Source organism: Yersinia proxima, from assembly GCF_902170785.1.
GTDB lineage: Bacteria > Pseudomonadota > Gammaproteobacteria > Enterobacterales > Enterobacteriaceae > Yersinia > Yersinia proxima.
Genome location: NZ_CABHYG010000017.1, coordinates 1 through 115343 on the forward strand (window position 1 = coordinate 1; position 115343 = coordinate 115343).

Consider the following 115343-nt stretch of genomic DNA (forward strand, 5'->3'; position numbering starts at 1 on the left):
ATATTAATGATTATTTTTGATTTCGTCATGTTTTATTGTTGATTTTAAGCTCATTAAAAGCGGATAAAAAGCACGTTAAAAGCAGATTAAAAACAGCAAAATAGTAGATACCGCACGAATTTGTCATAAAAAACATGAAGTGGATATTTATCCCACTATCCTCAAAATCAGTTGATAGACATGAGTTATTACCGAAAGTGAGAAGGAGAATTAAATGGCATCTCGAATTTAGTAGCGAGGGGACATTATAAATAATAAGTTTCCGCATAAACTTATTATTAATAACATTAATATTGTAATGGCCTTTCGTTATGTAAATAGAAAGGTACAGTACAAGATTAATAATGTATCCATAGTGTATTTATGAATTAACTTCACTAAGTTCAGTAAAGATACCCGGTATACCTATCGATAAATTAGCCTGCCAGGGAATATTTTTCGATACAAGTACATCTTTAATGTATTGACAGCATGTAATGACTGTTTTTTAAACCGAGGAATAAGATGAAAAGCAAAATAATTAATATTGAAGTCAAAGATATTCGATTTCCTACTTCTAAAAATCTGGATGGCTCTGATGCGATGAATGCCATATCGGATTATTCTGCTACCTATGTCACATTAAGAACGGATGCCAATGATGATTTGGTGGGTAATGGTCTGACTTTCACTATTGGCCGTGGTAATGAGCTTTGCGTGCAGGCGGTAAAATCATTGTCTGCGTTATTTGTTCAAGACCGCTACCTGGAAGATATTACCGCTAATTTTGGTCGCTATTGGCATGAATTGGTGGCGGGGGATTGCCAGCTACGTTGGGTTGGCCCGGAAAAAGGGGTTATCCACCTGGCGACTGCAGCGATCATTAATGCTATTTGGGATCTGTGGGCCAAAAAGGAAGGTAAACCAGTATGGAAACTACTGGCGGATATGTCACCAGAGCAATTGGTTAATTGTGTTGATTTTACTTATCTGACAGATGTGTTGACACCGGAAGAAGCGATTACGATGTTGCGCAAAGTCTCTACTACCAAAGCTCAGCGCGAGGAAGAAATGCTGCGCGATGGCTTCCCTGGATATACCACTGCCGCCGGATGGCTAGGCTATTCGGAAGAAAAAATGCGAACGTTAGCACGGCAAGCTGTTGCCGATGGCTGGACGCATTTGAAGCAAAAAGTGGGAGCTGATATTGAGCAAGATATCCGTCGTGCCACTATTTTGCGCGAAGAGTTAGGCTGGGATTACAAATTAATGATGGATGCCAATCAAATTTGGGATGTTGATCAGGCGGTGGAAAACATGCGCCGACTGGCAGCATTTGATCCTTGGTGGATTGAGGAACCGACCAGTCCGGATGATATTTTAGGTCATGCAGCCATTCGCCAACGAATCGCGCCGATTGGTGTCGCAACCGGAGAACATGCACATAACCGGGTGATGTTCAAACAGATGTTCCAGGCAGGTAGTCTTGATTTCTGCCAATTAGACCCAGCCCGATTGGGTGGGTTAAATGAAGTATTAGCAGTATTGCTATTGGCCGCCAAATTTAATATTCCTGTTTGTCCACATGGTGGTGGTGTTGGTTTATGCCAATATTCACAGAATATTGTTTTATTCGATTATATCGCAGTATCAGCATCACTGGATAAAAGGGTGCTGGAATATGTTGACCACTTACATGAAAACTTTATTGAGCCAATAACGATTAATCGTGGGCGCTATATGCCGCCAAAATTACCAGGTTATAGCGTCACGATGAAAGAAGAGTCGCTGGCACGATTTGAGTATCCCCATGGTGAAGAATGGCGTAGCTAACAAAAATATGCCTTTTATAATAATTTGTTTTATAACAATCTGTTTTTATAACTACATGTGTTTTATAACTGCATGTTTTTTATAATAATAAGTTGATTTTATAAAAGGCCGCTTTGCCATCATAGAAATGATTGAGGAGTGGGCAAATGTCACCAAACGATAAAAGCGAATTGCTATCGTTAGCGATAAAGAAATCAGTCAGAAGATTATTACCCTTTCTGGCAATGATGTATATCATGGCCTATCTTGACCGGGCTAATATCGGTTTTGCGAAAGATACTTTTCAGTTGGATACTGGGCTAAGTAATGCTGCATATGCTTTTGGTGCAGGTATATTTTTTATTGGCTATGCCATATTTGAAGTGCCCAGCAATATATTTATGTTTAAATATGGTGCGCGTATTTGGCTGGCACGGATTATGGTTACCTGGGGGGCAATTTCATCCCTCATGATGTTTGTTAATTCAGAAGTCAGTTTCTACGTATTACGTTTTTTATTAGGCGCATGTGAGGCCGGTTTTATGCCCGGTGTCATGTTGTATCTGACATTCTGGTTCCCGATTAATGTGCGCGCCAAAGTGGCTGGTTTCTTCTGGTTTGGGCCACCACTGGCATTTATTCTGGGCGGGCCTTTGTCGGGTGGTTTGTTATCAATGCACGGCGCGTTTGGTTTGCACGGTTGGCAAATTATGTTCCTGATCACGGGATTATTAACGATATTAGTCGGTATTTGGGCTTATTTCTATCTTGATGACCGGCCTTCAGATGAGCGCTGTACCTGGCTCACCCAACAGGAACGAGATGTGTTGTGTGAAACCATGAATGCAGAAGAGCACGACAAGTTGAGTCATGGGCCTAAGAGTATCTTGCAAGCATTATTAGATCCTAAAGTTATCTTTCTGTGCCTGATTGCTTTTACTATCCAGGTTGGTTCATACGGGATTGCATTCTTCCTGCCAACACAAGTGGCGAATATTTTAGGAACCAAGGTTGGATTCCTGGTTGGGGTAGTGACCGGTATTCCATGGCTGTGTGCATTAATTGCGGCTTACTATATTCCGCATTTTTCCACTGTTATTCGAGAACGTCGCTGGGTTGCTTCATTGACCTTATTTGCGGGGGCTGCAGGGGTTGCTGGTTCAGCGATGTTAGCAGGAACACCGTTATTAGCTTTCATTGCTTTGTGTATCGGTTGCGCAGGTTTATTGGCGGTACAACCTATATTCTGGACATTCCCTACCGGCTATTTAGGCGGTGCAGCAGCGGCATCAGGTATTGCTTTGATTAACTCGCTGGCAAACCTGGGTGGATTTGTTGCTCCGAATATTCGGGTCTGGGCAGAAAGTACTTTTAACTCTTCGGTTGCCGGTTTGTATCTTTTGGGTGCCATTGCTTTGGTTGGTTCGGTCATGATCCTGGCTGTTTACCGACTCGGTATTGGTAAACAAGAAGAACGACATAATGTCGGCCCTGTAGGTAATAGCCAGCAAGCATCGCAATTATAACGATTTGCTTGTAAAGATGAAATGCACCTCAGAATTTGGGGTGCATTTTGTGTCGCTGTTCGATATTTATTGAACAGTAATGGGGGTTATCTTAGTGATGGTCGTTTAAACCAGGATTGCACCATACGCGGCTTGGAGAACATCACCAAATTACCTAATAGGATGAGTAGTAAACCGATAATGGCGTTCAAGTGCCAGTGATAGCCTTCATAGAAAGTTGAAATCGTGAGTGCCACCAGAGGGAATAACAACGTACTGTATGCTGCGCCACTGGCTCCGATACGACCAATCAAACTGAAATAAGCGGCAAAGGCAATGACAGAGCCAAAAATAGCTAAATACAACAAAGAACCAAGGTAACTTGAAGTCAGTTCAATCGTGAAAGAGTAATGCTGAATAAGGCTGAAAAAACCCATCAATACAGCACCATAAGTCATAGCATAAGCATTAGTTGATAGAATATCCAACCCTCGGCGCTGATGGCGACTGCTTATCATATTACCCAGAGAGAAACCGTAAGTTCCAAGCAAACTCAGGCCAATTCCTTTTAGTAGTTCGGGTGATATTTGAGTCACAGTGAGATCTTGCCAGAACAGGGCGATAATACCGACCATCCCCAAAATACTGGCAGGGAGCAGACTAGGGCTGAGGCGTTGGCGGAAGAAAATCATGCCGTTAATGGCATTAAACAGTACCGCCATGGAGAAAATAACTGATTCCAGGCCACTGCTAATATAAGCTGCCGCATGATAGAAACAGTAGAAATTAAAAGCAAAGACACAAAAACCTTGAGCGGCACAAAATAGGTGGTCACGTAACGTAAGATGGCGTAAACGGCGGGCGAGCAGTAAAAAAATCATCATGACGCCAGCGGCCAAGGCAAATCGATAAAATATGGATACAGTAATCGCAACATTACCTTGTTGTTGCAGGGTAATCGCAATCCACGTCGTTCCCCAAATAAATACAACCAACAAATAAAGTAGTACGTTCATTATTATTTCTCATCATTCCTGAAAACTGCAGTATCTATCTGTCGGGCTGCAAGTGCTTTCAGTAGGTTGCGGTGAGTTGCAAAATCTTGCGCATTTTTGAGATTAATAACTGGAAAATATGGTTTGTGGCACAGCAAGTCATTAAACTGATTTCATTCGCTTTACCACAGGATGTTAGTACGATGTTGGAACAGTATCAGGCCTTTGAAACCCTTAAAGAACATAAGGCTCGTTTGCATGATTGTGTGCAACTTGGCTCGGGTATTCAATTAGCCGCCTGGTCTAATAGTCATGACTGTGTCACGCAGGAAAGTCCGGACCATCATACTTTGAGTTTGTATGTTGCAGATGGCTATGAGTGTTATCACAAAACGCGGACCGGATGGAAAAATGGCGGAGGGCCGGATCGTTTTTGCATTATGCCAAAAGATAGTTTGTCGAGCTGGGATGTGCGGGATGATTTATCGTTTGTTCATTTGTATTGTACTGATAAGCATCTGCGCCAATTGGCAGAGCAGATCTGGGAACGTAGCCCTCAATCTATTCAGGTTGATGAACGTGTTTTCGCCGAAGACCCACGAATAACACTGTTGTATCGCCAGTTTTTACTTAATTGTGATTGGCAAGAACAGGCTAATCATTTAGCACTCAGTAGTGCAACTACTTTGCTGATGACCCATTTGCTCAAAAATTATACCCAGCTGCAGTGGGCTATTCCTGCTATTCGCGGTGGTTTGGCCCCAGTAGTATTAAAGCGGGTAAAGGAATATATCGATTATAATCTTACGCAACCGTTACTTTTGTCAGACTTGGCTACACAGGCGGGGCTGAGTGAGTTCCATTTTGCGCGAATGTTTAAACAAAGTACCGGGCTGGCACCGCATCAGTTTGTGCTAAAAGTACGTTTATGTCGTGCCGAGCAATTATTAAAACATAGCGCGATGCCACTTATTCATATTGCTTTGGCGTGCGGTTTTAGCTCCGCCAGCCACTTTAGTAATTGCTTTAAAAACACTTATGGGCTAGCTCCCTCAATGTTGAGGCAATACCCGTCGTAGATTTGATTGATACTACAGCGGGCAACTCAAATCTCCTTCTGGGCAATTAAGAAATGATTTTAGTTGCGCGTTACGCTCTTCGGTTTTCTGGGCCAAACAAGCAGAAATAATCATCGGATGCACTGAGCCTCCTTCGGTGGCTGATGACTGGAAAGTACAGTCAGCATCACGGTATTTTATCCAGGTCAATTGCGCGCTTTTTAGTAATGCCCTTTGGTCTGGCGTTGTTTTGGCGAGAAGATCTTTGTAAGTCCGATTAAGTTCAGCATCGGCTTTTTTATAATCTGAATTTGCACATCGATTCATATCCTGTTGTGTTACTGCATTTTTACATTCAACGGCCAGAGCTTGACTGAGTGGTAGTATCAGTAATGTGGCCAATATTATTCTCTTTTTTCGCATAATAACTCCCTAATAATAACTACAAACTACAATAGCCTCACAAAGGTGAGGCTTAGCATTATATTACATTCATTATTTGGCTGCTGTCATAACATCTTTTCTCATGTCAGAAATTTTTTTATCTGGTGATTTTTTACATATATCAATAAATTTTGGGGTATATACCGTGTCTGTTTCGTTAAAATCCACATAATCCCCTTTTTTATACCGAGTATCTTCATTCATAACCCAGAACGCTACTGGTGTCATGCTTTTGGGATTAAGGTCAAGGAATTCTTTACAAGTCATATCATTCGGTGTTGTGGAGGAGGCAAATACCGTTGTTACTGTTGTCAGGATAAAAGCGATGATGGCTATATTAAGCAATGATTTATATAACATGATTATTTCCTTTTCGGTCTGTTATCATTAGTGAAGTATTGTTGATATGTAATAGTGAGGTTTTTCTCATTATTTAGCATGGACTATAAAATTATTTATTGCCAGGTTTAGGGGGGGGTGATTCTGTGGTAAATTGGAAATAATTATTAGTTAACGTACCATGCATTATGATGAAATTAGCTTCATAATTAAAAGCAGATAAATAAAGACACTCTGACTTTAATTTATCTGCTGTGGTAATGATATCTATACTGAGAAAAATTGACTTTCAGTATTCAAGGTTTCTTATTGCCTTGTGGCGGTGGACATACATGTTTACCATCATGGGGAGGCTGGCCTTTGGATGTATGACTATTATTATGATCTTTGGGCGGTGGCAATGGGCGGCCATTTTTATCTTTAGGTGGTTCTGGAGGGCGTTTGCAGTTCTCATCTGATGGTTTTTGTATCTCTTTATGCACAGGGGCCGCCGCATAGCCGGTCGCAGTATTGAAGAGTAATACAGTGGACACACATATCATGACTAACGTCTTCATTTTCACTCCAATTGTTCAACATAAATCGTTGTGACTATAGCGGATTGATGTCTCAGTTTTCTTTGCGGGATTTGTAATGATTTTATCAAGTTAAATGTCATTACTTATCTAAGTGGGGGCGTTATTATAGTGAGCCTACACGGAGCCATTATCCTGTGTTACAATTCAATATGTTATTATTAATGGTGTTAAGTAAGTTAATGATATTTTTATTATTTTGTTTTGCGCACTAAATAATAGGTGATTTATCTTTATGTCTTTATTTTCTTTTTATCATAGCTGCCTGGATTTCCTTGCCAGGAAGGTATTTGGTCAACACTTAAAAGGTGAGCCAGTGAAGAGAGAAAATGGGAGGAATGAATTATCTACTCTTCAGTTGGATGTGTTATTGAATGCTGAAAAGCAAGTGGCCATTATTACGACTGACTTAGATAACTGTATTGCGATATATAATGTGGGTGCAGAGCGAATGTTCGGCTATTCTAAGAGTGAAGCTCTGGGTAAGCCTATTTCCAAGATATTACATATTCCTGAACAGGGTGAAACCCAAATTGAACTGGATTATCTGTTACTTAATCGACGCGAAGCCAGTGAATGGTGCTATCAACGCAAAGATGGTTCACGATTCTGGGGCGCATTGAGTGTCCATGAAATAACATCCGAAAATGATAGTGTAGTCGGTTATATCAGTGTAATTGCTGATGTTTCGGAGAGAAAAACCTTACTGATTGAATTGGAAAAAAGTAAGCAAATGCTGGATAGGTTAACTAAAAATCTGCCTGCGATGATTTATGCTTATTATTTAAATAATAATGGGGATTCTTATTTTAGCTATTGTAGTGAGGGGATCAGAAAAATATTTGACCTTGCACCTGCCGATGTTTTGCATGTGCCTAAAGAGAAAAACCCATTATTTAATCGTATCCATGCAGACGATATGGATATGCTCAAGCAGAAAGTTATCTTATCTCAACAGAATTTATCGGTCTGGAGTTGTGATTTCCGGGTGGATCTGCCGGGGAAAGGGATACATTGGCTGCATGGTGAGTCTTTCCCGACCCGCCAGGATGATGGTTCTGTTATTTGGTATGGTTCATTTTTTGATATTACGGAATTGAAACAGTCTGAATCGATCCTGAAAGCGTTGTCACAAACTGACGTGTTAACCGGGGTGGCAAATCGCCGTCATTTTGACGATGTCTATCAACGTATCTGGCAAAAAAAACAAGCTGAAGGTGGGACACTGTCTGTTTTGATGATTGATTTTGACAACTTTAAAAGTTTCAACGATCTCTATGGGCATGCCATGGGGGATGTTTGTCTGAAATCTATTGTTGAGACATTATCAAAATCTATTCGTGGTGGGTCAGATATTCTAGCGCGTTATGGTGGTGAAGAGTTTATCGTCTTATTGGCACCAAGTACGTTGACGGATGCAAAAGCAGTGGCCGAGCGTATGCGCAATTCCATCGAAGAGCTGGATATTCCCCACGGTATGTCACCCCATGGGCGGGTCACCATTAGTGTGGGGGTGGCATCAGTTGCTGATCCAGGTGAACACCTTACTGCGGCGGATTTGTCTACGGCAGCGGATAAAGCGCTGTATCGCGCGAAAGCCGCAGGGAAAAACCGGGTTGAAACAGTGGCACTGAGTTAATCTGTTGTGAGAATGTCGGTAGTCGCGTAGCCACTTTGGTGGTTTTTATATCTGTTACTTTGAACGGAGCCGAAGTGGCTCGACATCGTGAATTAAACTGGTGATTGTGTCCAGAACTCGGGGAGAAGAGAGCATTATTATATCGCTGCTGACCCGTAGGAATAACTCCAGGCTCACATTGGGTATCACGAGTAGGTGACGGCTATTTTTTTAGTATGCATGCTAAAAACAATAACTGACAAATACCGCAAATTTTAAACAGTTTGTAAGTTAATCGTATCTTAAGGGGGCAGGGTAATTCAACGACGTTGTGCCATATTCTACTCACCCCCTCATTTCGTACTGTAATGCTATCACTGATTAATAAGGGTCCTGAGCTTCACGCAGGCGTTCTTGTTCTTCAGCAATAACTGCCTGGATCTCCTCCAGTACACCCTCAACATCAGCAGCTTGAGTACTTTCTGCAAATTCACCGGTCAATGGAGTTTCAGGGTGCAATTTGCCATCTTCATAAAGCGCCCACATCTCTTTGGCATATTTGGTGCCAAGCAATTCCGGGGCATATTGACCATAATAATGTGTCATATTCGCCACATCTCGCTCCAACATGGCCTTAGCATGGTTATTCGCAGCAGCATTAACGGCTTGCGGTAAATCGATAATTACCGGGCCGTCTTTATCAATTAAGACATTAAACTCCGATAAGTCACCATGAACCAAGCCTGCACACAGCATCCGTACGACATAACGGATCATTATTGCATGGTCAATCAGGGCTTGTTCTTTGCTAAACGGGACATCACTGAGCCGAGGTGCGGCGAGGCCATCTTCATCGGTGACCAGTTCCATTAGCAGTACCCCATCAAGGCAGGCATAGGGTTGTGGTACGCGAACACCAGCATTGGCTAACAGGTACAATGCATCCACCTCGGCGGTTTGCCAGGTTTCTTCTTGCTGCTTACGGCCAAACTTAGATCCCTTCGCCATGGCACGCGCATCGCGGCTATTACGTACCTTGCGACCTTCCTGATACTGAACCGCTTGTTTAAAATTGCGGTTCTCAGCTTCTTTGTAAACTTTAGCGCAGCGGATATCCTGCCCACAACGGACAACATAGACATCTGCTTCTTTGCCACTTTTTAAACGACGGATGACTTCGTCAACCAAGCCGTCATCAACCAGCGGTTGGATTCGTTTTGGAATTTTCATGGCGTCCTTGTACCCTATTTAAGCCCGCGATGGAATGGTTTTGGCTGAATTTTCCTCCAGTTTACCATTCGAGCCCATCTGCGGGTGGGTTTTTACTGTGTATCAAGCTGCACTGAACTGAGCATTATGCAGTTTGGCATAAGCCCCTTTACGGGCGAGAAGCTCGTGGTGGTCACCTTGTTCAACAATACCTTCTTTATCGACCACAATGATGCGGTCGGCATTTTGAATGGTGGCTAAACGGTGCGCAATCACCAATGTTGTTCGGCCTTGTGATAGTTCGGTCAATGCCAACTGAATAGCTTGTTCGGTCGCAGTATCCAGCGCAGATGTCGCTTCATCCAGAATCAAAATCGGTGGGTTTTTCAGGAAGATACGTGCAATAGAAAGGCGTTGTTTTTGCCCTCCTGATAATTTTACTCCGCGCTCACCGACCACAGTATCAAGACCATCCGGCAGGCTTTCAATCAGCTCATCCAGACGGGCTTGTCGTGCTGCCGCCATGATTTCGTCATCACTGGCATCTAACTTGCCATAGGCGATATTTTCACGGATAGAACCGCCGAATAAGAAAACATCTTGTTGAACTATACCAATATTATTACGTAATGATTGCTGAGTCATATCACGGATATTGATCCCATCAATGGTGATAGCTCCCTCATCAAGCTCATAAAAGCGGGGGAGTAATGAGCATAATGTGGTCTTACCGGCTCCCGATGGCCCGACGAATGCGACGGTTTCGCCCGCACGGATTTGCAGATTCAAGTGAGTAAAGATTTTGCTCTGCGGCGAATAACCGAAACTGACATCCTGGTAGCAAATATCGCCTCTAAGATGGCCGACCGGACGGGCATTGGGTTGATCAACAATATCGGGTAAGGTATCAATCAATTGAGTGAATCGCTTAAATCCAGCTATTCCTTTCGGATAACTTTCCAGCACCGAGGTTATTTTTGCTACCGGGCGGAAAAACACTTCGACTAACAATAGAAAACCGACAAAACCACCATAGCTTAACTGATCATGAACGACATACCATGTGCCGACGACCATCACAATCAACTGCACCAGACGGGTGCTGAGGTAGCTCATGGTCATGCTGGTGGTCATGATGCGGTAAGCCTTCAGCTTCGTCGTACGGTAATCCTCATTATCTTTGGCGAATAATTTCTTCTCGTGGGATTCGTTTGCGAACGCTTTTACTACCCGAATACCGCCAATGCTTTCTTCAATTCGGGCATTAAAATTCCCTACCTGACCAAAGAGCCGGCGCCAGGTATCGGTCATTTGTGCGCCATAACGGCTGACCAAATAGGTCATAAACGGCACAATAACAATAGTGAGCAGCGCCAGTGGCAGATGAACGGACGCCATCAGGATAAAGGCACCAATAAAAGTCATCACTGCAATAAAAAGATCTTCCGGGCCGTGATGGGCAATTTCTCCGACTTCCTCTAAATCTTTCGTTACATGGGTGATGATATGGCCGGTCTTCATATTGTCGTAATAGCTAAACGATAACTTTTGCAGATGGCTAAATGCCTGGCGTCGCATATCCGTTTCGATGCCGACTCCAAGAGCATGTCCCCAATAGTTAACTATCGCCATGAGCGCTGTATTCAGGAGATAAATCATTAGCAGGCCGGTTGCAGCCCAGACTATCAACACCCAATCTTGGTTAGGGAGCAGTTTATCAATGAACAGTTTTACCGCCATCGGGAAGCTCAGTTCCAGCAGCCCGGCCAAAATTGCACAACCAAAATCCAGATAGAAGAGCCCTTTGTATGGGGTGTAATAAGAAAAGAAACGGCGGAGCATCAGAAGTCCTTACAATTACAGAGGGAAATGACAACACAAAACAAGAAAGCGATTTACGACATCATAAATCGAAATGGTTCTTAATAGCGTTTATTTTGCCAGTTATTAGCAGATAATAAAATTCTTATCTGTGAGAATATGCCGAAAGTAAAGATAAAATCGAGTTGTGTTAGTCATTTCATAGCGAGGAACAATGAGAATGAAGTTGACGATGACGGATACCCCAGCAACTGAAGATGTAGCTGAAATAATGGCAGGGCTGAAGACTTTTAACCGCAATTTTGTCGGTGATAATGGACGTCATCCATTAGCGGTGTTTATAACGGGTGAACAGGGTGAAAAGTTAGGGGGTATTACTGCCTATACATTAGGTAATTACCTGAGTATAGAATTGTTATGGGTATCAGATGCATTACGTCATTCTGGAGCAGGTAGTAAACTAATGCAGGCAGTTGAGCAGGAAGCAATACAGCGAGGATGCAAGTTCTCCCAAGTGGATACATTCAGTTTCCAAGCGCGGCCTTTCTATGAAAAACAGGGTTATCAATTGCAGATGACGTTAGAAAATGTCGTGGATGAGTATCATCGTTATTATTTAACTAAAAATTTGATGCGTTAGATCGCGCCGAAAATTCAGGTTGTTCACGCAATAGCATCTATAGGACTTAATCTGGTATTAGGTTAATCTGTTTTACATTGGATTAACTCATATAAATGGAAATGAATATGGCGGCCTCCTCAAATAAAAAGTTATCACTGTGGTCATTAACTTCGCTGGTCGTCGGTTCAATGATAGGTGCCGGTATTTTCTCTTTACCTGCGACATTTGGTCGTGCTACCGGGGGATTGGGCGCAATCATCGCCTGGATTATTGCAGGGGGAGGGATGTTGACTCTGGCCTTTGTTTTCCAAACATTGGCGCAACGTAAACCTGAACTTGATTCTGGTGTTTATATTTATGCTAAAACTGGATTCGGTGACTATGCTGGTTTTGCGTCGGCTATCGGTTTCTGGGCGGGTGCATGTATCGGCAGTGTCTCTTATTTTGTACTGATTAAATCAACACTCGGGGCATTCTTCCCACTATTTGGAGACGGCAATACTTTATCCGCTGTTTTAATTGCCTCATGTATTTTGTGGAGCTTCCATTTCATGGTGTTACGCGGCATCAAAGAGGCCGCGGCGATTAATACCATTGCAACTTTTGCTAAAGTTATTCCAATATTTATTTTTATTATTGTTTTAGCATTTGCTTTCCACACCGATACTTTCGCATTAAATTTCTGGGGTACTCAGTCTCTGGGGGCTATAGGTGATCTCTCCCATTTGGACGATTATGGTTATACCGGTCATGCGGCCTTGGAAATAGGTGCAGGCTCTGAATCTCTATTTTCCCAAGTTCGCAGTACTATGCTGGTGACTGTATTTGTTTTTGTTGGTATTGAAGGCGCGAGTGTTTATTCCCGCTATGCTAAAGAAAGAAAACATGTCGGCATAGCGACCGTTTTAGGTTTTATCGGCGTTTTATGCCTGCTGGTGCTGGTTACCATGCTTTCCTATGGTGTATTGCTGCGACCTGATCTGGCAGCTTTACGTCAACCGTCTATGGCGGGCGTGTTAGAACATATTGTTGGTCGATGGGGTGCCATATTTATCAGTATTGGGTTGATCATCTCAGTGATGGGGGCCTATTTGTCATGGACCCTGCTGGCGGCCGAAGCGCTCTATTGTGCAGCAAAAAGCCATATTATGCCGAGTGTCTTGGCTAGCGAGAATAAACATGGGGTGCCCTCCGCTGCGGTTTGGATGTCCAATATTTTCATCCAATTATTCTTAATTGTTACGCTTTTCACCGAGTATGCCTTCCAACTCGCACTTGAGTTAACCAGCTCACTGGTTCTGATTCCCTATCTCTTGGTTGCTGCATATGGCTTGAAATTGGCCTGGACTCGAGAAACATACGTTGTGGGGGCGAAAGACCATAAGAAAGATTTTATTATTGCATTAATAGCAACTTTCTACGCCGTACTGATGGTGTATGCCGGAGGTTTAAAATATATCTTATTGTCGGCGGTGATATACGGTCCAGGAACCTTGTTGTTTATTATCGCTAAACGCGAGCAGAAGAAATTAGTCTTTTCGGCTATTGAAAAATGTGCTTTTGCCGTAGCGCTCATTGCAGCTGTCGCGGCGCTATATAGTCTTGCGACAGGTATTATTACCGTGTGATAAACTTGATGATACTGAGTGAAAATAGACTCGGAACCTCAAGCCTGGGTTATGATCGCAATACATTATCTATCTTAATGTGTTTGCAGTATTCCCTTATATTTACAATGGATGGGCTTGATCTATAACACAGACTACGACAGGATCGCGTTGGAAAAGCCGGCTATCAGGCTAGCGCTAGGATGATTTTGATAACAATGCGCCCAATAAAACGCGATTTTTCTTATGCAGGGTTACGGCTGGTGTGTTTTGCCAGTAGGTATTGCTTTGAAAAAACAAGAAAATATCACCCAGAATAGTGACTATTCAACGGGGATTGGCGACGCGCAATTTGCGCTCGTAGTTTTACTGACAACATCATGTTTGTTGATTGCAATAACGTTGATTGTGATCCTATGGTTAATTTGATGTGCCATAGAAATTAGGGAGAATGTATGGACAAGAGCTTGTTTGATGACAATAAAATCATTGCACTAATTGGTTTATTGTTGGCGGCACTTATTGTTGTTAGCACCATGTTTGTGATGACCTACATGGCGGATCGGCAGCGCAATGAAATACAAACCATTGATGTGCAGAATTGCTACAAAAAAAACTGAGAATATATTCGCCGGTTAGCGCATATCTGCATCCTGGCGAATAATGGCATGGAGCAGATTAGGCCAGCTTCTGGTGAGTAGTATGCAAGGGCAAAGCGATATTGAGGTCAATATCGGTATTTTGCCGGAAGTCATACGGGGTGATGCCGTAACGTTTTCTAAACATGTAAGTAAAGTGTGACTGTGAACCAAAGCCAAAATCCAAAGCAATATCAAAAATAGCGCTATCACTACTTCTTAGCTGATAAACGGCACCCGCTAAACGCCTTTCTCGAATGTATTTACCTAATGATACTCCTGTTACTTCTTTAAATATTTTCTGCATATGCCAAAGCGAGTAGCCCGAGTATACGGCTAACTCTTCAAGGTAGATGACTCGCCCCAGATGGGTTTCGACCCATTTACTGAGGGCGCAGACTAACGCGAGATGATTTTCTTGTGACATTATTTAGTCTGTTTTTTGGGGTTGGGAGGAGTGCAGTATACACAAGTTGAATCTAACAACACAAAACACCAAATTGGTTTTGATTGTAGCAAATATATCATGAACTCTTTCCAAGACGTGTTTGCAAAAGAGCTTTCTGGTGCCATAGTAAAAGGGTAGTGTCATCTGAAAGGGGAAGACCCCGAGGATAAAAGGTTGAGTCTGGAAAAATAGAAATTAAAAATGATGAGGTGATCGCATGTTGATAACAGTGATTATGACTCTGATAGCGGTTGTGGGTGTAACCGTCTTTCTAAAGATGCCAGTAATGGTTCTGCATAAAGGTAAAAGCGCAGGAGGTGACAAACTGTGAGACTAGAAATATTGTGATCAATCGATATGTAATGACTTCTCTTCCGAACCAGGTGATTGATAGCTATCAAACCTGGTTTTTTTATGCCGATAATTCTCCGCAGACGCATTGATAGAATCGCGAACATGGCAGGCTAAAGAAATATATCTGTGAGCGTGATATCCTTGCACAATATTATTGTGAAGGAATTATCCATGTCCGAAATGTTCACTAATGACCAGGAATTGGTCTCCGATCTGGTTGCCTGCCAATTGGTTATCAAACAAATTCTTGATGTGATTGATATTATTGCCCCAACTGAAGTACGGGATAAAATGTCTCATCAACTCAAAGCTATTGATTTATCTTCACATCCCGCGGGAACTGACCCAGTAACTAAGCGTGCAATTGAGAAAGCCATTGCATTGATTGATATGAAGTTCACGCAGAAGTAACGCACTATCAGTTGTGTTTTGGTCTGTAGCTTGGGCACAGACCAAAACCCGTGAGCTGGACAAACTGCGGATAAATGCTCACTGCTATGGATTATTCAAAGACATTATTACCAATCTTTTTTACTAGCGGACAGTTACTGACACCAATAATACCATTCTCCCCGTTTATAAATTGAGCGGTTGAAATGCCTCTGGCTGTCAGATACTTGCATTGTAAACCGATGCCGGCAGCATTCTTCTCGCTGCCAATCAGCACGCCATAGCCTGAAAAGAGTAAGCCTAAGTATATGATTGCCACTACCAAGAGAAGTCTGAATAAACTCATATTGTTACTCTCTGTAATTAGTTTTACTTATTATATAATAGATATGTTTAACAGTTTAACTTGTAATAATGAGATGATTAATAGTAAAAATCCTAAACACTATTGATTTATAGAACGAAATGGCAAGATAGACACTAAAATGGGATACTAACGTAATGGTAAACATGAGTAATTACATCTTGGCTATAAAAGGTTGATGTTTAGTAAAGTATAATTAAAAAAAAATGTTGAATAAGGTATCTGATTTGAACATTAAAAAACTTGTCGCAACGGTAGGGATTATCGCCGTTTGTTGCTTGTTTTACCTGTTAGCCCTTGATAGCTACTGTGACCAAGGGGGAACTTTTTCTACTGGCATTTGCGCTATTACTTCGATTATTCCATGGTAAGGATAGCTCATCCCTTATATATATAATAACCAATATAAACTATTACTTGCAGTTATTGTTATTAAATATTAATAGATTGCTCGGATTAACCTTTGCGACGAGGAGAGTGATAAGATAGTGCCTTCGTCACGTATGTAATAGGGTAGTCAATGTTGGATACAAATATGGGCACAATGGGTATTGTCCCAATCGCTTTTTCGCTGTTTACCGTCATTTTTTTCTTGATAGTTTGGTTCTTTTTGAGCCGTGCCAGCGTGCGAGCAAACGAACAAATTCGCTTGTTACAAGACATCGTCGAACAACAGAAACAGCAAACAGAATTACTCAAAGCATTACTGGCTAATGCAACAGGTGCCAGTGACTTTCAAAGTGACAGTGATATCGTTTCTTCGCTTGATTTCAAAGGCGTTATTCCAGAGAGATAAACTTACCGACTCTGGCACTGCGGGTTGGCAGTGTCAGAGTGATTCCCATGCCTACATGTCATCCCTTCTTTTTCTCTCATTATTCTCTATGTTCGGTTTGACGTCCTGACGCCAGTCCACTCTTTAGTTGAGCCAAAACAAACACGTTTCTTGTCATAAATTTGTCTTAATTTCACCGTAATGTAGCCTGAACTTTATAGGTGAATGGTGATTCGGATGATTAAATGGTATGAAGAAAGTGACAGCGAAGTGAACAGAAGCATTGCGTTACTGAGCGGTGAGGATCCAGACAAGTGGTATCCGTATGGCGGCATTAAAGGCAAAGATTACTGTAAGAACCCTTCCGATGCATGGCCTATCATCTATGCCAACAAAATTGGTCTCTATTCCCCAGAAATTAATGATAATAATCAGTGGAATGCCAGAATTACCAATCCGCAAGGAGAATGGCAAGCCTATAGCCAAAGCCCACTGCGCGCGGCGATGATCTGTTATTTGCTCAGTCAGGAAGTGTGATAATCCCCCCAGTCATTCTCAGTAATAGTGAATGTCCCGTGCAGCTCGGATCGCGGGAATGACAAACGGTAAGGCGTTTTTTGATTGCTTTCGTGGAGCTGATGATGAAACGTATTATTAAAGGTGATTCAAATTTGTCACACTTAGTTATTGCTCATGCCGCAATTGACCACCATCAAAAATCCTACGGCGAACGGCGTCAGGGCTGGCCATCAACTTATCTTATCCGCTACAAGAATAATCGAGTTGCAGTTGAGGTTGTCACCCGGCGTCAGTCCTATGTGGCTACATTAATGATTGGCGCACGAAATTTGAGTAAATTATGTGGTATATCTGCGTTACATCTTTGAGGGATATCCAGAGCCTCAGTTAATAAAACAACCGGCATATATAGTGCTAGCCGATTGTTTTTCATCCTGTCAGCCATGAATGACCTTAATCCTTGCCGCAATCAGGTTTAAGTGTTAAAAAACCGCCGCAGATTCATTTACGAAAGGCACTTTTTACCACGCGAGTGTGTGACAGTGCGGCAGAGGATAGGATGGAACAGCAGTTGCAGGATTCAACATTAAAACGCGGTTTAAAAAATCGCCATATTCAGTTGATTGCTCTGGGTGGAGCTATCGGCACCGGGTTATTTCTGGGGATAGCACAAACCATTAAAATGGCTGGCCCCTCAGTGATATTGGGTTATGCCATCGGCGGTTTTATTGCATTTCTCATTATGCGTCAGCTAGGTGAAATGGTTGTTGAGGAACCTGTTGCCGGTTCATTCAGTCACTTCGCCTACAAATATTGGGGCGATTTCGCCGGATTTTTGTCTGGTTGGAACTACTGGGCAATGTTTATTTTGGTCGGAATGGCCGAATTGACCGCCGTAGGTATTTATATTCAATATTGGTGGCCAGAAATTCCAACCTGGGTGTCAGCCGCTATATTCTTTGTTCTGATTAATGCCATCAATCTTGTTAATGTGCGGATGTATGGTGAAACTGAGTTTTGGTTCGCGATCATCAAGGTTGCCGCCATTATCGGTATGATTGTATTTGGCGCGTATCTGTTGGCATCGGGCTCAGGTGGGCCAAATGCTTCTGTCACTAACCTCTGGGCGCAGGGCGGCTTTATGCCTCATGGCTTTAGCGGGTTAGTGATGGCGATGGCGGTGATTATGTTTTCTTTCGGCGGGCTAGAAATGGTGGGCATCACTGCCGCAGAAGCTGAAGATCCACATCACAGTATTCCTAAAGCAACCAATCAGGTTGTCTATCGTATCCTTATTTTTTATATCGGCTCTTTGGCCGTGCTTTTATCACTTTATCCGTGGGGCAAAGTAGTGGAAGGCGGCAGTCCTTTTGTCATGATTTTCCATGCACTGGATAGCAATCTGGTCGCTACAATTTTGAACGTGGTGGTGTTGACTGCGGCACTGTCGGTCTATAACAGCGGCGTGTACTGCAATAGCCGGATGTTGTTCGGTCTGGCATCTCAGGGCAACGCGCCTAAAGTGTTGACCAAAGTGAATAAGCGCGGAGTGCCAATCTTATCAATTGCGCTTTCAGCCCTGGCAACTTCGGCCGGTGTGGTCATTAACTATGTCATGCCGGGTAAGGCGTTTGAATTATTGATGGCGTTGGTAGTATCAACATTGGTCATTAATTGGGTCATGATCTGTTTGGCTCACTTGAAATTCCGCGCCGCCAAAGTACGAGAAGGTGTAGAACCACGCTTTAAAGCACTTTGGTATCCCTACGGTAATTATCTGTGTCTGATATTCCTGATGCTGATTCTGGTCATCATGTACTTTACTGATGGGATTCAGATTTCAGTGTTGATGATGCCGGCATGGATTGCACTATTGTGGTGCGGATTTATGCTGACTCGCCGGAAAGGTAAGAATAGCCAATCGAAGTTGAAGGATTCCAGTGCCGTCTGATTAGATTGTTATATGGAGTGAAATAGCCGGGCAGCAACTGCGAAGCCCGGTTATTTTTTACTTAAAAAACAAGCCATCGTTTACATTATCAGCAATAAATAAGATAGATAATTCCAGCTCTATAATAGGTAAAGGCTATCGTCTTTTTCGAAGTTATATACGCCAATTGAGATCGGTTCTTAATAACAGCGTTTAACCATTTAAAAGTTGTGGTTAATTGTGTTGAATAATATATTCAATTAAAATTGCCAACGCATCCAGGTAAACAATACATTACCATTATTATAAGTGCCGGGAATATAGGTGGTTTGTAACGCAAATCTATTATATTCAATAGAGACAAGCGGCAATGGTAATGGAATTGGAATGTAATGGTATTCATGACGTGCGGTAATACTTGCCGTAAAGCCAACCCCAAAACGCCAGCCGTCCATTTCCCCTGGGATCCACATCTTTTGATAGCCATAACCTATAATTGGCTCAACTTCATTGTGGGAGTCCATAAACGCCATCGCGTATACTGCGTGCCAGTTGTTATTCTCATCATAGCGGTACTTACCATAGCCGATACCCCAAGGCCGCTCATTGTATGATTCTATCTTGTCATCATCATAGGTCCAGCGGTTGTGCCATGTATTCAGCGGGATATACAACTCTTGGTTGGGCGAATCCCATGCGAGCGAGATATTACGCATCAGGCGTTGCCATAGATTGTCATTATCGCCAGACAGCTCGTTTTGTAGGCCGATAGAGGTATTGGCCGGTGGTGATTTATCTTCTGCCTGAACCACGTTAGCCTGGCCCAGCCATAGGCTACTAAAAATACATGCGGAAATAATATGTTTATAACTCATGGTATAGCTCTCTGATGCTGATAAGGTGAAATAAGATTTCCTTGCACCAGATAATCTTTAAACCTATCAAAATTAATAACTAATACTGCATATTTAAATGAGGGAAAGAATATAACCTAAAACTTAAACGAATCTATAACGAGAAAGTAATATAGAGTTTTAAACTGCGCGCCAGAGTAGTGAAAATTTAATTACAGAGCATCAAGAAATGTCTTATTTTATTTCCTGTCGCACAATTTTCGGACAAAATGAGTGACATTTACATTGCCCTAAACTGACTAAAATGATGCAATTTTTAGTATATTTATACACAATAAATAAAGTGTTATTGCACTCCAATGGTGCATTATCTTCTTCTGAAGAAAACGTATTGCATCTATATGACACATTAATTTGTTTTTGAATAGGTCATGATTTAATCGTTGCGCTCAATATTCTGAACGATTTTTCATGATGAGGAAATGGCTCTTTTTTTTCTTGTTTTGTAGAGCGCAGCTTCGCCATTTCTCGAATAGAGAAATATCATTTTTTTGAATTTTTAGATTGACTATTTTTTTGTACATAATCTTAGGTTAACTAAGGGGTTAGTCTCAAGGATAGATAAATCTTAGCCTCCTGATGGAGGAGGATTACTAGAGAAACTGAGCATGGGATATATTCAATTATTATATATTTAATGCTAATAAATTTTATACCAATGCGACTTTCAGCGATCCGTTCGAGATGGAGACCAAGAGATATTTACGTAAGAAGTATTATAAAAAGAGTTAGCTTAAATGTTAAAAACCAGTAAGAAAGCGGGATTGTACAGTATAAAAAAATAGAGCAGAAAATACGATGACCTTCAACAAATTTTTGCATATTTACGCATTCTTTATGAGCAACCGTTTCAAATATGTGCGACAGGTTCACCCTTGATTAAAAATGGCTTGCCATCGAATACAGAGTATGTGATAACGCATATGGGTAAAACGAGGTACAGTTCTGTATATGTGTGGCATTTTCAGTAAAGAAGTTCTGAGTAAAGACGTTAGCGTTGAATACCGCTTCTCTGCCGATCCTTATCTTAGTGCCTCAAGCAGTAACGACTCTAGTTTGTCTATGTAAACGCCTACGGGCGAGTTAAACAATCCAAAGGAAATACTCAAGATGGCAAAGATCAAAGGTCAAGTTAAGTGGTTCAACGAGTCTAAAGGTTTCGGTTTCATCACTCCAGCTGACGGCAGCAAAGATGTGTTCGTACACTTCTCTGCAATCCAGGGTAATGGCTTCAAAACCCTGGCTGAAGGCCAGAACGTAGAGTTCGAAATCCAAGACGGTCAGAAAGGTCCGTCTGCAGTAAACGTTACTGCAATCTAATCAGCTCTTTTGCTGTTAAAAACCCGCCTTTGTGCGGGTTTTTTTGTATCAGGAACTGCACCGATTCAATCTATCCGTTAAGGTAAGATAATTAAGCCAGAATACTGATTACGGCCTTTAATACCAGGATGGGTTGGGTCAATCGCTTGCTGTTGGCTGGTGCGGCGAAAACTGGTGTATTTGAAACGATGCTGAGCATTATCCTTATCATCTGGGATTATGGTGCAGATAGTACAACTACCGACCCTATCAATTTGATGAATGCCCGCACCACGTAACTGGTGCTCAGCTATGGCTGCTAAGTTAAGATGGCGAAAACGGGGCGAAATAATATTTTTTGCCAGCGGTAATTCGTTAACGAACCGTTTCACCAACTCTTCATTAACCTCATAACAGCAGGAGCGGGCGGCAGGTCCGATAGCGGCCACCCAATTAGCCGGGTTGTCGTCGCAAGCTATGCGTTCAACCATTTTTAAGATAATGCCATCTAATAAACCGCGCCAACCGGCGTGAACCACCGCAATACCTTTCCCATCTCGTTGGCTGAAAATCACTGGCAGACAATCCGCCGTCAAGACAGTTAATAAAATGCCAGATTGAGTGGTATAGAGGCCATCGGCTTCGCCGCACTCTTGTCCGGGTTCAGTCACATCGACAATCACAGTGCCATGAACCTGTTTTTTATTGGCTTGTGATGCCTGGTAAGGCTGCAGGCAGTCAGGTAATAGGGCAGATTTATCGCCAAAACCATGGCAAATAGCGGTGACTCGGCTGAGTTGTGGTGAAAAGTCAGTCATAGGACATACCTAAGGAAGAAAAAGAACGCTATCCAGTGTAAGCCGTTTTTTAACTTATTGACCAGTCAACTTTTCTTTTAAACCGTCGTTAGTGAATTGTTGCAAAATAACGCATCTTGTATCACTGTTTTGGCACCCATTGATACAATGAATAGGGTTTAATGGCTGCTGTCATTCAAGCGACCATTCAGGATTGAACTCTGTGATTTCTAAAACAAAAAATGATTCTTCCAACTTTATCCGCTGGCGTTTTAGCTTGCTATGTAGCTGTATTTTATTTTCATTTTTTGGGCTGATAGCCAGGGCCGCATGGTTGCAAATTATTGAACCTGATCCGTTAGTAAAAGAAGAAGACATGCGCTCAGTACGCGTGGTCGCCACACCAAATACGCGCGGTATGATCACCGACAGAAATGGGCATCCTCTGGCGGTGAGTGTGCCGGTTGAGGCTATCTGGGCGGATCCTGCGACGGTATTGGAGAAAGGGGGTGTCGGTGTTTCAGAGCGCTGGCAGGCATTGGCTCAGGAACTTAATATCCCCCTCGATCAACTCAACAGCCGTATTCATCAAAATCCCAACGCCCGTTTTATCTATCTGGCCCGGCAGGTGGAGCCTGATGTTGCTGAATATATTCAGCGGCTGAAATTGCCGGGTATTGCCATAAAAGAAGAATCACGGCGTTTCTACCCTTCAGGGGATGTCGCCGCGAATTTGGTGGGTTTCACCAATATTGATGATCAGGGCATTGAGGGCGTAGAAAAAAGTTTTAATGCGCTCCTCAGCGGCACCGCCGGCAGCCGGGTGGTACGTAAAGATCGTTTCGGTCGGGTGGTTGAAGATATCTCCTCGACTGACAGTCATCCTGGGCAAAATGTTCAACTCAGCATTGACGAGCGGCTACAAACGGAAGCCTCCCATGCATTGACCAATGCCGTCATGTTCAATAAAGCAGACTCCGGCTCTGCCGTGGTTATTGATGTGAACACAGGCGAAGTCTTGGCGATGGCCAACTATCCCACCTTTAACCCCAATAATCGGGTCGGCACTCCTGAGGAGAATTTTCGTAATCGGGCGATCAGCGATATTTTTGAACCCGGCTCAACAGTGAAACCGATGGTGATCATGACGGCTCTACAGCGTCAGTTGGTCAAGCCTGATGCGGTACTGGATACTCACCCCTATATATTGAGTGGGCACCTTATTAAAGATGTGGCGCTTTATCCAGCTCTGTCACTGACCGGTGTGCTGCAAAAATCCAGTGATGTTGGGGTATCACGACTGGCGCTGGCGATGCCCGCTTCTGCCCTGATGCAGACTTACTCAGCGTTTGGTTTGGGTAAGCCGACACAATTAGGGCTGACAGGGGAAAGCAGTGGGTTAATGCCACATCGGCAGCGTTGGAGTGATTTAGACCGCGCAACTTTCTCCTTTGGTTATGGCTTGATGGTGACACCGCTGCAACTGGCTCGGGTCTATGCCACTATCGGCAGCTTCGGCATTTATCGGCCATTGTCGATTACCAAGGTTGATCCGCCGGTATTAGGCCAGCGAGTGTTCCCTGAAATGCTGGTACGCCAGGTGGAGCATATGATGGAAAGTGTGGCGTTGCCCGGAGGCGGTGGGGTGAAAGCCGCAGTGCGGGGATATCGGGTGGCGGTGAAAACCGGGACGGCCAAGAAGATTGGCTCAAATGGTCAGTATATTGATAAATATGTGGCGTATACCGCTGGTGTTGCTCCCGCTAGTCAGCCTCGTTTTGCTTTGGTGGTGGTGATTAACAACCCTCAGGGGGGCAAATACTACGGTGGCGCAGTTTCGGCCCCGGTATTTAGCGATATTATGGGGCAAATTTTGCGCACCATGAATGTGGAGCCTGATGCGATTCCCGCCAATATGCTTCGGCATAGTTAATCTTGGTGATTCACAAAGGGAACCGCGGCTTGCAACAGTATCTGCGCTTCTTTAGACTAACGCCGCGTCTGCCGGTATTTCTGGCGGTTATTAATCAGTTATCTGGGATTCAACCATGTCTTATCAGTGCCCCCTTTGTCATCAGGCCTTGCAGCAAAGCCCGCAACAGTGGCGTTGCAGCAATAACCACCAGTTTGATTGCGCCAAAGAGGGTTACGTCAATTTAATGCCGGTGCAGCATAAAGGGTCGAAACAACCAGGGGATAGCCCAGAGATGATGCAGGCACGGCGTGCCTTTTTGGATGCCGGGTATTATCAGCCCTTGCAGCAACGAGTTTGCGAGATTCTGGATAGGGCGCTACCACTGGATGCCGCTATGTTGTTGGATATCGGTTGCGGCGAAGGTTATTACACCGCCGCAGTGGCCGACCAGCTAAATCGGCAGCGTCAGATGGCTATTTTCGGATTAGATGTTGCCAAAGTCGCCGTCAGATACGGAGCAAAACGCTATCCTCAAGTCAGCTTTTGTGTGGCATCCAGCCATAGATTACCCTTTGCTAATCAAGCTCTTGATGCGGTGTTACGTATTTATGCTCCCTGCAAGGCAGCGGAGCTGGCCCGAACCGTAAAACCCGGTGGAATTGTGGTTACTGTTGCGCCTGGCCCGCGCCATCTCTACCAGTTAAAAGCCCTGATTTATGCTCAAGTACAACTTCACGACGATACACCAGAGCATTTGGCTGGATTTGATCTGGTTAGCAGTGAAACCCTGGCCTACGAAATGAAGTTAACCGGTAAGCAGGGTTTTAATTTGTTGCAAATGACGCCTTTTGCCTGGCGGGCTTCCATTGAAACCGGACAAGAACTCGCCGCCCGGCAGACTTTTGCCTGCGAAACCGATTTTGTTATCGCGGTTCATCGCCGTAGAGAAGATCTTGAGAGTGCCGCACTAAGTAGTGACGAGAAGCTAATATAAGTAATTGCTCGTTATTTAATGATGCCAAAATAAATGACGAGCGCATAATTTCACTGAGGGATAAATATTATTATCTTAATGAAATAGTGGAATAATCCCTGGTGTAGGATTGGACGTTAACTTAAGTCAAATTTTAAGTGTGTTATATTTATAATAGAGGTGTTTATTTTAGATCTAAATTCCGCCAGGTTCTTCCTCCGGATTCAGTCACTAAAATCGAGGGGATAAATCGTATTTTCTCTGCAACTTTTAGCGCTAAATCAGCAACTTCCTGTTTATTTAATGTGCCACTGCCGTAATTGAACTCTCCCTCTGGTAATTTATAGACTTTCTCCCTACCGATATGGCAAGTAAACCCGGCATCAATCATTTTCTTATTAAGAGAATCATAATCGCCTTCTACGGCGTTATGCAAAACGATACTGACCGTAAAGTACGGCATAGCTATTTTTCCAATTAATCAGGTGATGATATTTATATATCATACTGCTGAAGTCGATATTTTGACCGGGGTCTAATTGCTGTACATGTCGTCAAAATAACCTTGCATAAATTGTGTCATCAGGGGCGCAGGTGACAGCATGGTCACCTGCTAAAAGAGAGGTCGAGTTAGAGCGCAAGTGATAAGCGGTTGCGGCCAGCATGTTTTGCCGCGTAACAGGCAATATCAGCCTGACGCATAGCTTGTGCTGCCGTTTCTGTTTGCCGGTTCAATGATACCGCTCCGAGGCTTGCGGTAAATGAATAGGATTGACCGTGCCAATGGAATTGGATGGAGGCAATGTCGGCGACAACTCTCTCTAACACTTCTGTTGCGGGTTTATTCTGACAATTAAATAGCACGATAGCGAACTCATCACCGCCTAAACGCGCCACAATGTCATTTTCGCGCACCGCTTGTTGCATGGTTTGCGCCACCATTCGAAGCACCATATCCCCAGCCTCGTGGCCGGCGCTGTCATTCACATCCTTAAAGTAATCTAAATCGACATAACAGAGGATATGCTGCTCATCCTGACCTAACTGGCTGATGGCTTGATTGAGGCGCTCTTCCAATCTCCGTCGATTTATCAAGCCGGTCAACATGTCATGATTGGCCTGATACTGTAACTCTCGCTGCTCATGGCGCGCGCGCGTGACATCCTGGAAAACCACCACAGCACCGGTAAGCAGATCGTCACGATCACGAATCGGTGAGGCGGAACAACGAATCTCCTGGCGCTCTCCCTGGCTGGATAACAGCTGACTGCCTTCGGGCAATAAGGTATGACGCCCTTCGGCCAGACACTGATTGATGGCAACTAATTGATTTTTATCCTGTAGCGGGGACCACAAGATAAAAACTTCTTCAATGGGCAAGCCACAAGATTCATTTTGACTGCGGCCTGTCATTTCTTCGGCTTTAGGATTCATTAATACAACTCGGCCTTCAGTATCAAGAGAGATAATTCCCTCCTGAATGGATGACAGTACCCGATGCAGTTGCTCCCGTTCTTCATAGCGTGCTATTTCACTGGCACGCAGCGCATCTTCCCGTTGTTTTCGCTCGCTCATATCGCGGATTATTTTGGCATAACCCAGCAGTTTGCCATGGTGGTCATGCACCACGGTAATCACGGTAACAGCCCAATAGCGGGTCATATCTTTACGCACCAGCCAGCCCTCACGTTCCACCCGACTGGCCGAAGCGGAGGTTTTCAGTAATTTCTCGGGTAGCCCGGCGGCGATATCTTCCGGTAAAAAGAAACAGCCAAAATGTTGGCCGATTATTTCATTGCTGGCATAGCCCATATTACGCTCTGCGCCGTGGTTCCAGGTATTGACGCGGCCCCAGGGGTCCAGCATTAAAATGGCATAATCTTCGACGGTATCGACCATCAGACGAAAACGTTCTTCGCTGATGCGTAAGGCTTCTTCGCGCTGGCGTCGTTCAGTCAGGTCACGAACAATTTTGGTAAATCCTAACAACTTCCCGCTGTCATCATGCATGGGGTTAATGGCCACACTGGCCCAGTAACGAATACCATTTTTGCGCACATGCCAGCCTTCGGTCTGGAAATTACCCTCGGCAATGGCTTTTGCCAGTGATTTCTCTGGCAGACCTGCGGAAATGTCTTCTGGTGTGAACAGCAGGGCGAAATGCTCGCCAATGATTTCGTCACAGGTATAGCCTTCATTGCGCTCACCGCCTTTATTCCAGGTCAGAATACGTCCATGAGTATCTATCATGTAGATAGCGTAATCTTCGACTTCACTGATCAGATGGCGAAACTGCTCTTCACTTTTGCGCAAAGCATTTTCTCGCTGCCATTTGTCGGTCAGATCACGGGTAACTTGCACAAAACCCTGCAAATTATGGTCTGAGTCATGCAATGCGCTAAGGGTGATATGACCCCAGAAGCGCTTACCATTTTTGCGAACTCGCCAGCCCTGATTCTCATAATGCCCCAGTTGGTTGGCATGCAACAGGCCTTTAGCGGGCAATTGGGTGGCTAAATCTTCAGGGGTGTAAAACAGCTCGAAAGATTGACCAATGATTTCATCGGCGTGATAGCCGGTATTGCGTTCGGCACCATTGTTCCAGGTGAGGATATGTCCTTGGGCATCAATGATATATATGGCGTAGTCATCTACGGCTTCAATTAATAGCCGAAAAATGTGATCGTCAAATGATGCCGGATGCAAAGCCATTCCTGTGTTCCTTGAATTTTTATTCAGTAAACTGTCGCTACGCAGAACTAAACCCAGATGGTTTAAATCTGTTATCGCGATAAATGAGATGTACTAGTTTATCGCTAACATCGAAAATAAGGTAATAAGATTTTTATTGTCAGTAATAAAATGAAAGAATTCAAAAGCCTAATTATAGGATTGTTTATTGGGGAAACGTCACTGTTTACAGGACTTCTGGCAGGGTGGTGATGAATCAATATGGATAAGTAATAATAGTTCACCTTATTAATAATAGGGGTAAATTGGCCGGTGAAATGTATAAATAAATGACTTAAATGGGAAGTGCGTAATTAATCTCGCGCTCTATAAATATACTTTAAGAATAATTTTACTTTAGTTTCTTTTACATCTCCTCAGGCAATAAGGTTACTGCCTGCGATCATGTCTATTACATAACCCATCTAATTTATTTACGACACGAAAAATAATCTCCTGAATGTGCGGAAATGCTTGCATCAGTAGATGTTATCCGGATAATTCTGAATCCTTATAATAAGCATTCTCATTTGTAATCATTTTGTGAAATTCAGGGGCATCAACACGATGAATCAAACTATTTCTTCTCGGGCGCATCAGAAACGGCTGGCTCCGCGCCTGTTGTGTGTCATGATCGGTGCCGCACTAGGGACGCTATCCGCTTCCTCATGGGCAGCTGCGGCCACAGATAGCACAGCTGAAAACGCCAAAAAAACCAGCGCGACAGCGGCTACCACTAAAGCTGATGACAGCAAAAAAAGTGACACCATCACCGTTGTCGGGACGCAGGAAACTTTCCGTGCTGGTGGTAATGATTTAATTCCGACCTATTTAGACGGTCAGGTGGCGAATGGTGGCCGTATCGGCTTCCTTGGGCAGCAAGATGCGCGCAACGTGCCATTTAACGTCATTAGCTATACCTCCAAAATGATTGAAGACCAGCAAGCTAACTCGATTGCTGATGTCGTAAAAAATGATGCTTCGGTGCAAAACGTGCGCGGTTACGGTAACCCGTCACAGAACTATCGTATTCGTGGCTACAACCTTGATGGCGACGATATCTCATTTGGCGGTCTGTTCGGTGTTTTACCGCGTCAGATCGTGTCAACCAGCATGGTCGAGCGAGTCGAAGTGTTTAAAGGCGCCAATGCCTTCATTAACGGTATTTCACCCAGTGGTAGTGGTGTGGGCGGGATGATTAACCTCGAACCTAAACGTGCCGGTGATACTCCGCTGACGCGCGTTACGGTGGATTATGGTTCAGCTTCTCAAGTGGGCGGGGCGTTGGATGTCGGTCGCCGTTATGGTGATGACGATCAGTTCGGCGTGCGAGTGAATGTCCTGCACCGTGAAGGTGAGTCAGCTATTCATGATCAGAAAGAGCGCACGACCGCAGTTTCGACCGGTTTAGATTACCGTGGTGATCGTGCCCGTACCTCATTAGATGTGGGCTACCAGAAGCAGACTGTTCATCATATGCGTACTGATGTGGCGATTGGCGGCGCAACCGTCATTCCTGAACCGCCATCTTCAACCCTGAACTATGGGCAGTCGTGGGTGTATACCGATATGGAAACCACCTTCGGTATGCTGCGTAGTGAATATGATGTTAGCCAGAACTGGACTATTTATGGCTCTGTCGGTGCCAGCCGTAACGAGGAAACCGGTCAGTATGGTTCACCAACTTTGACCAGTGCGAATAATGGCGATGCCACTATTTCTCGTCTGTATGTGCCGTATGTTGCTGACTCTGTTGCCGGTCTGGGCGGTATTCGTGGTCACTTTGATACAGGCCCAATCACCCATAAAGTCAATCTGGGTTACGCCGCTAACTATCGTACGGCTAAATCAGCCTGGAATATGTCGAATCCAGTTGATACCAATATCTATAATCCGGGCGTAATTGGCTTCCCTCCAACCACAATGGGCAGTACCAGCCAGGATCCTCAGTTAAATAGCCAGGTTCGTGCTTCTGGTCTTTCATTGTCTGATACCTTGTCAATGATGGACGATAAAGTGTCATTGATGCTGGGTGTACGTCGGCAGGAAGTCACTATTCGTAACTTCGACAGTGGGGTGCCAAACAGTGCCGGTTCACTGGATGCGATGAAAGTGACACCTATATACGGCATCATGGTGAAGCCGTGGGAGAAAGTCTCCCTGTATGCTAACCACATTGAAGCGCTGGGGCCAGGCAAGTCTGCACCTTATCAATTTAATGGTAAGCCAGTGGTTAACGCAGGCCAAATTCCGGGCATCATTCATTCAAAACAGAATGAAATCGGTCTGAAGTTTGATAACCAACGCTACGGTGGTACGTTGGCTCTGTTTGAAATTACCCGACCAACGGGTATGGTTGATCCAGCGACTAACGTCTATGGTTTCTATGGCGAACAGCGCAACCGCGGTATTGAACTGAATGTATTTGGCGAGCCGGTATTTGGTACCCGTCTGTTAGCGAGTGCAACTTGGTTAGACCCTAAACTGACCAAAGCGGCTGACAGCGCCAATAATGGTAATGATGCCGTCGGTGTTGCCAACTACCAGTTAGTGTTTGGCGGCGAATATGATATTCCAGTGGTTGAAGGCCTGACCGCAACCGGTACGGTAGTGCGCTCTGGTTCCCAATATGCCAATGAAGCCAATACCTTGAAACTGAAACCTTGGACGCGTCTGGATCTGGGGGTGCGTTATACCATGCCAATGAAAGATACCAGCCTGACATGGCGTGCGAATATTGAGAACGTAACCAACGAACGTTACTGGGAGTCGGTTGAAGATTCTGGCACTTACATCTATCAGGGCGACCCACGAGCGCTGAAATTATCAGTCTCAATGGATTTCTAATACTGAATTGATATTTGCTGATAGTTGATAGAATAAAAAACCCCGCTATTCATCTCGAATGCGGGGTTTCTTTTTGCTTTTCTTACCCACTTTATTTTACGGTGAGAATAAAAGCACTAACGATAGGGTTATCGGATTAGGCGAGGCGATAGATGTGCTCATAAAGGATATTAAAACCGATACCTATCAACACAATGCCCCCGATTATCTCAGCGCGTTTACCCAGAAGCGGGCCAATATAGCGGCCAATCAGCATCCCGAGTGTCGCCATAATCATGGTGGCTAGCCCGATCGCCATTGCGGTGTGAACAATGTTCACTTGCAGGAATGCCAAACCAACACCAATTGCCATGGCATCAAGGCTGGTGGCGATGGCTGTCATCACCAGAACCCAAAAACTGTGGCTGCGCATTTTTTCGGTTTCTTCGACTTGCTGTTTTGCGCCTTCAAAAATCATGCGGCAACCCAGAATGAACAGCAGGCTGAAAGCAATCCAGTGGTCCCATTCCAGAATATATTGACTGGCGAATAGGCCAATGCACCAACCAATTAATGGGGTAATAGCTTCTATCACACCAAAGATAAGACCGGTGCGAATAGCTTCTCTAAAACGGGGTTTATGTAGGCTGGCACCTTTACCAATAGATGCAGCAAAGGCATCCATAGACATAGCAAAAGCAAGCACTAATGTTGCAGATAGATTCATAGCAATAGTCTCGGCCGGGCGGCTCCATATACACGTAACCCACCCCCAACCTAACGACGGAGCTACGTGTCTATGGTCTCGCCAACCTTACCTGGCTGCCCGCACCACGTTCCAATAAATGAAACGAGTATGTTGATACGAGCGTCTCTGTATATCGATATATCAATTCAATATAACGAATAGAAACCGGCTACTCCCCATGAACGGCGCAACCTTAACATATAAATTCCAGGAACGACAACCCCAAAAATAATATGGCGAACCAATGCTATTGATAATGATTTTCATTACTAGAGTTTTAATGATAAACAGTCCATATAAGCATCAATAATGGTGTGGAAATAAGCAGGGGAGAGGCAAGAGAAGGTGTCGGGAAATTAATCAATTAACTGAACTATCAATAGATTCATTTCCCTGAATTTGACTTTATGATTGATTTTCAACGAAAAAATTATAAATCTTTTCTAAGTCATCTAATTGCCGGACCTGAATAAGTAATCTGCGCTGCTCTAAATCAATCACCAGGATCCCATCTTCAGATAAATTCATACTTTTTATTCGGTGATATTCAATAAAAGCATTCGCGTAGAAGAAACCTGTATTTTTAAACAACAACTTTGGCCAGCGAATATAAGAGAGATAGAACGCAATTAATGCTAAACCCACTAATAAATAAGTGGTTAAGGGGGCGCCATTTGCCATGACGTTATTGTAAATAAGAATAGCTATCAGCCCGACAAAGATGGCACTGTCGATTTTATTTCTGCGCTTAAGGTGGATTTGCAGCCGGGTTTTTCCTTTCATCATGTTCATGATGAATTCATCATAGATGGCATAAGCCAGTAACAGGGCAATAAAAACAATTAAGACAATATCCGTAACCGACATGCACTTACTCCTAAATACCCTTCATCTTTCAAATTGCAGATGTGTTGGCTGCTCTCGCTCACCCGAATCACTTACCTGTGTAAGCTCATCGGGATTAATGAGCCTCTTCGAGACTCACCCTGCGGGCTAGCATAAATGCTGTTCAAATCGGTCTTCGACCAATTTGTCACTTGTTTGCCGCCTTCCTGCACTTTGAAATCTATTGGGTATTGGTATCTATCCTAAATAAAAAACCGGGAGTATCCCCCCGGTTTTGCCAAATCTAACCAGAAAATTATGGTGCCAGGAAGCCAATCCAGTAGCCGAAGATACCGATAGCGAAGAAGCCCATAATAATCCACAGCGCGTTAACTTTACGGCGTAACAGCCACATACAACCGAAGGTTAACAGCAACGGTACTAAACCTGGCATCAACTGATCCAGAATGGTTTGCACCGTGGTAACAGTAGTCTCGCCTGCCTGGTTGGTGACTCTGGACACTACCACCGGTATGTTGACGTGTGTCCACTTGTTAACCAAGGCCCCCATGACAAACAGGCCGAGGATAGACGCCCCTTCCGTCAGTTTTTGTAGGAAGCCGCCGCCCATATCGCTGACGATATCGACACCTTTTTTATAGCCGTAAGCCACACCGTAATAACGGGTTAACAGACGAACCACGTTAAACAGCACAAAGAACAGCAGCGGGCCGAGCAAACTACCGCTCATCGCAATACCGGCACCGAGGGCAGCAAATACCGGGCGCACAGTACCCCAGAATATGGGGTCACCGACACCGGCCAGAGGCCCCATCAGACCGACTTTGATACCGTTAATTGCAGCATCGTCAATCGCTGCGCCATTGGCTTTCTGCTCTTCCATCGCCAGTGTTACGCCCAGAATCGGGGCAGCAACGAAAGGTTGGGTGTTGAAGAATTCCAAATGACGTTTGATTGCCTGCTTACGCTCTTCCGAGTTCTCAGGATACAGGCGACGAATTGCCGGGACCATTGAGAAGCAGAAACCCAGCGCCTGCATACGTTCGAAGTTCCACGACCCTTGGAAGAGGTTAGAGCGGATAAACACACCGCGGATATCGGCGGGCGTGAGTTTCTTTTCACCAGTAGTTGTTTTATCAACAGTCGTTGTATCAACCATTTCTCTCACCTTTTCCTAGTCTAATTCGTTATCAAGATCGTTATTGGCCGGGCCTGCCTGTACAACCTGAGACTTGTTGTATTTCGGGCTAAGCTGGATATAAAGCACGGCCATAACCACACCAATAACACCCAAGGCCACCAGGTTGAAGTTGGTAAATGCGGCAGTCACGAAACCTAAATAGAAGAATGGCATCAGGTAGCCAGCACGCATCATGTTGATAACCATGGCGTAACCGACAACAACGATCATACCACCGGCGATATTCAGGCCATTGGTAACCACTTCAGGAATTGAGCTGAGCATCATCTGAACTTCAGATGTTCCGACGGACAGGGCAACGATCAGTGCCGGGATGGCGATACGCATCGCTTGCAAGAACAACGCGGAGATATGAATCCAGGTAATTGCTCGCAGACTGCCGCGTTCTGCTGCACCATCAGCGGCGTGCTGGAAGGCAACAGTAATGGTACGTACGATAATGGTTAACACCTGACCAGCTGCTGCCAACGGGATCGCCAGAGCGATACCGGCACCGATACTTTGGCCGCCAGCAATAACCAGGATGGTTGAAATAATCGATGCCAGAGCAGCATCAGGTGCCACTGCGGCCCCGATGTTCATCCAGCCAAGTGCGATCATCTCCAAAGTACCACCGACGATAATGCCGGTTTTCATATCACCCAGAACCATACCTACCAAGGTACAGGCCACCAGAGGGCGGTGAAATTGGAATTCATCCAGAATGGAACCCATCCCGGCGATACAGGCAACTATAAATATCAGCACAATCTGAAGAGTTGTGATCTCCATTGTACTTCTCCTATGACCAAAAAAGCTGAGTAAAAATAACCGAGTTCCAAAACAGAACAGGGCATAACCTTGCTACGTAGTTTTTAGTAACGCTATTTATTAAGTTTGCTAATCAAGTCCATCATTTTGAGCCGGCTATCCGAAGAAACTTTACGAACTTCCAGTTCAATACCGCGAGCATTCAATTTATTGAATGCTTCAATATCTTTTTCATCAACGGAAACAGCATTGTTCACCTGGGTTTTTCCCTGACGGAATGCCATACCACCAATATTGACTGACTTAATATCTACTCCCCCCTCAACCACACGCACTACATCGGTTGGGTTGGTAAATAACAACATGACCCGGTCTTTAGCATATTGCGGGTTGTTGTATACACGGATAGCTTTATCAACATCAACCACGTGTGCAGTTACGCCTGGAGGAGCAACTTGTTTGAGCAAGGTGCTACGCATTTTGTCAGCAGCGACTTCGTCACTGACCACAATAATACGATTTACGTTTGTTTCTTTGGTCCAGCGAGTTGCGACCTGACCATGAATCAGACGGTCATCAATGCGCGCCAGCCCGATCTTCATGTGATCGTTTGGACCTAAAGCGACGGCAGGAGCCGCGGCAGCTTTTCGTACAACTGCAGCGGGTTTTGCTTCGGGTTCGGCTTGAGATGTTTTAAGAGCCTTAACACCCGCACGACCGGTTTCCAATGCAATGCCAACCAGTTCGCCAAATGATGGGTTATCATCACGGGCCATAAAGGTTTCCACCAGCATTGGAATGTTAACGCCAGCGATGACTTCGTAATTTTCTTTGTCAGTAACAATCCGGCTGGCAGCGTTAAACGGGCTACCACCCCAGGTATCAACCAGGAAGATCACTCCTGCACTGGTATCCAACCCTTCCAGTTTAGCTGTGTATTTCTCAACTAACGTGTCGGCATTCTCACCTGGGACGAAATCGATATAGGCGACATTTTCTTGTTCGCCTATAAGCATTTCGGTGGTTTTTAGCAGTTGTTCTGCCGCAACCCCATGTGTGCCAATGATAATAGCTATACTCACTCGCTACCCCCTCAGTTAACTCAGAATTGAGTTCTCGCACGTAACATAAAACCAGTAATTCCCAATCACATTTCGGTACATATTGAATCTATTATGATAGTCACAATATCAGCGCACTGCTGATGATTTATTCGCAACACCAATGAATCGATTCAGGTACATATCGCAATGTGTTGGATGTGATTTATTTTAGTCAGTGAAAAAATAAATTATGTGATATCGCTCATTTATTAGGACATGTTATGAGTGATTTCGCTTACTTGGATAATTATTCGACAGTTATATGAGTAATATTGATGGGTCTGCCGGTAACATATTCATCATAATATGATTGTTGTGTGTAAGTTTTGTGCAATCGGTGTGAACTTTGACGGATAACTCGTTTTGGGCTTGGGACAAATTTTAGCCATAAAAATAAGCGCAGGGTTTGCTGATACGCCGTAATTTTATGAGATTTTAGTTAATCGTGGGCTCGGTAATAAATCTGGCTATGCTGATAAAAAAATTCCTGATAAAGTTAGTGGCTCGATTAATTGTCAGGAGTTAAGGGCCTCAGCTCTCCCTATGGACTGTCACCGAAGTTACTGTTTCTCTAGTGTTAATACCCAGCCAGTGGGTCTAAATCTGGTTATCCAATCACGCACAGTTGCTGCGTATAATTTCACCCGATCTTTCTGCGTATCTATACTGACAACCGTACCGCGGCGTTTTGCTGTGTCTGTTGCAGGTCGCACATCATCTAAATCATGTTCTTATTATCGGAGTCTTACATGGAATTTCTAATGGACCCCTCAATCTGGGCAGGGTTATTGACGTTGGTGGTACTGGAAATTGTTCTGGGTATCGATAACCTGGTATTTATCGCCATCCTGGCCGACAAATTGCCGCCGAAACAAAGAGATAAAGCTCGTATTATCGGGTTGTCTCTCGCATTGATCATGCGTTTGGGCTTGCTGTCGGTGATTTCCTGGATGGTCACACTGACCACGCCGCTATTCAGTGTCGGCAGTTTTAGTTTCTCCGGGCGAGATCTGATTTTGCTGGTGGGGGGGCTGTTTCTGCTGTTTAAAGCCACCACCGAGTTACATGAACGGCTTGAGGGAAACCAGCACGATGACAGTGCGAGCCGAGGTTATGCCAGTTTCTGGGCCGTTGTTGCACAGATAGTGGTATTGGATGCTGTGTTCTCCCTCGATGCGGTGATTACTGCCGTGGGGATGGTCAATGATTTGGCCATCATGATGACTGCGGTTGTGATCGCCATGGGCGTGATGCTGTTGGCATCAAAAACATTGACGCGGTTTGTTAACGCACACCCGACGGTTGTGGTGCTGTGCCTGAGCTTCTTGCTGATGATTGGCTTGAGCTTAATTGCTGAAGGTTTTGGTTTCCATATTCCGAAAGGCTACCTGTATGCCGCCATCGGATTCTCTATCCTGATCGAGCTGTTTAACCAAATTGCCCGCCGTAACTTTATTAAGCATGAGTCTCGCTTGCCACGCCGCCAGCGCACAGCCGAAGCTATCATCCGCCTTATGGGGGGCCGTCAGCAGCAGGAACCACAAAACGGTGACCCGCAGTTGGCCATGCCAGCAGAGGCTTTTGCGGAAGAAGAGCGCTATATGATAAGCGGCGTGCTGACATTGGCATCCCGGTCATTACGCAGCGTGATGACGCCACGCACGGAAATCTCTTGGGTGGATTGTACTCGTTCACAAGAGGAGATCCGCGAGCAACTGTTGGATACGCCACACAGCTTGTTCCCGGTTTGTCGTGACTCATTGGATCAGATAATCGGTGTGGTTCGTGCCAAAGATCTGTTAGTGGCGATTGAACGCGGAGACTCTATCTGTGAGTTCGCTGCGGCGACACCACCAATAGTTGTCCCTGATACCATGGACGTCATTAATCTGTTGGGCGTCTTGCGTAAAGCGAAAGGCCGCTTAGTGGTGGTGAATGACGAATTTGGTGTGGTGCAAGGGCTGGTCACTCCGCTCGACGTGCTGGAAGCCATTGCCGGTGAGTTCCCTGATGAAGATGAAACACCAGATATTATTGCCGATGGTGATGGTTGGTTGGTGAAAGGGGGGGCTGATTTGCACTCTCTGGAGCAGGCGCTGGATTGTCAGGAGTTGGTTAGCCCGACGGCAGACTATGCTTCATTAGCGGGTATGCTGCTTTCACATTCAGGCCATATGCCAACTGCGGGTGATGTGATTGAACTGCACAATTTGCGCTTCGAGATTATGGAAGTATCAGATTACCGCATTGAACTCGTGCGCATTACCAAGTTGAATAATGAGCCAGAAGAGTAAAAGCAAAAGATTTACCGCAATATCCTAAATAAACAAGGGGAGCTGCTGCTCCCCTTGGTGATCATGTCTTACCTGAAAGGTAAGACATTAATCGCACTGCACTTTAATGGCTAAGCCACCACGGGATGTTTCGCGGTATTTGGCATTCATATCTTTACCGGTTTCAAACATGGTTTCGATAACTTTATCGAGAGAGACTCGCGGTTCGCTAGTACGGCGCATTGCCATCCGTGCGGAGTTAATCGCTTTTACTGAGGCTATCGCATTACGTTCAATGCATGGCACTTGCACCTGACCTGCAACTGGATCACAGGTAAGGCCCAGATTGTGTTCCATACCAATTTCAGCAGCGATACATACTTGAACTGGGCTGGCACCGAGTAATTCAGCCAGACCGGCCGCTGCCATTGAGCATGCCACGCCTACTTCACCCTGACAGCCCACTTCAGCACCAGAAATCGAGGCATTCATTTTGTACAGAATGCCAATAGCACCAGATGACAGGAAGTAACGGATAAAGATATCCGGGGTTACCGGCTCGATAAAGTGGTCGTAATAAGCCAGAACCGCGGGCACGATACCGCAAGCACCGTTCGTTGGAGCCGTCACCACACGGCCACCGGCGGCGTTCTCTTCGTTAACCGCCAATGCGAACATATTGACCCAGTCAATGACATTCATTGGGTCATGGGAAAGTTTATCTGATGAAACCAGCAGACGGCGCAATGCTGAGGCACGACGTGGTACTCGTAGTGGGCCAGGCAAAACACCTTCAGTGTTCAGACCGCGATCAATACAGGCACGCATCGTCTGCCAAATTGCTGTGAAGTAGGATTCAATCTCTTCTTTGCTGTGCATCGCCAGCTCATTCTGCATCACCATACCGGAGATAGACATGCCGGTTTGCTCGCAGTTAGCCAGGATTTCTTCAGCTGAATGGAACGGGTAAGGGACACTAACGGCATTCACCGCAGCTTTGCCGAAATGCTCTTCATCCACGATAAAACCACCACCGATGGAATAGTAGGTTTTGCTGAGTACTTTCTCATCACCGGCAAAGGCGTGGATCTGCATACCATTTTCATGCAGTGGCAGATTATCACTACGGAAGACCATCCCACCTTCGCGGGGGAAATCCACTTCGTGTAAGCCATTGGCCAGCATCAGTTTTTGGCGTAATTCTACATCACGAATAAAAGCGGGGATGCTGTCGATATCCACGGTATCTGGCATATTGCCAGCCAACCCCATAATGATAGCGATATCGGTGTGGTGACCTTTCCCGGTCAGTGACAGTGAGCCGTAAACATCCACGGCGACACGCGTGACTGATGGCATTAACCCTTGAGTCACCAACAAATCAACAAACTCTTTGCCGGCTTTCATTGGTCCAACAGTGTGAGAACTGGATGGGCCGATGCCAATCTTGAACATATCAAAAACACTAATCACGCTAAAACTCCTTAACAAAGCCTTTTGTTATTCCCGGTGCAAATTGATTCACCAAAGAATATTTGTATTAAGTATAAGAGCTCTGTGGATAGCCGCAGGTTACTTCGTATTGAGTATTGCTATCACAGAGCCTGTTAATTTGGGCCAAACTGGTGTTGGCGGTATCAATTTGATACCGCAACAATGATATTTCGCTATCAATTTATGATTATCACTATCGGGTTTTAACCTTACATTTTTAGTGGTTTATAGTGATGAAAGATATTTTACAGTTATTTCATAACGCTGACAGAGCAATTTACAGTTTTTTTAAAATGGATGTGCGGGGAAAATAGAGTAAAAATCGATGTGGTGGGGTGATAGAGATCGCTTTATGCTGTAATTCAGCTTTTTTAGCCTTAAGGCTGTGAAGCGCATCACTCATTACCCTTTGTATTTATATGGATTTAGCGTTAAGTACTGACCTGTTGCGCCAGACGGCGAATGATGGCCGCCGTCAAACCCCAGATAAATTGGCTCTCATACCATGAAAGATAAACCCGGTGATTGACTCCTCCGCGATGAATATCCAGCCAATAGTAACGTGATAGCCTAAGTGCTTCGTACAATGGAATTTCAAACAGCCCGGCGACCTCTTCTTCATTACCATGAAAGGTAATATTGTCGGGAACCAGGCCGACAATCGGGGTGACCTGAAAACCACTGGAACTGTCGAGTGGAGCCAGTTGGCCTAATACATGTACAGCGTCGCTGGGGATCGCCACTTCTTCCTCGGCTTCCCGCAACGCGGTTTCAATCAGTGAACTATCTTGTGGATCTGCCTTGCCGCCGGGGAAGGCAACCTGACCGGCATGTTTGCGTAAATGATCTGAGCGTCGGGTCAGTAGTAATGTAGGCTCTGGTCGACAAATAATAGGAATTAATACTGCGGCGTGGTGGCTGTTGGCAGAAAAACTGCCAGGTTGCGGCTGTTGCAGTTGAAATCGGCTGATAAATTCAGACAATGTTTGCCCTGATTGACTCGCAAATAGCTCACTCACAGAATTGCTCACTTATTCATCATGTTCCAGTAATGGCAATATTCGGGCAATTTTATCAAATGTTTCCTGATATTCAGCCTGTTCTTGACTGTCGGCCACAATACCACCGCCAGCGGAGCAATATATCTTGCCGTTTTCAGTCAGTAGAGTGCGAATGGTGATGTTGGTGTCCATTGTGCCGCAGCAACTAATATAGCCAATGTTGCCACAATAGGCATTGCGACGTTGGGGTTCCAGTTGCTCGATGATTTCCATGGCGCGAATTTTTGGTGCGCCAGTTATCGAGCCTCCGGGGAAGCAGGCTCGCAATAATGCAGTTGGTGTCGATTCAGCGGGCAGGGTCGCGGTAATGGTACTGACCAGATGATGTACTGCTGGAAAAGGTTCGACAACAAATAACTCCGGTACGCGCACGGTTCCCGGCTGCGCGACCCGGCCAATATCATTGCGTAGCAGATCCACTATCATCAGGTTTTCAGCGCGATCTTTCGGCGAATTGGCTAACCGCTGTGCTTGCAAACTATCCTGCTCTGGGTCATTGAGTCGCGGCAAAGTGCCTTTGATAGGGCGAGTTTGAATGTGATTATTTTCCAGCCATAAAAAGCGTTCCGGCGATACACTCAGAATGGTGTTGTGGGGCAAACGAATAAAGGCAGAAAAAGGTGCTCTATTGCTGCGGTTTAATGATAGAAATGCTTGCCATTCATCACCTTGATATTCTGCACTGAATCTCTGGGCCAAATTAATTTGATAACAGTCACCGCTGTGCAGATATTCCTGAATTTGACGGAATTTTTCGCCATATTGTTCTCGCGACATGTTGGCCTGCCACTGGCTGGTTAATTTAAATGGGTGAGTGGCTTCTGCACATTTTTGTTGCTGTAACCAACGCAGGCGCTGTTCTGCATCGCCGTGGCACACCAGTGTCAATTTCTGCAAATGGTGATCGGCAATTAATGCCCAGTCGTACAGGCCGACAGCCATATCCGGCAAGGTGATATCTTGCTCGGCCAGCACCGGTAATGTCTCAACCCGCCGCCCTAAATCATAACCAAATAGCCCTAATGCTCCGCCTAAAAACGGCAGGTCAGGGTGGGGGGATATTGGGCGGAGAAATTGCTCCAACTGTTGCTGTAATAAAGAAAAAGGGTCTTCACAGGAGAATTCCTGGCCTTGCGCACTGATTATCTCTGTTTGCTCGCCGCGCGTGGTGAGGGTAACTCGCGGATCGGCGACCAGAATATCAAAGCGGTTATGGGTATGTTCAGCAAATCCGGAATGCAACAACATGGCCCAGGCTTGATGAGCGAGTGGGGCAAATTGCTGGAGCAGGGCATCAGGCTGATAAGGCAAGGTTTTGCAGGTCAGGGATTTCACACTCATGAGTCACTATTCTTTTCTTTCAAATGATTGTATGTAGAGAAGGGCTTATCCGTGGCATAATCACGCGCTCACAGCGAAACTATCCAGTAGATTAACATAATTTGCTCAACTCATTGGCTTAGATAAGTGAGTGGCCGCCACCGTAGACAAAAAACATTAAGTACCCAAAGTAATTGAAGTTGCAGGTAGGCGGCAAACGAATAAGTCCCGATGAGCTTACATCAGTAAGTGATTCGGGTGAGTGAGAGTAGCTAACACCCCTGCAGCTTTAAGTACGCAGGGTATACTGAATCAATTATACGTAGGAGATGAATCAATGTTAGCGGGTATGCCTTCACTTTCTCATGAGGAACAGCAAGAGGCTGTCGAACGTATTCATCAATTCATGTCGGAAGGGATGAGCAGTGGTGAGGCGATTGCCTTGGTCGCCGCAGAAATCCGTGAGCGACACCAGAATGATCCACAAGCCATGGCTATCTTTGAAGATACTGACTTTGATGAACATGATGAGTCTGATTATCGTCGCGATAATGAGCAAGATGCGGACGAAATAGAAGACCCGTACGAGGGGTAAACCCAAGCGTTTAGCTGTTCTATTCTCTGAAACTCACTTAAATGGCGGGTGAGGTTAATAACAAAGTGCTCGTATCGGTGAAAACAGGCAGATCGTAAAGACGTCGTACTTCTTTTGTTAAAACAAGCATCCTTGTAGGCTCGAGCCGCGCCATCCTTGGCTCGAGCCGCGCCATCCTTGGCGCGGACGCTTTACTCTTCTACCTGTCGTCACCTTGCAAGATCGAGTTATCGAGGTTTGTTAGCTGTCTGATCCGCCGAAATGGCGGGTTATTCCTATATGACGTATGACTTTCGTGTCATAACTACTTACCGGTCATAACTACTTGCCTGTCACGACGACCGCACTCGCGGCACGCTTTGCTACCTCAATCGCCGTATCAGTGTCATCCGCTACCGCCAGCGCCACTCCCAACCGCCGTTTACCGGCAATATCAGGTTTTCCAAATAAACGAATCTGGGTATCACCCACCAATGCCGTTTCTAACCCATGATAAGCAATATTGTGGCTGGTCAATTCAGGCAAGATAACTGCCGATGCAGCCGCGCCATACTGACGAATAGTGCCGATAGGCAAGCCGAGAAAAGCCCGCACATGCAAGGCAAACTCAGACATATTTTGCGAAATCAATGTCACCATGCCGGTATCATGTGGGCGTGGCGAAACTTCGCTGAAAATAACCTCATCACCACAGACAAACAATTCCACGCCAAATAACCCATAGCCGCCTAGCGCTTTGACAACTTGTGAGGCAATCTCTTTTGCCCGCGCCACTGCGACATCATTCATCGCCTGTGGCTGCCAAGACTCACGATAATCGCCATCTTCCTGACGATGACCAATAGGGGCGCAGAAGTGGATGCCATCAACAGCACTGATGGTCAGCAAAGTGATTTCAAAATCAAACTTAACCAATCCTTCGACAATCACTTTACCGCCGCCCGCACGGCCACCTTGTTGCGCGTAATCCCATGCGGCCTGAAGTTGCTGTTCATTGCGAATCAAACTCTGGCCCTTACCTGAAGAGCTCATTACCGGTTTGACAATACATGGGTAACCTATCTCAGTGACCGCCTGACGGAATGCACTCTCGGTATCAGCAAAACGGTAGCTGGAGGTCGGTAATTGCAGTGTTTCTGCGGCCAGTCGGCGAATACCTTCGCGGTTCATAGTCAAGCGAGTCGCTTCGGCACAGGGCACAACTTTCTGGCCCATATTTTCTAACTCAACCAGCATATCGGTGGCGATAGCTTCAATTTCCGGCACGATATAGTGCGGCTTTTCCTGCGCGACCAATTGTTTGAGCGCAGCACCATCCAGCATATTAATCACATGGCTACGATGAGCAACATGCATTGCGGGGGCATCTGCGTAGCGATCAACCGCAATCACTTCCAGCCCCAGTCTCTGGCATTCAATAGCCACTTCTTTACCCAGCTCACCGGAGCCAAGCAACATGACACGGGTGGCGTTCGGACGCAGAGCGGTTCCAATAGTCAGCATAGTTAAGTACCTACATCAGTGGGAAAGTTACACAGTAATTTTACGCGCAGTGAATTTTACGGGCACAAGTATAGGGTAAAACGGCAACGAAAACGATTGCGTATCGGCGGTAAAGCAGAGAATCACGCCATTTCACCGGTATCGATGCAGTATAGTTCCGGCAATGGTCCTATCTCTGGTATTATCGCGGCAAAATCTTGCGCTCGCCTTCAGGCCATCGCTGCCATTCCATCCAGTTATAAGAGTTACTGCCGTGAGCACAACTTCCTTTTCTTCCCTGACACTGCCTGCTGAGCAGTTGTCCAATCTTAATGAACTTGGCTATACCGAAATGACACCGGTACAGGCCGCAGCATTACCGGCCATCCTTAATGGGCAGGATGTGCGAGCAAAAGCCAAAACCGGTAGCGGTAAAACTGCGGCATTCGGCATTGGTTTGCTGGACAAAATTGCCGTCGGTGAGTTTGTGACTCAGGCCTTGGTGCTGTGTCCAACCCGCGAATTAGCTGATCAGGTCAGCAAAGAGTTGCGCCGATTAGCTCGCTTTACTCAGAACATTAAAATCCTGACCCTGTGTGGTGGCCAACCGATGGGCCATCAGTTGGATTCTCTGGTGCATGCCCCGCATATCGTCGTCGGCACGCCGGGGCGTATTCAGGAGCATCTGCGCAAGAAAACGCTGGTACTGGATGACCTCAAAATTCTGGTGCTGGACGAAGCCGATCGCATGTTGGATATGGGTTTTACCGATGCCATTGATGATGTAATTGCCTATACCCCGCCACAACGCCAGACGTTGCTATTTTCTGCCACTTATCCGGCAGGAATTGAACAAATCAGTGCGCGGGTTCAGCGCCAACCGGTGAATGTTGAAGTTGATGATGGCGGTGAAGCACCGGCTATCGAGCAGGTGTTTTTCGAAACCACTCGTGAAAAGCGTTTGCCGTTGTTGATCTCGGTACTTAGTCACTACCAGCCCGCCTCTTGCGTGGTGTTTTGTAATACCAAAAAAGATTGCCAGAGTGTCTACGAAGCCCTGGAGTCCCGTGGCATCAGTGTGTTGGCATTACACGGCGACTTAGAACAACGTGACCGTGACCAGGTGTTGGTGCGTTTTGCCAACCGCAGTTGTCGGGTACTGGTTGCAACGGACGTTGCTGCTCGAGGTCTGGATATCAAAGACTTGGAACTGGTGGTCAATTTCGAACTGGCATTTGATCCGGAAGTGCATGTGCACCGCATCGGCCGCACTGGTCGGGCAGGGATGAGTGGCCTTGCCGTGAGTCTGTGCACGCCACAAGAAATGACGCGCGCTCATGCCATTGAAGATTATCTGCAAATGAAATTGAAATGGACGCCAGCCGAGCAGGTGAGCCGCAGTGCCAACACCATGCTGGAACCTGAAATGGTTACGTTATGCATTGATGGTGGCCGTAAAGCTAAAATTCGTCCTGGCGACATTTTGGGTGCGTTAACTGGTGAAGCCGGTCTGACCGCTGCAGACGTGGGTAAAATCGATATGTTCCCCGTCCATGCTTATGTTGCTATTCGCAAGGCCAGTGCCAAACGCGCGCTACAGCAGTTACAGCAAGGCAAAATCAAAGGCAAAAACTGTAAAGCTCGTTTATTAAAATAATCACAGTGGAGAGCGATGGTGGTTGCATCGCTCCAATAAACCACATTATACTGTGTTTATGTACAGTGATCTGTAATCGAAGAGGACGCGTATCAATGGCCGTTGAAATAAAATTCGTCGTGGTAAGACAGGGTGAGGAAAAAATGACTTTCACAACCAAAAAAGAAGCCGATGCCTACGATAAAATGCTGGATTTGGCTGACAATTTGTCTGAGTGGTTATCGCAGTCACCTTTAACACTTGAAGAAGAGCAACGCGAGGCCTTGAGCTTCTTCCTGGCAGAGAACAAAGACGCATTAGGGCAAATTCTACGTGGTGCCAATCCTGCGGCCTCCGCCGAGGGGCAGCCAAAAGCGAAAGTTGAAAAAATCGTTGCAGAGAAAAAATCCAAATCTGAAGAAAATCAAGCGGCTTAATCTGCCTGATTTCGGCAAAAAGTGAGAAAGGGATCTAAAATGAATCGTGAAATCACCTTCTTTCGCCGGTTTGAGGCGGATATTCTGGCTGATCGTAAAACGATCACTATCCGGGATAGCAGTGAATCCGATTTTCGCCCAGGGGAAGTCCTGCGCGTATGTCGCAATGAAGATGGTGTGTTTTTCTGCAACATTTTGGTCAAGTCTGTCACGCCAATCACTTTGGATGCCCTGACAGAACGCCATGCGGAGCAAGAAAATATGTCGTTGGATGAACTGAAAAAAGTGATTAAGGATATCTATCCGGGGCTGGAGCAGTTTTACGTGATTGAATTTACTCGGTGTTAATTAAATAGTGTTAATGCTTTGATTCTGTAACGCTATTCACTCTGTAACCTACCTTTCAATCATTGTTCCGGCCATAGGATAGAAATAATAATATCTGGAGGAATAATGAGAAAGACAGGACTCGCCTTGATAGTGGTCTGCGGATTGACTGGTGTCATCAATAGTGTACAAGCTCAGGAACCGCGGGTAGCAAAAGTCCCTGCTTGTACCGGGTTAGATCCATCACAGGTTGCCACACAAGTTAAACGGGATTTCCTACAAAACCGAATAACGCGTTGGGAAGCAGATAAAAAAGGATTAGGAACTGATAGCCCGGTCGTCTGGATTAGCACGGTAGACATTACTGGCAAAGATGATATTTGGCAGGTTCCACTGACTGCTCGGGGCAAGAAAGGGGATAAAACTTACCAGGTCGTGCTCGACTGCAAGGCTGGCACTATCACTTATACCCTGCGAACGTGACCCTGCAACACTGGAATCACTAATCACGCCTAAACAGGTGCTGGTGATAACATATCCGGCACCTGCCTATCATTTTGTTTACTCTTGAATGAGCTCCATTTAACTTAATAATAAGCCGATGGCACTGCTTGGCATCGCCAGGTAATCGTGTCACTCTCGCGGTAATGAACACAGATGGATACTTCAACTAATGACCACACCTCCAAAGGCAGATAAACGCCCTTATCCAATGACGATACACGGTGATATCCGTACAGATGATTATTATTGGCTACGCGATGATGAACGCACTGACACTGACGTTCTGAACTATTTGCAAGCTGAAAATAAGTTCACCGAGGCGGTGTTAAAACCACAGCAAGCGCTGCGTGAAACCTTGTATCAGGAAATGGTTTCCCGTATTCCGCCACAAGAAGAGTCCGTTCCCTATACCCGTAATGGCTACCGCTATCAAACGCGTTTTGAGCCAGGTAATGAATATGCCATTTACGTGCGCCAGCCGGTTTGGGCTGATAGCAGTTGGGAAACATTATTGGATGGCAACCAGCGAGCTGCGGACAGCGAGTTTTATACTTTGGGGGGGCTGGATGTCAGTCCGGATAATCAACTACTGGCGGTCGCTGAGGATTTTTTATCGCGTCGCCAATATGATATCCGAGTAAAGCATTTACAAAGCGACACCTGGCAAGAGGAAGTGATCAGCAATACTTCGGGTAGCTTTGAGTGGGCGAATGATTCCAAAACACTGTATTACGTGCGTAAGCATGAAAAAACATTGTTACCTTATCAGGTCTATCGCCATGTGGTGGGAACAGATCCGGCATCAGACCAACTGGTTTATCAGGAAGCTGACGATACATTCTATGTTGGCTTGGAAAAAACCACTTCTGAGCGCTTCATTGTTATCCATCTCAGTAGCACCACAACTTCTGAAATTTTACTGCTGGATGCCGATGAGCACGAACCGTTGCCGCAAATGTTCGCGCCACGTCGCAAAGACCATGAATACGGATTAGATCACTATAAGCAGCATTTTTACATTCGTTCCAATAAAGACGGCAAAAACTTCGGTCTGTATAAAATCGCCGAAGCAGAGAAAGCGCCAACTGACTTCGCTGATGAATCTCAGTGGATGTCATTAATTGCACCAAGAACTGAAGTGATGCTGGAAGGCTTCAGTCTATTCCGCGATTGGCTGGTGGTAGAGGAGCGTAGTGAAGGGCTGACACAGTTACGGCAAATTCACTGGGCTACTCGGGAAGAGAAATCAATTACTTTTGATGACCCTACCTATGTGACCTGGCTGGCATATAACCCTGAGCCGGAAACTGAACTGTTGCGCTATGGCTATTCGTCCATGACCACGCCAAGTTCCATGTACGAGCTGAATATGGATACCGGTGCTCGTCAGTTGCTCAAGCAGCAGGAAGTCAAAAACTTCACACCAGAAAAGTATCGCAGTGAGCGGATTTGGGTTACTGCATCGGATGGTGTCAAAGTTCCTGTTTCATTAGTCTATCACCGTGACCACTTTGCTCACGGGAGTAATCCGCTGTTGGTCTATGGCTATGGTTCTTATGGCAGCAGCATGGATCCTGCATTCAGTGGCAGTCGTTTAAGTCTGTTAGACCGTGGTTTTGTCTTTGCATTGGCCCATATTCGCGGTGGTGGTGAGTTAGGGCAGCAATGGTATGAAGATGGCAAGTTGCTCAAGAAATTGAACACATTCAATGATTTTATTGATGTAACCAAAACATTAGTAGCCAAGGGCTATGGCGATGCAAACCGTGTTTTTGCCATGGGCGGTAGTGCGGGGGGCTTGTTGGTGGGGGCGGTGATTAATCAGGCACCTGAATTATACAAAGGTGTAGTGGCGCAGGTGCCATTTGTTGATGTCGTCACCACCATGCTGGATGAGTCTATTCCTCTGACGACCGGCGAATATGACGAGTGGGGCAATCCAAACGATAAGGCTTATTACGATTACATCAAGCAATACAGCCCATACGATCAGGTTAAAGCTCAGGATTATCCGCATATGCTGGTGACCACCGGGTTGCACGACTCCCAGGTTCAATATTGGGAACCGGCAAAATGGGTCGCAAAACTACGGGAAATGAAAACTGATGACCACCAGTTATTGCTTTATACCGACATGGACTCAGGCCATGGGGGGAAATCTGGGCGTTTCAAAGTTTATGAGGATATTGCTTTGGAATATGCTTTCATTCTCTCTCTGGCTTGATTAACGCAGGCTTACTCTGCCAGATAATGCGTCAGGGTATGGCGCATATCGGGTGTAAGATCGGTGATTGAGGCCAGCATCCAACGCAGATAGTCCGGATCTTGCCGGGCTATCTGTTCAATACTTTTCCCCCGATATTTGCCGAACTTAAATGTTGATAACAACTGTGGCTGCTGCGTGATTTCCGCCATTTGCTCGGCATTCCACCCAGAGTCTCGCATGATACGTTGCAACAGTGCTGCGGTGACATAGCAATCATACAAGGCGCGATGTGGATACAGATTATCTGGTACAGAAACATTCAGGCGCAAAGCGTAACGCAGATATTGATTGCTGTGCTTAATATCAGGATAGAGCATACGGGCCAGTTTCAACGTACAAATCCATTGACCGCCCATCTCCGGTAATACACCACGGTCGAAGGGGGCATTATGAGCGACATAATAAGGGCTACCTTGATACTTCCTTACGGCAACTGCAATCCGTGGTTTACCTTCCACCATTTCTTCTGTGATATGGTGAATGACCATGGCGTCGAGACTGATTGGCCGGTCTGGGCTAACCAAGTCACTCATCGGGTTACTCAATACACCATCCACTACATCAATGGATGCGATTTCGACAATACCGCCCTCTAAGCCACAAGTTTCTGTATCGATGATACGAAAATACATGCTTGCTCCCCATGTCATGCTTAAATCTTAGCAACAAAAAACCCGCCTGCATGGCGGGTTGACTGACGAGACGAAAAGTCCGTTATTCTGCGCTAGTGGACGATGACTTTTTAGCGCGTTTCTCAGCTTTTTTCTCAGCTGGCGTTTTTAGTGGCTTTTTCTTCGCGTTCTTTTTGCTGTCCATTCCCTTACTCATGGCTTGCCTCTCTTTACCTTCGGTTAGGTTGGTACGCCTACCTATTAACCACCTAATCAGAGTGAGTTGCAAGGGAAGAAAGCGTCAATCTGGTTAATGTATTGTTTAGTAGGAATATTATTAAACACTCGATCCTTTTATTACGTTTTAAATATCACTATGTGGTGATGTTACACCTAAAATTTAATTAAGTTATGGTGCATTTATCACCAGTTGATGGAATTAATGAGCTGATTGGCGTAAATGTAATGTTTTATCGTTGACCCTGCGTGCTGTATAGGCTTTGATAACTTTAATGTCTTAACAAATATGGAAAAATAATGGAACAATTACGTGGACTTTATCCAGCGTATGAACCTTACGATAGTGGTTTACTCGACACAGGAGATGGCCACCAGATTTACTGGGAACTTTGTGGTAATCCTGAAGGTAAACCCGCGGTATTTATTCATGGTGGCCCAGGGGGGGGGATTGCACCTTATCATCGGCAGCTGTTCAACCCAACAAAATACAAAGTATTACTGTTTGATCAACGTGGATGTGGGCGCTCCAAACCCCATGCCAGTTTGGATAACAACACGACCTGGCATTTAGTCGATGATATTGAACGGCTACGTAAAATGGCCGGTGTCGATAAATGGTTGATATTCGGGGGGTCGTGGGGATCAACTCTCGCACTGGCTTACGGCGAAACCCACCCGGACAGGGTTAGCGAGATGGTTTTGCGTGGTATATTTACGCTGCGTAAAAAAGAGTTGGATTGGTATTATCAGGATGGCGCTTCTCGTTTCTTCCCCGATAAATGGCAGCGTGTGCTATCTATCTTATCGCCAGAAGAGCAGGGTGATGTCACCGCGGCTTATCGCAAACGACTTACCTCACCTGACAAGGCGGTACAATTAGAGGCAGCCAAAATTTGGAGTCTATGGGAGGGCGAAACTGTCACCTTGTTGCCAGCTAAAAGTGCGGCGTCCTTCGGTGAAGATGATTTCGCTCTGGCGTTTGCCCGCATTGAGAATCACTATTTTACCCACTTAGGTTTTTTGGATAGTGATAACCAATTACTGGATAACGTCACGCGTATACGCCATATCCCGGCGGTAATTATTCATGGACGATATGATATGGCTTGTCAGCCACAGAATGCATGGGATTTAGCAAAAGCATGGCCGGAAGCCGAATTGCATATTGTCGAAGGCGCAGGGCACTCCTTTGACGAGCCGGGTATCTTGCACCAGCTGATTCTTGCAACCGATAGATTTGCTCGAAAACTCTAGCCGTTGTCGCCGACAAACTCCCGCAAACCCTGTGCGGGAGCCTTTTGCTCATGACTTCATTTTTGGCTCATACGGCAAACGAGAGAATTTATTGGATTCACTACGGTAGTGCGCCAGCCGTTGCAAAAAGTACTCCCGTAGCTCATCAGGTTGTTCTCGTGCAACCATTTCAGGTATGACTGGCATATTGTAGCGCTCTTTAAATGCGACACCAGAGGCGGCCAGGTCAACATTCATTTTTGCTGTTTCTTCATCAGAAAGCTCAGCTAGATTATATCCCATCGTCTTCTCCTCATGCTGCGTGGGCAGTTATGGCGCAAAAGGTAATGCAGTGGACAGATATTGGCAAGCAGGTAATGTGCCCCAACAATACCGCATTAAAACTTTTTGTCGTGAAATAATATTAACCTCTAAAACAAGGGTTATTATTTATTGAAGTAAGCCTTAAATAAGAATCATTCTTTTTAGTATTCTGACGTTAATGTTAATGATTCTTATATTAATTAACTATCACGATGTAAATTTATTTTTCCTTTGTAATCAATAAAATAAATAATTCACTGTTTTTATTTAATATTAATGTGAATAGGGTGTTCTTATTTTGTTTTTATCTTGGCATAATACGAAAAGTTAATCGTTGCTTACCTGCATTATAAAAATTAGGAAATTATTATGTTGAAAACAGAAATGGCACAAAAGCTCAATGAGCAGCTGAATCTGGAATTTTACTCTGCCAATCTTTATTTGCAGATGAGTGCCTGGTGCAGCGATAAAGGCTTTGAGGGGGCTGCCGCATTTTTAAAAGAGCATTCTCAAGAAGAGATGCAGCATATGCAGCGTTTGTTTGAATACCTGAGTGGAACAGGCTCCATGCCGGTATTAGGCACCATCAGTGCACCGCCGGTCGATTTTGCATCACTGGCTGATGTATTCAAACTGACCTACGAACACGAGCAACTTATTACGACTCAAATTAATGAACTGGCCCATGTTGCAATGACCACCCACGATTACTCCACATTCAATTTCCTGCAATGGTATGTGGCCGAACAGCATGAAGAAGAAAAGCTGTTCAAATCTATCCTGGATAAACTGGCATTAGTGGGTAACAGCGGCAATTCATTGTTCTTCGTCGATAAAGATCTGAAAACAATGGCAGCACAGAGCCATGTTCAAGCCTGATCTTTGGTCTTGAATTGAGCTTGCCGCAGTTTCTATCCACTGCTAAGTGGGGCTGGATACTGCGGCTTCTTATTGTATACACGCCATACTCACCGCAATTTCACCGCAACTATTTCCTCTGAATTTTATTGTTTCGTGCTAACAACATGTTGTTTATCTATGGCTTCTTGTCTTGCTATATTCAAATCGTTATCATTTGCGATAAAAGGTGACAGGCTGAGTGAGATTAATTGCTGCTCAACTATTGGCTATATTTCAATCGCCGCTCATAATTTGGCGTTTTATTTTGTGTCCTACCTCACAGGTAGTGCAATTGACTGGAAGTGATAGGGGTTCGCGCTGCCAATATAGGATATGGTTGGTAGCAGATTGATTCTTCTCCCCATCGATTAAGGGATATTATGTTTATTCACAAAGTACGTTCTTCTTGCCGCATGCTTTCGGCACTTATTGTGTTATTTGTTGGGCTATCCAGTCAGCAAGCTCTGGCTCATGCACATCTGAAAATTGAATCTCCTGCTGCTGATGCCACTATCGGTTCAGCGCCAGAAGCCGTGACACTGGGCTTCTCTGAAGGGATTGAATTGAATTTTAGTGGCGTGAAGGTGACAGGCCCAGATAACGATGTGGTGAAAACTGGTGAACTCAAATTGGACCCAGCCAACAACACGCAATTAATTCTGCCGATCGATAGTGCATTGAAAGCAGGGAAATATAATGTTTCATGGCATGTTGTGTCTGTTGATGGTCATAAAACCAAAGGCACTTACAGCTTCACAGTGAAGTAATATGTCTCTGGCGACTCTATTCATTCTGTGTCGCTTTCTGCACTTTTTGGCGGTGATGCTGATGTTTGGTATCAGCATTTTCACCGCCTTACTCGCACCAGACCGTTTCTCTTCGATACTCAAAAATCGGTTATCGTCACTCCTCATCTTCAGCACATTTTTGGGGCTAGCCTCCGCTATCGGGCTTTTGGCTATTCAGGCGGGCATGATGGGCGATGGCTGGTCTGATACCTATAGGTTGAGTGTATGGTGGGCGGTCTTGGGAACTCGCTTTGGCGAGATATGGCAATGGCATCTCGGTTTATCCATATTGAGCATGTGGGTAGTATTACTCGGCACAACCCGACTTTACTATCGGCTGATGGTCGGGTGCTCAACCTTGCTACTGGCTAGTTTGGCATTTACCGGGCACGCCGCAATGCACGACGGTGTAGTGGGATGGATTCACCAGACTAACCAAATTCTACATCTGCTCAGTGCGGGTTATTGGTTGGGATGCCTGCCTGCGTTGCTGGTTTGCCTGGCACATACAGCCCGGAATGATGTGAAACGTGAAGCTATCACTACGTTGATTCGGTTTTCAAGTTGGGGACATTTGGCCGTCGCATTGGTATTGGCTACCGGCGTGATTAACAGCATTATTATATTGCGTGAAACCTCTTTAACGCTGACATCTGCCTATCAGATGTTATTACTGAGCAAGGTAATATTGGTACTGCTTATGATTATTATAGCGGTCATTAACCGCTATTTGATTGTTCCCATGCTGCGTAAATTGCCAGTAAAAGCCCACCATTGGTTAGTGATCAACAGCTATGTTGAAATAATCCTTGGTGCTGCGGTATTACTTTTAGTGAGTATTTTCGCCACGATGGCACCGATATAGTGAGAAATTATACGTGATAGTTATTACTGTTAATCTTGCGTCGACTCAACTGAATGCGAGAAAATCAAAGTAAGCCGTTAATTGAGGATAATTTAAATGAAGAGTTTGGTGCTGACGTTATCGCTACTGATGCTATCCGTGAATGCTTTTGCCGCTGGAAAAATAGTGACTGTCAGTAAGTTTGAATTTGGCAAACAATGGGCATTTACCCGAGAAGAGGTGATGTTGGAATGTCGCTCAGGGGGAGCTTTGTTTGTGATAAATCCAAGTACATTAGCTCAATATCCACTCAATGATGTGGCGACTGAACAGATGAAGGCAGGCCATGTTCTCGCGAAACCATTAGATATTTTATTATTAGATGATAACGAGAAGCCGGGACAAAAGATGAGCCTGGCGCCTTTCCAACAGCGTGCGATGACGTTGTGTCAAAAGTGAGTTTGGTAATAAATATTGGGTAATTGACCGATGTTTGTATATTTAATTGATTTTAAATGAAAAATAAAAAGAGACCGAATACGATTCCTATATTCGGTCTAGGGAAATGGCTCTTGGGAGAGAGCCGTGCGCTAAAAGTTGGCATTAACGTAGGCTTGTTCAGCCATACTCTTTAAGAGTAGTCGAGTACATGTGTTTCGCCAACTTAGCTACAGAAGTAATTAATAACGGTCGCGAACTAATTCAAATAATGAAAATCAGCGTTCATGCAGAGAAAGGCAGCCGGATAAAACGGTTTACAACAAAACTCAAATGTTTTAGCCATTCACGAGTAAAAACTCTGTTCTCAACATCAGGTCGTGACATACAAACAAAGTAAGGCCCCGAAGGGCCTGGTTGGATAAAAACGTATTGGATATAAGCTAGCTACTCATATAGCTGAAAAACTAGCCAATAGTCATCAGACTGGCATTCCCACCAGCTGCCGCAGTATTGACACTCAGAGAGTGCTCAATGAGTAAGCGCTCCAGCAGAATATTCGTCTCGCCGCGGGCAAAGCCTTGCACCGAGACAATTGGCCCATCAATTTGTGCTATCTGTTCACACAAAATACGGAGTTGATCGGCATCTCCGTGATAGATAACACCATCAAAGTGGATATGAGCCGTTTGCCAATCTTTCGTGAGCGTAATACGTGATTTTACAACTGCCGGTAATGTACGGAATAAGTCACTTTGTACCGTGCTTTCCGGCCAGAGAACTTCGCTGCCAATGGCCAGTACCGCCGCCAGCTGTGTTAGCGCATCCGCCTCGGTATCTGCCAGACACAGAATACGCTCACGTGGCAACAGCGCGTAGGTATTGCGTTCGCCGGTTGGCCCCGGTAACACTCGCACGGTGCCACCTTGTGCCAGCTCACCATAACGCCGCGCCAACTGAGCCACAACGGGTTGTTGCTGTTCATCCGCCCATTTGATTAGAGCATGGTGGGCCGTTTGCAGTGCCTCACGGCCTGAGACATTCTGTAACTGCCCGCTATCATGATGGGCTAGGGTGTTTATCACCGCATCTTCCGGTCGGCTACACAAAAGGCGATACAAATACAGCGGTCCACCGGCTTTAGGACCCGTACCTGATAGACCTTCGCCGCCAAAAGGTTGCACGCCAACCACCGCGCCGACCATGTTACGATTAACGTAGAGATTACCCACTTTTGCTTTTTCAGTGACTTGCGCAATGGTTTCATCAATACGGGTATGAATACCCAAAGTTAAGCCATAACCAGAGGCATTTATTTGATCAACCAACGCAGCGAGATTTTGCCGCTGGAAGCGCACGACGTGTAGAACCGGGCCGAAGACCTCTTTTTGCAGTTCATCGAAGCTATCCAGCTCTATTAATGTCGGCTTGATAAAGGTTCCGCGCTGCCACTCTTTTTCATCCAGATTATTGGACTGAGCAGCTTGATACACTTTGCGCCCTTTGGCGCGCATGGCTTGAATATGCCGTTCAATACCGGCTTTGGCATCGGCATCGATAACTGGCCCGATATCTGTAGACAGGCGCTCGGGGTTACCCATGCGGCATTCAGCCATGGCACCACGCAGCATTTGCAACGTGTGTTCAGCCACATCATCCTGAATGCAGAGAATGCGTAAAGCCGAGCAGCGCTGACCGGCGCTATCAAAGGCTGATGCCACAACATCAGTCACCACCTGTTCAGTGAGTGCAGATGAGTCAACTATCATGGCATTCAAGCCGCCGGTTTCTGCAATCAGCGGGGTTGGGCGGCCTTGCGGATCAAGTCTACCGGCGATGCTGCGCTGTAAAATAGCCGCAACTTCGGTTGAACCGGTAAACATCACGCCGCGTACGCGGGCATCATTCACCAAGGCAGCACCGACGCTATCACCTTGACCAGGAAGCAGTTGTAGCACACCTTGCGGGATGCCCGCTTCCAGTAGGATCCGCACGGCCTGTGCCGCAACCAGCGGAGTTTGCTCAGCCGGTTTTGCTAACACACTATTACCAGCGGCCAATGCCGCGGCAATCTGGCCAGTGAATATGGCCAGCGGGAAGTTCCACGGACTGATACACACCACCGGCCCGAGTGGACGATGGCTGTCATTGGAGAAGTTATCTCGCACCATTCCTGCATAATAATGTAGGAAATCAACGGCTTCACGCACTTCTGCAATGGCATTGCTGAAGGTTTTACCGGCTTCACGTACCAGTATCCCCATCAATGTTTGCATCTGATTTTCCATCAATTCAGCGGCACGCACTAAAATTGCTGCTCGCTCAACGGGCGGGGTGGCAAACCAAATCGCACCAGCACTGGCGGCAGCATCCAATGCGCGGCTGACTTCGGCCTCTGTTGCTTCTCGAACATAACCAACAATATCAGCCGGTTCTGCCGGGTTGATAACAGGGTGTTCCATGCTATTAACTGGCTCTGTACCACTATCAAGCTCAGCATCAATCAGTGGTTCTGCTCGCCAGACTTGGCTGGCACTGGTCAGTAATGCACTGGAAAGTGAAGCCAAGCGGTGCTCGTTTGACAAATCCAAACCGCTGGAATTGGCGCGCTCCTTGCCATACAACTCACGCGGTAATGGAATGCGGGGGTGTGGTAAACCGAGCTGGCCTTCGCTGGCGGCGATAGCCTCTACTGCACTGACCGGATCCGCGACTAATTCGTCGAGCGGCAAAGTGGCATCGGCAATCCGGTTGACAAATGAAGTATTCGCACCATTTTCCAACAGGCGGCGTACCAGATAAGCCAGTAAGGTTTCATGGGTGCCGACCGGGGCATAGATACGGCATGGGCGGTTAAGTTTACCATCAGCGACTTTGCCAACCACCTGCTCATACAGCGGCTCTCCCATGCCATGCAAGCATTGGAATTCGTACTGACCGGGATAGTAGTTCTGTCCGGCAAGATGATAAATCGCCGATAGGGTGTGGGCGTTATGTGTCGCAAATTGCGGGTAAATCAGGTTAGGAACCGCCAGTAACTTGCGCGCGCAGGCCAGATAAGAAACATCGGTATAAACTTTACGGGTATAAACCGGATAGCCTTCTAAACCATCAACTTGAGCGCGCTTAATCTCGCTGTCCCAATAGGCTCCTTTAACCAAACGGATCATCAAGCGACGGCGGCTGCGCTGTGCCATATCAATCACCGCATCAATGGTGAATGGGCAACGTTTCTGGTATGCCTGTATAACAAAGCCGATACCATTCCAACCGGCTAACTTTGGCTCAAAGCAGAGTTTTTCCAGCAGATCGAGGGAGATTTCCAGACGATCGGCTTCTTCTGCGTCGATGTTAATTCCAATATCATACTGACGCGCTTGCAAAGTCAGCGATAACAATCGTGGATAAAGCTCATCCATTACCCGATCATATTGGGCGCGGCTATAGCGCGGATGGAGAGCAGAGAGTTTGATTGAAATCCCCGGCCCTTCATAAATACCGCGGCCATTTGACGCTTTGCCGATAGCATGAATAGCCTGTTGATAGGAGAGTAAATAGGCCTGAGCATCGGCTTCTGTCAGTGCCGCTTCCCCCAGCATATCGTAGGAATAACGGAACCCTTTATCTTCCAGCTTGCGCGCATTAGCTAAGGCTTCTGCAATGGTTTCGCCGGTGACAAATTGCTCGCCCATCAAACGCATCGCCATGTCCACACCCTTGCGGATCAGCGGTTCGCCCCCTTTACCGATAATGCGGTTCAATGAACTGGAAAGTTTGGCTTCATTGTGGGTAGAAACCAGATGGCCGGTAAACAATAAACCCCAGGTGGCCGCGTTGACGAACATGGATGGGCTGCGCCCCAGATGAGAGTGCCAATTGCCATTGCTGATCTTGTCGCGAATTAATGCATCGCGAGTTGGTTTGTCAGGAATACGCAGCAGCGCTTCTGCCAGGCACATCAATGCCACGCCCTCTTGGGAAGAGAGAGAGAACTCCTGCAACAAGCCTTGCACGATCCCGGCCCGGCCATTGGCACTTTTTTGATTCCGCAATTTTTCGGCAATAGAATAGGCGAGCTTATGTGTCGCCTGGGCCAAATCTTCAGGTAAGCGCGCTTGTTCCAATAACATCGGAATAGCTTCGGTTTCCGGGCGGCGATAGGCCGCTGTAATGGCTGCACGGCTAACAGATTGTGGCAACACTTGTTCGGCGAAATCTAAGAAAGGTTGGTGCACACTTTCAATGACTTGCGGCATAATGTCGTCCGTTTCAGACGAGGAGGATGACTGTGCTGTTGGAAGTTCTGGTAATTCGCTGTTATTTTCCAACCGTTCCAGATAGTTAAAAATGGCCTGTTTGATCAGCCAGTGCGGTGTACGGTCAATACGCTGTGCGGCGGCCTTAATGCGGTCACGTGTCGCTTCATCGAGTTTCACGCCCATGGTGGTGCTACCCATACTATCTGGCTCCTGAATTAAGGGGAGTTATACCCGTCATTCTTCGAGCTCCAGGTGCGTTGGCTACGTTTAATAACCTGAATCACTTACTTATGTAAGCTCATCAGGATTCTTGCACTTGCCGCCTTCCTGCAACTCAAATTATTTAGGGTATATGATTTTATTTCAGACAATATCAGTCATGTTGCAACTTTGTGCAACCGTGTTAAATCACGCGTGTAATCGAAGTGTGAATTCAGTCTTGTTTTTAACAACTTCAAAAGATAAATAATATTCAAATATGAAGCAGCGAAGCGGTTAACGTTAATAATGGTAGGGGTTTTAGAGGGTTTACCTCAGGTATAACTCATTTTCTTATGTTTGGTGTCACTGCCGACAGAGTTTAATGTGATGCAGGGTGAGTTTTTTGTAAAAAAATTGTTTAAATTCTTGTGGGGCAAGAAAGGACTCCTCTAGGATAGCAACCGCAAGCTGGCCAGTGGCTAGCGAATAGTTGTGTTGGTAGTCAATTTCAGATTTTAGCGTTCATCTCAGGTGCAACTCAGTGTCACGTTCCGACCCGCCAGAGATAAAGCATGATGCCGTGTTGCGCGGTAAGCATGGAAAAAGCGAGATATATTAAAACGATAATATGCACTATGGAGATGTTGCATGACCATGAACACGCCAATGCTGGTGACTTTTTTAGTTTATATTTTTGGGATGATACTTATTGGGCTTGTGGCCTATCGTGCAACCAAGAGTTTTGATGACTATATTCTGGGCGGCCGCAGTTTAGGGAGTGTAGTGACGGCGTTGTCAGCCGGTGCTTCCGATATGAGTGGCTGGTTATTAATGGGGTTACCGGGAGCGATTTTCCTGTCGGGGATATCCGAGAGTTGGATAGCTATCGGTTTAACCATTGGCGCTTATTTTAACTGGAAGTTAGTGGCTGGCCGTTTACGGGTTCATACCGAAGCGAATAATAATGCGCTGACATTGCCGGACTATTTCACCAGCCGTTTTGAAGATAAAAGTAAACTTCTGCGAGTCATATCGGCCGTAGTGATTTTAGTCTTCTTTACCATTTATTGTGCTTCCGGGATTGTTGCCGGTGCACGGTTATTTGAAAGTACCTTTGAGATGAGTTATGGCACGGCCTTGTGGGCCGGTGCAGCCGCTACCATTGCGTATACTTTTATTGGTGGTTTCCTGGCGGTGAGTTGGACAGACACAGTGCAGGCGACACTGATGATTTTTGCCCTGATCCTGACGCCAATTATCGTGATTTTAGCCGTCGGTGGTATTGATACTTCGATTATGGTTATTGCGGCGAAAAACCCGGCCAATATTGATATGTTCAAAGGGTTGAATCTGGTTGCTATCCTTTCTCTGCTCGGCTGGGGTTTAGGCTATTTTGGTCAGCCACATATTCTGGCGCGTTTTATGGCGGCAGACTCCCATCGCACTATTCGCAGCGCTCGTCGCATTAGTATGACCTGGATGATCCTGTGTCTGGCGGGGACTATTGCTGTCGGGTTCTTTGGCATTGCCTACTTTGAGAACAATCCACAATATGCGGGAAGTGTGACACAAAATGGCGAACGCGTATTTATTGAATTAGCCAAGTTGCTGTTCAATCCGTGGATGGCGGGTATTTTGCTGTCCGCCATTCTGGCTGCGGTAATGAGTACGTTAAGCTGCCAGTTACTGGTGTGTTCCAGTGCATTAACCGAAGATTTGTACAAAGCGTTCTTACGTAAAAAAGCCAGCCAGAAAGAATTAGTCTGGGTGGGTCGTGCCATGGTGTTGCTGGTGGCGTTGATTGCCATCGCGTTAGCAGCGGATCCAGATAATCGGGTGCTTGGTTTGGTGAGTTATGCCTGGGCGGGCTTTGGTGCAGCATTTGGGCCAGTGGTTCTGATTTCAGTTATGTGGCCACGGATGACCCGCAACGGTGCGCTCGCGGGGATGCTGATCGGCGCGATTACCGTGATCGTCTGGAAACAATACGCCTGGTTAGATTTATACGAAATCATCCCTGGTTTTGTGTTTGCCAGTATCGCGATTGTGGTGGTGAGTTTACTGGGACGTTCTCCGAGTCATGCCATTACTGAACGTTTCCGTCAGGCGGAAGCGGAGTTTAAAACCGTATAGAAATAACGTTTATCTTTAATAAATATAGCCTCCTGCAAAACAGGGGGCTTTTTTTATCAAAAAACCTGCCAGTTCTTAATAAATACATTAATTCGTATCCTGATGAATTTATTTACTATTTAACTCCGCGGAAACAACTTGCCACAGTTTGTTTAACAATATTCCTATTCCACCTCTTGAATTTCTTTTTGCCAGAATGATAATCACTATCGTTTTACTTTTCCTTACGTAAATTGACAATATTCTTATTCGCATATTCTACTGCCCACCGCAGGGGTGTTTAGCATGTTTGTCCCATTTCTTATTATGTTTCGTGAAGGGCTGGAGGCAGCGCTGATTGTTAGCCTGATCGCCAGTTATCTTAAACGTACTCAGCGCGGTCAATGGATGGGGGCAGTATGGGTGGGGGTTATCACTGCCGCAGCACTTTGCCTGGCTATTGGTATTTTTATTAATGAAACCACCGGTGAGTTCCCGCAAAAGCAGCAAGAGCTGTTCGAAGGGATTATCGCTGTGGTGGCAGTTTGCATATTAACCTATATGGTTTTTTGGATGCGCAAGGTATCCAAGTCAGTCAAAGTTCATTTAGAAGGTGCCATTGATAACGCCCTAAACGTTGAGGGTAAAAAAGGCCGTGGTCAGGGATGGGCATTAGTCGCAATGGTGTTTTTTGCTGTGGCGCGCGAAGGCCTGGAGTCAGTTTTCTTTTTATTAGCTGCTTTTCAGCAGGATGTCGGTATTGGCGCACCCATCGGCGCAATATTGGGTTTGATCTGCGCTATTTTGGTTGGTATGGCTATCTACTGGGGCGGCGTTAAGTTACATCTGGCTAAATTCTTCAAATGGACCAGCCTGTTTATTCTGTTTGTTGCTGCCGGGCTTGCCGCAGGGGCAATAAGAGCCTTCCATGAAGCGGGATTGTGGAACCATTTCCAGGATATCGCATTTGACCTGACCAATGTGCTTTCTACGCACTCCTTGCTGGGCACCTTCCTTGAGGGCATGTTTGGCTATCAGGAAGCCCCGACTGTCAGTGAAGTCGCGGTCTACTTTATCTATCTGATTCCGGCATTGATTTTCTTTTTCCTTCCACCACGCGCCACAGCGGCTTCAACCGTAGCGGCTGCGCGGAAAACTAACCAATAATTCAGGGATTTATCACATGTCTAACCGGTTCTTCCGTCGCACAGCTCTACATGCTGCTTTATTGGCACTGCCAGTTTTCGCTATTAGCGCACAGGCTGCTGATATTCCTCAGGTTAAAATTACGGTTAATGACAAGCAGTGTGAGCCAATGGCGCTGTCTATTCCTGCCGGTAAAACACAGTTTATTGTGCACAATGCCAGCCAAAAAGGGCTGGAGTGGGAGATCCTGAAAGGGGTCATGGTGGTTGAAGAACGTGAGAACATCGCGCCAGGTTTTACCCAGAAGATGACAGCCAATCTGGAACCGGGTGAATACGATATGACCTGCGGTTTACTGAGCAACCCGAAAGGCAAGCTCACTGTGACGGCTGCGGCCGGTACTGACACGGCGACCAAACCGGATGCCATGGCACTGGTTGGGCCAATCGCCGAGTATAAAGTCTATGTAACACAAGAGGTTGCCCAGCTAGTGACCCAAACCAAAGCCTTCACCGATGCAGTGAAAAAAGGCGATTTGGCATTAGCGCGCAAGCTCTACGCACCGACCCGGCAGCATTATGAACGTATCGAGCCCATTGCTGAGTTATTTTCTGATTTAGATGGCAGCATTGATGCCCGCGAAGACGATTTTGAACAGAAAGCGGCAGATCCGAAATTCACGGGTTTCCACCGTTTAGAGAAAATCCTATTTGGTGACAATACCACCAAAGGAGCGGATAAATTTGCTGACCAACTGTATCAAGACACGCTGGAACTGCAAAAACGGATAGCGGGTCTGACATTCGCACCAAACAAAGTGGTAGGCGGGGCGGCAGGTCTCATCGAAGAAGTGGCAGCCAGTAAAATCAGTGGTGAAGAAGATCGCTACAGCCGCACTGACTTGTGGGACTTCCAGGCGAACGTTGATGGCGCACAGAAGATTGTTAATCTGCTGCGGCCGTTATTGGAAAAAGCGGATAAGCCGTTGTTGGATAAAATTGATGCCAACTTCAAAACGGTTGATAGCGTATTAGCAAAATACCGCACCAAAGATGGCTACGAATCTTATGAGAAGTTAACCGATGCTGATCGCAATGCGATGAAAGGGCCAATTACGGCACTGGCGGAAGACCTTGCTCAACTGCGTGGCGTATTGGGTCTGGACTGAGGATTAAAATGAGTCAGAAAACCGGCCCGCAATACGGGCCGTATCAGCAAGATAACGGGGCGGAATTGCCGTCCCGTCGGCGTTTGCTCCTCGGTATGGGCATGATGAGTGGGGCATTGGCGCTTGGCGGGGCAAAAATAGCCCGCGCGGCGGATTGCCCCGCACCCGAATCCGCACCCGCGCAAGATGAACGTTGGCAGAAGCAGCCTTTTTACGGACAGCATCAAGCCGGTGTATTAACCCCACAGCAAGCGGCGATGATGCTGGTGGCATTTGATGTGCTGGCAACAGATAAAGCAGCATTAATCCGGTTATTCACGTTATTAACTGAACGAATTGCTTTTCTGACTACTGGCGGGCATGCGCCGTCAGTTAACGCGAAATTGCCGCCGCTGGATTCGGGCATTATGGGGCCGGAAATTTACCCCGATAATCTGACGATCACGGTTTCCGTCGGTGACTCACTGTTTGACGAGCGTTTTGGCTTGCAAGGGCAAAAACCCCTGCGACTTCAAAGAATGACTCGTTTCCCCAATGACTCACTGGATGCCGGATTGTGCCACGGTGATATGTTGCTGCAAATTTGCGCGAATACCAATGAAACCGTGATTCATGCACTGCGCGATATCATCAAACACTCGCCGGATCTTCTCAGTGTGCGCTGGAAACGTGAAGGGTTTATTTCTGCCCATGCTGCCCGCAGTAAAGGTAAAGAAACACCAATCAACTTGTTGGGTTTTAAAGATGGAACCGCGAATCCGAAAACCAGTGATAAGCCGCTGATCAACCAAGTAGTTTGGGTTCAGGAAAATACCGGAGAACCTGCATGGGCGGTCGGTGGCAGTTATCAGGCGGCTCGGATTATCCGTTTCAAAGTGGAATTCTGGGATCGGACTCCCTTGCAAGAGCAGCAAACTATTTTTGGTCGCGATAAGCACAGTGGCGCGCCTTTGGGTATGGTGCATGAACATGATGAACCGGATTACACCAAAGACCCAGACGGCAAAGTGATTAAGCTGGATGCACATATTCGGCTGGCAAATCCGCGTACCGCTGAAACCCAGAATAACTTGATGCTGCGCCGTGGCTACAGCTACTCGCTGGGGGTATCAAATTCGGGACAATTGGATATGGGCCTCTTATTTGTCTGCTATCAGTCTGATTTGGAAAAGGCATTCCTAACCGTGCAAAAACGGCTGAATGGGGAAGCGCTGGAAGAGTATGTGAAACCCATTGGTGGCGGCTATTTTTTCACCTTGCCGGGGGTGGCAGATGCTAACCACTATTTAGCTCAAGGGTTATTAGAGGCTTAATATACTCGTCATACTTCAAGTTGCATGTGTGTTGGCTGCTCTCAATCACCCCAGTCACTTACTTGTGTAAGCTCCAGGGGACTCACTCGTTTGCCACCTTCCTGCAACTCGAATTATTTAGAGTGTTTTGAAATAAAGCACCACTTTAGCGGTGCTTTTTATAACAATTTAACTGGCTAATTTGGCCGTGATTTTCGCCACATGTTCACCCTGGAAACGGGCGATGGCGAGCTCCTCAGCGCTTGGCTGGCGGGAACCATCACCACCTGCAATAGTGGTAGCGCCATAAGGCGTGCCACCGCGGGTCTGCGAAACATCAAATAACTCTGTTGCGCCATAGCCGATCGGCACAATAATAAAACCGTGATGGGCTAATGTGGTCCAGGTTGAGGTGATGGTGTGTTCTTGCCCACCCCCCGTACCGGTAGAAGCAAATACACTGGCGACTTTGCCGTACAATGCGCCCGATGCCCACAGGCCGCCAGTCTGATCAAGGAACGTACGCATCTGCCCGGCCATATTACCAAAGCGGGTTGGCGTGCCGAAAATGATGCCATCGTAATCGGCCAACTCTTGTGGTGTTGCTACTGGCGCTTTCTGATCGGTTTTACCACCGGCTTTGGTAAAAGCATCCGCTGGCATAGTTTCTGGCACGCGCTTAATGGTCACTTCAACGCCACTAACCTTTTGAGCACCTTCGGCAACTGCGCCAGCAAGTGTCTCGATATGTCCATACATGGAATAGTAAAGCACTAGAATTTTCGCCATCTCGCTTCGCTCCAATCATATTTATTGAATAACGTTGATGATGTCATCATAGTCGCTGCTTATGACACTTATTAACCATACCCCAATACGCTCAAGCTGCAATGTTAGCGACACAAAAAGTCACCGCAATAAGAGATCCCAATCTGGTGACTTTGATTTGCTCAGCTTACTTACAAATTACGTAACTTCTTTTGTAGGCGTTTTTGCTGCCAGCGCTCCATCCAATTACCGAGCAAGAATAGATTTATCGCTCTTAAACCTAATGGAATACCTAACCCCAAAACGACCCACCAGGCCCACATATAGCTTGGGGAGGTAAACCAGTTAATCGCGAACAATATTGAGCACAGGATCACCGCCCGCAGTAATTGGCGCAAAAAAGACATTTCATTTTCAACGGCTTCGCGTGCATCCACTACGCGCTGGTCAACCGCTTCGCCAGAAGCTTCGGGTGGTTGACTCGAATCTGGAGCGTAGAGTTCGCTGACTTTTAACTCCATCACCGCGGCAATGGCACTCAACGTTTCAAGGCTGGCTTGCTCACCATTCTCTATACGCTGAATAGTGCGCACGTTAAGGCTGCAAAGCTCGGCTAATTGCTCTTGTGACCAGGCCCGGGCCTGACGTAATTCACGAATACGATAAAGATTCATAATGAATACTCCTGGGTTTGAAGAGATATCTACAAACCTAAATGCCCGCGCCCAACACTGCCACGACAGTCACCAGACAATAACACGACATCTTCCCGACACTGGCTGACTGCCTTGATTCAGCCTGATTGCCAGAGAATAGCCCACCTAAGTTAACTCAAATATTTATTCATCCCTGAGGTATTTATCACAATGGCTTGTTATCTACATTGACAACGCAGCGGCCAATTAATATCTTGAATGATAGTTAAACTCCAATTTAAATAACTAAGTGGAGTTTTATTGTTGTCACCATTCACCCAATATAGTGATTAATTAATGAGGAACATCTTGATGACTCAGATATACCACCAATATAAGAAAAAATTGAGTACAAAAGTCATCCTATTGAGTGTGCTAACTCTTTGCATCACGTTCTCGCTACCTTACGCCAATGCCGAACGCTATCCCGATGTACCGGTTCCCTTTAAGTATGGAACGGGCGCTCAGGTTGATAACAATTTATATGTCGGCTTAGGTAGCGCCGGTCAATCGTGGTATCGCCTTGATATGGATAAAGCCAGCAGTGGTTGGCAGAAAATAGCCGACTTCCCAGGGCAGCCTCGTGAGCAGGCCGTCACTGTGGCATTAAGCGGTAAGCTGTATGTTTTTGGTGGCGTGGGTAAAAATAGCGCCAGTGACACGCAGGTACGTGCGCTGGATGATGTGTATCAATATGATCCACAAACTAATCAGTGGCAACGGTTGGCAACGCGAGCGCCGCGTGGCTTGGTGGGAACCGCCGCAACCACATTGAATGGCACTCAGGCGCTGCTACTGGGTGGCGTCAATAAAGCTATTTTCGACGGTTACTTCACGGATCTGGCTGTAGCTGGCAGCAATGAAACCCAGAAAAATGCAGTTGTTAATGCGTATTTTGACCAGGCTCCGGCGGACTATTTCTATAACCGCGATGTGCTGATGTATGACCCTGCCAAGAATCAGTGGAAAAGTGGCGGGCAAGTGCCATTTTTAGGTACGGCCGGGTCAGCTATCACTGCTAAAAAGGGTGATTTGATATTAATAAATGGTGAAATTAAACCCGGATTACGCACGGCAGCAGTATGGCAGGGCAAAGCGCAGGGCGCAGAACTGAAATGGCAACAGCGACCGGATTTGGTAGGTGCTGAAAAAGGCGCAGTGCAAGAAGGGCTGGCGGGGGCGTTTTCTGGTGTTAGCCATGATGTGGTGCTGGTGGGCGGCGGAGCCAATTTCCCAGGTTCATGGCAACAATTCAATGCGGGTCAGTTATATGCCCATAAAGGGCTAAAAAAACAGTGGCAACAGCCTATTTATGCGCTGGTGGCTAATCAATGGCAGGTGGTGGGGAAGTTACCTCAGCCGCTGGCTTACGGCGTATCCATTCAAGATAAAGATAAAGTGATTTTGCTGGGAGGAGAAACCAGCGACGGTGTTGCAACCTCAGCAGTGACTCAGCTCTCCTGGCAAGGTGGTAAGCTGCATCTTGAATAAATAGACTGAAATGATAACGCTCTGTATTGAGCTGTCAGGCACAATATAAGAGCGTTATCCCTCTGATAACTAACCGTCTTGCGGCAAGGGCTTACCGTCACTCCCCAGTTTCGGCAATATTTTACGGCGTTGTAATAACGCATTGAGCAAAATGGCACCGAAAGTCGCTGTACCGATGCCCCCGAGGGTAAAGTTACCTAAGGTGAGCGCGAAGTTCCCCGCTCCTAACACCAGTGTGACGGCCACCATAATCAGGTTACCGTTATCACTGAGATCCACTTTGTTTTGTACCCAAATACGCGCGCCAGCAACCGCAATCAAACCGAAAACCACAATTGAGGCACCGCCCAATACCGGCCCCGGAATGGTGTGAATCAACGCGCCAAATTTGGGTGAAAAACCCAGTAAAATGGCGACCAGTGCTGCGGCGACAAAAACCAAAGTAGAATAGATTTTAGTCACTGCCATAACGCCGATATTCTCGGCATAAGTTGTGACACCAGTACCGCCCACCGAGCCGGATAGCATCGTTGCCAACCCATCACCCACAAAAGCCCGCCCCATATACGGGTCCAGATTTTGTCCGGTCATTCCCGCCACGGCTTTTATATGCCCCAGATTTTCTGCCACTAAAATCACGGCCACGGGAGCGATCAGCAACATGGCATGAGCATCAAATACCGGTGTGGTAAATTGCGGCCAGCCAAACCAGGCGGCCTGGTTGATGGGGCCGAAATCAATTGGTGTTCCCCAACCCAACATATTGGTGACAACCCAATAAATGACATAAGACAAAATCAGACCAACCAGAATCAGCAGGCGCTGAATCATTCCTTTAGTAAATACGGCTACCACACCGATACATAAAATAGTGACTACCGCCATCCAGCTGTTAAAAGATGAGCCGGAAACACTATTTACGGCAATCGGTGCCAGATTGAGGCCAATGGCCATCACCACTGCGCCAGTGACCACCGGCGGCATTAAGCGCTCGATCCAGCGGGTGCCGACACTCATCACGATAAAACCAATTAAGGTGTAAATCGCCCCGCAGGCAATAATGCCGCCCAGGGCTAAAGCAATATTGGGATTAGGGCCGCTGCCGCTATAGCCGGTGACGGCAATGACCAGACCGACAAATGCTGCGCTGGAGCCAAGATAGCTGGGCACCCGACCACCCACAATCAGGAAAAACAGTAGGGTGCCGATGCCGGACATCAAAATCGCCAGATTGGCGTCAAAACCCATCAACAGCGGCATCAGCACGGTAGCACCAAACATGGCCACCGCATGTTGTAACCCCATAATCAATGTTGCGCCGACGGGGAGGCGCTCATCAGGAGCAATAATGGCTCCATCCAGATTACCACTGCGTTTACGCCATGTTGGAAACCAGTTATTCGCCATAATGTACTCCGTGAGTCACTGAGAAATATCAATAAATTACCGCAGAGGAATCCATCAATTCGTTTTTGAATCAGCGGCTCTGGCGCATTAACGGGTGATAGCAGCGGTCAAAATAGGCCAGACCATGTTGGTCATCGTTATGAATAACGGCGGCAGCCTGACAAAACAGAATGTCATGAGTGCCGACAGAAATAACTTGTGTGATATGGCAGTCAAAAGAGGCAACAGCACCACTGAGCACCGGGGAACCGGTGACCAGGGTTGACCAACGGGCAGCAGAGAAGCGCATTTCCATCGGCGTTTTGCCACCAAACAAGTTTGACAGTGACTCATGCTCGGCACATAAGGTATTGACGCACAACGTCTGATTTTGCTGAAACACCGAATAGACTGATGCTGAGCGATTGAGGCACACCAACAAGGTTGGTGGGGTATCGGTCACACTGCATACCGCCGATGCGGTAAATCCGGCGCGGCCAGCTGGGCCATCAGTAGTGATAATATTCACCGCCGAGCCGAGTCGCGCCATCGCATCACGGAAATCCTGTTTATCTACGGCGACACTGCGTAATGCTGACGATGCAGGTAAAGAATCTGTTGGTAAGGATTGTGTTTGCATAGACCACCTCAGGATTAAGAATCAGTTCAACAAAAAACAGCCTAAAAATCAGAGCACCAGACACGCCTCGTCGAACGCCAAACGCGGTGAGCGTTCATACAATTTATTGATATCGCCATAACCAATATTCACTAGCAAATTGGATTTCCAGCCTTTTTCTGCCAGAAAAATCTCATCAACCTGTGTATTGTTAAAACCTGACATCGGGCCGGTATCCAACCCCAAGGCCCGACAGGCAATAATCAGATAGGCCGCTTGTAAGCTGCTGTTACGAAAAGCGGTTTCAGTGGCTAACTCTGGGCTGGAAGTGAACCAGGAGCGAGCATCGCCGTGTGGAAACAGCTTGGGTAATGCATCATAAAAAACCGGATCATAGGCGATGATGGCCGTGACCGGTGCTTGCAGGGTTTTGGTCAGATTGCCACTGGACAGCGCCGGTTTAAGCCGCTCTTTGGCCTCAGATGAGCGAATAAAGACAAAACGCGCCGGGCAGCAGTTGGCTGAAGTCGGCCCCATGCGCGCCAGAAGATAGGCTTGTCTGAGCAGAGCATCATCGACTGGTTTATCCAGCCAACCATTGTGGGTGCGGGCGTCAGTAAATAAGGTTGCCAATGCATCCGGGGTTAATATTTGTGTCATAACGACTCCCTTTAAAAATGAATAGCTGATGTATTGGATTGATTTAGCACCTGTTTGCACTTAGCGATATCTGTGTCCATCAGCAAATAACTGAGTAATATGCCGTTAAATTGCTCGCTGTTAGTCACACTCATGGCGTGGCCGCCGTAACTCATCTGCGCCCATTCGCCGTAAGGCAATAGCTCGGCCAAAGCCTGTGAACAGGGGTATGGCACCAATAAATCATCGGTGGCGCACAAAGCCAGTATCGGGGTAGTGATGTGAGGCAATGCCGGGCGGAAATCAGCATTCATCAATGCGTTCAGGCGGCGTAATAAGTTTTCCATGCCCTGAAAATGAGTAATTTGCTGTGCCTCTTCCTGTTCAAGCAGCAGGGTATTACGCGATAGCCAATCTGCTGGATAGAGAAACAACGGCTGGGCGCGAACATAAGCGGCTACACCACTGTTGAGCAGTAAATCTTGCCGCACATGGAAGCAACGCCGTGTTTGGCTATCAAGCACCGGCCAGCTATTGATAGCCACCAGCCGCTCGACACACTGAGGATGCGACGATGCCAGTTGCAAACCTATCATTCCGCCCAATGCGTGACCGACAAAGTGATAGCGCTCAATATGTTGGCTGGCTAATAAGTCCGCCAGTTCGTCCGCCATATCAGCCAGCGTGTAGCCAGATGGGATCACACCGGAACTGCGCCCGGTGCCATATTGATCGTAAGTTATCACGCGAAAGTGCTGACCCAACGCACTCAACTGGGGCTGCCAAAAGCTGCTACTGCCACCCAGTCCCGCAGATAAAACCACTGTTTTAGCGGCTGGCGAATTCTGACCGGTTATCTCGAAATACATTGCCACGCCTCCGTTATTTGTTGTTTGCCAGGTTAGCGTGGCAGATGCGCCACTGACGCGATTTCAATCAGGGCATCGGGTTTGACCAAACCGCATTGAATACAAAAGCGGGCCGGTTTATCGCCGGGGAAATATTCGGCGTAAACCTGATTAATAGCGGCGTAATGCTGCCAGTCAGTCAGAAAAATAGAGTTAAAAGTGATGTCATCCAGCGAACCACCCGCAGTCTCAATCACACTTTTTATAGTTTCCAACACATGGCGGGTTTGCCCCGCAGCATCACCGATATGCACCACATTATTCTGTTTATCAAAAGCCAGGGTGCCGGACACGTACACCACGCCATCGGCCAGGGTGCCGGGCGAAAAAGGGGCGAGGGGAGTACCACTGCCCGGTGGGGTAATAATGGTCTTAGGCATCATCTTCTCCAGTTATCTGAGTGTTGGGGGCGGCAATAGAATGCATTTATCATGCCGACTGGGTGAGTTGTGCCGATGGTGCAAGGCAGTTGCAGAATGTCTCCACATCAGATACCCAACCAAAGAAGGTTTCGATGTTATAAAGTGCAGCTTTTTGGGCAAAATCCGGCCCTGCCTGATGGGTTGCATCCTCCAGTACCACCCCGAAGTACTCAAAGAAGAAGCCGTCGCGCAGGGTGGACTCGACACAGACATTGGTGGCGATACCGGTGAAAATCAGGTGATGAATCCCTTTGGCGCGCAGAATGCTGTCGAGTTGGGTATTGAAAAATCCACTGTAACGCGGCTTGGCGATCACGATATCGCCCGTTTGTGGTTGCAGTTCGTCCACTAATGCATAGTCCCAATCGCCTTTTGCCAGCAGCTTACCCATCAGTTCAGGTTGTTTACGCATGGTCTTCAGCGCATTGGATTTATGCCAGTTTGGCGAGCCTTCCCCGCCCGCTTCAACATATTGTGGATCCCAACCATTCTGGAAAAAAATCACCTGAATACCCGCGGCCCGCGCAGCAGTGATCGCGCGTTTGATATTGGCGATAACCGGAGCGGTGGCTGAAACATCAAATCCGGCCAGATCGAGATACCCCCCCTCTGAGGCATAGGCGTTTTGCATATCAACCACAATCAAGGCGCTGGCCGAGGTAGGGAAGGCGATAGGTTCCGGTCGCGCATTCAGAATAACTTCGTTGCTGCTGATACCTGGATTGCGACGAACTGGCTGTTGAGGGGCGACAGACGGTTTGGTTTCAATCGATTGACGGCTTTCAACAATTTTCATTAGGCCACCTCACGTGCGGCGGGTGGCAGGATGTCAAAGATATCGGCGCGGCTGTTCATCAACGGCTGGATATGTTGACCGAAATTTTCAATACCAGAGAGGAAGTCATCGAATGTCAGCAAAATACCCTCGGTTCCCGGCACCGTGGCAATGTCATCCATCATCTTTGCCACATTGGCATAAGAGCCAACCAGCGTCCCCATATTGATGTTCACGGCAGAGGTCGGGTCAGCCATTTGGCGCACATTGGTATCTGCCCCCGATTGGGTATCTTTACCACTTTGTTCGGTTAACCAGGCCAGTGCTTCGGTGTCGGCTCCGGCCTTGTAACTTTCCCATTTGGCGCGGGCCAGCTCGTCGGTTTCGTCGGCGATTATCATAAATAACACATAGCTACTGACCTCACGTCCGGCCTGTTCTGCCGCTTTTTGCAGGCGAGCGGCTGTTGGGGCAAAGGCGGTCGGGGTATTCACACCCTTGCCGAAACAGAAGTTGTAATCGGCATATTTGGCCGAAAAAGCCATGCCAGCATCACTTTGTGCCGCGCAGATTAATTTGATTGGAGTTTGCGGTTGCGGGCTGACCCGGCAATCATCCATTTGGAAGAACTCACCTTTAAAATCAGATTGCCCTGTGCCCCAAAGGTCTTGTAATACTTCCACATATTCAGAGAGATAGTCATAGCGACGACTGAAATATTCATCTCCCGGCCACAATCCCATCTGCTCATATTCTGGTTTTTGCCACCCGGTCACCACATTCAGGCCAAAACGGCCATTGGAGATAGAGTCAATGGTGGAAGCCATGCGCGCGACTATGGCTGGAGGAAGGGTTAAGGTTGCCGCAGTGGCATAAATCTTAATGCGAGAGGTGACCGCAGCCAGCCCGGCCATCAGGGTGAAAGACTCCAGATTATGATCCCAAAACTCGGTTTTGCCGCCAAATCCGCGCAGTTTTATCATCGATAAGGCGAAATCGAACTGATAGTGTTCAGCTTTTTGCACAATAGCTTTATTTAACTCAAAGCTCGGCATGTACTGCGGTGCATTGCTGGAAATTAACCAACCGTTGTTGCCGATAGGAATAAATACGCCAATTTTCATTTGAGCACCTCTGCATGGTGAGTGGGACTATCTGTACGTCTGCATCAGTACCTAAGCAAAGCCGATGCCAGTTTTTGTAAAACCTTTTTAATCAATGTGTTGGTAAACTTTGGTAAATAAAATGCTGAGCAAATGGTCAAAAATGGACTGTTTGGTAAAATAATTGTGCACAAAAAACTGGCGCGTCTGCCCAGTCACGGTGCAGTTATTCACTAGAAAGAGGTATTCGGGGAAGAGATCGGCATGTTATAGGTAGCTTGTTATTTTCAGTTTCATCAATATTCTGTTTTATCAATATTTATGAAGGGACTATCAGTGAAGCTAGCCACCAGCGATACACCAGCACCTGAGATAAAACCTTCCCGCCGCAGCAAGGCCGGAGCCGCGAAACGGCAACTCATCATGACTGCCGCCCTTGAGCTGTTTTCGCTTTATGGCATTCACGGCACCAGTCTGGATCAGGTCGCTGAGCGGGCTGATGTCTCAAAAACCAATCTGCTGTATTACTTCCCTTCGAAAGAAGCGCTGTATATCGCGGTGTTAAAAGACATTCTGGCCATCTGGCTCGCACCACTCAAAGCATTACAGGCCGATCAGCAGCCAATCGACGCTATTCGGCACTATATTGCCCTTAAATTAGCGGTATCTCGCGATCACCCGCAAGCATCACGTCTGTTTTGTCTGGAGATGATCCAGGGTGCGCCATTGCTTAAGCAAGAGCTGGCGGGGGAGTTGAAAACTCTGTTCGATGACAAGGTCTTGATTATTCGCCGTTGGATGGATGATGGCCTGATAGCCGATGTTGAGCCACAACATTTCATTTTCATGTTATGGGCGACAACCCAGCATTACGCCGATTTTAGCGCCCAAATTGAGGCCATTAGCGGCAAAAATCTCAGTGATAAAGAATTCTTCCAACAGACAGTAGCGAGTGTGCAACAGTTGGTGATTGGCGGCATTGCCCGACGAGAATAGCCATTGAGTGAGAAGAGAAAAGGGCGTCAGAAGCGTTCTGACGCCGGAGGATAAGTATTAGTTATTGTTACTATCGAACAGACGCGTTCTGCGTTTTTTCAAGATAATGTAACCGATGGTCAGAATGACAAACCACAATGGCGTCACCATCAGCGCCTGGCGGGTATCACTTTCTAACGTCAACAGAACCAAGACAAAGGCGAAGAACGCCATACACACCCAAGACATGAAAATCCCAGCTGGCATTTTGTAAATCGACTTCTTATGTAGTGCCGGGCGTCTTTTGCGATACACCAGATAAGAGCAAAGGATAATCGTCCAGACGAACATAAACAGAATCGCCGATACGGTGGTGACCAAAGTAAAGACGGTCATGACATTCGGGATCAGGTAAATCAGCACCACGCCGCCCAACAGGCAAATACAAGAGAATGTCAGGCCGGATGCGGGAACCGAACGGCGTGATAACTTGCCAAACTGCTTTGGTGCATCACCTTCTTTCGCCAAACCGAACAACATGCGGCTGGTGGAGAACACGCCGCTGTTGGCGGAGGAGGCAGCGGAGGTCAACACCACAAAGTTGATCACACTGGCAGCGGCAGGTAAACCGACCAGAACGAATAACTCAACAAATGGGCTTTTATCCGCAACCACGGAGCTCCAGGGGGTCACGGACATAATCATAATCAATGAGAAAACATAGAACATGATGATGCGGATCGGAATGGAGTTAATCGCGCGCGGTAATACCACCTCAGGATCTTTGGTTTCAGCAGCGGTAGTTCCAACTAATTCAATACCCACGAAGGCAAAAACGGCAATCTGGAAACCAGCAAAGAAGCCGCTGATTCCTTTCGGGAACATGCCACCATCATTCCATAAATGTGTAAATGAGGCCGTCGTACCTGATGGGGACTGATAGCTCATTAACACCATCGTCAGACCGGCAAAGATCAACGCCACGATTGCCACAATTTTGATCATGGCGAACCAGAACTCCATCTCACCGAACATTTTTACTGTTGCCAAATTCAGAGATAACAGTAGTAAAACCACTAACAATGAGGCGACCCATTGCGAAAAGCCGGGGAACCAGAATTGCGCATAGGCAGTGATGGCGACGACATCGGCGATGCCGGTGATGACCCAACAAAACCAGTAAGTCCAGCCAGTGAAAAACCCCGCCCAAGGGCCAAGTAAGTCAGCGGCAAAATCACTGAATGATTTGTACTTCAGGTTCGAGAGCAGCAACTCACCCATTGCTCGCATCACGAAGAACAACATAAAGCCGATTATCATATAAACGAAGATGATCGACGGCCCGGCCAGGCTGATGGTTTTACCCGAACCCATAAACAAGCCAGTACCTATGGCACCACCAATAGCAATCAACTGAATATGGCGGTTGGAGAGACTTCGTTGAAGGTGCTCTTCAGGTTCCGGCAAAGGCTCTGCCACTATCTTGGATTGGTCTACCATCTTTCCCATTCCCTCTTCCTGTATTTATTTGTGAAGTTGTTGAGCTCTATGTTGGCTCTTTGGTCTTACCCTGTCTGTCTTTGTTTTTTTGTATGCTTTAAATACAATTTTTGAATTATTTAATATCTTCGCAACAATAATTACACAATACGCCTCGTTTTCCAGTGTTTATATTTCACACACTGAATTTTGTTAAGTTCATCACAGCGCATGGAATTACAACATGAAGTGACATAACTAACAATAATCGCAACTACCAGATGCATAATTAATCCACAGGGATGAATATCACCCAGTATAAAGAGAAAAATCCGATGAAGTGTTTGACAGCCAGGGCCAACAGGAGAATAATTATCGCTGTTGGGTCGTTAGCTCAGTTGGTAGAGCAGTTGACTTTTAATCAATTGGTCGCAGGTTCGAACCCTGCACGACCCACCAACAGAATCAATCACTTAGTATTAATCTTTAATTTCAAATCTATTTCATGGGACATATTTTCGACTCAACTATTAAATATTGCGTCTATTTGTCTGGCATGTTCATTTAAATTATTTGGTAAAAGATGCGCATATCTTTTAACCATTTTAATGGTTCCTCATCCACCCATTTATTGTAATGCAGAAATAGGAACTCCGGATTAAACTAACCAACTTTTTCATGTGCGTATTAAATCATGAAATCTAAAGTTTTCAATTTCCGCTCATTTTAATAATGTGTTCCAAACTGTATTTCCATCAACTCTCATTTTCCATATTTCGGGTGTTAATGAACCATCAGGCCTATTTGATACGTGAGTGTCAACAAAGACATATTTATTATGCTTATCGCTGTTTATATGCTGCGAATATCTTTTCTTCGGTAATACCGCATTGTGCCAGGCGTAACGTTAGCGATATTCAGGAAAGAGAATGAAGTCATAAAGACTGAGTTGGCCTGGATGTTTGCACGAAAACACAAGACTCCGTAAATTGAATAATAACACCAATTGGCGACCTGATAATTTTAGGAACTATGGGTTACATAAATTTTTTACGCTACCCCTCATTGATGGGTTTCATGGCCGGTTCAAAATGAGTTATTTTGATAATAAAGATAAATTGAGAGCCACCTTTCACAACGGCTCTCAAGAGTATTTAATTATTAATGATTTTACATGACCCTACAAAAGAATACTTTAACCCACGCACCAGGGCCTGGTGGCATGTATTTAATTGTTGCTTGGTTGGCCGCATCAGCTTCACTGTTAGCATTAAAAATACCATCCCACAGCCCAGTATCTGTTGCATCACCGTGAGAGCCGCTACAAATGTATTGCTGAGATTTAGCCACTACAGCATGAGAGGGTAATATTGCAAAAGTGGACAATAGAAAAACCGTGGGCACCAGAAACTTTCGAAACTCAGTAGATAAACTCATTTTGAAATCTCCTCTTATTTCCATATAAACGATAGTATTTTGCTGAAAACCAAATCAGCATTTGCAACATATCATTACAAACGTGTAGTTATTTAAACCTGATATAAACAGAATATTGCTTTGGCTTATCTATGCGAGACAACAACGGGCTGGATACCCTCATTGGCGGAGGTACTAAAACCGGAGGGACTACAGGGGTACGTCCGTGTGCTAGACATCCCACCACTAAGTTGTTTTTTTTATTTTCCTCCCCGTACACTTTTTTTTACATAGGTATATTTGTACTAAATATCCTTAATATGAAGTTTAGTTGATTAGGAGGTAGCTTTATATCTCACATGTTTTATACAAGGAATTAACATGAAAATACTTCTAAGTATCCTACTTATATCAAATTCGGCGTTTTCTGCTTCTTCTTCGACAAATGAACGTATTCCAGTGCCTGCGATAATGCGAGTATCGGAAGCTGCGTGTATTCGCAGTTATTCGGTGAAAGAACGTATTGCATGTATAAAACTGGTAGATTCCTCGATAGTTAAAGCATACTGGGCTGGGAAAATGAGCCAGTTTTGCAAGTCACCATTCAACAAAAGTGCCGGAAAAGACAAGCAATGTAGGGTAGTGACAATGCTTTCTGGTGCTTTGGATGAAATGAGTGGTAGGTATCTTGAAGAGTAAATAATAGTCCCTACACCAGCAAAATCAGAAAATGGACTTTGCTTACTGGCGCGTCCGTGCGCCGGTGGATTCCTTCATTTGAGGATTTCATATACAGCAGTAATTCACTCTAATGGATTATTCTTAAATGCTAATAACCAGTCAGAACTCTGGATATTACTGAGCAAATCATTGGGGGCGATTGACTATGGTTCGTGACTCAAAGAGGTTTTGCTCCCAAGGAGGCGCTCTTGAACCAGTGGAAGTGCTACTGGCAAACTCATTGTCTCCTTCATCACTAGTCCATTCGTCAAGTTAATAGTTATTTGGCTAAGTCAGACAAAAAAGAAAACAGATGAGTCTGATCCTGTAGATATTGTCAGATCATACTTTTCATTTTAATTATCATATTAAAAACAAGTAAAAACAAATAGTTATCTCTTTGACCAAAAATAACATTATTATTGGTTATAAATTCTGTGCAGTAATACGATTTAGAACTCCTGCAATATACTCAACCAGTATGGCGTATCGACAAAATAACTTATGAAAAATACTAATAATAGTAAGAGAGGAATGGCAGGGGATTTGAACAGTAGACATTCCAAATTGGATAAATGTTGGAAGCGATATAGATGAGATGTCAGTGGGGTCAACATTTCTGATACTATCAACCCCGTCGATTTTTGCCTATTTTTAATGATACAAAAAGATCCTCAAATTTGCAGGACTCTTTTAACAATTACTGAAAAATAAAATGGATAGCACCTATAATTAGTAGCAAAAATGCGGTGTATTGTAAGTAGTACGCTGACATTGTTTTCATAAACGGCTCCTTTGATATGCTTACTGTTAATAAGCAATTTCTGAGCCATAGATAACTCTTTGATAAAATGATATTTTTAAATATTATTAAGTGAATGAATGCACTGAATTGGGGAATTGGCACCATTTTGGAGCGAATTGACGGATGTCTGTTTTGACTTAGGGGGGGGGAGTAAACCTCCCCAAAAAAAGGAATTAATTTAGAGTTATTTATGAGTAATATAAGATTATTTTATGCAGGTTTATGTGCGGAGAGTAAAAAAATCATTGGACGTTCTTTTTCCTCCTCCAATGCAGGGCAATCTATAATTTGCTGTGCTGTCGGGCCCCATTCTTCTAAATGCTTAATAACAAATCCATGTTTTACCAAAAGGTTAATATAAGTCCCTAATGTCCTATGTTGCTTTATAACGCCTTCAGCCAACCAATTTGTTACCCGCTCTCCTTCTGCTTGATAGCTATTTATCGGCCATGATTTTTGCCCATCATTAGCAATCAGCCAACCAGGCTGTTTTGGTGCGGTGTAAATAGGGTGTTCTGCAGAAAAAATGAAGCTACCACCAGGAAGCAAAGCATCATAAACAGCCGTCAGTAAGGCTGGCAGGGCTTTTATATAGTGCAATGTTAGAGAGCTATATGCCAAATGGTATATCTGTTGCGGTAATTGGATACTTTCCAAATCTTCCTGGCGATAAATGATGTTGCTATCAGATGTCATTTCTTTAGCGCGATTTAGCATTCTTTCTGAAACATCCAACCCTAAAATCTCAGTCGCGCCTTGTAAATGAGCGTAGCGACAAAACCAACCATAACCACAACCTAAGTCAATGATTTTACGCCCTGATAGTGGTGGTAGAATTTCACGAATGGCCGGCCATTCTGGCGCGCCGTCTAATCCATCAACAGAACGACTAAGTTTGGCGTAGCCTGAGAAAAAATCTTGATTATCATAAATATTTTGAGTCATGTATCGTCCTCTTTAATTGTTATTCCTATTGATTAATAAAAAGCATCGCTAGTTTATCATCAATAGATGACCTTAAATAAGGCCGCAAGATCTGTGGATATTATTTTTTGTTTAGAATACTCAATGTCACAGCCGCGCTAATGCTGTGTTGATAAAAGGAAAGAGTAAAAATGGCTAAATACAAGTGCTAGTTAAAAGAGCAGCGATTACTTATCTTACTCATCATCTAATAATAGGCTAAACTTTATACAGTTCGAGTTGGCAATTCATTGCCGGCCGTACTGAGATTTTTAACTTTTCCAAAGACTGATAAGGTATCCCTATATTGCCCGTGTAGTTGGATATTATGGTCAACCAAGGTGCTTTATCGCTGACTGGATGCTTCTCTTGAAGGAGATAGCGATGACTCCCGTACAAATACTGATTATTCTGGTGCTTACACTTTTTGCGTTGTACCGTCAGTCGGTCAGTCACGAGGTATCGTTAGGCCCTGCTCGTTTTAAATGGGCTTGGGTCTATGGGATGGTCGGTCTGGTAGTGGGTGGCACATATATGCCAGCTACAATGACTTCCTGGGTTGTTTTAGGCAGTGGTGTTTTATTTAGTATTATCATCGGCGTTTTACAAGGTCGCCTTATCGAGATCTGGCGTGAACCTGATGGGCGTATTTTTTGCAAAGGAACACCACTGACTATTACTTTATTTTTACTGCTGGTTGGGTCTAAATGGATTATTGGCACACTGCAGTACCTTTATAATCAACCAACTGAACAAGGTGGATTTGGTGAAATCCTGATTATGATTGCAGTTATGGCTGCATTCCAGGTTGAAATTGTCCGACGTCGTATCCGTGCTTTATATCCGGATAACCCGGTTGATTCATTACCTGAAGGGCGATAAGAAAGTGTTCTATCAACTAACAGTCGAGGATTGACTGTTAGCTGATATAAAAGTGCAATGAGCTTCTTAATGTGCATCAAATCAATCAACAATAAAAAGTTTGGCTCCGGATATCGTTGATGATCGATGTGCTTCTGCATGGTCTGCGACCTGGTAACTCATGCCTGCTTTTAATATAAAAATACGCCCATCAACGAGTTCAGTGCTTAATTCACCGTCAAGGCACAGTAAAATATGTCCTTTGGAACACCAGTGGTCTGCTATGTATCCTGCGCTGTATTCAACCATACGAACCCGGATGTTGTTAAAGTTCTGAGTTCTCCAATATGCAATTCCTTGAGCTCCTTTATGCTCGGTTTTCTCCACTGTAGACCAATCAGTGATACCGAAAGGAATATCTCTTATGTCCATTTAGACCTCCTAACAGACAAAAAATGAGATTCACATTAGCTCATTAGTAAAAGAAATACACAGTCTATTACTTTATTGCCAGTCAAAAATTTATAAACTGGGCCATACTATGAGAGAAGCAATAAAACGGAGTTACCAAGCCTATGAAAAACCCCACAATTTTTCAGTTTTTCCATTGGTATTATCCTGATGGAGGTAAATTATGGCAGGAGGTTGCTGAACGAACAGAACATATTAGCCACCTCGGGATTAATTATGTTTGGTTACCTCCTGCGTATAAAGGTGCTTCGGGAGGGTATTCGGTCGGATATGACACTTATGATTTGTTTGATTTAGGTGAATTTGATCAGAAGGGGACTAGGGCAACAAAATATGGAGATAAAGAAGGGTTGCTGCATGCGATTAATCGATTGAAGGATGTAGATATCAAGATCCTATTTGATGTCGTCTTCAACCATAAAATAGGGGCTGATGAAAAAGAGCCGGTAAGTGTCCATAAAGTTAATCCTGAAAATCGCACTGAAATTGACGAAGCAGTTATTGATGCACAGGCCTATACCCGATTCACTTTCCCAGGTCGCAATGAAACCTATTCATCCTTTATCTGGGATAAACAGTGCTTTAGTGGTGTTGACCATATTGAAGATCCACTAGGTGAAGGTATTTTTAAGATTATAAACGATTATAGTGATGAGGGCTGGAATACCGAGGTTGACGACGAGTTAGGTAATTTTGACTATCTGATGGGAGCCGATATTGATTTTCGCAACCCTGCAGTTATGGGAGAACTAAACTATTGGGGAGAATGGTTACTAGATACATTACCAATTGATGGTTTTCGCTTGGATGCAGTAAAACATATCCCTGCATGGTTTTACAAACAATGGATTCAACATGTACAAAATAAAGCAAGTCATGATTTATTAATTATCGCAGAGTACTGGTCTCCGGACATTAAAAAATTACAGCAATATTTAGAGCGGGTAGACGGTTCAGTGATGTTATTCGATGTGGCTTTGCACCATAAATTTCACGAAGCATCAAATCAAGGTGAAGATTTTGACTTAACACAGATATTTAGTGGCACATTAATCGAAGCCGATCCAATGCATACAATCACTATAGTGGCAAACCACGACACTCAACCACTCCAATCGCTGGAAGCACCTGTTGAGCCTTGGTTTAAACCACTAGCATATGCATTGATATTACTTCGTGAGCAGGGCATCCCATGCGTGTTTTATCCTGATCTGTTTGGTGCCAGCTATGAAGATATCGGGGATGATGGGGGAACGTATCAAATAGAAATGCCCATTATTGCTGAGTTGGAAAGATTAATTCAGGCCAGAAAACGCTTCGCGCATGGTACACAAATTGACTATTTTGATGATAAAAACTGCATAGCGTTCGTTCGCTCGGGCACAGGGGAAGACCCCGGCTGTGTCGTTGTTATTTCTAATGGTGCTGAAAATGAAAAAACAATTCGGCTAGGAGAGGATTTAGCTAACAAAGAGTTTGCTGATTTCCTGGGTAATCATCTCGCCATTATAACCACTGATGATCGCGGCGAGGCAGTATTCCCAGTCAACGGGGGTAGTGTAAGCCTTTGGGTGCAGAAAGAATTTTGCAATAATATTGAGTGAGTTGAATTGTATGCTCCTAATTCATCTTCCCAAATAAGATTTCGGGCACAAAAAAACCGCCTCTCGGCGGTTAACGACATACTCATACTACTTTGTTTTACTTAGATTTGTTTCCATGGTGCCCGGGGCGGGACTTGAACCCGCACAGCCATAAGCCGAGGGATTTTAAAAAATAAAACATAACCAATAGAATCATAAAGTTAATTTATATCAATTGGTTAGTCGTGAGCATGTTTGGCTATATTTGCGTAGGGTTAGTTTGTGCCGCCATTAAAAATTAGTCATTTTCGAACTTGTCATAGGGATTTAATGTTAGTGCTGCATCCAGATGATCCGGGGCGAAATGTGAGTAACGCATAGTCATCACGATAGTGCTGTGACCAAGGATTTGTTGCAGTACCAGAATGTTGCCGCCCCCCATCATAAAGTGGCTGGCAAATGTGTGCCGCAGTACGTGAGTACGCTGTCCTTTAGGCAGTTCTATCCCCGCCCTTTTTAGTGCATTTTTGAAAGCATCATAACAGGATGAAAACATTGGCCCGCGCCGTTTAGGCAAGCGGTCATATAAACGTTTGGATATGGGAACTGTACGATTACGCTTACTTTTAGTCTGAGTAAATGTGACACGATTCGGCATAAGTTGAGACTGAGAAAGCCCCTGCGCTTCACTCCATCTCGCGCCGGTAGCTAGGCATAAGCGAACCACATTACCCAGGTCTTTATTTTCCGACTCGTCACAAGCAACCAATAGTCGCTTTATATCGTCAGGATAGAGAAATGCGAGTTCCTGATCTCCCTCTTTAAACTGGCGTAAGCCATCCAGAGGATTATCACCCTCCCATTCTCCTAACCGTTTTAACTCTGAAAATACCGCCCGAAGATAAGAATATTCACGGTTAACCGTTGCTTGTTTCGGTGCTGCTCTGCCCTTAGCTTGCCATCTGCCGTTAAGCCGCTGTTCCCGATAAACAGCAAAAGCGTTCTTATCAAAATCCGTGACCAGTGGATCACCCAACCGTTCACAGATAGCCTCTAACTTTACCTTTCGGGTTTCACCCGATGTTAGAGTTTGCCCGTGCATCTCGTACCAACGACTAACCAAATTGCTGAGTTTCAATGTATTACCAACCGAAGCCTCAACAACTTGATCTTTTTGCATCATACGACGCTCAAATGAGAGCGCCTCGCCTTTAGTAGCAAACTGCTTGCGAAGCCGTTCACCACGCCGTCCATTGGGATAGCACTCACAAATCCATTTGCCAGTTGTAAGCTTGCGGATAGTCATTTGGCAAATAAATCCGCGCGAATAGGTTTACTCCCCTTATCTTTTTTCCAATAACATCCAGTTTGGAGTAAAGCAATAAATTCGTTTTGATCCATGACTAAGGTTTCCATCAATTTTATTTTCTCCCTTTCGATACTCGGCCGAAATACTTCAATTGTTAAAGTGCCAGCATCATATGACTGACTTTCAATAAGTATTGGCAATTCCGTTAGTTCTTTAGACGTAATTAAGTTATCGGGAATAAAACTTCCGGTAAATTTCCCATCAAGTGTTGCAATGGTTTCATATCCAGCAAAACACTCGAATTTCACTTGTAGAACCACTGCATCTTCCAATTTCAGAAATTCTGCCCAATCTGTATAGCCTAACTTACTACTATAAAACGTATCTCCACGGTGAAATGAGTATGATGCACCCTGAGTCCAAGTATCGTATTGGTGTCCTTCAAATACTGATTTAGTAAGTTTAATATCTAAAGCCTCTTTATACACTTTACTGACAGCAAATCGCCAACCAGCAGCATAGCCATCAGAAAAATGAGCAATCAAGGCATTACTACGCTGTAAAGAGCGTACGATATTAAAAGTTGACGCAGCATTTTCATGTAGAGCTTTTATTTTTTCATCCATTGGTTCCACTAATTCTTTTTGCTGACCAAGTTCAAATGATTCTTGTAAAATCTCACCAGTTTCAATGAAGTGTTCGAATTGTTCTGAGGTGATAAGAAATACCCCTTTACCATTCGCAAGCTCTATTTTTCTTGGGCCAGCATTCTCACCGCAACATAGGAAATAAAGCTTTGATGTCACACCAGACTTAACATCAAGTCCATTATTTTTAGCTAATTCAGTAAGTCTATCTTTCTCTTCTTTATTAAACCCGGTAAAGCAAATTTCTATTTTAGAAACTTTAGCTACCTTGTTTTTACTATCATTTAATAACTTACTATTAAAAGTCTCGCCATCATGAGAAGTGCTAACTAGGGGAGGCAGTTGACTTTTATCATCGAACATCTCTAATACCCTATCTTTTCTAAACGTCCTATAAGAACGTTTATCTATAGAGTATCCCTGGAAGTAATCATCCTTATGAACAAATTTGGCAATATGGTGAGGAGAGACCTCCCCTTTAGAGTTTACATATACAAAAAAGGCTTCCTTATTGATAACTTTACTTTCTTCAAACATTTTGCAGCTCCGTCTGTTCTGAATGGTTAAGTTAATTGCTTTCTGATTTCAATTGAGGCTTCGATTGCGCGAACGCATCGCCAACCGCCTGTATATTTAGCCTTGCCGAGTCATCCATTGCTCGGTAATTCTCTACTAGTTTCAGCTCTTCTGTAGAGATAGTATCTGGAGGGGTTCGTTTCCCAGTCAGTATATACATGACGTCTAAACCATACTGAGCATTCAACAATGCGAGTGTGGCAGCATCAGGTACGGTTTCCCCTCTCTCATATTTGCCCCAAGTTCTGGTTGAAACACCAAAATTTGTCGCCATAGCCTCTTGGCTTTCACCCGTTTTTTCCCTTTCTTCACGCAGTCGTGCGCCAATTAGGAATAATAATTCCTCTTTTTTGTTTGACATAGGAACAATACTTCCTTAAATTGTGTTGTACAGGAACTTAGTGGATCACAATATACCATTATGAAACAAGTCGAACATGATCAACGCTCGCGATTACCGAAAGGAATCGCCTCAAAAAATCCTACCCCTATGCGTTTATCTGATGGTGAACGCTCTGAATTAGAAGCACTTGCAGCAAAAGAAAGTCGTTCAATTTCCAGTATGGCCCGCTTGGTTTACTTGCGCGGGATCGCTGCTATTCAGGCTGATTGATAGGGGGAAATTATGGGTAATGTCACCATTAATATCACCGTACCCACGGGCTATGTCTCTCTGAAAGAATATGCCGTAATGACTGGTATCCCGTTCGCTACCTGCCGGGGAATGGTGCGCGATGGGCGGATTATTATTCGTCCGAAAATTAAAGCCGGTGACAAGGTTGAAGTTAACTTGGTCGCTATGTTGAAAGATGCCATAGCCAATAGTTAGGGGAAAATACGATGCATGCCTTAAGTGTTATCAGCCGTAATGCATGGTTTTATCGCGGGTTCGTGATTAATTTTCGCCGCAGAACGACCATTAACTTACTTAACCGTTATGAAGTTTTCTTGGGTGAGCAGTCTTTCGGCTTATTTGATGCTCAGGCCCTCGCAACGGGCTTTATCGATCAGTTGTACACCGAGCGTGAGACGGGAGTTGCAGCATGAAATCACCTTGCCTACAGATAGCTAACGCCATATTGCGCACGCACAGTGCTGATATAGCCGAGTTAATCAATCGCTCAGTAGGGAAAGATGGAATTTATTCAATAAGAACAACGCTTCATCACCGTGAAAGAAATTCTATTGCCAGTAATACCCTTGCGGGCTTAAGTATGATTACCGCCATAGCGTGGCAATTGCGTGAAAACGAGTTAGCCACTTTCCACCAACTGAATACAGCAACACAGCAATTCCGTGAATCCGGCGATCTTCCGCCGCTATTTAATGAAGAGGTGCCGACATGCCAGGGCAACTAATTGAATTGACCGGAGGCGCATTAATCATGCTGGCCGTGCTTATTTGGATTGCTGTTTTGTCTGTCCGCGCCGCAATTCGTGATCACCGCCATCGCACCAGTATCAAGAAAGAAGAAGTAGCACGCAAAGCGCGTCTGTAAGTTTAAACCGTATTAATTGTTCTCTCGTGAGGTGCGAATAATGGGGCAAATAAATACCGATGAATCACCACTTTCAATGCAGGAATGGAATCAGAAAGTAGGCTTACGGCATTTAGACCACATAAAGGAACTGTTTAAAAAAGATCCAGATGAAGAGTTTGAGCAACGTTTGGAGTCATTAAGCAGGGGTAAGACCAAAGGTATTATTTATTATGCCGCTGGGATAAAGAAAGACGGCCACGAAAGAAAATTTCGGGAGTTGGAATATCACGAAAGAAAAGCGGTGCGTAAAGCAGCGTTGGATCTATGGGTTGATTTGAATTCAATACCAAAAGACTTGTTATAAAGAAATAACCTTTTAGCGGGTTATTAAATATGGCGCATTTATCGCGTCGGGATTCCTATTATCTAAAGTTAAGGATTCGAATATGCCGAGTAAGAAAATTAAAAATGCTGATTTACTCAATGATGCCCTGATAAATGAACGTAGGAAACAAGCAATACTGACCTCTGCGCTTCTGGAAAATCTGGCAAATGTCATTATTGCTCGTGCTTTATGCGTTAAAGAATCGGTGGAATTACTGCGCCAGGAATCCGATAAAATCCAAAATCAAATAAATGAGTAAGCGGCTAATGACAATAAATCGCTCTCCGCTGAAATGGGCCGGTTCAAAGGCTCGCATTATGCCAACCTTACTTCAACATTTGCCAACCGGTAAACGATTGGTAGAACCGTTTGCTGGTTCCTGTTCTGTGATGCTGAATACGGATTATGATGAATATCTGATAACAGATATCAATGATGATCTGATTAACTTCTATGAAGTCGCCAAAAGAGAAACGAGCGACTTAATCAATGTGGCTTCCTCACTGTTTCTTACGGCTAATTCCGACGAACAATATTATATTTTCCGCAAAATATTTAATGCACGAAACCGTGATGATATATCCAGAGCAGCAATCTTCCTTTATCTTAATCGCCATTGTTTTAATGGTATTTGTCGCTATAACCAACAAGGGCAATTTAACGTCCCCTATGGCAAATACAAAGCACCTTATTTCCCCGAAGCCGAGATCCGTTTCTTTGCTGAAAAAGCCAAGAAAGCGACTTTCTTATGTTGTGATTTCTCCGAAGCACTGGAAATGGCTGTTGCGGGTGATGTGATTTATTGCGATCCGCCTTATATCCCAGTCTCCAGCACTGCTGACTTTACCCATTATCACACCGATGGTTTTAGCGCTGATCAGCAATTTCGTTTAGCCCGCCTACTGGCAAGGGCCGCTGAAAATGGCTGTCATGTTGTTGCCTCCAATAGCGATACCTCTATCAGTCGCGATCTCTATAGCCGTTTCACCCTCCACTCGATTACGGCTCCGCGCTCTATCAGTTGTAAAAGTGATGGCAGAAAAAGTATCGGGGAAATTATTGCGACAATTCCGGCGCAATTATATGACTGAGCATGCCCGTGGCCGCATCATCCCAACATCACCGCTGCCTTATCCAGGCAACGGTGATGTTTCTATTGAATGGGAGCACTCATGGAATGCCCCGCGCCCAGCCATTGGTGGCTACCAATCTTTAGCGCCGGTCGCAGTGGTAGTAAAACCAAAATCTCACCCGCTGGTTATTCGCTATGTGAAGCGGCTGAATGCATTGGGGTATACAGAATTACGGGAGCCTAACCAGACATTACTTAAAATGCGCAGGGAGCGCGCTGAGCTGGAGCGCGAGATCTATTTGCGTGATAAGCAACAATGGGCGGATTCACCGCAAGGCGTAGAGGCTCGTATTGATCAGCAACCTATTTTTATTAAATCGCATTTTCAAAATAAAATTAGATGGTTACGTGAAAATCATGGCGATAAACATACCAATGCATTCTTAACCGGCACCGGCAAGAATGCATTGCTACGTCTGGATGCTGTGCGCGAATATCAGGGTGTGAGCAAGGGCCGTAAATCTGAGTTAATGGCTTATTTTCAGGGCATCTATAGCCACCTTGCCGAACTGAATAAACGCCGGGTTAAATCACTGGCAAATGATATTGCTGGCCGCATTAATGAAATGTTCTGCACCGAGGTATCCACGCCCACCGAAGAAACCCGCAATTTATCTGATGCCGAGTTATTAACCATTTATCGCAATATTGCGCTTGAAGTGTGGTCTTTGCGCGTCAGGCCGTCGCACTGGCGTGAATTGGGGTCGAAGCCCGGCCACCAGGATCAGCCCGTAGACCGCGCCACCTTTTACTCCGCTATTGCCAGATTGATTAATGCCGATTGGTGGGAGCGTAAATTGTGGCGGTTGCGTAATGATTGGCGAGAAAGTCAGTTGCGCGCCGCTGGCTTGATCCATAAGCGTGCCGCACCTTATGTCAGTAAAGAGGCATTGGCCGACTGGATAGAGCAAAAACGCCGCAATCGTGAATTTTTTAAACGACATGAATTAGTTGATGATGAGGGCAACACCGTTTCTTTAGAGGCAATGGTGGATGCCAGTATCAGCAATCCGACTATTCGCCGTCATGAGTTGATGGCGCGCATGAAAGGGATCGAACTGGTTGCTCAGTCGCGTGATGATGTGGGTATGTTCTATACCATTACTTGCCCGTCTAAATACCACGCCAACAACCAAAGCGGCCACGCTAACCCGAAATGGAACTACACCACGCCGTCACAAGCGCAAGCCTATCTCACCAAGTTATGGAGAAACATTACTTCAAAATTGGGTAGGGAAAATCTGCGCGTCTACGGTTTTCGTGTGGCTGAGCCGCATCATGACAGTACACCGCACTGGCACTTATTGTTATTTATGAAACCGCAAGAGTGCCACGCGATCACCGAAATTATGCGCGCCTACGCTGTCAAAACTGATCGCGCCGAATTAGGTAAGCGCACCAGCGCCCGATTTACCGCTAAACGGCTGGATCCGAAGATAGGCAGCGCCACCGCCTATATCGCTAAATACATCAGTAAAAATATTGATGGTTACGCGCTGGATGGCGAATTAGACCATGAAACTGGCAAGCCGCTGAAAGAAACGGCTCGTTTTGCTATGGCCTGGGCATCTCGCCACCGTATCCGCCAATATCAGCCCATAGGCACGCCGCCGGTGACTGTCTGGCGGGAGTTGCGCAAGCTGAATAACCAGCTACTCAATGATCTGATTAAATCAGATGAATTTAAGTTAGCCATACAGCGCCTGATAGATAAAAAAACCGACCCCGCAGACATTGCAGCGAAAGTAGCCGCCATGCGAGGGAAAAAGCTATTACTTGATCCGGCAATGGATGCGGTTATGTCGGCGGCTGATGTCAGTTGTTTTGCTACCTATATCATGCAGCAGGGTGGCGTCTTAATTCCCCGCGAAGAGTACACCGTGCGCATTGCCTGGCAGGACAATGAACAGCCCAACGCCTACGGCGAAATCACCGAGAAGATTTTCGGTATCTATTCCCCGCTTTTGGGCGAGGCGTCGCGCATCTGTACTCGCCTAAAAACTTGGAAGATTGTCGCCCGCCAAAAGGTGAAACCCGCCGTTGCCGTGGGGTTTGATGTTTTTCAGGACGGCTCCGCCGTCCCTTGGAGTTCTGTCAATAACTCTCCGGTAGAGCAAAAAATAGTCGAACCGGAGGAGGCCATAGACAGAACATTAGAAGAAAAAACAATCGATTTCACCGCACTCACCGATGCAGAACGCCGGACCTTACTGCGCAGGATTAAAAACGCGCCGGTAGCAACGATTAAAACTAATCCATTGACGCCAGCCGAGGAATTATCACGCCAGGTATCAGCCGAAAAGGCCGCCCAGCGGCAAGAAAAAACCGTACAACTGGCACCAGTGACAACAAAAATCCGCGATTTTGCCGAGTCAATCGGGCTTTCCATTAGCAAGCAGCAAGCGCAATCACTGGCTTGTGGCGCAACGTTGACCATCAGCGGCCAGAACTGGCGGGCAAGAGAGGATTGTTGTTTGTACCAGTGCCAACCAACCACCGCCCAGCGGGTATTTAGCGTCATGAGCCGGGTGGCGAAATTACGAGAGGGAGTAAACCGTGAAAGTCACCAATATTAATTGCACCGACACCCTTTGCATATTGTCAGCCGATGAACAGCGAGTTGCTCAAATGCTTGGCGATGCATGGAACCAATATTTACAGCTTTCGATTGAACACCCCTGTGAACGTGATGAGTTCTGCCGGGCAATCCACGCCTGTCAGGGCATTGTATTGGCTCGTCCGGCAATTCGTGGGCTGGCTGAAAAAGGGCAGGGATATAAAAAATAGCCATATCTTATTAGGAGAATGAAATGCTCAAAGCAGATATTCAGTTTTTATTTGATGAAGAAATGGAACGCCGCAGAGTTGAAATGGTTACAGTTAGAGCTGTTTGTTTCGTCAATAGCTACCTTGCGGCTCGGTTAGTCTTTGGCGACTTTAAAAACCAAACCCTAAAATTTCATGAGAATGGCATTGTCGATGTTTTTGCAGAAATCGCATTGCTTCACCGGATTGCGGCGTTAAAAACATTTAAAGAAGATGAGGAAAGCTATAAACATTTCACCTCAAAAATAGAAATTATTGGCCTGGGGCGCTGGTATTCAAATCGATTTATACGGATTAAATTTTAAAAGGTGTCTGATTATGACAGCAGCAAGTGACCGTAAACGCGCCCAGCGCCAGCGCGATAAAGAGTTAGGCATCACCGAGCTTACTTTGCGTATAGATACCGCAGAAATGGCAATGTTTTTGGAGGGTTGCGAACAGCGCCGCATTGCTCGCGGGCCTTATGAGCGGGCTGAATATTTGCTAGGTTTGCTCCGGCAGGACAATAAATTGCTACACAAACAGCTTAATGAGTTGAGGAAAGGTAGTTGTAAGCGGTGCGGTGACACATTGCCGGGTGATAAGGCTGGTTGCTGTTTGCAGGGGGACACGGAGTGTTGGCAGACGTTGGGGTATAAGAAACTGATGTTGGATACAATTTAGCTGACTGATAATTATATAAAAAGCCACATATTTTTATTGTGGCTCATAGACGACAATCAGGTCATGTTTGAAGTGGCACATATTATCCACAATCTAGTAGCCCTTTACACACGATAACTAACACTTTTTAGTCATGCCATGATTTGAACGTGTACCGTTTTTTCGCATCTTGTTCTGACATTCCTATGTAAGTTGAAAACTTTGAAAAATCTGGTTTGATTATAGGCTCCAAGCATTTCAAATATGATTCCTGCTTATTCCCATAGGTTGGAATTCCTCCCCACTCTCTGATCCTGCTTAACTCAATATTACTCGTAGCAATGGCGGGAAACTCTAACAGGAAGTGATGAAACTCAACTATCAGATTGTCTATAAGTGCGATAGAAGATTCTGTTATGTGCACATATTCGCTACAAAGTTTGCGGCCAAGAATAATCTGGAACTTTTCAGGCGTTAATTTATTATCATCAAGAGGAATCTTTTCTTTAACTTGTTCACTCAATTCATTTCTGAACCGAAGCATGCCCATTGCCTCGTTATAGTTACCGAACATAGTGCTAACTCTAACGCTGTTTCTCCATGTTTTCCTCAGCTCTTCGGGGGATGGAGTTTTGACCTTCATCTTCAAGATGTGATGCTTGATTTTCCATGTGATAGACTCAAAGCATGTTTTGTTTGCTGTAGGTATGGATCGTATAAAATATAGACCGTTAGTGCCGAATGTTACATCCTCAAACTTGGTAACTATCGTAGCGAAAGCTATAGCTCTTGCTAGCGGTTCATCGCTATCAATGTCAATATAGTTGTTCTTGATAGAAACCAAGCGATTGATACAGTCTTGTGCAAGAGCTACGGCCTGTATGGATGTAAAAAGATTATCTCTGGCGATTCTTTGCAGCCCCTGTATTTTGTTGATATATACGGCAGATAAGCCCCCAAAAAAGGCTGAACCGAACGCTAACGCTACAGGAAAAAGATAATCTTTCGCATAGTCGGTTGTAGGCCGAAGTGACTCGATAGCTTCAACTATCGCATCAGTATTTTGGTTCATCATGAGGAAGTCTGTAATGGTCATAGTCGATCCGTAGCTAAGTAAATTAAAAACGTATCTAAGAAGTTTGGTAATCTAATCCTATCGTATAACTATCATTTGATAGCTTTGTCCTGCAAATTTTCTTTATTCCCAATTCTTTTGCAATTGATAATAAAAACTTAACTTGATAATTAGGCATTTTTTCACCAATGCAAAGTAATTCAATATGCTCAGGACTGTACTTGAAAAGCCTGTTCCCCTCCATTGAGATATATCTAACTTCTTGCTCATACTCCCAGTCTTTATTTTTAGATGAAGTTAACTTACCAATATGTTTAAACACCTTAAGTTGGTTTTTTTCGACATAAAGCTGGTTAGATAACTCAACTAAATTAACAACAGGATAATCATTTATATAATCTATTTTATATGGCCCAGAAATTATTTCTTTTTTTAGCTCGCTATTTACATCACAGAATATGTCATCTCTAAATTTCAATGCAAACCCACGAAGGCCGTTACCGTAATGTCCCCACATAAGTCTACTTGTTAAAGGGCTTAGCGAATCGTCAGATGGATTTCCATCAGAAACAAAGCAGCAAGCTCCGCCATTTGTGTAGCTCTCAACAACAGTATTAAAGGCATGCCTAGCTATTCTAAGAATTTCATTCTTAAGTGTTTCACCTTTATTCAGTATCATTATTTTTGCGAGTGCATCTAATGTTTCATTAGAGTTTTTTAAATTCAGAAACCTATTCAACTCTCCTGATGAATTCATAGCTTTAATCAATTTAACCATATTAGAATCTGTCAATTCTCCATCTATTATTTTAACCTGACCCTCAAACGGATCATTGAAATCGCAGACCTTTGAAAACCAGAGAGAAGAATTATATAAGGAGGATAGAGAATTATCATTTAAAGTGAAAAATTTATATAGCATTCTGCCGTCTTAGCCTTTAAGTATTCAATTTTTATGTACATGCTACACAAGGATGAAGATAAATCACACAATAACAATGTGTTTTTGAGGCTAAAGAGGTTTGAGCTGCTTCTTTTAAGCGTTGTAGCTCATGAGTATATAGACGCAAAACTATAAGAAACTGATGTTAAAAAACCTATAGCGGGTGCTGATAGTGTACCACGGCAATATTGGATAAGATATTAAAATGAATAGATATGCGTCAATTTGAATAGAATAAAAATCACATCTAATTTACGCCCCAAATTACCCCACACAAAAGCGCCTCTACACTACACAGAGAGGCGCGTTTTTATTTCACCTCTCATAGCGAATCGTTTCGAGCCAAAAGGCAGGGTGCCGCACATGCATTCAGGGGGTGATTTCGGGCATATATGAAAAGGATTGAAGCACCGCTCACACCTCTTTCCGCGCGCCCCCCCGCCCGCGCTTTGTGTGACTAAATATTCAGTTTTTATGCAGTTAGAAAGAGGCTAAAAACCCAGTATTGGCGCGGCTTAGATAATAATTAAGGGGTGAATAGAATCATACGGATTGTTGCGGTATGAACTTGCAGGGTTGTGGTAGTCAGCTTACTAAACATTTTGAGCAATTATAACTAATTTTCGCGGTGGCCGTTGCGGCTTGCTCTTTTAAAATCGTGACATGGCACAAAAACAAAATCAAGAGCCTTGTGACATGTCACAGTCATTAATAATTCTAAAGTGTGACAACGATCTTTAACTGATAGATCCATCTCTATAAACAGAGGTATGCGTAAAATTAAAAGTATAAAATATTTACAACTAACAACATTTACAAGTGATGAAAAAGATTATGACTCTCGTGATAGCGATTATAACTGTGCTTTTGGGAACAATTTTACCTTTCTTCGTTTACCGACATTCTGTATGGAGAGATAAATATAAATTAGATATTGAATTAATAGCAGAGCATGAAAAAAATCCATGCAACAAATATCTTGTTGAGAAATTATTTTTCTGGCTAACAAAATGTCCGAATGTCACATTAGATGAAATTAACGCGTTATTAAACTCAAAGCACCCGTCGAGGTCAGTAATGTCGTTTGAAAGCGCCAGACGTTTTTTAGTTACTTGTCATGTAATTAATGAAAGTTTAGCTATCTATGCTGATGGGTATAAATCTAAAAAAGATAGGGGTAGAAAGAGAATGATGTATACATTTTTGTATATCATCTGTTGTGCCGTGCCTGTAATTGCATATACATTAATAAGCAAAAGCCCAATAGTGACAAGCAGTAATTTTTCACATTCAAACCTAACCCTAATTAAAGAGATTGGAAGCATTGTAATAAGTTTGTTAATTTCATTGCTTTTTATTGCGATGGCATTTCGCGGTTTATCAATCAGTGACAGCATTAATAGGACTGAAAAATTTATTGAGTACTTTAATAATCAACCCAATGAAATTAACAATCCTAGTGCTAACGAACCATCTATTAGCTCAGTGCCGAGTGACGAAGCTCATACTGATCAGTTATTGCCCGCAGAAACTAACAACTCATAGGGCTTGAATCTGATAACTTCCTCACCAACCCAGTCATTAATTTCCATCAGCCGTTCTTGCAGGGGGGCCAGTTCGTTAATGGCAAATACACGCGCGGCTTTCTCTACATCGCCAAAACCGCCGGTGTTGTTGGGTAAAATACCCATCAATTGCGGCGGTACTCGCTGCATGGCGAGCTGGTCGTCGCGGGTGACGTTCTTAATACTGGCGAACTCATCTTTCGCCGCCACTTCTGCCAGTGGGATCACCTGTATGCCGTCTTTTTTACCGGCGGGGGCGTACATAAACAGATTGCGGAAATTGCCTGGCCCTTTGGACTCTTTCAGTGCTTTGCGTAAGGCGTCAATATCTTCCTGTTTATGGGCGGCATCGTTCATATACAGAATAAATCCGGCGTGACTGCCATTCAGGTAATATTTGCGGCGAAATAGTGTGGCGGCCTCATTGAGCCAGGTCGAGTTTAGCGAGGCGAGATATTCAGGAACGCCATACATTTCCTGATTAATATCTGGGTCTAGCAGGTGAAAAACGCTGTTGGCTTCAAAGGGGTGTGGATTGGCATAGGATGAGACATACCAATAGGTGTCTGCCTCCACGCCTCGGCGGGTGTATTTTGCCGGGCTGGGAACCAGTTTCATGATGCCGCCCAACCGGTTATAGCGGGCCTCTAAAAACGAGTTAGCGAATACCAAAAAATCCAGCGCATAGCGGCTAAAATCCTGCTTTGATAGCAGGCGGTGCGGCTCAAACAGGCTAACCAGTACATTACGTTTCATATAGATAGGCGAGCTGTGATGCACCGCCGCGCGAAAGGATTTAGCCAGGCCATTGAACGATACCGGCGGCTCATACCAGCGATCCATTACTGCACATTCGAGATAATCCAGAATATCGCGCTGATCCATCATCGGGATCGGGTCGTCAAACGTAAACGCCTCGGCTTGTGGGGTGCTATTGCTCGCCATAGCTGTTGTCACCTTGGCCGAGCGGCTTTTCCTGTTGCGTTTACTCATTAATATATCTCCATCACACTGGTGTTATTGCTGTTAATGCCCTCAAGAGGCTCATGGAATAGGGCGTGCATAATGGCCCAGGCCACATCACCGTGGCTGACGTCTTTGGAGCGGTCAGTCACAAAGGTGGCGTTGCGCCCGGTGGCGGTCATGGTTTTGCGGATCGACATAAACGCGGTGGCGATATCAATGCAGCCCGCGTCAAACTCCAGGCGGCCGCCCTGAATAATATTTTTGGCCTTATAAATCAGGTCAGCTTTCATTTCTAAGCTGTAGTGAATGGCGTTCACCGCCGGGAAGAATTGCCGCACTAATTGCGTCACGGAACGGCCCAGACCGGTATCATCAATGCCGATATAGGTGACGTTATAGCGCTCGGTGATCTTTTTGATATTGTTGGCCTGGTCGGCAAAATCCATGCCCTTCCACTGGTGGCGCTCCAATACCCTGAATTTACCGCCCGCCACTACCGGCGGCGCAATCACCGCACAACCGGCGCTATCGCCGGTGCTGGCCGGGTCGTAGCCAATCCATACCGGCCGATCACCAAACGGGCGCAGCGCCAGCAGTTTGACGTCTGACCATTTTTCCCAGCTATCGACCATACAACGCTGCATTTCGGCCAGTTTGAATGTGGAGGCGTTATCATCAATAAAGCCGCACATAAACAGGTTTTCAAAATCTTCCTCACTGTTTTCATTGCGTAATTCATCAATATCAAACAGGTCGCAGCCGCCATTTAGTGCATCCTCAATGGTGACAATCTGGCGGTACTGCTTATCCTCACACAACCGGCCAGCCGCCAGCCGTGGATAACTGACATCGATTTCAATGCGTTTATCTTTGGCTTTGCCTTTGTTAAACAGCGTGCCAGCCCAGAACGGGTAAGCCTCATGCGAGGTGCTGGAGGGAGTAGAAAAATAGGTAGAACGGTATCTTTTCTGCGAGGCCATGCCGGATGCGGCGCGGCGTAACTTCTGAAAGCCGGGGATCCAAAAATATTCATCCAGATAGAGATTACCGGGGCGGCCCTGTGCGGTGCTGGCGTTGGTACCGAGAAAGTGCATTTCCGCGCCATTAGGTAAAATAATTACCTCGCCGCGCAAATCAACATCCACCTGACGAGCTGCTGCCACAATATAGTTTTTAAACTGGTGCGCCTGTGCTTTGGAGGCAGAAACAAACATCTGGTTGCGGCCAGTGTCGAGCGCATCAAGCAGCGCTTCCCATGAGAAAAAGTAGGTTGCCCCGACCTGGCGCGATTTTAACAAGTTACGAATACGGAAATCAGGCGATAAACCGGCTTCATACCAGTTACGTTGATAGTCGAACATGGATTCATTGAAAATATCTTTCAGTTTGGCAACCTGCGCCTCACTGAATACATTTTTCTGCGCGGCCTTGCGTGTGCCACTGTTGCGCTTCTCAATATTGGGATTGAGATCGGCCTCATTACCGCCATCATTGTATTTACCAATGCGGGCGTGGCGTTCAGCTTGTCGGCCCAGCAAATCAATCTCTTTGTAGTCTTTGGCCTCCTTGACAGGCTTCATGATCAGGCGGCAATATTCCGCTGCCGTGGTCAGTTGCATCTGATCCAATGGCCCGTAAGCGTCCCACTTGTCGCGGCGTTTCCAACTGTGTACCGTGACCGCTTTCTCGCCGATCATTTCCGCAATTCGGGCGATACGCAGCCCTTGCCAATACAGATACATGGCTTGACGGCGGGGATCTAAATCGGCATTGATAGAAACGCTTTCCATGTGAAATAGCCTGCTTTATTACTTAATTGCAGCAAGGCTACCTATCCGCACCTCCTCCATCCCGCATTACACCTTGTGCCAGCCATGGCACAACAGCGCCTGATTGTTCCGCTGGTCACTGGTCGCCAACATAGGTCACTACTGTATCGAATCAGACCGGAGCATCACGCATGACCGCAAAAGCAAAAAAATTCCGCATTGGCGTGGAGGGGGCCACTACTGATGGCCGCACTATCACCCGCGAATGGCTGACGCAAATGGCCGACAGCTACAACACCACGCTATACGGTGCTCGTATCAATATGGAACACATTAAAGGGTATTCACCGGATGGTACTTTTAAACGCTATGGCGATGTGACCGGCTTGAGTGCTGAGGAAATAAAAGACGGGGCGTTGTCGGGTAAAATGGCGCTATATGCCGAAATCAGCCCGACCGCTGACCTGGTAGAAATGGTGAAAAAACGCCAAAAGGTTTACACCTCAATGGAGGTGAATACAAAATTTGCCGATACCAACAGCGCCTATCTTGTCGGCCTTGCGGTCACCGATGATCCCGCCAGTCTGGGTACTGAAATGTTGAATTTCAGCGCCAGCGCCTCCGCCAACCCACTGGCCTCTCGCAAGCTATCCCCTGAAAACCTGTTTACTGCCGCAGAAGAAACACTAATTGAATTTGAGGCCGCACAGGAACCCAAAGTTAACTTGTTTAGCACCATCAAAACCCTGTTTAGCAAAAAAGAGGCTAGCGACGACGCACGTTTTAGCGATGTGCATCAGGCGGTTGAATTGGTTGCTCAACAGGTTGAGGGGAAATTTAGCGCTCTTACCGCACTGGAACAGAGATTTTCCGAGCTTAAAACTGCCAGTGACGCGACAAACCAAGAACTTACTGAGTTGAAAACCACGCTCAGTAAAACAGACCGCAATTTCTCCCAGCGCGAGCGCTCAACGGGCAGCGACAGTGCCATGTTGACTGACTGCTAATTCACTCCGCTTGCCATGTTAAGGATTTAATTTCACATGAAAAAAGTCACCCGACAAAAGTACAACCAATACCGCCAGCAGGTTGCCAGCCTGAACGGTTTGGAAAAAGCCGATGACATCAACACCAAGTTCACCGTTGAGCCATCCATTGCGCAGAAACTGGAAACCAAACAACAGGAAAGCAGTGTTTTCCTGTCAAAAATCAACATTTATCCGGTGGATGAAAAAGAGGGTGAAAAGGTTGGCTTAAGTATTGATCGCCCGATTGCCAGCACCACCGACACCTCGAAGCAAGAGCGTGAAGCCTCCGATCCCAGCGGTCTGGATGGGACAAAATACAACTGTACCCAGACCAACTTTGACACCGCGCTGGCTTATATCAAATTGGATATGTGGGCTAAATTCCCTGATTTTCAAATCCGCATCCGTGATGCGATTGTGAAACGCCAGGCACTGGATCGCATCATGATCGGTTTTAACGGTACTCACCGCGCAAAAACCTCTGACGGTAGCGTCAATAAGTTACTGCAAGATGTTAACCGTGGCTGGCTGCAAAGCATTCGTGACGATGCGCCAGGTCAGGTGATGGATAAAGTGGTTGATGAGCAAGGTGATGTTATCTCTGCAAAAATCCGCATCGGCAAAGGCGGTGACTTCCATAATCTGGATGCGCTGGTGATGGCCGCCACCGATGAGCTGATTCAACCGTGGTTCCAGGAAGATACCGAACTGGTGGTGATTGTTGGCCGTCAGTTACTGGCAGATAAATACTTCCCGATCGTTAATCAGGAACAGCCCAACAGCGAAGCGCTGGCCGCCGATTTAATTATCAGCCAAAAGCGTGTTGGTGGTTTGCCCGCAGTGCGTGCGCCCTCATTCCCGGCTAATGCCATCATGATCACTCGTTTAGATAACCTGTCTATCTACTGGCAAGACGGCACTCGCCGCCGCCACATTATCGACAATCCAAAACGGGATCGCATTGAAAACTATGAGTCAGTCAATGAAGCCTATGTAGTCGAAGATTTCGACGGCGTAGCGCTGATTGAAAACATTGAATTCGGTGATTTCTCCGTTCCGGCTGGGGGCTAATTCATTATGAGTAACCCCGTTCGCCGCCATCGGCTGTTTGTGGCGGCTCAACAATCGGATTCACTGAGTGAGGCGGCCAACCTGAGCCACGCCAGCAACTACGAGCTGTTGTTGTTCAAGCTGCAACAGGATATGGCTCAATTGGGCCGTATTGAGTCGATCGCCCGCAAAGCCGAAGTTAAACAAGGCATGTTGCCCACTTATCAACCGTGGGTGGCGGGGGTGCTGGCGAAGGGAAGCGGCGAGCAGGACGACATTCTGATGCGCATGTTGATTTGGCATCTGGATGTGGGCGATATCACCCGCGCTCTGGATATTGCGCAGTACGCCATTAAGCATGATTTGGTGACGCCCGATAGCTTTAAGCGCACCACCGCCTGTCTGATTGCCGAGGAAGTGGCCGCTATTGCGCAACGCACCTTGACCGACCAAAAACCGCTGGATACTCCACAGCTATTACGCGCCCAGCAAATTCTCACCGGGCAGGATATGCCGGATATGGTTTGCGCCCGGCTGCATAAGTTTGTCGGTTATGCCCTGCGTCAGGACGGCGACCACGTTCTCGCACTGGCAAACCTGAAAACGGCGCTGCAACTGGACGATAACAGCGGTGTGAAAACCGATATCAAGAATCTTGAGAAGCTGATTAAAGCGGCCTCATAACCTTACGCCCCGGCGAGGGCGGCACGTTGGCTAACCCAGAATATTTATTACCCTGGCAAAGCCAACGTCCACCGCCCGTTTATTTTGCGAGTGTCAGCATGGAAATCGTCATCAACACCAATCAGACACCAGAAGCGCCAGCATCGGTGGAACCAGCGGAAAACACGGTCATTAAAAATGACGGTTTCTGGCCGGATATCGACCTGAATCAGTACCGCGAAGAGTCACGGCAGGACGGCACCATCACCCAGCCGCGCGTGATTGAGGCGGCACTGTTTGCCATCAATGAAGTTAATGATCGGCTGACAGTCTGGCGCTTAACCCAGCAAAAACAGGGTTATCGGTCAGCGGCGGAGGTACCGGCGGAAAAACTGAATGATGAAAGTACCCGTATTCAGTTGTACCGCACGGCGGTGTTTTGCCTGATGCAAGCCCGTTTAACTGATCGTTTTCGTGGCTTTGATACCACTGGCGCGGGCGGCAAGCGGGCCGATTCACTGGAACCCACCATTGATAATTTGCGCCGTGATGCGGCCTGGGCGATTAACGATATTCAGGCCATCAACCGCATGACGGTGGAGCTGATTTAATGCGCATTCTGGCCCAGCAGTACGACACCGTTGATGCCATGTGTTGGCGCTACTACGGCCGCACTGAGGGCGTGACTGAAAAAGTGTTGGCGGCAAATCCGGGGTTAGCGGATATCGGGCCAGTGTTACCGCACGGTTATCCGGTGGAAATGCCGGAAGTCAGCGCCGCTGTCACCACGCAGACCCTGCAACTTTGGGACTGATTGCACAATTCCCCACAGGGGGTAACGGATATGAAAATGCCAGAAAAAGATCCAAGTTGGATAGGTGCGCTATTGGACTTTTATTCTACTCACTCCACGACAATAAACGGCTTTCTAGTCGGTTCCATTGTGGCGTTTCGGCGCGTGATCTGGGGGGGTGGTAAGTTGCGCGAAGGCATTGGTGAGGGGGTGGTGTGTGGGCTGGTCGGCGTCAATATCGGCCCGGTCATCTCCCCGATGCTGATCCGCGCCATTGATGCCATTCCGTGGCTAAACGGCGCGTTAACCGAAGTTGCCGCCGGAAAAGTGGAAATCTTTATCAGCTGCTTGATCGGGCTAATCGGCTTGCAGGCTATCCGTGAGTTGGTGTTTAAAATTGTTAACAAAAAGGCGGGAACCTCTGATGCCAAACCATAAATTTATCTTCGGCAAGGCTAGCGAAAGCAATCTGATCGGCGTGCATCCTGATCTGGTCAAAGTGGTGCGCCGTGCGCTGGAGCTGACCCCGATTGATTTTAAAGTGATTGAAGGCCGTCGCACACTGGAACGCCAGCGCCAACTGGTCAAGGCCGGAGCCAGCCAAACCCTGAACAGCCGCCACTTAACCGGCCATGCGATCGATATCGTACCGCTGCCAGAGGGTAAGGTGAGTTGGGAGTGGCAATATTTCTACCCGATGGTCGATGCGATGAAACAGGCCGCCGCCGAACTGGGGATCGCCGTGGAATGGGGCGGTAACTGGAGCACCTTTAAAGACGGCCCGCATTTTCAATTGCCTGCCCGTCAATATCCGGGCTAACACCATGCCACTTTTCAACACCGCCCCGCTCGCATGGGCGATTGCCACCGCCTTACTGCTAGCCAGTGGCGTACAGACTTACCGTTTGTCTGAGGCTCGCCAAGTGGTGATTGACCAGCAGTCAGCTGAGGGGGCCAGCAAAAACGGCCAACTTATTGCGCTGACACTGACCGCTAATGCCAATAATCAGGCGCAAGCGCAATTACGGCAACAGGTTGCCAGTACGGATCAGTTGTTGGCGCAACGTAATAGCCAAATCAAGAGGTTATACCGTGAAAATGAAACCTTACGCCGCTGGGCTGATACTCCCCTGCCTGATGATATTATCCGGCTGCGTCAGCGACCTGCCTTTACCGGGGCCGCAGATTACCGTCAATGGCTGTCCGAGAGTCACACCTTGCCCATTTCCGGCGGCGGAACCGCACACTAACGGTGACTTAAACGACGATATTGACCAGTTGGAAGCAGCGTTACATGCTTGCGCGGCGCAGGTTGATACGGTGCTGGCTTGCCAGCAAGGGGCCGCCAATGTTAAAGCCTGATTCGCTGCGCACCGCTATTTTAAAAGCGGTGCCGTATATCAAGCAAAACCCAGACTGCTTACATGTGTTTATTGATAAAGGGGCGATTATTGCCACGCTGGCCCCGTCACTCTCTTTTGAGTATCAGTACACCTTAAATCTGGTGGTGACCGATTACGCTGATAGCATTGATTTGATTGTGGTGCCAATCCTGCATTGGTTGCGCACCAACCAGCCAGATATTATGGCAAATCCCGATAAGCGTCAGGATGGCTTCACCTTTGAGGCCGACTATCTGGATAATCAGGTTTGTGATATCAGCTTTGACATTAAACTCACTGAGCGAACCATTGTTAAGGAGCAGGACGGAACGTTAACCGTGACGCATATGGCAGAGCCGGTGCCGCCGGAATATTTTGTCAAAAGTTATAAAGTGAATGTTGACGGTAAAACCGTGGCGGAGTGGGGCGCATGAATGACCTGCATGAGTTAGACCAAACCCTATCCATTTTACTGACGCAATTATCCCCACCGGCACGCGGCGCGTTTATGCGCCAGGTAGCCAAACAGCTACGCCAGCGCCAGCAAAAGCATATTCAGTCGCAGCAAAACCCGGACGGATCGCCCTTTGTGCCGCGCAAGAAAAAGCGCCGCGATAAGCAAGGACGTATCAAGCGCAAGATGTTTACCAAACTGCGCACCGCCCGTTATATCAAAAACGAATCCAATGCCGATGAGGCCGCCGTCACCTTTAGCGGCAAGGTCAATAATCTGGTGCGAGTGCATCACTACGGCTTACGGGATAAAGTCACAAAGAACGGGCCAACGGTGAAATACGAACGCCGCCAGTTATTGGGCTTTACTGACGGCGACAGTGAATGGATTGGGGATCTGGCGTTGGAGTGGATAGGGAAGTAATTTCAAATGCTGGAGTTAGTTTCAGTATTGACATTTAACTAATCAGATAAAACTATTTCGTTCTCATTTGTTATTACGTTCTTGCCTGTTGTCCGTTCAATAAAAGTTTTAAGTCTGTTGTAGTTATTATTTAGATAGATACATTGATTCAATTGTCTATTTCTTCGGAAACCATCCACTAGGGTGCTTACATTTTCTTCCGTGAGTTTTTTGATGCTCTTATTCATACGATTGAATCGATGCTTAGATTCATCAAAACTCTGGGATGCTATGAATGTAGAAATTAGTGCTTGTTGTATTCTTTCTGCTTTGCCGATGCTGTCAGCCAAAAGCATATTCAACAACTCGGCATTATGCGTGGGAGTGTCGAGGCTCCCTTTTACTGCTTGTAAATGACTAATAAATCCAGCAGGATCGACTTTGCCAACTTTTAGGGTTACAACTGGTTTATTTGCACCGAGAGCATAGCCAACCTCTTGGCACGTCCAGATACTGTCATTGAAATCATCCGTTAGTAAAACCAACATCACTTCCATTGTTTTCAGCCCGTTAACGATCTCATTTCTCCACTCTTTGAGTGGTTCGATAGTCTCATGGGCAACAAAACAACTGAAACCGTACTCCTCTAAGGAATTTGCTAATTCTTGCGCTTCACGCTTGTATTTGTCTCTATGGCTAATAAAAACTCGAATTAAGTTTGGCTTCCAAATGGATAACTCATCAGGATTCAGCACCTCGTTGACTACTTCATTGATACTGATAGCTTGCTGATATTCAGGATCTAATTCAGAATTCAGTTCTAATGCAACTTCGCCTATCCATTCACCATGGACAGATTTTGTCAAAAGATTGAGGTCGTTTTTAATTACATTTGTATATTCTTCTTGTTTAGAAATATGTATGCCTCTCAATATCTCCATTGGCAAGAAAAGACAGATATCATGACCAACAGCATCATAATTAGGATCAACATGGTAATCTTCGCGAACAAATATTTTTGCATGACTAAGAACTTTATAAATAATAGGTTCACTTTCCTTATATTGTTCCCGAATTCTTTGTAAGTATCCGGGAACTTTGGGAGGAATGCAGCTTGCCATAATGTCCCTCTTAGCGGCTTCTCTGAGTAAGTTTTGACTGGTTATTGAAAAATAACGCCTAATAAATCACAGCATCCCATGAGTTTTAGCGTAATCGCGCAACGCTTCGTTCATTTTGGTTTGCCATCCATCGCCCTGCGCCCGATAGGCGTCTACCACATCGTGATCAATCCGTAGTTTAACCGGCTCTTTCGGATTTGCCAGTTTTGGCCGACCACGGGTTTTTATCACCTTTTCCGCGCCCTCTTTACCAAACAACTCGGTAAATACCTCGGTGGCTGGACGTGCGCGGGCAAACTCTGCTTCGCCCCACTCAGGGTTATCTGTCATGGTGACTTTACTGATTTTTTTGTTCATATCGCTTTACCTCACGGGAATTGGCCTTACGCAAGCTGATAACATGCACCTTGCCGTTACGTGGTGTGAATACCAACATATGTAACCGCTCTTCAATGTAGCCCAGTGCCTGAAAGCGCCGCTCTGGATATTCCTTACGTAGATCCTCAACAATTAGCGCGGTGGCAACTTCGAAATCACGCGCCATCTCAAAGGACAATTTACGTTCAGCAATATTTTTTTCGTTTTTGGTTGGGTCGTAAGATATGTCCATGCATTTAATGTACCCCCAATAAATGGAGCAATGCAAGCGATATCAGCATTCATGCTTTAGTTTCATTTCTCTTGTGCCATCCCTCACACAAAACCCATTACATGCCGCGCGCGCCTGTAGGCGGCACACTGGCCGCATGAATATTCTTATTGCTGGCCTCACACGCCTATTGGCTAACATTATCCGCATTGGCATTGTCTCAGACGTCGACCTTGCTAACGGATTGTGCCGGGTCAAAATCGGTAACCTTGAAACCGATTGGCTCAATTGGTTAACGCTACGCGCCGGTCGGGTAAGTTTTTGGTCTGCGCCATCGGTGGGTGAACAAGTGATGGTACTCAGTATCGGCGGTGAACTCACCACCGGTTTTGTGCTGCCCGCCATCTTTTCAGATGCCAATCCAGCGCCGTCACAATCGCCTGACGCCATCGTGATCACTTTTCCCGATGGTGCGCGTTTTGAGTATGAGCCGGAAACCAGCCACTTAGCCGTAACCGGAATAGCCACTGCGGTGATTGAGGCCAGCGAGTCAGTCACTGTCACTGCCCCCAATATTACCTGTACTGCCTCGGTCAAAATCACACTGGATACTCCCGAAGTGGAGTGCACCCAGCATCTGACTACCGCCACTTTACAAGTAAAAAAGGGCGGCACAATGGGCGGAGATATCACGCATTCCGGCGGCCAGTTCTCATCTAATGGGGTGGTGGTTGATAAGCATAACCACGGCGGAGTGCAGCACGGTGGAAGCTGGACGGAGGGGATTAAGTGACAACTGATAAGTATATCGGCATGAACCGCAACAGCGGTTTAAACATCGAAGATATTGACCATATTCGCCAGTCAATCAGCGACATTCTGACCACGCCGCAAGGCACGCGGGTGATGCGCCGTGATTATGGCTCGCTGTTATCCACTCTGATCGACCAGCCACAAAACCCCGCTTTACGTCTCAAAATGATGGCGGCGGTGTATGGCTCGGTGATGCGTTGGGAACCGCGTGTGACTTTAAATGCCATCAGTATCACCACCCAGATTGACGGCCAGATGATAGTGGATTTATCCGGTAGCCGCACCGATAGCGATAGCCGGTTGAGTTTGGCCGTACCACTAGGAGGCCAATAATGGCAATCATTGATTTAAGCCAGTTACCGGCCCCACTGGTGATTGAATCACTGGATTTTGACAGCCTGTTTGCCGTGCGCAAAGAGGCGTTTATTGCCTTATATCCGACTGACCAACAAGACGCGGTGCGCCTAACACTATCATTTGAGTCGGAACCCATTGTGAAGCTGTTGCAGGAAAGTACCTACCGTGAATTGCTGTTGCGTCAGCGTGTCAATGAGGGGGCGCAGGCGGTGATGGTGGCTCATGCTATCGGTAGCGATTTAGATCAGCTGGGCGCAAACAATGGCATTGCGCGACTGACCATCACGCCAGCCAATCCAGACGCCATCCCGCCGATTACCGCAGTGATGGAATCTGACGACGATTTTCGGGTGCGTATCCCGCAAGCCTTTGAGGGGTTGAGCGTGGCCGGGCCAACTGGCGCTTACGAATATCACGCCCGCAGCGCTGATGGCCGGATTGCTGACGCCTCCGCGATTAGTCCATCCCCCGCTTGCGTTACCGTCACCGTACTTTCACGCGAGGGCAACGGCATAGCCGCACAAGATTTATTGGATAAAGTTTTTACCGTGCTAAACGATGAGAACGTGCGGCCGGTGGCGGATCGGCTAACGGTTAATTCTGCCGCTATCGTGGAATATCAGATTGACGCCACGCTCTATTTTTATCCGGGGCCAGAAGCCGAACCGATCCGCGCCGCCGCCGAAGCCAGGCTAAACACCTATATCAGCACCCAACGCCGCTTAGGTCGCGATATTCGCCAATCTGCTATTTATGCTGCACTGCATGTTGAGGGGGTGCAACGGGTCGAGCTGGTCGCGCCGCTGGCAGATGTGGTGTTGGATAGAACGCAAGCCGCTCATTGCACCGGTTATAGCTTGACGGTGGGCGGCTCTGATGAATAAACGCTTATTGCCAGTTGGTTCTACCCTGCTGGAGATCGCCGCTGCGCAAGCCTGTGCCCGTATGGCGGATATTGAGGTGCCATTAAGCAAGCTGTGGAACGCCGACACTTGCCCGCTGGTATTGCTGCCATATTTAGCCTGGGCGTGGTCGGTGGATCGCTGGGATGAGCAGTGGCCGGAAGCCACTAAGCGCTCAGTGGTTAAAGCCGCTTACACCGTGCATAAACGCAAAGGCACCATTGGTGCTATTCGTCGCGTGGTTGAGCCGCTCGGTTATCTGATCAAGGTGATTGAGTGGTGGAAGACCAACGAAACCCCCGGCACCTTTCGCCTTGATGTGGGGGTGCTGGAAACCGGTATTACCGAAGAAATGTATCAGGAGCTGGAGCGGCTGATTGATGATGCTAAGCCGTGCAGCCGCCATCTGATCGGCCTGTCGATAAATCTCGATGTTAACGGCACGATCCCCATTAGTGCCGCCAGCTATGACGGTGATGAAATGACTATTTACCCCTATTTACCCGAAACTATTACCGTCAGCGGCCAGGGCTATTGCGGCGGTGTGGTGCATCTAATTGATGATATGAGAGTGAACCCATGACAGTGAAATATTTTGCGCTACTGACCAATTTGGGGGCGGCCAAGTTGGCAGATGCGGCCGCTCTCGGTACTCAATTGCAGATTACACAGATGGCGGTGGGGGATGGTGGTGGTGTATTACCCACACCTAACCCGGCACAAACTCAGCTTTTGGGTGAAAAACGCCGCGCTGCACTGAATTCATTAAGTATTGATGAGGCGAATAGTAGCCAGATTATCGCCGAGCAAGTGATCCCCGAAACGGACGGTGGTTGGTGGATACGTGAAGTTGGCCTATTCGATAAAGACGGCATTCTGATCGCCATTGCCAACTGCCCGGACACCTATAAACCACTGTTACAAGAGGGCAGTGGCCGCACGCAGACCGTGCGCATGGTGTTGATTGTCAGTAGTACCGAAGCGGTCACGCTGAAAATCGATCCGTCGGTAGTGCTGGCAACGCGTAAGTATGTGGATGATAGGGTGATTGAGGTAAAAGCCTATGCAGATGACCTGATGGTTAAACATCTGGCCGCTCCTGATCCCCATTCACAATACGCGCCGAAAGCCAGCCCCGCACTGACGGGTAAACCAACTGCCCCTACACCGGCTGCGGGAAATAATACCCAACAATTGGCGAATACCGCTTTTGTGCAAGCCGCCCTCACTGCTTTGGGTTTGGGAGATGCAGCTAAATTAAGCTCTGGTATCGCCGGAGGCGTTGCACTCTTTAACGATACGCTCCGCGTGGTTAATGACTTAATCGAAATTAAAAACAAAGGTGAAATCGCCAAAACTAACGCCAGAATTAATCTCGGTTGTGGAACGGTGGCGGTGAAAGATGTCGGAACGGGAGTGGGGCAAATACCCGACATGAATTCATTCACGTCTGGCACTGGCTGGGTGAAATATCCTGATGGCACCATTATCCAACGTGGGCGGGCGACCAGCTCCGATGCTGGTTATGCATTGGTAAATTTCCCTATTCCGTTTATCGCCGGATTTACATTGGCTTTATTACCAGTGAGTGCCGGAAATCCACCGGGTACGCGTTACTCAGCACATATGGGGCCGTTGGGTGACGGTAGGACAAACTTCTCATTTGCCATGTGGTTATTAAATTCAAACACCCTTGGCATTGTAGGTACTGATTACATCGCCATAGGAAAATAAAATGAAATATTTATTCAGTGATATTAAAAATCTATTTTTCCCTTACTCAAGCATGGAAGATTATAAACAAGCCGGAATGTGGCCCGAGTCTGGTGTAGATGTTGATGAGGATATATTTACACTTTACACAGGGGAGCCGCCAGTGGGTAAGGTGCGTGGCTCTGTTGATGGAGTGCCTGCCTGGGTAGATGCTTCCCCACAACAACCACTAACAGCCGATGAACTTGCAGCAAAAGCCCGTATTCACCGTGATGATTTTATTATTGCAACCGATCCCATGATGGTCAGTGATTACTCGATTGATGATATACCACTGACGGAAGCGCAACGCGCAGAACTCACCGCAACCCGCGCCGCGTATCGTTCGTGGCCAACACTGGAAAACTGGCCGCTGATTGAGTTACCAGAATTACTACAGTGGTTACTGATTGAAGCGGTGAATCAAGGTTATCGGGTGCCAGTCTGGCCGCCTGTCATCGAATAGCTTATAAACAATACTGTTAATGCGTGCCGTCCAAATAGATGTATAGTGATATTTATCATCCAGATAGCAGCAATAGGAGCTGTGATGTTCGGGCAAGATAAAACCGCTGGCACCATGATATGGTGGGAAAAAACTGTTGAATATTATTTCGTGGCTAAATATTTGAGTAAAACAGCCGCTATAGCCCCATTAGCTGGCAACCACGAGAAAGCCGGTGACAATATATTTACTCAGGGCAATAAGTGGGTATTAATTGAATTTAAAAGAAGTAAGGCCGACTTAGAATCCGAAAAAATAAAGTTTATTAATTATGAACAAGCTAAAAGCACGCTATCAGGCAATGATGATCATCATTTCCTGATTTATGGCGGCATGCTTAATCCAGGTGAATTTACACTCTGGGCGCAAACCTATTTCTCTGGTAGAACCGGTGTCTCCTTAAATGATGTTCTCAATAATGGTAAAAGCATAAGAGCTTTTATTATTTATATGGAAGCATTTATTGCCTTTAAAAAAGGTGGCAATCCTGGTGGTTCGGGAGGTCTGGGGCTAACGGATTATGCGCAGGTGGCTTGCGTCAATAAAGATGGGGATTTATGTGCCTGTATGTCTCTTGCTGAATTCCGGCAGTCATTAGGTGCAAAACCAACGCCTGACGCAAAATACGAAAGTGCCGCACCGGGTATGTAATCATCCTTATTTGTTTCTATAAATAGTGGTACTCATTACTTAATCAGTAATAGTGCCACCTTATCTTGTGCCACCGCTCACACAACCCCCATCAACTGCCCCGCGCGTAGTTATCCGGCATCATAGCGAATGAACGCTTAACCGGAGAAAACCGCATGTCTGCAACCGATTACCACCATGGTGTGCGCGTCATTGAAATTAACGAAGGCACTCGCCCGATCCGCACTGTCAGTACGGCGGTGGTCGGGATGGTATGTACCTCCGATGATGCTGACGCCACCCTGTTTCCACTCAATACCCCGGTATTGCTCACCGATGTGCTGGCCGCCAGCGGCAAGGCCGGTGAAACCGGTACCTTAGCCCATTCACTGGATGCTATCAGCGACCAAACCAAGCCACTCACTGTAGTTGTTCGTGTGGCACAGGGTGAAACCGAAGCTGAAACCACTTCCAATATTATTGGCGGAATAACACCCGATGGCCGTTATACCGGCATGAAAGCGCTGTTAGCCGCCCAGGGTAAGTTTGACGTCAAGCCGCGCATCTTGGGCGTGCCAGGGCATGACACCAAAGCAGTTGCCACTGAACTGCTTGCCATTGCTCAGAGCCTACGCGCTTTTGCCTACATCAGCGCCTATGGCTGTAAAACCAAAGAAGAGGCCATTATCTACCGTGATAACTTTAGCCAGCGCGAAGCGATGGTGATTTGGCCGGATTTCCTTAGTTGGGATACCGTCGCCAACGCCGAAACCACTGCTTACGCCACGGCCCGCGCCTTGGGGTTGCGCGCCAAGATTGATAATGATGTCGGCTGGCATAAAACACTGTCCAACGTCGGGGTGAATGGCGTCACTGGTATTAGCGCAGATGTGTTTTGGGATCTGCAAAACAGCGCCACCGATGCCAATTTACTCAACAGTAAAGACGTCACCACGTTGATCCGCAAAGATGGTTATCGCTTCTGGGGTTCCCGCTCTTGTTCTGATGATCCGCTGTTTGCCTTTGAGAACTACACCCGTACCGCTCAAGTGTTAGCTGACACCATGGCTGAGGCCCATATGTGGGCTAACGATAAGCCGCTTACCCCGTCACTGGCAAAAGACATTATTGAGGGTATTCGCGCCAAAATGCGCGAGCTGAAATCATTGGGCTATTTGATCGATGGCGATTGCTGGTACGACGATAGCGTGAACGATAAAGACACTCTCAAAGCGGGCCGCCTGTTTATTGATTACGACTATACGCCGGTACCGCCGCTGGAAGATTTAACCCTGCGCCAGCGCATTACTGATCGCTATCTGGCTAATTTCGCCGCCGCCGTTAATAGCTAAGGAGCTTAATTATGGCATTACCACGCAAACTTAAGTTCCTGAATGTATTCAATGACGGGAACAGCTATCAAGGGGTGGTTGAATCCATCACCTTGCCCAAATTAAACCGCAAATTTGAAGAGTTTCGCGGTGGCGGCATGAACGGCAGCGCTAAGGTCGATTTGGGGCTGGCTGACGGGGCGCTGGATGTTGACTGGACGCTGGGCGGTATTGAGTCCGAGATCTACAAGCAATGGGGCGTCACCAAGGTTGATGGTGTGTTACTGCGCTTTGCTGGCTCCTATCAGCGCGACGATACCGGCGAAACCCACGCGGTAGAAATTGTGATGCGCGGCCGTCATGAGGAAATTGATGGCGGCGACAGCAAGCAAGGTGATAACACCACCACCAAGATTTCCACCAAAAACAGCTATTACAAATTGACCTGGGACGGCGAAGTGCTGATCGAGGTCGATATTGTGAATATGGTCGAAATGGTCAACGGCGTCGATATGTTGGAAGCCCACCGCCGCAATATTGGCTTGTAACATCCCTCCATCAGAGAGTGGATGACGAGTCGCGATAGCCCAATCGATGGGGAAATGTTCCGTTCGGGTCGTAGCGGCTTAGGCCGCCGGAGCGCCCGTAGGAACAGTCGCCCCGTCGCACTCGCGGGCAAGCCTCCTAACTTTTAATCGGATAATTATTATGAAAAAAGACACGACTGAACCCCAATTTAATGTAATTACTCTGGATGTGCCTATTGTCCGGGGTAATACCACCATCACCGAAGTTACGGTGAATAAACCCACCGCTGGCGCATTACGCGGGGCCAAGTTGCAAGCGCTGTTAGATACCGATGTTGACGCGCTGATCCGTGTATTACCTCGCATCACTACCCCTAATCTGACCGTGCCAGAAATCAGCAATCTTGATCCAGCAGATATTTACGCGCTGTCTCAGGCGCTGGCGATTTTTTTCTTGCCGAACTCGGTCAAGTCAGACTACCTGAGTGCTTAACGGTTGACGATTTAGTTGCTGATATCGCGGTCACCTTTCACTGGCCGCCATCCGCCACCGATCCAATGACTATTGGCGAGCTTTTAGAGTGGCGACATAAGGCCATTATCCGTAACGGGGGCAATGATGAGTGATAAGAACCTCCGCTTGCAGGTTTCTTTAAGTGCCATTGATAAAGTTACCAAGCCATTTAAATCTATGTTGGCCAGCAATAAAACGCTGGCCGCATCTATTAAAAATTCCAAACAAGAATTAAAACAACTCAATAGCCAGGCGGCTAACATTGAGGGTTTTCGTAAGAATAAAGCGGCGGTTAATGGTGCCGCTCAGGCGCTGGCCGCTGCCCGTGATAAAGCGCGTCAGCTTGCCAGCGAACTAAAAAACAGTGCTGCACCGACCGCGAAGCAAACCAGAGAGTTTAAACGCGCCAGCGAAGCCGCCGCCAAACTAAAACAAAAATACAATGACTTACGCACCGCGCTACATACCCAGCGTAGCGCATTGCAAAATAGCGGTATTGCCACTAACCGATTAGGTCAGGCACAGCGATCCCTTAAAGCCAATATCACCAGCACCACCGCCGCACTGACCGCACAACAGCGCCGGTTAGAACAGCAAGCCCAGCAGCAACAGCGACTTAGTGCCGCCCGTAACCGCTTTGATAACAGCAATCAGCGCAAAGCCATTGCCGCCGGACTGGGTTACACCTCGCTCTCCACTGGTCGCGCCATGGGCCGTGGAATAGCCGGAGCGCTGCATGTGGGCTATGAGTTTGACGGTATGATGAGTAAAACCCAAGCCGTGACCCGCATTCCTGATAAAAACGCCGCGGATATGCAGGCGATGCGCCATCAGGCCCGCACCTTGCCGCTCTCTTCTAAATTTACCGATCTGGAAGTGGCGCAAGGGCAATATTTCCTGGGTCGCACCGGTTATAGCCCGAAACAGGTATTAGGCGCGATGCCGGGTATGCTGAATTTGGCAGCAGCCGGTGATATTGATCTCGGTACTACCGCCGATATCGCGTCTAATATTCAAACCGCCATGGGGATTCCGGCGGAGAAGATGGATCGGGTGGCCGATGTGCTGACGGCGTTATTCACCCGCAATAACGTGGATATCCCGATGCTGGGCGAGTCTATGAAATATTCCGCTGGCGTTGGGCGCGAATACGGCCAGAGCCTGGAAACTGTCGCAGCCTCTACTGCCATGCTGGGCAGCGCCGGTATTCAGGGCAGTCAGGCCGGTACCACCATGCGCAGTATTTTAAGTCGCATTGGTAACTCTAAAGCGGTCAGCGATTTAGGGGTTAAGACCGCCGATAAGAACGGCAATATGCGCGATTTGGTGGATATCCTCAAAGATATCAGTGATAAAACCGCCAAAATGGGCAACGTTGAACGCGGGGCTATCTTTAAAAATATTGCCGGACAATATGCTGTCACCGGTTTTGGTGTGTTGATGCACGCTGCCGGTAATGGCTCGTTAGATAAGATGCGTGGTAAGCCCGGTGAATATGATGGTGAAGCGGCGCGGGTAGCGTCAACCATGCTGGATAATCTCAAAGGTGATATGACCATTCTGCACGCGGCGATGGAAAATATCAGTGTTGAATTATTTGAGAAAAATAATGATTGGTTGCGCTCTGCCGCCAAAGGGATCAGCGAGTTTATGCACGGTGTGGCTGAATTCCTGAAAGCACACCCGCAGGTCAGTACCGCGATAGTGAAAATAGGTACCGTAGTGGCTATCACTACCGCCGCATTTGGTGCGCTGGCGATTGCCGCCGTGGGTATTTTAGGGCCATTCGCGCTACTGCGCTTCACCACCTCGGTATTAGGTATCCGCTTACTGCCGCGCCTGTCGTTTGGTATGTCTAAACTGGCGAGTACCACCCCCATCACTACCCAACAGATCGGCCACTTTAGCCGCTCACTGCTTACCCTGTCTAAAAATGGTGGTCAGTCGGCGATTGCCACCCTTAAAGGGCTGGGTAATGGTCTGGTTAACGTGGTGCGTTCGCCGGTTAAATCCGGTATCAGCGGTTTTAAAATGTTGGGTAATGCCGTGAGCTGGCTGGCTAAATCCCCGCTTAAATTCCTGCGTTTTGCCCTTGGCGGTTTAGGGGGCATGTTCGGGATATTAATCAGCCCGATAGGCCTGATTGGTGCGGCTATCGCGGGTGCTGGCCTGTTGATTTACAAGTATTGGCAGCCGATTAAGGCGTTTCTCGGTGGCGTGGTGGAGGGCTTTATGCAAGCCGCCGCCCCGATTAGAGAAGCGTTGAAACCGCTGGGGCCGGTGTTTGACTGGATTGGTGATGCGGTAAAAAACGTGTGGAACTGGTTTAAAAAATTACTGGAACCGGTGCAATCAACCACCGCCAATTTAAACAGCGCTGCCGATGCCGGTAAATCTTTCGGTCAGTTTCTGGCCGATGGTATCAGCTTTGCCATGACTCCCCTTAATGCGCTGATTTCATCCATTAAGTGGGTATTGGAAAAGCTGAATGAGGTGAAGCAGCGATCCGAGAAAACCCGCGAACTGGCACAAGCTAATCCGGCGGTAGCCGCTGCCGCTGGCAACTACGGCATTACCTGGAAGCCCGCGCCAAAGGGCAATAGCGCCGCTGATATCGCGGCGAAATATACCGGTGAATATGATAACGGCGGTGACATCCCGTTGGGTAAATTTGGTGTAGTAGGGGAGCATGGCCCGGAAATTATTAACGGCCCGGCGCACGTCACCGGCCGCCGTAATACTGCCGCTATGGCGGTTGCCGCTTCCATGTTATTCAGTGGCTATCAGGCCGCTGCCGCACCGCTGCATCCCTACAGTTTACCCGCGTCGCAGTATCGCAATCACAGCAGCGGCCAGCCAGGGAATCAGCAGCAAAATCAATCTACTAATAGCGCACCAATTATCAATATTTACCCCTTGCCGCAGCATGATGCGCAGGATATCGCCCGCGAGGTAGCCCGCCAATTAGCGGCTCATAACCGCCAGACGCAAAGTAAATTAAACCGCAGCTATCAAGACCATGACGACTAAGGAGCACTAACATGATGATGGCATTTGGGATGTTTGTTTTTATGCTGCAAA

Annotated in this window: 123 protein-coding genes, 1 tRNA gene and 1 pseudogene (1 of these 125 running past the window's edge); 78 read left to right on the forward strand and 47 right to left on the reverse strand. The window is 46.3% G+C overall.

Annotated elements, in window-relative coordinates; translation table 11 throughout:
• Positions 1–504: 504 nt before the first annotated feature.
• Complete coding sequence (locus FTB31_RS16090; RefSeq protein WP_050077441.1) at positions 505–1812, forward strand: enolase C-terminal domain-like protein; 1308 nt, start codon at positions 505–507, stop codon at positions 1810–1812.
• 146 nt (positions 1813–1958) lie between these two features.
• Entirely contained in the window at positions 1959–3317 is a 1359-nt protein-coding gene (locus tag FTB31_RS16095; protein ID WP_050077442.1) for an MFS transporter, read from the forward strand.
• Positions 3318–3403: 86 nt separating this feature from the next.
• Here the strand turns inward: FTB31_RS16095 and FTB31_RS16100 are convergent, their stop codons facing one another.
• Positions 3404–4312, reverse strand: coding sequence for a DMT family transporter (locus FTB31_RS16100; RefSeq protein ID WP_050077443.1), 909 nt, complete (start codon positions 4310–4312; stop codon positions 3404–3406).
• Between the two features lie 182 nt (positions 4313–4494).
• Here FTB31_RS16100 and FTB31_RS16105 point away from each other — a divergent pair, with 182 nt between their 5' ends.
• Positions 4495–5370 (forward strand): helix-turn-helix domain-containing protein, encoded by an 876-nt coding sequence (locus FTB31_RS16105; RefSeq protein ID WP_050077612.1) that lies wholly within the window; start codon positions 4495–4497, stop codon positions 5368–5370.
• Between the two features lie 12 nt (positions 5371–5382).
• Here FTB31_RS16105 and FTB31_RS16110 read toward each other — a convergent pair whose 3' ends face one another.
• From FTB31_RS16110 to FTB31_RS16120, 3 genes are all read right to left on the reverse strand, one after another.
• Positions 5383–5772, reverse strand: coding sequence for a lysozyme inhibitor LprI family protein (locus FTB31_RS16110; RefSeq protein ID WP_227719791.1), 390 nt, complete (start codon positions 5770–5772; stop codon positions 5383–5385).
• A gap of 72 nt (positions 5773–5844) precedes the next feature.
• Positions 5845–6153 (reverse strand): acid-activated periplasmic chaperone HdeB, encoded by a 309-nt coding sequence (gene hdeB, locus FTB31_RS16115; RefSeq protein WP_227731590.1) that lies wholly within the window; start codon positions 6151–6153, stop codon positions 5845–5847.
• A gap of 275 nt (positions 6154–6428) precedes the next feature.
• Positions 6429–6689 carry a hypothetical protein gene (locus tag FTB31_RS16120; protein ID WP_050077446.1) on the reverse strand — a complete coding sequence of 87 codons (261 nt, stop codon included), beginning with the start codon at positions 6687–6689 and terminating at the stop codon, positions 6429–6431.
• A 253-nt stretch (positions 6690–6942) separates the two neighbouring features.
• On the opposite strand from FTB31_RS16120, the gene FTB31_RS16125 reads away from it, so the two are divergent.
• The gene (locus tag FTB31_RS16125) at positions 6943–8346 is read left to right on the forward strand and encodes a sensor domain-containing diguanylate cyclase (RefSeq protein WP_175631714.1); all 1404 of its coding nucleotides are present in this window, start codon (positions 6943–6945) and stop codon (positions 8344–8346) included.
• 360 nt (positions 8347–8706) lie between these two features.
• On the opposite strand, the gene FTB31_RS16130 is transcribed toward FTB31_RS16125, so the two are convergent.
• The gene (locus FTB31_RS16130) at positions 8707–9555 is read right to left on the reverse strand and encodes a PA4780 family RIO1-like protein kinase (RefSeq protein WP_005158129.1); all 849 of its coding nucleotides are present in this window, start codon (positions 9553–9555) and stop codon (positions 8707–8709) included.
• A gap of 102 nt (positions 9556–9657) precedes the next feature.
• Positions 9658–11376 carry an ABC transporter ATP-binding protein gene (locus FTB31_RS16135; RefSeq protein WP_050077449.1) on the reverse strand — a complete coding sequence of 573 codons (1719 nt, stop codon included), beginning with the start codon at positions 11374–11376 and terminating at the stop codon, positions 9658–9660.
• 199 nt (positions 11377–11575) lie between these two features.
• Between FTB31_RS16135 and FTB31_RS16140 the strand changes: the two genes are divergently transcribed.
• The 4 genes from FTB31_RS16140 to FTB31_RS16155 all read left to right on the forward strand — a co-directional run bounded on the left by FTB31_RS16140 (position 11576) and on the right by FTB31_RS16155 (position 14204).
• On the forward strand, positions 11576–11995 hold the full coding sequence (locus FTB31_RS16140) for a GNAT family N-acetyltransferase (protein WP_050077450.1): 420 nt from the start codon (positions 11576–11578) through the stop codon (positions 11993–11995).
• Between the two features lie 107 nt (positions 11996–12102).
• A complete protein-coding gene (locus tag FTB31_RS16145) occupies positions 12103–13605 on the forward strand; it encodes an amino acid permease (protein ID WP_050077451.1) in 1503 nt (500 codons plus the stop codon).
• Positions 13606–13830: 225 nt separating this feature from the next.
• Complete coding sequence (locus FTB31_RS16150) at positions 13831–14013, forward strand: hypothetical protein (RefSeq protein WP_050077452.1); 183 nt, start codon at positions 13831–13833, stop codon at positions 14011–14013.
• 26 nt (positions 14014–14039) lie between these two features.
• Positions 14040–14204, forward strand: coding sequence for a hypothetical protein (locus tag FTB31_RS16155; RefSeq protein ID WP_050077453.1), 165 nt, complete (start codon positions 14040–14042; stop codon positions 14202–14204).
• 58 nt (positions 14205–14262) lie between these two features.
• Here the strand turns inward: FTB31_RS16155 and FTB31_RS16160 are convergent, their stop codons facing one another.
• A complete protein-coding gene (locus FTB31_RS16160; RefSeq protein ID WP_050077454.1) occupies positions 14263–14649 on the reverse strand; it encodes a helix-turn-helix domain-containing protein in 387 nt (128 codons plus the stop codon).
• Between the two features lie 546 nt (positions 14650–15195).
• Here FTB31_RS16160 and FTB31_RS16165 point away from each other — a divergent pair.
• Positions 15196–15435, forward strand: coding sequence for a DUF2766 family protein (locus FTB31_RS16165; RefSeq protein ID WP_050077455.1), 240 nt, complete (start codon positions 15196–15198; stop codon positions 15433–15435).
• Between the two features lie 91 nt (positions 15436–15526).
• On the opposite strand, the gene FTB31_RS16170 is transcribed toward FTB31_RS16165, so the two are convergent.
• Entirely contained in the window at positions 15527–15760 is a 234-nt protein-coding gene (locus FTB31_RS16170; RefSeq protein WP_005163677.1) for a YobH family protein, read from the reverse strand.
• 245 nt (positions 15761–16005) lie between these two features.
• Between FTB31_RS16170 and FTB31_RS16175 the strand changes: the two genes are divergently transcribed.
• The 5 genes from FTB31_RS16175 to FTB31_RS16195 all read left to right on the forward strand — a co-directional run bounded on the left by FTB31_RS16175 (position 16006) and on the right by FTB31_RS16195 (position 19023).
• Positions 16006–16149: a PhoP/PhoQ regulator MgrB gene (locus FTB31_RS16175; protein ID WP_072081862.1), complete on the forward strand. Its 144-nt coding sequence runs from the start codon at positions 16006–16008 to the stop codon at positions 16147–16149.
• A 149-nt stretch (positions 16150–16298) separates the two neighbouring features.
• Positions 16299–16574 carry a YebO family protein gene (locus tag FTB31_RS16180; RefSeq protein WP_050077456.1) on the forward strand — a complete coding sequence of 92 codons (276 nt, stop codon included), beginning with the start codon at positions 16299–16301 and terminating at the stop codon, positions 16572–16574.
• Between the two features lie 216 nt (positions 16575–16790).
• Positions 16791–17090 carry a phage protein NinX family protein gene (locus tag FTB31_RS16185; RefSeq protein WP_005163675.1) on the forward strand — a complete coding sequence of 100 codons (300 nt, stop codon included), beginning with the start codon at positions 16791–16793 and terminating at the stop codon, positions 17088–17090.
• 104 nt (positions 17091–17194) lie between these two features.
• Positions 17195–17440, forward strand: coding sequence for a DUF4060 family protein (locus tag FTB31_RS16190; protein ID WP_005163674.1), 246 nt, complete (start codon positions 17195–17197; stop codon positions 17438–17440).
• Between the two features lie 191 nt (positions 17441–17631).
• Positions 17632–19023 carry an amino acid permease gene (locus tag FTB31_RS16195; RefSeq protein WP_077173987.1) on the forward strand — a complete coding sequence of 464 codons (1392 nt, stop codon included), beginning with the start codon at positions 17632–17634 and terminating at the stop codon, positions 19021–19023.
• A 239-nt stretch (positions 19024–19262) separates the two neighbouring features.
• Here the strand turns inward: FTB31_RS16195 and pagP are convergent, their stop codons facing one another.
• On the reverse strand, positions 19263–19877 hold the full coding sequence (pagP, locus tag FTB31_RS16200) for a lipid IV(A) palmitoyltransferase PagP (RefSeq protein ID WP_227719374.1): 615 nt from the start codon (positions 19875–19877) through the stop codon (positions 19263–19265).
• 990 nt (positions 19878–20867) lie between these two features.
• Here pagP and FTB31_RS16205 point away from each other — a divergent pair.
• Together FTB31_RS16205 and cspE are read left to right on the forward strand one after the other, a co-directional pair.
• Positions 20868–20984: a DUF2627 domain-containing protein gene (locus FTB31_RS16205; protein ID WP_002211058.1), complete on the forward strand. Its 117-nt coding sequence runs from the start codon at positions 20868–20870 to the stop codon at positions 20982–20984.
• A 42-nt stretch (positions 20985–21026) separates the two neighbouring features.
• On the forward strand, positions 21027–21236 hold the full coding sequence (cspE, locus tag FTB31_RS16210; protein WP_002221949.1) for a transcription antiterminator/RNA stability regulator CspE: 210 nt from the start codon (positions 21027–21029) through the stop codon (positions 21234–21236).
• Positions 21237–21313: 77 nt separating this feature from the next.
• Here cspE and pgeF read toward each other — a convergent pair whose 3' ends face one another.
• Complete coding sequence (pgeF, locus tag FTB31_RS16215; RefSeq protein WP_227731591.1) at positions 21314–22033, reverse strand: peptidoglycan editing factor PgeF; 720 nt, start codon at positions 22031–22033, stop codon at positions 21314–21316.
• Positions 22034–22235: 202 nt separating this feature from the next.
• On the opposite strand from pgeF, the gene ftsI reads away from it, so the two are divergent.
• Positions 22236–23945 carry a peptidoglycan glycosyltransferase FtsI gene (ftsI, locus tag FTB31_RS16220; RefSeq protein ID WP_050077461.1) on the forward strand — a complete coding sequence of 570 codons (1710 nt, stop codon included), beginning with the start codon at positions 22236–22238 and terminating at the stop codon, positions 23943–23945.
• Between the two features lie 115 nt (positions 23946–24060).
• Complete coding sequence (gene rlmA / locus FTB31_RS16225) at positions 24061–24921, forward strand: 23S rRNA (guanine(745)-N(1))-methyltransferase (protein ID WP_227731592.1); 861 nt, start codon at positions 24061–24063, stop codon at positions 24919–24921.
• A gap of 163 nt (positions 24922–25084) precedes the next feature.
• On the opposite strand, the gene FTB31_RS16230 is transcribed toward rlmA, so the two are convergent.
• Together FTB31_RS16230 and FTB31_RS16235 are read right to left on the reverse strand one after the other, a co-directional pair.
• Complete coding sequence (locus FTB31_RS16230; RefSeq protein ID WP_227731593.1) at positions 25085–25363, reverse strand: hypothetical protein; 279 nt, start codon at positions 25361–25363, stop codon at positions 25085–25087.
• 167 nt (positions 25364–25530) lie between these two features.
• On the reverse strand, positions 25531–27612 hold the full coding sequence (locus FTB31_RS16235; protein ID WP_227731594.1) for a PAS domain S-box protein: 2082 nt from the start codon (positions 27610–27612) through the stop codon (positions 25531–25533).
• A gap of 585 nt (positions 27613–28197) precedes the next feature.
• Between FTB31_RS16235 and FTB31_RS16240 the strand changes: the two genes are divergently transcribed.
• Positions 28198–30477 (forward strand): TonB-dependent receptor, encoded by a 2280-nt coding sequence (locus tag FTB31_RS16240; protein ID WP_139343697.1) that lies wholly within the window; start codon positions 28198–28200, stop codon positions 30475–30477.
• Positions 30478–30613: 136 nt separating this feature from the next.
• Here FTB31_RS16240 and mntP read toward each other — a convergent pair whose 3' ends face one another.
• The 5 genes from mntP to manX all read right to left on the reverse strand — a co-directional run bounded on the left by mntP (position 30614) and on the right by manX (position 35083).
• Positions 30614–31183 carry a manganese efflux pump MntP gene (mntP, locus tag FTB31_RS16245; protein ID WP_005170500.1) on the reverse strand — a complete coding sequence of 190 codons (570 nt, stop codon included), beginning with the start codon at positions 31181–31183 and terminating at the stop codon, positions 30614–30616.
• Between the two features lie 426 nt (positions 31184–31609).
• Positions 31610–32071, reverse strand: a complete 462-nt coding sequence (locus FTB31_RS16250; RefSeq protein WP_050077466.1) for a DUF986 family protein — start codon at positions 32069–32071, stop codon at positions 31610–31612.
• A 274-nt stretch (positions 32072–32345) separates the two neighbouring features.
• Positions 32346–33209, reverse strand: a complete 864-nt coding sequence (locus tag FTB31_RS16255; RefSeq protein ID WP_050077467.1) for a PTS mannose transporter subunit IID — start codon at positions 33207–33209, stop codon at positions 32346–32348.
• Between the two features lie 15 nt (positions 33210–33224).
• Complete coding sequence (locus tag FTB31_RS16260; protein ID WP_050077468.1) at positions 33225–34022, reverse strand: PTS mannose/fructose/sorbose transporter subunit IIC; 798 nt, start codon at positions 34020–34022, stop codon at positions 33225–33227.
• A gap of 92 nt (positions 34023–34114) precedes the next feature.
• Positions 34115–35083 (reverse strand): PTS mannose transporter subunit IIAB, encoded by a 969-nt coding sequence (manX, locus tag FTB31_RS16265; protein ID WP_050077469.1) that lies wholly within the window; start codon positions 35081–35083, stop codon positions 34115–34117.
• Between the two features lie 770 nt (positions 35084–35853).
• On the opposite strand from manX, the gene FTB31_RS16270 reads away from it, so the two are divergent.
• Positions 35854–37398 carry a TerC family protein gene (locus FTB31_RS16270; RefSeq protein WP_050077470.1) on the forward strand — a complete coding sequence of 515 codons (1545 nt, stop codon included), beginning with the start codon at positions 35854–35856 and terminating at the stop codon, positions 37396–37398.
• Between the two features lie 87 nt (positions 37399–37485).
• Here FTB31_RS16270 and sdaA read toward each other — a convergent pair whose 3' ends face one another.
• From sdaA to pabB, 3 genes are all read right to left on the reverse strand, one after another.
• Complete coding sequence (sdaA, locus tag FTB31_RS16275; protein ID WP_050077471.1) at positions 37486–38850, reverse strand: L-serine ammonia-lyase; 1365 nt, start codon at positions 38848–38850, stop codon at positions 37486–37488.
• Positions 38851–39302: 452 nt separating this feature from the next.
• The gene (locus FTB31_RS16280; RefSeq protein WP_400189513.1) at positions 39303–39902 is read right to left on the reverse strand and encodes a CoA pyrophosphatase; all 600 of its coding nucleotides are present in this window, start codon (positions 39900–39902) and stop codon (positions 39303–39305) included.
• Complete coding sequence (pabB, locus tag FTB31_RS16285) at positions 39903–41273, reverse strand: aminodeoxychorismate synthase component 1 (RefSeq protein ID WP_050077472.1); 1371 nt, start codon at positions 41271–41273, stop codon at positions 39903–39905.
• A gap of 316 nt (positions 41274–41589) precedes the next feature.
• On the opposite strand from pabB, the gene FTB31_RS16290 reads away from it, so the two are divergent.
• Positions 41590–41847 (forward strand): YoaH family protein, encoded by a 258-nt coding sequence (locus FTB31_RS16290; RefSeq protein WP_005163637.1) that lies wholly within the window; start codon positions 41590–41592, stop codon positions 41845–41847.
• Positions 41848–42168: 321 nt separating this feature from the next.
• On the opposite strand, the gene purT is transcribed toward FTB31_RS16290, so the two are convergent.
• Positions 42169–43350: a formate-dependent phosphoribosylglycinamide formyltransferase gene (gene purT / locus FTB31_RS16295; protein ID WP_227729190.1), complete on the reverse strand. Its 1182-nt coding sequence runs from the start codon at positions 43348–43350 to the stop codon at positions 42169–42171.
• Positions 43351–43603: 253 nt separating this feature from the next.
• Between purT and dbpA the strand changes: the two genes are divergently transcribed.
• The 5 genes from dbpA to FTB31_RS16320 all read left to right on the forward strand — a co-directional run bounded on the left by dbpA (position 43604) and on the right by FTB31_RS16320 (position 48457).
• Positions 43604–44986, forward strand: a complete 1383-nt coding sequence (gene dbpA / locus FTB31_RS16300; protein WP_050077474.1) for an ATP-dependent RNA helicase DbpA — start codon at positions 43604–43606, stop codon at positions 44984–44986.
• Between the two features lie 95 nt (positions 44987–45081).
• Positions 45082–45402: a YebG family protein gene (locus tag FTB31_RS16305; protein WP_050077475.1), complete on the forward strand. Its 321-nt coding sequence runs from the start codon at positions 45082–45084 to the stop codon at positions 45400–45402.
• Between the two features lie 39 nt (positions 45403–45441).
• Positions 45442–45750 carry a N(4)-acetylcytidine aminohydrolase gene (gene yqfB, locus FTB31_RS16310; protein WP_050077476.1) on the forward strand — a complete coding sequence of 103 codons (309 nt, stop codon included), beginning with the start codon at positions 45442–45444 and terminating at the stop codon, positions 45748–45750.
• A gap of 105 nt (positions 45751–45855) precedes the next feature.
• Complete coding sequence (gene yebF / locus FTB31_RS16315) at positions 45856–46212, forward strand: protein YebF (protein ID WP_227731595.1); 357 nt, start codon at positions 45856–45858, stop codon at positions 46210–46212.
• A gap of 190 nt (positions 46213–46402) precedes the next feature.
• Positions 46403–48457, forward strand: coding sequence for a S9 family peptidase (locus FTB31_RS16320; RefSeq protein WP_077173993.1), 2055 nt, complete (start codon positions 46403–46405; stop codon positions 48455–48457).
• Between the two features lie 11 nt (positions 48458–48468).
• Here the strand turns inward: FTB31_RS16320 and exoX are convergent, their stop codons facing one another.
• A complete protein-coding gene (exoX, locus tag FTB31_RS16325) occupies positions 48469–49131 on the reverse strand; it encodes an exodeoxyribonuclease X (protein ID WP_050077479.1) in 663 nt (220 codons plus the stop codon).
• Between the two features lie 516 nt (positions 49132–49647).
• Here exoX and pip point away from each other — a divergent pair.
• Positions 49648–50604: a prolyl aminopeptidase gene (gene pip / locus FTB31_RS16330; RefSeq protein ID WP_050077480.1), complete on the forward strand. Its 957-nt coding sequence runs from the start codon at positions 49648–49650 to the stop codon at positions 50602–50604.
• A 48-nt stretch (positions 50605–50652) separates the two neighbouring features.
• Here pip and FTB31_RS16335 read toward each other — a convergent pair whose 3' ends face one another.
• On the reverse strand, positions 50653–50886 hold the full coding sequence (locus tag FTB31_RS16335; RefSeq protein ID WP_004389928.1) for a DNA polymerase III subunit theta: 234 nt from the start codon (positions 50884–50886) through the stop codon (positions 50653–50655).
• Between the two features lie 390 nt (positions 50887–51276).
• Between FTB31_RS16335 and ftnA the strand changes: the two genes are divergently transcribed.
• From ftnA to FTB31_RS16355, 4 genes are all read left to right on the forward strand, one after another.
• Positions 51277–51786 carry a non-heme ferritin gene (ftnA, locus tag FTB31_RS16340; protein WP_050077481.1) on the forward strand — a complete coding sequence of 170 codons (510 nt, stop codon included), beginning with the start codon at positions 51277–51279 and terminating at the stop codon, positions 51784–51786.
• Positions 51787–52187: 401 nt separating this feature from the next.
• Positions 52188–52574: a CopC domain-containing protein YobA gene (yobA, locus tag FTB31_RS16345; protein WP_005170441.1), complete on the forward strand. Its 387-nt coding sequence runs from the start codon at positions 52188–52190 to the stop codon at positions 52572–52574.
• Position 52575: 1 nt separating this feature from the next.
• Positions 52576–53460 (forward strand): copper homeostasis membrane protein CopD, encoded by an 885-nt coding sequence (copD, locus tag FTB31_RS16350; RefSeq protein WP_077294746.1) that lies wholly within the window; start codon positions 52576–52578, stop codon positions 53458–53460.
• Positions 53461–53556: 96 nt separating this feature from the next.
• On the forward strand, positions 53557–53898 hold the full coding sequence (locus FTB31_RS16355; RefSeq protein WP_077173996.1) for a YebY family protein: 342 nt from the start codon (positions 53557–53559) through the stop codon (positions 53896–53898).
• A 446-nt stretch (positions 53899–54344) separates the two neighbouring features.
• Here the strand turns inward: FTB31_RS16355 and putA are convergent, their stop codons facing one another.
• Positions 54345–58334: a trifunctional transcriptional regulator/proline dehydrogenase/L-glutamate gamma-semialdehyde dehydrogenase gene (gene putA / locus FTB31_RS16360; protein ID WP_227731596.1), complete on the reverse strand. Its 3990-nt coding sequence runs from the start codon at positions 58332–58334 to the stop codon at positions 54345–54347.
• A 651-nt stretch (positions 58335–58985) separates the two neighbouring features.
• Between putA and putP the strand changes: the two genes are divergently transcribed.
• The 4 genes from putP (at position 58986) to efeB (ending at position 64076) form a co-directional block, all read left to right on the forward strand.
• Complete coding sequence (putP, locus tag FTB31_RS16365; protein WP_019080820.1) at positions 58986–60470, forward strand: sodium/proline symporter PutP; 1485 nt, start codon at positions 58986–58988, stop codon at positions 60468–60470.
• Positions 60471–60755: 285 nt separating this feature from the next.
• Positions 60756–61616: an iron uptake transporter permease EfeU gene (gene efeU / locus FTB31_RS16370; protein ID WP_050077490.1), complete on the forward strand. Its 861-nt coding sequence runs from the start codon at positions 60756–60758 to the stop codon at positions 61614–61616.
• 16 nt (positions 61617–61632) lie between these two features.
• Positions 61633–62763, forward strand: coding sequence for an iron uptake system protein EfeO (gene efeO, locus FTB31_RS16375; protein WP_050077491.1), 1131 nt, complete (start codon positions 61633–61635; stop codon positions 62761–62763).
• A gap of 8 nt (positions 62764–62771) precedes the next feature.
• Positions 62772–64076 (forward strand): iron uptake transporter deferrochelatase/peroxidase subunit, encoded by a 1305-nt coding sequence (gene efeB / locus FTB31_RS16380; protein WP_077173998.1) that lies wholly within the window; start codon positions 62772–62774, stop codon positions 64074–64076.
• A 168-nt stretch (positions 64077–64244) separates the two neighbouring features.
• Here efeB and wrbA read toward each other — a convergent pair whose 3' ends face one another.
• A complete protein-coding gene (gene wrbA, locus FTB31_RS16385) occupies positions 64245–64844 on the reverse strand; it encodes an NAD(P)H:quinone oxidoreductase (protein WP_077173999.1) in 600 nt (199 codons plus the stop codon).
• Between the two features lie 170 nt (positions 64845–65014).
• Complete coding sequence (locus tag FTB31_RS16390; protein WP_227731597.1) at positions 65015–65497, reverse strand: helix-turn-helix domain-containing protein; 483 nt, start codon at positions 65495–65497, stop codon at positions 65015–65017.
• Between the two features lie 333 nt (positions 65498–65830).
• Between FTB31_RS16390 and FTB31_RS16395 the strand changes: the two genes are divergently transcribed.
• The gene (locus tag FTB31_RS16395) at positions 65831–67009 is read left to right on the forward strand and encodes an N-acetylneuraminate epimerase (RefSeq protein ID WP_077174001.1); all 1179 of its coding nucleotides are present in this window, start codon (positions 65831–65833) and stop codon (positions 67007–67009) included.
• Positions 67010–67078: 69 nt separating this feature from the next.
• Here the strand turns inward: FTB31_RS16395 and rutG are convergent, their stop codons facing one another.
• The 7 genes from rutG to rutA all read right to left on the reverse strand — a co-directional run bounded on the left by rutG (position 67079) and on the right by rutA (position 72882).
• Positions 67079–68416, reverse strand: coding sequence for a pyrimidine utilization transport protein G (gene rutG, locus FTB31_RS16400; protein WP_227731598.1), 1338 nt, complete (start codon positions 68414–68416; stop codon positions 67079–67081).
• 70 nt (positions 68417–68486) lie between these two features.
• The gene (gene rutF / locus FTB31_RS16405; RefSeq protein WP_077174003.1) at positions 68487–69035 is read right to left on the reverse strand and encodes an NADH-dependent FMN reductase RutF; all 549 of its coding nucleotides are present in this window, start codon (positions 69033–69035) and stop codon (positions 68487–68489) included.
• A 48-nt stretch (positions 69036–69083) separates the two neighbouring features.
• Positions 69084–69674 (reverse strand): malonic semialdehyde reductase, encoded by a 591-nt coding sequence (locus tag FTB31_RS16410; RefSeq protein ID WP_050077498.1) that lies wholly within the window; start codon positions 69672–69674, stop codon positions 69084–69086.
• A gap of 11 nt (positions 69675–69685) precedes the next feature.
• Positions 69686–70522, reverse strand: coding sequence for a pyrimidine utilization protein D (gene rutD, locus FTB31_RS16415; protein WP_077174005.1), 837 nt, complete (start codon positions 70520–70522; stop codon positions 69686–69688).
• Positions 70523–70554: 32 nt separating this feature from the next.
• Complete coding sequence (rutC, locus tag FTB31_RS16420) at positions 70555–70941, reverse strand: pyrimidine utilization protein C (protein ID WP_005169991.1); 387 nt, start codon at positions 70939–70941, stop codon at positions 70555–70557.
• A gap of 49 nt (positions 70942–70990) precedes the next feature.
• Entirely contained in the window at positions 70991–71779 is a 789-nt protein-coding gene (rutB, locus tag FTB31_RS16425) for a pyrimidine utilization protein B (RefSeq protein WP_227731599.1), read from the reverse strand.
• Positions 71779–72882, reverse strand: a complete 1104-nt coding sequence (rutA, locus tag FTB31_RS16430) for a pyrimidine utilization protein A (RefSeq protein ID WP_077174006.1) — start codon at positions 72880–72882, stop codon at positions 71779–71781. Before rutA ends, rutB begins: the two co-directional genes overlap by 1 nt.
• A gap of 315 nt (positions 72883–73197) precedes the next feature.
• On the opposite strand from rutA, the gene rutR reads away from it, so the two are divergent.
• A complete protein-coding gene (gene rutR / locus FTB31_RS16435) occupies positions 73198–73857 on the forward strand; it encodes an HTH-type transcriptional regulator RutR (protein WP_072081854.1) in 660 nt (219 codons plus the stop codon).
• Between the two features lie 57 nt (positions 73858–73914).
• On the opposite strand, the gene cycA is transcribed toward rutR, so the two are convergent.
• Positions 73915–75336 (reverse strand): D-serine/D-alanine/glycine transporter, encoded by a 1422-nt coding sequence (cycA, locus tag FTB31_RS16440; protein WP_174531811.1) that lies wholly within the window; start codon positions 75334–75336, stop codon positions 73915–73917.
• 362 nt (positions 75337–75698) lie between these two features.
• On the opposite strand from cycA, the gene FTB31_RS16445 reads away from it, so the two are divergent.
• Positions 75699–75774 (forward strand) — tRNA-Lys (locus FTB31_RS16445).
• Between the two features lie 711 nt (positions 75775–76485).
• Here FTB31_RS16445 and FTB31_RS16455 read toward each other — a convergent pair.
• Entirely contained in the window at positions 76486–76752 is a 267-nt protein-coding gene (locus FTB31_RS16455) for a hypothetical protein (protein WP_077294611.1), read from the reverse strand.
• 360 nt (positions 76753–77112) lie between these two features.
• Here FTB31_RS16455 and FTB31_RS16460 point away from each other — a divergent pair, with 360 nt between their 5' ends.
• Positions 77113–77430: a hypothetical protein gene (locus FTB31_RS16460; RefSeq protein ID WP_050077504.1), complete on the forward strand. Its 318-nt coding sequence runs from the start codon at positions 77113–77115 to the stop codon at positions 77428–77430.
• Between the two features lie 1036 nt (positions 77431–78466).
• Here the strand turns inward: FTB31_RS16460 and FTB31_RS16465 are convergent.
• The gene (locus tag FTB31_RS16465; RefSeq protein WP_227726238.1) at positions 78467–79201 is read right to left on the reverse strand and encodes a class I SAM-dependent methyltransferase; all 735 of its coding nucleotides are present in this window, start codon (positions 79199–79201) and stop codon (positions 78467–78469) included.
• A gap of 402 nt (positions 79202–79603) precedes the next feature.
• Between FTB31_RS16465 and FTB31_RS16470 the strand changes: the two genes are divergently transcribed.
• Positions 79604–80101, forward strand: a complete 498-nt coding sequence (locus tag FTB31_RS16470) for a hypothetical protein (protein WP_050077506.1) — start codon at positions 79604–79606, stop codon at positions 80099–80101.
• A gap of 81 nt (positions 80102–80182) precedes the next feature.
• Here the strand turns inward: FTB31_RS16470 and FTB31_RS16475 are convergent, their stop codons facing one another.
• Positions 80183–80512: a DHCW motif cupin fold protein gene (locus FTB31_RS16475; protein WP_050077507.1), complete on the reverse strand. Its 330-nt coding sequence runs from the start codon at positions 80510–80512 to the stop codon at positions 80183–80185.
• Between the two features lie 143 nt (positions 80513–80655).
• Between FTB31_RS16475 and amyA the strand changes: the two genes are divergently transcribed.
• The gene (amyA, locus tag FTB31_RS16480) at positions 80656–82155 is read left to right on the forward strand and encodes an alpha-amylase (protein ID WP_077174109.1); all 1500 of its coding nucleotides are present in this window, start codon (positions 80656–80658) and stop codon (positions 82153–82155) included.
• A gap of 277 nt (positions 82156–82432) precedes the next feature.
• On the opposite strand, the gene FTB31_RS16485 is transcribed toward amyA, so the two are convergent.
• Genes FTB31_RS16485 through FTB31_RS16495 form a run of 3 tightly spaced genes read right to left on the reverse strand, consistent with a single transcriptional unit; the run spans position 82433 to position 85027 of the window.
• Complete coding sequence (locus FTB31_RS16485; protein WP_227731600.1) at positions 82433–83440, reverse strand: phage integrase; 1008 nt, start codon at positions 83438–83440, stop codon at positions 82433–82435.
• On the reverse strand, positions 83437–84627 hold the full coding sequence (locus tag FTB31_RS16490; RefSeq protein ID WP_227731601.1) for a BRCT domain-containing protein: 1191 nt from the start codon (positions 84625–84627) through the stop codon (positions 83437–83439). Before FTB31_RS16490 ends, FTB31_RS16485 begins: the two co-directional genes overlap by 4 nt.
• A 31-nt stretch (positions 84628–84658) precedes the next feature.
• On the reverse strand, positions 84659–85027 hold the full coding sequence (locus tag FTB31_RS16495; protein WP_227731602.1) for a helix-turn-helix domain-containing protein: 369 nt from the start codon (positions 85025–85027) through the stop codon (positions 84659–84661).
• 60 nt (positions 85028–85087) lie between these two features.
• Here FTB31_RS16495 and FTB31_RS16500 point away from each other — a divergent pair, with 60 nt between their 5' ends.
• From FTB31_RS16500 to FTB31_RS16555, 12 genes are all read left to right on the forward strand, one after another.
• A complete protein-coding gene (locus FTB31_RS16500; RefSeq protein WP_049648451.1) occupies positions 85088–85279 on the forward strand; it encodes a hypothetical protein in 192 nt (63 codons plus the stop codon).
• 12 nt (positions 85280–85291) lie between these two features.
• Positions 85292–85495, forward strand: coding sequence for a hypothetical protein (locus FTB31_RS16505; RefSeq protein WP_004706419.1), 204 nt, complete (start codon positions 85292–85294; stop codon positions 85493–85495).
• Positions 85496–85506: 11 nt separating this feature from the next.
• Positions 85507–85713 (forward strand): hypothetical protein, encoded by a 207-nt coding sequence (locus FTB31_RS16510; protein WP_227731603.1) that lies wholly within the window; start codon positions 85507–85509, stop codon positions 85711–85713.
• Entirely contained in the window at positions 85710–86024 is a 315-nt protein-coding gene (locus tag FTB31_RS16515; RefSeq protein WP_227731604.1) for a hypothetical protein, read from the forward strand. Before FTB31_RS16510 ends, FTB31_RS16515 begins: the two co-directional genes overlap by 4 nt.
• Positions 86009–86164, forward strand: coding sequence for a hypothetical protein (locus tag FTB31_RS16520; protein ID WP_004723293.1), 156 nt, complete (start codon positions 86009–86011; stop codon positions 86162–86164). Before FTB31_RS16515 ends, FTB31_RS16520 begins: the two co-directional genes overlap by 16 nt.
• A gap of 40 nt (positions 86165–86204) precedes the next feature.
• On the forward strand, positions 86205–86510 hold the full coding sequence (locus tag FTB31_RS16525) for a hypothetical protein (protein WP_227731605.1): 306 nt from the start codon (positions 86205–86207) through the stop codon (positions 86508–86510).
• 82 nt (positions 86511–86592) lie between these two features.
• Positions 86593–86790 (forward strand): DUF2732 family protein, encoded by a 198-nt coding sequence (locus FTB31_RS16530; RefSeq protein ID WP_049530279.1) that lies wholly within the window; start codon positions 86593–86595, stop codon positions 86788–86790.
• 7 nt (positions 86791–86797) lie between these two features.
• Positions 86798–87622 (forward strand): Dam family site-specific DNA-(adenine-N6)-methyltransferase, encoded by an 825-nt coding sequence (locus FTB31_RS16535; RefSeq protein WP_227731606.1) that lies wholly within the window; start codon positions 86798–86800, stop codon positions 87620–87622.
• Positions 87615–90239, forward strand: a complete 2625-nt coding sequence (locus FTB31_RS16540) for a replication endonuclease (RefSeq protein ID WP_227731607.1) — start codon at positions 87615–87617, stop codon at positions 90237–90239. The genes FTB31_RS16535 and FTB31_RS16540 overlap by 8 nt, the downstream gene beginning before the upstream one ends.
• Entirely contained in the window at positions 90220–90450 is a 231-nt protein-coding gene (locus FTB31_RS16545; protein ID WP_227731608.1) for a hypothetical protein, read from the forward strand. The genes FTB31_RS16540 and FTB31_RS16545 overlap by 20 nt, the downstream gene beginning before the upstream one ends.
• Before the next feature lie 23 nt (positions 90451–90473).
• The gene (locus FTB31_RS16550; protein ID WP_227731609.1) at positions 90474–90794 is read left to right on the forward strand and encodes a hypothetical protein; all 321 of its coding nucleotides are present in this window, start codon (positions 90474–90476) and stop codon (positions 90792–90794) included.
• Between the two features lie 13 nt (positions 90795–90807).
• Positions 90808–91152 (forward strand): hypothetical protein, encoded by a 345-nt coding sequence (locus tag FTB31_RS16555; protein ID WP_227731610.1) that lies wholly within the window; start codon positions 90808–90810, stop codon positions 91150–91152.
• A gap of 127 nt (positions 91153–91279) precedes the next feature.
• Here FTB31_RS16555 and FTB31_RS16560 read toward each other — a convergent pair whose 3' ends face one another.
• Complete coding sequence (locus tag FTB31_RS16560) at positions 91280–92227, reverse strand: hypothetical protein (protein ID WP_227731611.1); 948 nt, start codon at positions 92225–92227, stop codon at positions 91280–91282.
• 34 nt (positions 92228–92261) lie between these two features.
• Complete coding sequence (locus FTB31_RS16565; protein WP_227731612.1) at positions 92262–93128, reverse strand: DUF2971 domain-containing protein; 867 nt, start codon at positions 93126–93128, stop codon at positions 92262–92264.
• Between the two features lie 855 nt (positions 93129–93983).
• Here FTB31_RS16565 and FTB31_RS16570 point away from each other — a divergent pair.
• The gene (locus tag FTB31_RS16570) at positions 93984–94694 is read left to right on the forward strand and encodes a hypothetical protein (protein ID WP_227731613.1); all 711 of its coding nucleotides are present in this window, start codon (positions 93984–93986) and stop codon (positions 94692–94694) included.
• Here the strand turns inward: FTB31_RS16570 and FTB31_RS16575 are convergent.
• Together FTB31_RS16575 and FTB31_RS16580 are read right to left on the reverse strand one after the other, a co-directional pair.
• Positions 94661–95707 (reverse strand): phage portal protein, encoded by a 1047-nt coding sequence (locus FTB31_RS16575; RefSeq protein ID WP_227731614.1) that lies wholly within the window; start codon positions 95705–95707, stop codon positions 94661–94663. The genes FTB31_RS16570 and FTB31_RS16575 overlap by 34 nt on opposite strands.
• Entirely contained in the window at positions 95707–97470 is a 1764-nt protein-coding gene (locus tag FTB31_RS16580) for a terminase large subunit domain-containing protein (RefSeq protein WP_227731615.1), read from the reverse strand. Before FTB31_RS16580 ends, FTB31_RS16575 begins: the two co-directional genes overlap by 1 nt.
• A 170-nt stretch (positions 97471–97640) precedes the next feature.
• Between FTB31_RS16580 and FTB31_RS16585 the strand changes: the two genes are divergently transcribed.
• The 11 genes and pseudogenes from FTB31_RS16585 to FTB31_RS16635 all read left to right on the forward strand — a co-directional run bounded on the left by FTB31_RS16585 (position 97641) and on the right by FTB31_RS16635 (position 103242).
• The gene (locus FTB31_RS16585; RefSeq protein ID WP_227731616.1) at positions 97641–98456 is read left to right on the forward strand and encodes a GPO family capsid scaffolding protein; all 816 of its coding nucleotides are present in this window, start codon (positions 97641–97643) and stop codon (positions 98454–98456) included.
• Positions 98457–98492: 36 nt separating this feature from the next.
• Positions 98493–99548, forward strand: coding sequence for a phage major capsid protein, P2 family (locus FTB31_RS16590; protein ID WP_046051065.1), 1056 nt, complete (start codon positions 98493–98495; stop codon positions 99546–99548).
• A 6-nt stretch (positions 99549–99554) separates the two neighbouring features.
• Positions 99555–100211 (forward strand): phage terminase small subunit, encoded by a 657-nt coding sequence (gene gpM / locus FTB31_RS16595; protein WP_221870765.1) that lies wholly within the window; start codon positions 99555–99557, stop codon positions 100209–100211.
• Positions 100212–100237: 26 nt separating this feature from the next.
• Entirely contained in the window at positions 100238–100801 is a 564-nt protein-coding gene (locus tag FTB31_RS16600; protein ID WP_227731617.1) for a head completion/stabilization protein, read from the forward strand.
• Complete coding sequence (locus tag FTB31_RS16605) at positions 100801–101004, forward strand: tail protein X (protein WP_049530282.1); 204 nt, start codon at positions 100801–100803, stop codon at positions 101002–101004. The genes FTB31_RS16600 and FTB31_RS16605 overlap by 1 nt, the downstream gene beginning before the upstream one ends.
• A gap of 30 nt (positions 101005–101034) precedes the next feature.
• Complete coding sequence (locus FTB31_RS16610; RefSeq protein WP_072079880.1) at positions 101035–101421, forward strand: phage holin family protein; 387 nt, start codon at positions 101035–101037, stop codon at positions 101419–101421.
• Entirely contained in the window at positions 101408–101803 is a 396-nt protein-coding gene (locus tag FTB31_RS16615) for a M15 family metallopeptidase (protein ID WP_227731618.1), read from the forward strand. The genes FTB31_RS16610 and FTB31_RS16615 overlap by 14 nt, the downstream gene beginning before the upstream one ends.
• 4 nt (positions 101804–101807) lie before the next feature.
• Positions 101808–102233, forward strand: a complete 426-nt coding sequence (lysB, locus tag FTB31_RS16620) for an Rz-like lysis system protein LysB (protein WP_400189488.1) — start codon at positions 101808–101810, stop codon at positions 102231–102233.
• A pseudogene (gene lysC / locus FTB31_RS16625) lies at positions 102145–102345 on the forward strand (Rz1-like lysis system protein LysC); the annotation flags it as partial. The gene lysB and the pseudogene lysC, both read left to right, overlap by 89 nt.
• On the forward strand, positions 102332–102799 hold the full coding sequence (locus FTB31_RS16630; protein ID WP_227731620.1) for a phage tail protein: 468 nt from the start codon (positions 102332–102334) through the stop codon (positions 102797–102799). The pseudogene lysC and the gene FTB31_RS16630, both read left to right, overlap by 14 nt.
• Positions 102796–103242: a phage virion morphogenesis protein gene (locus FTB31_RS16635; protein ID WP_227731621.1), complete on the forward strand. Its 447-nt coding sequence runs from the start codon at positions 102796–102798 to the stop codon at positions 103240–103242. The genes FTB31_RS16630 and FTB31_RS16635 overlap by 4 nt, the downstream gene beginning before the upstream one ends.
• Positions 103243–103280: 38 nt before the next feature.
• Here the strand turns inward: FTB31_RS16635 and FTB31_RS16640 are convergent, their stop codons facing one another.
• The 3 genes from FTB31_RS16640 to FTB31_RS16650 form a co-directional block, all read right to left on the reverse strand.
• Complete coding sequence (locus FTB31_RS16640) at positions 103281–104342, reverse strand: toll/interleukin-1 receptor domain-containing protein (protein ID WP_050115580.1); 1062 nt, start codon at positions 104340–104342, stop codon at positions 103281–103283.
• Positions 104343–104408: 66 nt separating this feature from the next.
• On the reverse strand, positions 104409–104699 hold the full coding sequence (locus FTB31_RS16645) for a BrnA antitoxin family protein (protein ID WP_042840597.1): 291 nt from the start codon (positions 104697–104699) through the stop codon (positions 104409–104411).
• Positions 104680–104952 (reverse strand): BrnT family toxin, encoded by a 273-nt coding sequence (locus tag FTB31_RS16650; protein ID WP_049598943.1) that lies wholly within the window; start codon positions 104950–104952, stop codon positions 104680–104682. The genes FTB31_RS16645 and FTB31_RS16650 overlap by 20 nt, the downstream gene beginning before the upstream one ends.
• Positions 104953–105088: 136 nt before the next feature.
• Here FTB31_RS16650 and FTB31_RS16655 point away from each other — a divergent pair, with 136 nt between their 5' ends.
• The 13 genes from FTB31_RS16655 to FTB31_RS16715 form a co-directional block, all read left to right on the forward strand.
• Positions 105089–105724 carry a phage baseplate assembly protein V gene (locus tag FTB31_RS16655; protein ID WP_227731622.1) on the forward strand — a complete coding sequence of 212 codons (636 nt, stop codon included), beginning with the start codon at positions 105089–105091 and terminating at the stop codon, positions 105722–105724.
• On the forward strand, positions 105721–106077 hold the full coding sequence (locus tag FTB31_RS16660; RefSeq protein WP_227731623.1) for a GPW/gp25 family protein: 357 nt from the start codon (positions 105721–105723) through the stop codon (positions 106075–106077). The genes FTB31_RS16655 and FTB31_RS16660 overlap by 4 nt, the downstream gene beginning before the upstream one ends.
• Positions 106077–106985 (forward strand): baseplate assembly protein, encoded by a 909-nt coding sequence (locus FTB31_RS16665; protein WP_227731624.1) that lies wholly within the window; start codon positions 106077–106079, stop codon positions 106983–106985. Before FTB31_RS16660 ends, FTB31_RS16665 begins: the two co-directional genes overlap by 1 nt.
• Positions 106978–107586, forward strand: a complete 609-nt coding sequence (locus tag FTB31_RS16670) for a phage tail protein I (protein ID WP_227731625.1) — start codon at positions 106978–106980, stop codon at positions 107584–107586. Before FTB31_RS16665 ends, FTB31_RS16670 begins: the two co-directional genes overlap by 8 nt.
• Entirely contained in the window at positions 107583–108737 is a 1155-nt protein-coding gene (locus FTB31_RS16675) for a phage tail protein (RefSeq protein ID WP_227731626.1), read from the forward strand. Before FTB31_RS16670 ends, FTB31_RS16675 begins: the two co-directional genes overlap by 4 nt.
• A gap of 1 nt (position 108738) precedes the next feature.
• Positions 108739–109221, forward strand: coding sequence for a phage tail protein (locus tag FTB31_RS16680; RefSeq protein WP_227731627.1), 483 nt, complete (start codon positions 108739–108741; stop codon positions 109219–109221).
• A gap of 84 nt (positions 109222–109305) precedes the next feature.
• Entirely contained in the window at positions 109306–109911 is a 606-nt protein-coding gene (locus FTB31_RS16685; RefSeq protein ID WP_227731628.1) for a hypothetical protein, read from the forward strand.
• Positions 109912–110066: 155 nt separating this feature from the next.
• Positions 110067–111242 carry a phage tail sheath protein gene (locus FTB31_RS16690; protein ID WP_227731629.1) on the forward strand — a complete coding sequence of 392 codons (1176 nt, stop codon included), beginning with the start codon at positions 110067–110069 and terminating at the stop codon, positions 111240–111242.
• Positions 111243–111253: 11 nt separating this feature from the next.
• Positions 111254–111769, forward strand: coding sequence for a phage major tail tube protein (locus tag FTB31_RS16695; protein ID WP_227731630.1), 516 nt, complete (start codon positions 111254–111256; stop codon positions 111767–111769).
• A gap of 160 nt (positions 111770–111929) precedes the next feature.
• A complete protein-coding gene (locus FTB31_RS16700) occupies positions 111930–112241 on the forward strand; it encodes a phage tail assembly protein (RefSeq protein WP_049596255.1) in 312 nt (103 codons plus the stop codon).
• Positions 112242–112264: 23 nt separating this feature from the next.
• Complete coding sequence (locus tag FTB31_RS16705) at positions 112265–112375, forward strand: GpE family phage tail protein (protein ID WP_227731691.1); 111 nt, start codon at positions 112265–112267, stop codon at positions 112373–112375.
• On the forward strand, positions 112368–115292 hold the full coding sequence (locus tag FTB31_RS16710; protein ID WP_227731631.1) for a phage tail tape measure protein: 2925 nt from the start codon (positions 112368–112370) through the stop codon (positions 115290–115292). Before FTB31_RS16705 ends, FTB31_RS16710 begins: the two co-directional genes overlap by 8 nt.
• 11 nt (positions 115293–115303) lie before the next feature.
• Positions 115304–115343, forward strand: the beginning of a protein-coding gene (locus FTB31_RS16715) for a phage tail protein (RefSeq protein WP_227731632.1). 422 nt of this gene lie beyond the right edge of the window; the window shows 40 of its 462 coding nt (coding positions 1–40); its start codon is at positions 115304–115306; its stop codon lies beyond the right edge, outside the window.

Bases quoted from the DNA above. Each gene is read 5' to 3' on its own strand.
- FTB31_RS16090 (WP_050077441.1), top strand. From the start codon at position 505: ATGAAAAGCAAAATAATTAATATTGAAGTCAAAGATATTCGATTTCCT.
- FTB31_RS16095 (WP_050077442.1), top strand. From the start codon at position 1,959: ATGTCACCAAACGATAAAAGCGAATTGCTATCGTTAGCGATAAAGAAA.
- FTB31_RS16100 (WP_050077443.1), bottom strand. From the start codon at position 4,312: ATGAACGTACTACTTTATTTGTTGGTTGTATTTATTTGGGGAACGACG.
- FTB31_RS16105 (WP_050077612.1), top strand. From the start codon at position 4,495: ATGTTGGAACAGTATCAGGCCTTTGAAACCCTTAAAGAACATAAGGCT.
- FTB31_RS16110 (WP_227719791.1), bottom strand. From the start codon at position 5,772: ATGCGAAAAAAGAGAATAATATTGGCCACATTACTGATACTACCACTC.
- hdeB (WP_227731590.1), bottom strand. From the start codon at position 6,153: ATGTTATATAAATCATTGCTTAATATAGCCATCATCGCTTTTATCCTG.
- FTB31_RS16120 (WP_050077446.1), bottom strand. From the start codon at position 6,689: ATGAAGACGTTAGTCATGATATGTGTGTCCACTGTATTACTCTTCAAT.
- FTB31_RS16125 (WP_175631714.1), top strand. From the start codon at position 6,943: ATGTCTTTATTTTCTTTTTATCATAGCTGCCTGGATTTCCTTGCCAGG.
- FTB31_RS16130 (WP_005158129.1), bottom strand. From the start codon at position 9,555: ATGAAAATTCCAAAACGAATCCAACCGCTGGTTGATGACGGCTTGGTT.
- FTB31_RS16135 (WP_050077449.1), bottom strand. From the start codon at position 11,376: ATGCTCCGCCGTTTCTTTTCTTATTACACCCCATACAAAGGGCTCTTC.
- FTB31_RS16140 (WP_050077450.1), top strand. From the start codon at position 11,576: ATGAAGTTGACGATGACGGATACCCCAGCAACTGAAGATGTAGCTGAA.
- FTB31_RS16145 (WP_050077451.1), top strand. From the start codon at position 12,103: ATGGCGGCCTCCTCAAATAAAAAGTTATCACTGTGGTCATTAACTTCG.
- FTB31_RS16150 (WP_050077452.1), top strand. From the start codon at position 13,831: ATGCAGGGTTACGGCTGGTGTGTTTTGCCAGTAGGTATTGCTTTGAAA.
- FTB31_RS16155 (WP_050077453.1), top strand. From the start codon at position 14,040: ATGGACAAGAGCTTGTTTGATGACAATAAAATCATTGCACTAATTGGT.
- FTB31_RS16160 (WP_050077454.1), bottom strand. From the start codon at position 14,649: ATGTCACAAGAAAATCATCTCGCGTTAGTCTGCGCCCTCAGTAAATGG.
- FTB31_RS16165 (WP_050077455.1), top strand. From the start codon at position 15,196: ATGTCCGAAATGTTCACTAATGACCAGGAATTGGTCTCCGATCTGGTT.
- FTB31_RS16170 (WP_005163677.1), bottom strand. From the start codon at position 15,760: ATGAGTTTATTCAGACTTCTCTTGGTAGTGGCAATCATATACTTAGGC.
- FTB31_RS16180 (WP_050077456.1), top strand. From the start codon at position 16,299: ATGTTGGATACAAATATGGGCACAATGGGTATTGTCCCAATCGCTTTT.
- FTB31_RS16185 (WP_005163675.1), top strand. From the start codon at position 16,791: ATGATTAAATGGTATGAAGAAAGTGACAGCGAAGTGAACAGAAGCATT.
- FTB31_RS16190 (WP_005163674.1), top strand. From the start codon at position 17,195: ATGAAACGTATTATTAAAGGTGATTCAAATTTGTCACACTTAGTTATT.
- FTB31_RS16195 (WP_077173987.1), top strand. From the start codon at position 17,632: ATGGAACAGCAGTTGCAGGATTCAACATTAAAACGCGGTTTAAAAAAT.
- pagP (WP_227719374.1), bottom strand. From the start codon at position 19,877: ATGAGTTATAAACATATTATTTCCGCATGTATTTTTAGTAGCCTATGG.
- FTB31_RS16205 (WP_002211058.1), top strand. From the start codon at position 20,868: ATGTGTGGCATTTTCAGTAAAGAAGTTCTGAGTAAAGACGTTAGCGTT.
- cspE (WP_002221949.1), top strand. From the start codon at position 21,027: ATGGCAAAGATCAAAGGTCAAGTTAAGTGGTTCAACGAGTCTAAAGGT.
- pgeF (WP_227731591.1), bottom strand. From the start codon at position 22,033: ATGACTGACTTTTCACCACAACTCAGCCGAGTCACCGCTATTTGCCAT.
- rlmA (WP_227731592.1), top strand. From the start codon at position 24,061: ATGTCTTATCAGTGCCCCCTTTGTCATCAGGCCTTGCAGCAAAGCCCG.
- FTB31_RS16230 (WP_227731593.1), bottom strand. From the start codon at position 25,363: ATGCCGTACTTTACGGTCAGTATCGTTTTGCATAACGCCGTAGAAGGC.
- FTB31_RS16235 (WP_227731594.1), bottom strand. From the start codon at position 27,612: ATGGCTTTGCATCCGGCATCATTTGACGATCACATTTTTCGGCTATTA.
- FTB31_RS16240 (WP_139343697.1), top strand. From the start codon at position 28,198: ATGAATCAAACTATTTCTTCTCGGGCGCATCAGAAACGGCTGGCTCCG.
- mntP (WP_005170500.1), bottom strand. From the start codon at position 31,183: ATGAATCTATCTGCAACATTAGTGCTTGCTTTTGCTATGTCTATGGAT.
- FTB31_RS16250 (WP_050077466.1), bottom strand. From the start codon at position 32,071: ATGTCGGTTACGGATATTGTCTTAATTGTTTTTATTGCCCTGTTACTG.
- FTB31_RS16255 (WP_050077467.1), bottom strand. From the start codon at position 33,209: ATGGTTGATACAACGACTGTTGATAAAACAACTACTGGTGAAAAGAAA.
- FTB31_RS16260 (WP_050077468.1), bottom strand. From the start codon at position 34,022: ATGGAGATCACAACTCTTCAGATTGTGCTGATATTTATAGTTGCCTGT.
- FTB31_RS16270 (WP_050077470.1), top strand. From the start codon at position 35,854: ATGGAATTTCTAATGGACCCCTCAATCTGGGCAGGGTTATTGACGTTG.
- pabB (WP_050077472.1), bottom strand. From the start codon at position 41,273: ATGAGTGTGAAATCCCTGACCTGCAAAACCTTGCCTTATCAGCCTGAT.
- FTB31_RS16290 (WP_005163637.1), top strand. From the start codon at position 41,590: ATGTTAGCGGGTATGCCTTCACTTTCTCATGAGGAACAGCAAGAGGCT.
- purT (WP_227729190.1), bottom strand. From the start codon at position 43,350: ATGCTGACTATTGGAACCGCTCTGCGTCCGAACGCCACCCGTGTCATG.
- FTB31_RS16305 (WP_050077475.1), top strand. From the start codon at position 45,082: ATGGCCGTTGAAATAAAATTCGTCGTGGTAAGACAGGGTGAGGAAAAA.
- yqfB (WP_050077476.1), top strand. From the start codon at position 45,442: ATGAATCGTGAAATCACCTTCTTTCGCCGGTTTGAGGCGGATATTCTG.
- yebF (WP_227731595.1), top strand. From the start codon at position 45,856: ATGAGAAAGACAGGACTCGCCTTGATAGTGGTCTGCGGATTGACTGGT.
- FTB31_RS16320 (WP_077173993.1), top strand. From the start codon at position 46,403: ATGACCACACCTCCAAAGGCAGATAAACGCCCTTATCCAATGACGATA.
- exoX (WP_050077479.1), bottom strand. From the start codon at position 49,131: ATGTATTTTCGTATCATCGATACAGAAACTTGTGGCTTAGAGGGCGGT.
- pip (WP_050077480.1), top strand. From the start codon at position 49,648: ATGGAACAATTACGTGGACTTTATCCAGCGTATGAACCTTACGATAGT.
- FTB31_RS16335 (WP_004389928.1), bottom strand. From the start codon at position 50,886: ATGGGATATAATCTAGCTGAGCTTTCTGATGAAGAAACAGCAAAAATG.
- ftnA (WP_050077481.1), top strand. From the start codon at position 51,277: ATGTTGAAAACAGAAATGGCACAAAAGCTCAATGAGCAGCTGAATCTG.
- yobA (WP_005170441.1), top strand. From the start codon at position 52,188: ATGTTTATTCACAAAGTACGTTCTTCTTGCCGCATGCTTTCGGCACTT.
- copD (WP_077294746.1), top strand. From the start codon at position 52,576: ATGTCTCTGGCGACTCTATTCATTCTGTGTCGCTTTCTGCACTTTTTG.
- FTB31_RS16355 (WP_077173996.1), top strand. From the start codon at position 53,557: ATGAAGAGTTTGGTGCTGACGTTATCGCTACTGATGCTATCCGTGAAT.
- putA (WP_227731596.1), bottom strand. From the start codon at position 58,334: ATGGGTAGCACCACCATGGGCGTGAAACTCGATGAAGCGACACGTGAC.
- putP (WP_019080820.1), top strand. From the start codon at position 58,986: ATGACCATGAACACGCCAATGCTGGTGACTTTTTTAGTTTATATTTTT.
- efeU (WP_050077490.1), top strand. From the start codon at position 60,756: ATGTTTGTCCCATTTCTTATTATGTTTCGTGAAGGGCTGGAGGCAGCG.
- efeO (WP_050077491.1), top strand. From the start codon at position 61,633: ATGTCTAACCGGTTCTTCCGTCGCACAGCTCTACATGCTGCTTTATTG.
- efeB (WP_077173998.1), top strand. From the start codon at position 62,772: ATGAGTCAGAAAACCGGCCCGCAATACGGGCCGTATCAGCAAGATAAC.
- wrbA (WP_077173999.1), bottom strand. From the start codon at position 64,844: ATGGCGAAAATTCTAGTGCTTTACTATTCCATGTATGGACATATCGAG.
- FTB31_RS16390 (WP_227731597.1), bottom strand. From the start codon at position 65,497: ATGAATCTTTATCGTATTCGTGAATTACGTCAGGCCCGGGCCTGGTCA.
- FTB31_RS16395 (WP_077174001.1), top strand. From the start codon at position 65,831: ATGACTCAGATATACCACCAATATAAGAAAAAATTGAGTACAAAAGTC.
- rutG (WP_227731598.1), bottom strand. From the start codon at position 68,416: ATGGCGAATAACTGGTTTCCAACATGGCGTAAACGCAGTGGTAATCTG.
- rutF (WP_077174003.1), bottom strand. From the start codon at position 69,035: ATGCAAACACAATCCTTACCAACAGATTCTTTACCTGCATCGTCAGCA.
- FTB31_RS16410 (WP_050077498.1), bottom strand. From the start codon at position 69,674: ATGACACAAATATTAACCCCGGATGCATTGGCAACCTTATTTACTGAC.
- rutD (WP_077174005.1), bottom strand. From the start codon at position 70,522: ATGTATTTCGAGATAACCGGTCAGAATTCGCCAGCCGCTAAAACAGTG.
- rutC (WP_005169991.1), bottom strand. From the start codon at position 70,941: ATGCCTAAGACCATTATTACCCCACCGGGCAGTGGTACTCCCCTCGCC.
- rutB (WP_227731599.1), bottom strand. From the start codon at position 71,779: ATGAAAATTGTTGAAAGCCGTCAATCGATTGAAACCAAACCGTCTGTC.
- rutA (WP_077174006.1), bottom strand. From the start codon at position 72,882: ATGAAAATTGGCGTATTTATTCCTATCGGCAACAACGGTTGGTTAATT.
- cycA (WP_174531811.1), bottom strand. From the start codon at position 75,336: ATGGTAGACCAATCCAAGATAGTGGCAGAGCCTTTGCCGGAACCTGAA.
- FTB31_RS16455 (WP_077294611.1), bottom strand. From the start codon at position 76,752: ATGAGTTTATCTACTGAGTTTCGAAAGTTTCTGGTGCCCACGGTTTTT.
- FTB31_RS16460 (WP_050077504.1), top strand. From the start codon at position 77,113: ATGAAAATACTTCTAAGTATCCTACTTATATCAAATTCGGCGTTTTCT.
- FTB31_RS16465 (WP_227726238.1), bottom strand. From the start codon at position 79,201: ATGACTCAAAATATTTATGATAATCAAGATTTTTTCTCAGGCTACGCC.
- FTB31_RS16470 (WP_050077506.1), top strand. From the start codon at position 79,604: ATGACTCCCGTACAAATACTGATTATTCTGGTGCTTACACTTTTTGCG.
- FTB31_RS16475 (WP_050077507.1), bottom strand. From the start codon at position 80,512: ATGGACATAAGAGATATTCCTTTCGGTATCACTGATTGGTCTACAGTG.
- amyA (WP_077174109.1), top strand. From the start codon at position 80,656: ATGAAAAACCCCACAATTTTTCAGTTTTTCCATTGGTATTATCCTGAT.
- FTB31_RS16485 (WP_227731600.1), bottom strand. From the start codon at position 83,440: ATGACTATCCGCAAGCTTACAACTGGCAAATGGATTTGTGAGTGCTAT.
- FTB31_RS16490 (WP_227731601.1), bottom strand. From the start codon at position 84,627: ATGTTTGAAGAAAGTAAAGTTATCAATAAGGAAGCCTTTTTTGTATAT.
- FTB31_RS16495 (WP_227731602.1), bottom strand. From the start codon at position 85,027: ATGTCAAACAAAAAAGAGGAATTATTATTCCTAATTGGCGCACGACTG.
- FTB31_RS16500 (WP_049648451.1), top strand. From the start codon at position 85,088: ATGAAACAAGTCGAACATGATCAACGCTCGCGATTACCGAAAGGAATC.
- FTB31_RS16505 (WP_004706419.1), top strand. From the start codon at position 85,292: ATGGGTAATGTCACCATTAATATCACCGTACCCACGGGCTATGTCTCT.
- FTB31_RS16510 (WP_227731603.1), top strand. From the start codon at position 85,507: ATGCATGCCTTAAGTGTTATCAGCCGTAATGCATGGTTTTATCGCGGG.
- FTB31_RS16515 (WP_227731604.1), top strand. From the start codon at position 85,710: ATGAAATCACCTTGCCTACAGATAGCTAACGCCATATTGCGCACGCAC.
- FTB31_RS16520 (WP_004723293.1), top strand. From the start codon at position 86,009: ATGCCAGGGCAACTAATTGAATTGACCGGAGGCGCATTAATCATGCTG.
- FTB31_RS16525 (WP_227731605.1), top strand. From the start codon at position 86,205: ATGGGGCAAATAAATACCGATGAATCACCACTTTCAATGCAGGAATGG.
- FTB31_RS16530 (WP_049530279.1), top strand. From the start codon at position 86,593: ATGCCGAGTAAGAAAATTAAAAATGCTGATTTACTCAATGATGCCCTG.
- FTB31_RS16535 (WP_227731606.1), top strand. From the start codon at position 86,798: ATGACAATAAATCGCTCTCCGCTGAAATGGGCCGGTTCAAAGGCTCGC.
- FTB31_RS16540 (WP_227731607.1), top strand. From the start codon at position 87,615: ATGACTGAGCATGCCCGTGGCCGCATCATCCCAACATCACCGCTGCCT.
- FTB31_RS16550 (WP_227731609.1), top strand. From the start codon at position 90,474: ATGCTCAAAGCAGATATTCAGTTTTTATTTGATGAAGAAATGGAACGC.
- FTB31_RS16555 (WP_227731610.1), top strand. From the start codon at position 90,808: ATGACAGCAGCAAGTGACCGTAAACGCGCCCAGCGCCAGCGCGATAAA.
- FTB31_RS16560 (WP_227731611.1), bottom strand. From the start codon at position 92,227: ATGACCATTACAGACTTCCTCATGATGAACCAAAATACTGATGCGATA.
- FTB31_RS16565 (WP_227731612.1), bottom strand. From the start codon at position 93,128: ATGCTATATAAATTTTTCACTTTAAATGATAATTCTCTATCCTCCTTA.
- FTB31_RS16570 (WP_227731613.1), top strand. From the start codon at position 93,984: ATGACTCTCGTGATAGCGATTATAACTGTGCTTTTGGGAACAATTTTA.
- FTB31_RS16575 (WP_227731614.1), bottom strand. From the start codon at position 95,707: ATGAGTAAACGCAACAGGAAAAGCCGCTCGGCCAAGGTGACAACAGCT.
- FTB31_RS16580 (WP_227731615.1), bottom strand. From the start codon at position 97,470: ATGGAAAGCGTTTCTATCAATGCCGATTTAGATCCCCGCCGTCAAGCC.
- FTB31_RS16585 (WP_227731616.1), top strand. From the start codon at position 97,641: ATGACCGCAAAAGCAAAAAAATTCCGCATTGGCGTGGAGGGGGCCACT.
- FTB31_RS16590 (WP_046051065.1), top strand. From the start codon at position 98,493: ATGAAAAAAGTCACCCGACAAAAGTACAACCAATACCGCCAGCAGGTT.
- gpM (WP_221870765.1), top strand. From the start codon at position 99,555: ATGAGTAACCCCGTTCGCCGCCATCGGCTGTTTGTGGCGGCTCAACAA.
- FTB31_RS16605 (WP_049530282.1), top strand. From the start codon at position 100,801: ATGCGCATTCTGGCCCAGCAGTACGACACCGTTGATGCCATGTGTTGG.
- FTB31_RS16610 (WP_072079880.1), top strand. From the start codon at position 101,035: ATGAAAATGCCAGAAAAAGATCCAAGTTGGATAGGTGCGCTATTGGAC.
- FTB31_RS16615 (WP_227731618.1), top strand. From the start codon at position 101,408: ATGCCAAACCATAAATTTATCTTCGGCAAGGCTAGCGAAAGCAATCTG.
- lysB (WP_400189488.1), top strand. From the start codon at position 101,808: ATGCCACTTTTCAACACCGCCCCGCTCGCATGGGCGATTGCCACCGCC.
- FTB31_RS16630 (WP_227731620.1), top strand. From the start codon at position 102,332: ATGTTAAAGCCTGATTCGCTGCGCACCGCTATTTTAAAAGCGGTGCCG.
- FTB31_RS16635 (WP_227731621.1), top strand. From the start codon at position 102,796: ATGAATGACCTGCATGAGTTAGACCAAACCCTATCCATTTTACTGACG.
- FTB31_RS16640 (WP_050115580.1), bottom strand. From the start codon at position 104,342: ATGGCAAGCTGCATTCCTCCCAAAGTTCCCGGATACTTACAAAGAATT.
- FTB31_RS16645 (WP_042840597.1), bottom strand. From the start codon at position 104,699: ATGAACAAAAAAATCAGTAAAGTCACCATGACAGATAACCCTGAGTGG.
- FTB31_RS16650 (WP_049598943.1), bottom strand. From the start codon at position 104,952: ATGGACATATCTTACGACCCAACCAAAAACGAAAAAAATATTGCTGAA.
- FTB31_RS16655 (WP_227731622.1), top strand. From the start codon at position 105,089: ATGAATATTCTTATTGCTGGCCTCACACGCCTATTGGCTAACATTATC.
- FTB31_RS16665 (WP_227731624.1), top strand. From the start codon at position 106,077: ATGGCAATCATTGATTTAAGCCAGTTACCGGCCCCACTGGTGATTGAA.
- FTB31_RS16670 (WP_227731625.1), top strand. From the start codon at position 106,978: ATGAATAAACGCTTATTGCCAGTTGGTTCTACCCTGCTGGAGATCGCC.
- FTB31_RS16675 (WP_227731626.1), top strand. From the start codon at position 107,583: ATGACAGTGAAATATTTTGCGCTACTGACCAATTTGGGGGCGGCCAAG.
- FTB31_RS16680 (WP_227731627.1), top strand. From the start codon at position 108,739: ATGAAATATTTATTCAGTGATATTAAAAATCTATTTTTCCCTTACTCA.
- FTB31_RS16685 (WP_227731628.1), top strand. From the start codon at position 109,306: ATGTTCGGGCAAGATAAAACCGCTGGCACCATGATATGGTGGGAAAAA.
- FTB31_RS16690 (WP_227731629.1), top strand. From the start codon at position 110,067: ATGTCTGCAACCGATTACCACCATGGTGTGCGCGTCATTGAAATTAAC.
- FTB31_RS16695 (WP_227731630.1), top strand. From the start codon at position 111,254: ATGGCATTACCACGCAAACTTAAGTTCCTGAATGTATTCAATGACGGG.
- FTB31_RS16700 (WP_049596255.1), top strand. From the start codon at position 111,930: ATGAAAAAAGACACGACTGAACCCCAATTTAATGTAATTACTCTGGAT.
- FTB31_RS16710 (WP_227731631.1), top strand. From the start codon at position 112,368: ATGAGTGATAAGAACCTCCGCTTGCAGGTTTCTTTAAGTGCCATTGAT.